We start from the raw sequence: 97,229 nt of genomic DNA on the forward strand, positions 1-97,229 counted from the left end.
GCAACTGACTCTTAATCAGTGGGCCCAGGGTTCGAGTCCCTGGAGGTGCACCAATAAAAGAGCGTTGAATCGTAAGATTTGACGCTCTTTTTCGTTATGTAACCCCGAAAATTCGGGGCTTGCACGGTCAATGCACGGTTTTTGCACGGTCGGCTTTTTCGTGGGAATCCTCTGCATGGGCTGGAATTGCTTTGAAATGCGTGGTAAATTTTGCATCAGGTCAGAAGAGCCAGACGGAGCTGCGCCTTTACTTCGGGGTCTGCGTTCTTCAGAAGTTCCAGCAGAGCAGTCATAGAGATGGTCGGTTCGCCTGCGGCGGGTACAGCCTGTGGGCTGGGGCTTTCGGACTTAGCATAGAACCCTTCCTCGAACTTCTTCCCCAGTTCAACACGAGAGGACTGCTGGATATGGGCGTAGGTGTTCACCAGCATATCTGCCGTAGCGTGTCCAGTGGTTCCCTGAACGGCCTTCACATCGCCGCCGGAGATCATCAGCTGATAAGTCGCACTGGAATGCCGCAAACCGTGAAAGACAATGCGGGGGAACTCCGGGTGGGCATCCTGCCACTTGAGGAACTTTTTGCGGATGAGCACCGGCTCCACCGCCAGACCGTTGGGCAGACGGAACAGCATCCCACTGTCATGGTAGCGTGTCGGGTCTTTTCTCTCGTCTGTCGCCAGCTGATTCAGCCACTTCTTCAATTCTTCTTTTAGTGCAGAGGTCATGAAGATGGTGCGGCAGGAGGATGCGGTTTTGGTGCTTTTCAGGATGAGGGAAGTGGTGCTGCGCTCCAGCTTGTCCGGGAATATCTTGATGATGCAGCCATCATCTACTTGATTCAGGGCTTCTTTTCGCACCCGCTGCATGGACTTGTTGATACGGAACGTTCCGATGCCATCTGCGGCATCAAAATCGAGATCTTCCGGGGTCAGACCTACGATCTCACCCTCTCGCAGTGCGCCCACCAATGTGAGGTGGACTGCCAGATGCAGGATGGGGTCCTCCATGCTGTCCAGAGCCTCCCGCATTTCCTCTACCGTCCAGATGGAGCGCTCCTGCGTGGACTTCTTGGGGCTGTCCACGGGAACAGGACTCTTAATCAGGATTCCCCACTCTACGGCGTACTGGAAGGCAGTTCCCAGCAGCCGATGAACCTCGTGGATGGTGGTGCCGGATAGAAACCGATGCTTCTGCTTTTCGGTCAGTTCCTGCTTCTTTCCCTCGATATACGAACCGCAGGGCGTTTTGCTCAGGGTCGTATAGAGGTTTTCCATGTGGTAGGGCTTGAGTTTCTGCATCTCTATGCTGCCGATATAGGGGATAATCAGATTCTGGATGGTGGAAAGATTGGATTCGTAGGTTTTGGGGGCCCACTTGTGCTTGCTGCACTGCTTGGGCAGCCAATCCATGAGGAACTCTGCCACCGTCACCGAGGACGGAATCAGGAATGTGCCAGCTGCCAGTTCATGTTCGATCTGCTTCTTTCGGTTCGTTGCCTCCTCTTTTGTAGGAAAACTTTCCCATTTGTCGCAGCTCTTGCCGTGTTCATCTTCGTAGGTGTAGCGGACGCTGTAAGAGTTGCCGCGCTTCGTAATATATGCCATACTGTTTGCCTCCTCTTATCAAGCTGCCCGGTAGAGCCACGCATCGAAGCTGTCCTTCGGCACACGGATGCTTCCGCCTACCCGCAGGACACGGAATTCGGTGGTGCTGTTGCACAGGTTGTAAGCAGAGCGCAGACTGATGGCCAGCATTCGTGCGATCTCTTCCACCGTGTACACCAGCTTTGTAGTTGCTGGGCTGTCAGTCGGAGACTTGACGGCATTGGTTTGAGTGACCACTTCCATTGTAGTGGGATTCGAGTCCTTTTGCAAGAACTTATTTGAGTGACCACTTCCATTGTAGTGGGATTCGAGTCCTTTTGCAAGAACTTATTTGAGTGACCACTTCCATTGTAGTGGGATTCGAGTCCTTTTGCAAGAACTTATTCGTATAATCGGAAGATTGCACAGGGACGGTCATAGAATTACGGTCAAAATCCATAAGCATTTCTCCTTATATTGTCATATCATCTAAAAATTCAGCTTAAAGTTCTACATCTTGCCCACGCCTGCGGTTTCGCTGCTGCACATTCATGGTGAGCTCCTGCTTGGGGGCAAGAATCTTTTCCAGAAAGCCGCACACCAGTTCGGGCGCACGGTGGAGAGCATCCAGATAGGGTTTTACGTCGTACCACAGGTCGTGGTACTTGTTGCTCCAACGAACGGCCTCTTTCTTGGCGGTGGAAAGTTCTTCTTTCAGGCGGCGGTTCTCCACATCCATCATATAGCCGTGGTCGGCTTGCTTTTTCAGCTTGGAAAACTCTTCTTCGGTCAGCGAATAGTTGCCGAGAAAGGTGCGCTTACCAATATAATCCAGATCGCGCGCATGAATGAGGGCTTCTTTTGTGAGCGTGACCTTTTTCTGCACAGCGGCAAGTTCCTTTTCGGTCTTGGAGAGGGTTTTGTTGGTTTGGGTGAGGTGCTGCTCTTTCTGGTCAATCTGGGCGGTCAGAGTGTCCAGTCGCTCCTGCTCCCGCTGGACTTTGAACTGGGTGACGGTCAGGTGTTCTTCAGTGCTGCCACGCTCACCGCGCTCTACATCCGTATACCCGGCGTTGCGCATATAGTGGAAGAAATCGTCTTGCAGGACACTGTACGACTTCTTCAGGACTGGCTTGCCGCTCTTTTGCAGGACAGGCTTTCCGGCATCGTCCAGCAGGGGCTTGGAAGCCCACTTCTTGCTTCGGCTGACCTGCATGACGGTCTCCTTGACTGTGCCGACCAGTGCCTTGTCCTTGCAGCGTTTCGACCAGAGGATCTGCTTTTCCACCACAGGCACATAGACCACATGGAGATGATAGTGGTAGACTTCACGGCCTAATGCTTCGGTCATGGCGCGGTTGATCTCATCGGCGTGCATGACTGCCGAGAGGATATACTGCTCACCGCCCACGATTTGAACGGCAGCTTGGTAGGCATCCTCATAGAACTGCTTGGCGAACTCGTAGCCGCCGTGGTTGTCAAAGTAGGCCGAGTTGACATCAAAGACAAGCTCGCAGTAATGGGTGGCATCCGGCTTCAAGCCGCGCGTTGAAATCGTGCCAGCGGTTTCCAGTTGGGCGAATAGGTCGGTGTAGCTGGCGGTTGGCTTTTTGAAGTGGATGTTCCATGCAGTGCGCTGGGGGATGATGTCGGGGTTCCGGTAGCTGTCCTTTTCGCGCTCGTTGTGCTGCTGAGTGTTGCCAACGGCCTTGTCCGAAACGGCGAGATTTCGAACACTGGTGCGGTCAATGCCATCATTTCTTGCCAAAGGGCATCCCTCCTTTCAAGGTTCATCGAGAGGTGACGGGTAACGGAGATGCACTTCCACGGAAGTGTAATAACCCACTATGACACTTTCATCCCTGCGGTCTGCAAAGTGTAGTGGGCTCTCCGAGGGGGAACGTCTCCTGCGGGAGAGCTACGATCAAGTTCGCACAATGCGAACTTGATTGCTCCGTACGCATCTAAAAAATCGCGTACGGATTTCAAATAACCCGTACGGTCTGTACGGCGTACTGGAACACGAAATATAAACGATACCACGTTTTAATTTGCTTCAATTCGCCGTACAGGTGCGTACAAGTACAGACCGTACAGGTTGTACGAACTTCTTCCGTGAAAAAATGCACTTTTTACGGGCAGGGGTGGACAAGCGGTTCGATGCCTACAAAACCCCGCACCCTGCGGCCACCGGGCGGGGCGGTGTTATGTGTTGCACCAGAGTACCCCAAAGTGGGAACTCTGGTGTTTTTTGCCTTGTGCCTGAATATACGGAAAATTTTGCAGGAAAGGCGAAAAAGCGGCAGAACTGCAACGGAAAAAGAAAAATGCCCTCACTGGTTGCAGGGCTGCAACAGCAAGGGCAGAGAGGAAACCTTATATTGAACAAAACGGCAGAGCGTATTATAATGAGGAAAAAGCTCAAAAAGGAGGGCCGACCACATGGCACAGGAATATCTGCCCGCACCATCCAACGTCCGTCTTGCGGACTTGATGAAAGAGCACAACATAAGCCAACCGGAGCTTGCCAAGGAAATCGGCTGCTCCAAGAGTACCATCAGCCGCTTTATCAGCGGTGCAAAGGGAACCCTGACCCATGAGCAGGTGCTGAGGATTGCAAGGCTGTTCAACGTGTCCACGGATTTTCTGCTGGGAGAAACCAACATCCCCGACCGCAAGAACTACGACATTGCTGAACTTGGCTTGTCCGTAGAAGCCGCAAAGAACCTCTACACAGGGCGCGTCAATGCAGAGGTAGTCAACCTGCTGCTGGAAAACGCCCGCTTTGCAGAGCTTACTTACCGCATATCGCAGTATTTTGATGACACCTTTGCGTCCGGCATCGCAGCACAGAATGCCATGCTCACGACATTGAGCACCCTGCTGCGCACAAAGGTCAAGACCCCGGAAGCAGCCAAAGCCGCAAAGGACATCAGCCTTCGGAGAAAGCCAGTGTATCAAGGCGACCTTGATGACATTGAAATGTACTTCATGGCGGCGGTCAAGGAAATCAAAAAGGGTATCGGGAGCCATTACGCCGAACAGGAAGCCATGAGCAAGAAAGTGGCCGAGAAGATGTTCAATGAACTGACCAAGGGGCAGGATGTGCAGCACCCAACGATCACGGCAGAGCAGTTGACAGATGCAATGTTGGACAGCGTTTCGGGTATGGAAGGAGCTACGCCGGAAGCACTGGAACAGCTGCGAAGCGGTCTGCTGGGAATCTTGCAGTCTGCCGCAGAGCAGGAAAACGCCCATGAAGCAGACGAATGAACGGCTTTGTGCGCTGGCACAGAAAGGCGATGCCGCAGCACTGGACAGCCTGATCGACAACAACAAGTCCTTTATTGGCAAGGTGGCAAATGACCTTTTCCGCAGCATGAATCTGGCACAGTCCGGCCTGAACCTTGACACGGACGATTTGAAACAGGCGGGCAATCTGGGCTTGTGGAAGACCGTGCCGAAGTTCGATGCAGCGCGTGGCATGAAGTTCCTGACCTACGCGGCTCCGGCCATCCGCAACGCCATGATGGATATGGTTCGGGATGCCTTTGCCGCTTTTGAGCAGCGGATGGTGACAGAGGACAAGGATGGTATCTGTTACCAGCGCGTTTCGCTGGATGATGTTCTGCCGGGAGAGGAACAACTGCAGCGCATCGAAGCCATAGCCGACCCCTACGCCATGCAGCCGCAGAGCATTATGGAGGATCAGGAATCGCGCCGGGAACTGTACGATGGCCTGAAACGGTTGACCCAACGGGAGCAGACCTATCTGCTGTACCGCTATGGCTTTACTGATGGCAAGGAACATCCTTTGATTGGTACGGCGATATATTTCCACCTGACAAAAGGCCGCGCCCAAAAGACCGAGGAACAGGCTATGGATAACCTGTGGCTGGAATTGCCGTGGTGGTTTATCTGAGTGAAAAGAAAAATCGTGATTGTGCTACAAGTTTTCTGGAAATTTATGTGCAGCTATACGATTTTGAGGAATTTTGTAGACGGATGAAACAAAATAGGATTAAATCTAAGTATCTAAGGAACGTTGATTTCACGAAGCTGCTGATTACCGACTGTAGGATTTGAGGAGGATGCCGTTTTATGAAAATTACACGAGATAAAATGTTTTTTTCAAAAGATCTTATTCATACACTGGCATATGTCGGAATGTTCGTGGCGGCAATTATATCGGTTGGAGCGTGTAAGTCTGGTATTTGGGTGGCTGCGATATTAGCATGGATTGTAGCAGGTATAATTATCGGATTGGCGATTATTTCCGACTATAAAAAGGCAGAACTTTTGAAAAATGGAACAAGAATCATCGGAAAGGTTACAGCAACAAAACGAGTACATATAAAATTTCATATGAGTACCTACCACCTTGCCGATGAAGATGTAATCTATCCATATGTGGTACATTATCAGTATAAAGTTAAAGGTGAAACCTATAATGGAAAGTCGCAGTGGTTTTGGTTCAATCCATGTATTCCGAAAGGGGCACCAATAAAAATTCTAGTAGACCCAAAGAATCCGGCCCGAAGTACAGTTCTCAAACCAGAAAGCTAAAGATGGCTTTCAATCGAGGTAAAACAAAAAGTTTATCCTTATAGCGTGTTTATTTAAAAGAAGATTGCGATTGTGCTACAAATTTTCAGGAAGTTTATGTGCATCTATACGATTTTGAAAAATTTTGTGGACAAACGAAATAAATCAGGCTTAAATTTCGTTATCTAAACAAAAAAGCAAGGCGGGAAGGTTTGATGATTTGTAAAAAATGAGGGCATAAAAATAAAGTAGGCGTTTGATATTTCCAGCAATGTGGGCAGTAGTGAAAGAAGGTATAGAAAATGAAGAAAACTTTATATACATTTTTGGTTTGGAATTTTCTGTTGTTTGTAGCTGGTTTAAGTGATATTGTTTTTTATAGAAATCTTACATCGGTAGAAGGTATGACAATAAGCTGGACCCAGCCAGCGCTTGTAAGTATTACTTCATTTTTAATATTGCTTTCAATATATTATGGGATGCACCAGCTCCTTTTCGGGAAAAATTTTTATTTGAAACTGGAAATCAAGCAGGAAGACATAGATAAATTGCGAAATTCAATTTATGATTTTCTGAAAAAAGGCGAAATTGACCCCGAAAAATTGCAGCAACACTTGAAGTGTTTGATAATTGCTGAAGTTGTTTTGTGGGGTGGATTCATCGTTTACTTATTTATATCAAAGGGCTACTAATTTTCAATTCTAATAATGGGGTAAAGTGGTACGAATGAAAAAGATACAGAACTTTTTCTCGACGATTTTGCAAAAGCTGTGGAAAAGTTCGATAACTATCGTTTAGCATTAAAAACTACGGAAGCTTTACGCTGAAAGCTGTAACTTTAAGCAGACCGGAAAGCTTATAATGAGGGTAGAACAGAAATATGACCAACGAAGATACCACTGATTTTGACGAGCACTTCGCTAAAATTTCGTCCTATATTGTGGACACATTGCACGGCGTTCCACTTGAGATGACCGAGGATGAAAAAGAACAATTTCGCATACAGGTTATTTCAAATCAGTATGCAGAACGGTTGCTAAGTGAAGCCGAAAAGACAGAAACGTATAGAGGTTTATCAAAAATTGATATTCTCCATACAGTTTCTATCCCTCAACTGGCTAGAACAATCCCACTTAAAGGTTTGAATCTCAGTTTAGAAAAATACAGAATGCCGGATGGTGTAATAATAGAGGTTGAGAGTTCGTCACATTATTTGGGGTCATTTAGTGAGAAAAATGATTCTTCCACAAATTGGATAGAAAAGATCATGGAGGGTGTCGGTATTCACTAGATGGATTCTCAAGAAGCATAAACAGCCCGCTATTTGCAGAGAATTCTGGAAGAAAATTGAAGAAAGCATCCTTCCGGCAACAGCACCCCGGACGTTTGTGAACTCTCACAACAGAGATCAAGAACCAATCCCTGCTTTGCGCTTACACCGTTTTGGTGACATTTTTTCTCCGTCTTGCTACAATATTGTGGATTTTTTCTATTTGTGCTTTGCTATTATCAACATCTAAAATGGAAACCGTGATGGAGGTGATTCCAATGCAGATAATTTCCTTGAAAACAAATTGAATGCTTTGGCAAACGGTGGCCAGTTCTCCATTTCCTACGACATCACGATTCCGTAATAAAAGCATTAGATAATGGGTATAAAAGCCACGATTCTTTAGAGTCGAAAGAAAAGAATCGTGGCTTTGTACGTTTGAATTATGGAGCAAGCCAAATGAATAAGAAATTGGAATTTTTTAGCAGTATGGCGGTTGCCTTTATAGTTTTGATATTGGTCTTTCTTTGCATTCGTTTTTCAGGTCAGGGAAAATTTGCTACACATGGAGGAACCAATCCGTCTGATGTAAAATGTATTTATACTTCAGTTTGGCCGGATAATGAATACACTAGGCTTATTTGTGAGCCGGAAAGTGGAACGATAGAATATATATTGGATGGTTCTAATGCTGGGTATTATGCAATCTTTTATAATAATATCTCTGAAGAAGAAATACAAAAATATATTGACCAATTGAAAACCTTAGGATACGCTGAAGAGGCATCGGCTTCAGAAAGCGTTTCGACAGGCGTTTTGCTAAGAAAAGATGAAACATGGATAAGCATTGCATACTCAGAGGGAGGATTTGGAATCCGGATTTCAGTAGAAAAATCCTGAATAAAAGAGATGCTGGGGAATCCCGGTTATCCCTATGATGCAGTGGAAAGAAAATGGATTGCTCAATATTGGAGGCTCCAACCACAGCTTCTTTGTTGAAATGTTAATCAGTTAGATACCGCCAGACGGTTTATTTAGAACGAGGTTAAGTTGGAACAGCCGATGCCACACTCGGAACAAACAATAGCGGAGGCCGTACAAGATATGTGCTAGTATGGGAGAAAGATGGCATATCACATACGATCATTGGAAAGATACCGCGTGAAGAGATTCTAAAAATTGCAGAGAGCATTTCCTAACTGGCTGAATTTTTGCCCACACGCTTGTAATTATTTACAAATGTGTGGACACTTTTTCGTTGAAGCGTCCAAAGCTGACAAGATTTTGAACTTTTTTCAAAAAAGCTGTCACAAACGCAGTGTGAGCAACGTTGACTAAGCAAAAGCTCCTGGGGGAGTGTACAAAATGGAGGTTATTCATTAATCAAAATGACGAAAGAAGAAATCATTTCCATGCTATCAAAGGAATTGAACAGTGAATGGACGAATGGAGTCACATGTTTGATGGTGGAAAATTCCGATAGCTATATTCCAGTAATAGTTCATCACAATAAAAATGAACTTATTGTTGAAGTAGGAGAACAAGACAAGAAGATTTACCGCATCGGACGAAATGAGCTAAATAAAACATCTTAGTCATCACCAAAAAAATCATTGAAATCAGTCACAATTTGACGCATAGAATATGAATTCAAACTTGATATGAGGTGATTCCAATGCAGAAAAAATAGAACACATATTTCGAAAATATTGCTACCATCAAACTGTCAAAGAATACAAGTCAAACGGTTCTTTGATTCGTTCTAAAACGGATTACTATCAGGCTATTGGTGGTTAAGTCACTCCGTTTGTAAGGAAAGGGTTGAAAATGGATTTTCTTAAACAAAAAGGGCCATTAGCAAGAGAATTCTGCAACACGTTGATTTACATTATTTCGTTAGTGTCATTAAAGCCTTCAAGCCTTCAGAGGGTGTTGACAGAACTTCAATGGAATGGGATGTGGTTCTTTTCTCTGGCATTTTTCGCTGTCATCTTTATGGAAATGCTGTCCGATTTTTTGCTGGTTACAGATCGCTGCACTGCATGGAAAGCATTAAATGGAAATGTCAGCGAAGCCGAATTTCACAATCTTCAGCAGATTGTCCTATGCGAAAATCAGAAAGTTTCCATTGAGAAGAAACTTGCAAGTACGATACTACTGGTTCTGATGATATGTGCAACTGCTGCATTTGTGTGGTTTACCTTTTTGGTATAAGGTTTTGTTATGAAAGAGATAATTATTATACCACATATTGGAATTGGACAATTAAAATTAGGTATGGCACCAGATGAGCTAGAAAAAACTCTTCTGCAAATGAAGAGACAATGGTCGAATTCTTCTAATGAAGCAATGCAAATGGAACGTTGTGCGGAAACCGATGACCCTAATTTGATAACCGGACGATATATGGATAATGATTCGTTCTTTCTAGTGCAGTATCGGAACGGAAAAGCTACTGAAATCGGCATCCAGAGAGATCTGTCTAAAGTTGCGTCAATAAAACTGTTCGGAATGGACATGTTTAATACAACCGCCGAGTGTATTATTGATAGCTTAATGAAAAAGGACAAAGTTATTTGCAACGAAAAGGACTTGCAACTTGGGACGGAATATATTTTTCCCAAAAGTGGAGTCCGACTCTGGAGAGAGCGAGCATTTCATCCCAAATTGTTGAAAGACCCGTTATACATGGAAGAAATGCAGGCAGTATTAGAAGACGAATACCAGTATCAGTATTTTCAGATGGTCACCATAATAGATTGAACTACTAACTAAGAGCCCTCTATTTGTAACGACTGCAAGTAGAGGGCTGTTGATCTGTTTGGAATATTTCAATTAAAGGTCAATCTTCCAGTCTGCCATGGTCGCAGCCAAGTGAAAGGTAGTGTTCAATCTCACCACTCAGCACAAGCTGGGCGTACTCCAATGGCTTATTGTAGAGCAGCCAGTCCAGTTCTGCCCGCTGTGCCGGGGTGTTGCCGTACTCGTCCTCAATGGCAATGCAGTCGATGGCAACAGCAGAGCCGTCCGCAAACTGGGCTTCCACCCGGTTGGTGTCCATATTGTAGTGGCAAGAAAGCAGTTTGTTCATAGTCGTGTCCTCCATGACTTGATTTTGATGTTCGGCCACTCAAACCAATGCCGTCAAGCCGGTGGGGGATAGAGCGATTTTATTTGTCGGGGAGTAAGTGCACGGTTTCTGCACGGATTTTGCACGGTTTCAAAACGTGCAGAAGGTGCTTTTCGTTACAAAATCCGACAAAGGGTGCAGAAATTACTGGGTGAAAAATCACGTTGTCTTGATTAAAAATAACGATGACTCGAAACTTCCATAAATTGAGACGAACCGGCGGCTTGCTCTCTTAATCAGTGGGCCCAGGGTTCGAGTCCCTGGAGGTGCACCAGATATTGAACGTCAAATCGTAAGATTTGGCGTTCTTTCTTTATGTAGGAAAGCGGCTGCACACTTTCTGCACACCGTTTGCACATTTGCCAGAATCGGGGGCTTTTCTGCGCAAGGTTTGCATAGCCTGCTTTCCTTTGCATAAAAAGAAGAAATTTTAGGCGAACAAGGCTCTCGTCAATTCTCTGCGTTCGTCTGCGTCCATCAGCCGGATGGCTTCAAGGATCTCCCTGCCGGAGATTTTTGTTGCCGCCGGCTTTTCATTTTGCCGGGGCTGGGATGCTGCCGAGGTCAGGTCTTGGGAATAGAAGTTCGCTTCGATCTTCTCGGTCAGCTCCAACCGGGGCTTGTCCTGCGTGTGGGCATAGGTGTCCATCAGGACAGATGCCGTTGCATGACCTGTGTTGCCCTGCACCGACTTGAAGTCGCCGTCCGACTGCAAGAGCTGGTAGGTGGCACTGGAGTGCCGCAGGCCGTGGAACACGATCTGTTCAAACTCCGGGTGCTCGGCTCTCCACAGGCGGTACCACTTTGTCAGCAGCTCCGGTGCGATGGGCAAGCCGTCCGGGAGCCGGAACAGCTGACCGCAGTTGCTGTACTTCTCTGGGGCGTTCTGCTCGTCCTGTTTGAGCTTTTCAAGCCATGCAAGAAGCTCCTCTTTCAAGGGCTTGGTCATATACAGGATGCGGTTGGACTTCTTGGTCTTTGGCTTTTTCAGGATGAGGGAGGACTTACTGCCCTCACGCCTGTCTGGAAAGGTGTAGTAGACCTGCTTGGGGTCGAGCTTTTCCAGAGCGTCCTTGTTGGCTCTCTGCATGGTCTTGCTGACCGAGATGGTACCACGCCCATCGGCGACATCAAAGTCCAGATCACTCGGCTGCAAGCCGAGAATTTCGCCCTCACGGAGCGAAAGGATCATGCTCATGTGTACCGCCAGATGCAGGGCGGGGTTTTCGATAGTCTGCAAGGCTGCCAGCATGGTTTTCTCGTCCCAGATGGTGCGCTCCTCGATGATGACCTTGGGCGCATCACGGGGCAGGGGAATCTTGTGGATCAAGTCCCATTCCACCGCATAGGAAAATGCGGTCTTGAGCAGCGTGTGGACTTCGTGGATAGAGGTGCTAGACAGTAGCCGCTTCTTCTGCTTCTTGGACAGGTCCTGCTTCACACCGTGCACATATTGCCCGCAGGGGGTCTTGGCAAGGGTGGCATAGAACTTCTCAATGTCGTAGGTTCGCAGCTCCTGCACTTTCCGCTTCCCGATATACGGCACGATAAGGTTTTGCACCATCGCCACGGACTGGGTGTAGGTCTTGGGGGACCACTTGTGCTTTGTGGACTGGATCGGGATCCATTTGTACAACATCTCCTCCACCGTCATGGTGTCGGGGACGAGGAATGTGCCGTCCAGCAATTCTTTCTCGACCGTGATCTTTCGCTCCTGCGCCTCCTTTTTGGTCTTGAAACTCTCCCATCCCTCGCAGGGCTTGCCGGAATGGTCTTTGTACTTGTAACGGACGGAGTAGGAATCTCCGCGCTTCATGATAGATGCCATAGATTACCTCCTTTAGACCGCTGCAAACCAGCTGTCGAAGCTCTGCTTGTTCACCCGGATGCTGGTGCCGATGCGCAGCACCCGGAAATCCTTCGTGGTGTTGCACAGGTTGTACGCCGCACGGGGAGAAATCGCCAAAAGCTGGGCGATTTCCTCCACCCGGTAAACAAGAGGTTCGTGCTTGGCTGCTTTGGTCTGGTCAGAAGATTCTGTGGCAGGGGATTTGGACGCTTTCATTGTAACCGGGTTCGAGTCCTTTTGCAAGGACTTATTCGTATAATCTTTAGATTTCACATCTTCGGTCATGTCAGGCCGATTCATATTCATAGGCAGACCTCCGTTTCCTTGTAACCGGGTGCCGGGGCAGAAAGTGCCAGCTTTCTGCCCCGAACGCTCCCGATGAGGTTCAGATTTCCAAGTGCCCCTCCTGTTTGCGGGGTTGCGCCGTTGGTTTGTTTTGCCCCTGTTCTGCCTGTAAGCGGTTCAGCAGTTGCAGGACGGAATCTCGTGCTTTCTCCTTAACCTGCTCCTTGCCTTTCTGACGGACTTCCGGCTTCAGGAGCTTCTCCTGCAGACGTGCGGTGGTGGTCTGCATGGTCTTGAGGAACTTGTCCAGCACGGTGTCCAAACGGTGGGCGGCGTATTCTCTCGTGGTCTGCGGAGCCTTACGTTCCGGGGACAGCACCCACTTCTTCGTGTCCTCGATCATCCGCATATCTTCCTTCCGGGTCTCGGTGCGCACCACGTCCGTCACGACATCCACCGCCTTGTCGTAGGCAGCTGCCGAAACTTCATCGATCAACGCTTCCATGTCGTTGACCTTGAGGGTCAGCTTGTCCAGCTTGTTCTGCTGGGCGGCAAGCTGCTTCTTTTGCTTGGCAAGGATGAAATCCTGCTTTTCCAAATATTTGCGGTTGCCATACTCCGCTTCTTCCTCCAATTCCAGACCATGCCGTTTTGCAATCTCGAACAGCATCTTCCGGCAGGCGGCATCAAAGGTGATTTTGCGGTTGTTGCGGCGGCTGAGGGGCTTGTCCGGGTCGAGCAGGTTGAAGCCCAACACTTCCAATGCCTTTTCCTGCTGGGGAGCCACCTCACCGTACTTGTTCTCGCAGTCGAACACATGACGCTCATGGATATGGGGTGTGCTCTCATCCAGATGCAGTGCCCAGTCCAGCACATGAACGTGGTCGCCATACTTGGCCTTGAACTCCTCAATGAACTCTGTGACGACGCTCAGCAAGTCCTCTGCCGAAGCGTGTTCATCCAGCGTTCCAAGTTGGTAGATGGTCTCCTCCGGGCAGGTCTTGCGGCTGGACAGCAGGTCGGGAATGGAGCGGTTGCGTTCCGTGTGCCGGATCTTGGCGTTGCGCTCGTTCTGGCTTTCCACAAAGTTGGAATAGCGGCTCTCATAGAATTGCCGTTCCACATCCGAGAAGGTCGCCGCCAGATCATCTGGGTCGGGTGGAGCGAGAGCCGAGCGGAAGCCGTGAAAGCAGTCCCAGTAGATGTTGCCTTTGGCTCGTTCGGGGTCGATGTGCTCGCTGTTGGTGAGGTCGAAACTCCGGTCATTGTGTTTGGGGTTATAGGTGCCGTGGGTCCCGGCTCGTCCATTGTGTCGTGTCAGCTTCAGATAAACATCCCTCCATTTCAACGTCTTGGTGGAGTGGGTGCGCAGCAGCTTTGCTGCTGAATCTGCCGCTTGCGGTGCGCCAGATAATACCCAGTAGTATATGACGCACAGCATCATATCACTGGGGCAAAGAGCTGCGCTCTCTGCACTCTTGCTCCGGGCAAGCTGCCCTGAAGGACAGCTCGTCCGGCTTTTTCAGTTGGTCATTTTGACCACCTGATTTGGCAAGCTGTCAAATTGACAGTATGCCAGAAACACCCCTATAAAGTGCGTTTTCGGTCAATCGCTGCGTACGTGCGTACGGAGAGAGGGCGGCTACCGCGTACGCACGTACGCAGCAAAACACCCAAATTCTCCTTTTATGGGGGTCATACCCGCCAACCGTTTGGCGTAAGGTCGGGCTGAACAAGGGTTTCGATACCGATAAAGCCCCGGACACGCCGTCCGGACGAATTGATGATGTTGTTGGTGGATTCCAGATTATACCTGCGCTGCTTGGCGATCAGCGCATCGCTGAACCCTCGTGCCTTGATCGCATTCAGGCTGTTCTCCTCACACCACATTCGATAGACCTCATACAGCTCTTTCGAGCTGGTGCAGGCATCCGCCTTCAGGCGGATGTAGCCCTCGGATTCAAGGAAATCAAACACATTGTTGTTGTCCCGCTTCACCAGTTCCCGGTTCCGCTTGGCACGGTCACTCTCGGTGAACTGGAAGCCATTCTTCACCAGCCGCTGCAAGCCCTCAAATGCCCACAGCAGGATGCCCTCGACCTCTGCCGCCATCTTCTCGGCAATGTCCGGGTCATCCACACGAGACAGGGGCTTATCCTTGGTGGTCAAGATGAGCTGACGACGATAGAAACCGTCCGAGCGGTCATACAATGCCTGCAAATCGCCATTGCTGAACGCCAGCAGGCGGGCGTACATCCAACCCTGATAGCTCTGCTTGCCCTTGCGCTCCAAGTCCATCTGCCCCTGTGCGGTCACGATGGACTTGACATAGTTGGTCTGGCGCAGGGCTTCCATCCGCATATCATCGTCCACACAGAGCAGGGTGTGTTCAAGGTCTGCGCGGGCAAAGCGATTCTCCGAGATCTTGCCGATGCTGCCATCCTTCATGTTACAGCCGAACAGCCGGGACAGCACCACGCCGATTTGCGACTTACCCTCACCGCCGCTGCCCTTGATGACCATCATGCGCTGCCCCTTGTTGCTGGGGATCAGGCAGTAGCCGATGAACTCCTGCACCGTGGGAATGTCCTCCGGGTAGAGCAGGTCGGACAGGAACCGCAGCCAGTGGACAGGCTGAGCGGCTTTCGGGTCATACTCGACAGGCAGGCGATTGCGGACGATTTCCGGCTTGCCCTCCTGAAAGGTACCGTCCAGATATAGGGTGCCGTTTGCCAGCGCAATGCGGTCGGTGACGGGCGGGAAGTCCTCCATCTGTGCCGCCAGCTTCAGTACATCAACCACATTGCTGACCCGTTTTGCGATATTTGCGCCGATATGGTCTCGCAGCATATCGAAAATTTCACAGCGCAGGTTCATGGTGTCTGTGACCCTGCCTTCCGGGGTGAAAAATGCGCCATTCACATAGAGGCGCTGGTGGGTACTGAGAAAATCGTCACAGAAAATCGATTCGTTGAAGAAGCCTTTCTTGATCCATGCAGGGGTAAAGTTGTTTCCCATAGGCACACGTCCTTTCTTCGGTGCTGCTGCTTTTCCATGTGGCCAATTTGACCACATGGATTTTGTCTGCCGCAACAGGTGGATAAACGTCCTTTGGGTTACGGCAAATCAATGTGGACAATTTGTCTACATTGATTTCTCCTGCCGCAACGAGTAGATAAACGTCCGTTTCACCTCATGTGCTCATTTTGACCACATGAGGTGAATTGCCGTTCTCTCTGCATGGCTTTCCTGCTCCCCTCCGGCGGCGTTTTCCGGCTCTCCTTCTCAGGGTCATCGCCGGGTATCCCATACAGACGGTCATGCGGTTTTCAAGGTCCAACGGGCAAAACGGCAATAAAAAAGCCGTCACAAAACAAACCAGCCCTGCCTTCGCTTTTTCTGGAAGGTCATGCTAGTCGGTTATGTAACGGCTGAAAGCCAAGATGTTCAGCCCCGCAGGGTCTGAACGAATATGTAAAAATATGTTATATTCAATTGTTGGAATAGACTACCACAAAAATCGAGCCGTGTCAACAAAAAGTTTTGAGAATACGTCACTTTCGGCAGTGTGCAAGAAAAAGCAATGAAAACTTTGGCAAAAAGAGAGAGGGCTGGGCGGTGCCAGCCCTCTTGACAAGGCAATGAGGCACATCAATATGGGCTTGCAAAATTTATTAAGGGAATGCGGTGATAGTAGGACTTATACAAATTAAAACACCGTTCGGTTCTGGTGAAGGAGAACCAGAACCGAACGGTGCAAATGGAAGAAGGAGAAAAGCGTAGAAAATCAGACGATGCAATCTGGGAGCAACGCATGGAGCTGTGTCAGCAGTTCTTCGCAAGAATCGGAATAAATCACAAGGGTAAGCGGATTGCTCAGGTCGAGACTGTAAATGCCAAGCAGGGATTTGGCATCAATGGTATATCGCCCGGAGACTAAGTCCATCTCATAGGGATATTTGGACAGCAAATCTACAAATTCCTTGACCTGATCGACCTGCCGCATTCTGATCTGTAATTTTGTCATAGGGTATCCTTTCTTTTACAGCAGTGGGATAGAGGCAATGCAGTTCTGAATTTCCACCATGGAGGGCATTGCAGGGATTGCGCCGCCCTTTGTCGTGGTCAGACTGCCCGCTGCATTGCCGAAGCGGACGATTTCTTCAAGCTCAAATGCAGGGAGGGTACGCAAATCCTCAGCATCTTTTCCTCGCAGCTGGTAGTGAATTGCGCCCATGAAAGCGTCGCCAGCACCAGTCGTGTCCACGGTAGGCACATCATAGGTGGGAAGATGCCCTGCTCCCACAGCGTTCCGGTAATAAGCACCCTTTGCACCCAGCGATACCAGCACAAGAGATGGCCCCATTTCGAGCAGGGCTTGTGAGCCGCGGGCAAGGTCGCTTTTGTTTGTGATAAGCTGCATTTCTTCCTCGGAAACTTTCAGAAGATCCGCCAGCTTGACACCTTCCTGCATCTGGACAACGGCATCTGCCGGGTGCTCCCACAGAAGCGGACGGTAATTGGGGTCAAAGCTGACCAGCTTGCCCTGCTGCCGTGCATACCGCGCAGCTTCCAACGTGGCGGTGCGGCTCGGGTCGGCGGTCAGAGAGACAGAGCCGAAATGGAAGATGGCAGCATCGTCGATCAGATTCCTGTTGACTTCTGCCGAAGTCAGCATCACATCGGCACCGGGGTTCCGGTAAAAGGTAAAGGAGCGGTCTCCCTTGCTGTCAAGCTGAACGAAGGCAAGGGTCGTGGGAATCTTTTCGTCGATCACCAGACCGGACACATCAATGCCGCTTTCCACAAGGGTCTGGCGGAGAAAATCGCCGAATCCGTCTTTGCCGACTTTTCCGATGAATGCTGTTTTGCCGCCCAGACGGGCATTCATGGCAAGGACATTGGCGGGTGCACCGCCGGGATTCCGGGCAAACAATTCGATGCCCTGTGCATTGGTTCCGTTCGGGGTAAAGTCGATCAGGCTTTCTCCCAAAGCTACAACATCAAACATGGTATCACCTCAACCTGCTTTTTTAGCGTTCAGTTCGGACATAATCTGGTTATACGAACGCTTACTGATTCGGTAGAAGAACAGGACAATCGCTGTTACCAGCCACAGCGCACCGGGAAGCAGCGAGAATGCATAGTGCATCGCATTCTGCACGGCAGCATTCTGCACCTGATTGGGGGCAAAACTCAATGCACTCAGCACACCAGCCAGCGCAGAGGTGCCAATCGCCATGCCCAGCTTGTTCCCCAGTGAAACGAATGCGTACTGGAAACCATCGTTGCGGACACCGGTTTTCCACTCGCCATACTCCACGCAGTCGGGAACGATGGCGTAGATGGCGGTATTGAATCCGCAGAAGAAGAACTGGGACAGTGCAGCGAATGTATAGAACGGAATGGGAGAAGAAACTGCACTGAAGAAATAGAGCGCAATCAGGGAAACGCCGGTTCCGGCAGCGAAAAGGGAAGCAGTGTGCCCTTTGTTGCCTAGCTTTTCAAACACGAAGGGGAATGCCGCAGCACCCAGAATGGAGGGAACGATCAGGATCATCGAGTAGATGGTAAACAGATTCTCGTTGCCTTCCACATATTTGAAGTAATAGAGCAGGTCGGCATTGCGGCCATACAGCGTCACACCGAACAGGAACTGACCCGCCAGTGCAATCAGGTAGGGCTTGTTCTGAAGCACTGCATCCAACTGCTTTTTCAGTGAGACTTTTTTCCGCTCCGGGGGCTGGACGACCTCTTTGGTTTTGGCAAAACAGAACCAGTGACAGAGGGTGAAGATACCGCCGTAAAGGACGGTCACCAGAAGATATCCCCGTGCTGCATTATCACCGCCAAAAGCAGAGATCAAAGGCAGGGTGATGATGTTGATGATATTGATGGCGATCATGGCACAGACGGAGCGGGAGGTGTTGATTTTCGCACGCTCCTCGATGTTCTGGGTCAGGGTGCCGCAGAGCGTACCATAAGGGATGTTCACGCAAGTATAGCCCAGAACCAGTACACAGTAAGTAATGTACATATACAGGCTCTTGGCACTGTCTGACCATGCGGGGTGCGCCCAGAACGTCAGCACGAGCACCACAGCAGTTGCCGGTGCGCCGAACAGCAGCCATGGACGGTAGCGTCCCCAGCGGGAACGGGTGCGGTCGCTCAGCGAACCGATCACGGGGTCATTGATGGCATCCCAGAAGCGGGAGACCAGCATCAGGAGGGACACTGCCGCCATGCTGATGCCGCAGACATCGGTGTAAAAAATCATCAAGAAGTTGCCAACGAACATCCAGCTGAAGTTGCAGCCCACATCGCCCATGCCGTAAGCGATTTTACTGATCAGAGGGACTTTGATGTTCGTATCCTGCTGTTTCGGCTCTGCTGTGTAACTCATACGGCGCGCTCCTTTCTCCTCTTGACGCGATGCTTATAATTTCTGGCAGAACTCTATTCTCTCTTTATTCGGGCCTTCGACCATGAAAAAGCGCACACCGTTTTCCCAGAACGGCAGTGACTGGATGCTGGAATGCAGCAGGTGCATCCCTGCCTCTTTTGCTGCAGCAAAGGCGGCTTCGATATCGGTCGTTGCCAGAGCTACATGGTCGATTGCTCCGGCCTTTTCCGCCGCACGATGGTTTTCATAGGTTTCGATCATCAGATCGCCAAGCTGAAGAAACGCAACGCGCTCCCCGGCGGCTTTGTTTACCGTTTCCAGCGCAGAAACAAACCCCAGCTTCTTGTAAAATGCAATGGTCTTGTCGAGATCATTTGTCGGGATGCCAATGTGCGCCACACCGGTCAGAACCTGCGGAAAACTCATACCTTCGTTGCCTCCGCAATCTTCACCACTGCTTTGACGATGTTGGCCTTGTCCGAAATGCTCTTGTCCATGGCATTCTGGATGTCGTCAAAGTCAAAGATGTTGGTCACAATGCCCTTCAGGTTGATTTTGCCGGAAGCAACGGCATCGATCGCCATGGGGTAAATGTGGCGATAACGGAACACGGTCTTGAAGGTCAGTTCCTTGTCCAGTGCAAGGCTCATAGGCAGGGTCATCTCGCCGGATTTGGAGTAACCGACCAGAACGATGTTTGCACCCTTCTGCGCCATCTCAATGGCCTGGCGGGTAGTGATTTCTGTACCAGCAGTCTCGATAACGAGGTCGCAGCCCAGACCATCGGTCAGGTCGAGAATCGTTTGGACGGCATCCTTTTCGCGGCTGTTGATCACACCGTCTGCACCCAGTTCAAGAGCCTTATCCAGACGCTTCTGCATGATATCCACAACGTAAACACGGGAAACACCCTCGGCTTTCAGCGCCATCATGGAGACCAGACCAATGCAGCCTGCACCCATGACCACCGCAGTCTGACCGGCATGAGCACCGCCCTGATTGGCTGCGTGGAAACCAACAGCCAGAGGCTCGATCAGCGCACCTTCCATGGTGCTTACGTTGTCCGGCAGCTTGAAGCAGAGGTTTGCTTCATGGGCCACATACTCCTGAAAAACACCGTCTACCGGCGGAGTAGCGAAGAACACGACATCCGGGCAGAGGTTGTATTTGCCCTCACGGCAGAACTTGCAGTGACCGCAGGTCTTGCCCGGCTCCAGCGCAACGCGGTCGCCGACTTTCAGATGCTTGACAGCACTGCCAACTTCCACGACTGTGCCGCCCGGCTCGTGGCCCAGCACGAACGGCGGCTTGACTACATAATTGCCGATCGCACCCGTTTCATAGTAGTGCATATCGCTGCCGCAGATGCCAACGTATTCCAGCTTGACCAGAACTTCGTCCTCTTTGGGTGTGGGGATCGGGCGGGTGGTGTAGCCCATCTTGCCGATGCCGTTCATGACTGCAACTTTCATTGTGCCTTTCATAAGATGACCTCCGTTTTTGTTTGTTTATTAACTTTTATAAAGTGTTTATGAATGTGACTACAAATTAGCACACCGCACAACCAAAGTCAAGCCCTTTTTCGCGGATTCGGAGAACTGCACAAGGAAAAAGCGGCGGAATTGTGCAAAAAATCGAGGACGGCAGGTGCCGTCCTCGATGGGAAGCTCGATGGGAAGGTTTATAGGTTCTGAATGAAGGCTTCGATATGGAGCAGAGCGGCTCCCAGCGCAGAGGCTTCCAGCTTATAGCGGCTGAACTTCAGGTAGGAACTGTCCGGCTCAAACGTATTACGCTCGACCAGCATTTCCCGGAGCGGTTCGCCAAACTCTGCCAGAAATCCGCCAACGTAGCCGCCAACAATTACATCACAGTCGAAGGTCATGCGCAGATTATTGACTGCTACAGCAAGGTAAGAAAGGTATTCATTCCATGCCGTTTGCAAAGCTGCATCGCCAGAGCGCAACCCATCAAAGAATAGTGCAAGATTTCCGTCAGTCAGTCGGGAGAGGACTTTTGCAGAGCAATAGGCATCCAGACAGCCCTTTTTTCCGCAGTAGCAGGGGCGGCCATCGGGAACGAGCGTGTTATGCCCGAACTCTCCGGCACGAAGATGGTCGCCGCCATAGAGCGCTCCACCGGTCAGAATCGCACCACCGACACTGTTGCTCAGAGAAAGGTAGACAAGGCTGCGGGGAGATTCGAGGTCGCGCACTTCAGCAAGTCCGGCAGCGTTCGCGTCATTGATGAACCGGCAGGAGAACGGGATGTAACGGCTGAATTCTTCGGTAGGAACATTCCGCAGACCCAAGGCATGAGAGTAAACCAATGTCTGCCCCTCTTTGTCCAGAATACCGGGCAGCGAAATGCCGACACCCAGAATTTTTTCCACCGGATAGCCCTCTTTTTCGATCAGCCCCTGCACGATTCCGGCAAGCATTTCCGCATAGGTGTCCGACCGCTCATAAAGACGCTTTTTACGCTCATAGCGGAGAAGGTTACCGGACAGATCGACCAGAACTGCTCCGACATGATTCTGGGTAATCTCCAGTCCGACCGCAAGTCTGGCATCCCGTACAGGAGCGAATGCTCTCGCCTTGCGCCCGCCGGTGGATTCAAAGGTGCCGACCTCCTGCACTAGTCCCATCGCCATCAGTTCTTTGACATTCTGCAATACGGTCGGCCAGCTGTTGTTGACTTTTGCCGCAAGCTCCGGCTGCGAGATTCGGTCGCAGGAAAAAATGCTGCGAATCGTTCGGATGCGGTTGATTTTTTTAACATCGCGGTTATTTGCTCCGCTGCCGGTCATAGGATGATTCACCTCCAAGAGCGGGTTTTACATTTGAAAGAAGATTTATAAAGTTCTTTCTTATTATAGAGAATCTGGCTAGATTCTGCAAGGGAAACATTTACGAATAAAAAAGCGTTAGCCGAAAAGAGCGAGTTGCTTATGGATAAGAAGCGATGCCCACCAGCTTATGGCAAACCATAGGTCGGTGAGCATCGTGTTCTTTAGGGGGCGCTTAATCTTCCAGTCTGCCGTGCTCACAGCCAAGCGAGAGATAGTGTTCCATCTCGCCACTCAGCACAAGCTGTGCATATTCCAGTGGTTTGTTGTACAGCAGCCAGTCTAGTTCTGCCCGCTGTGCAGGGGTGTTGCCGTACTCGTCCTCGATGGCGATGCAGTCGATGGCAACGGCAGAGCTATCAGCGAACTGGGCTTCTACCCGGTTGGTGTCCATGTTGTAGCGGCAGGAAAGCAATTTGTTCATGGTAAAACTCCTTTTATATAAGGCGGTGTCAGTTCGATTGTCCATATCCCTGCCAAGAATCAAATTGTTGATGTACATTTGATGTGTGGTATAAATTGGTGATATAGAGTGTGCCTTTCGCCGGATGAAACAGACCTGTTTTCACCCCATTGCATAAAAATCCGATACCTGTTTTAAGGTGCTGATTTTGGCTCTGCACATTTTTGCACACTTTTTGCACACCGGAACGGCTGGATAACAGATGCAAGAGGGGATAACAGGTGCAAAGAATGCAGCAGATGCAAAACACAAATTTGCGATAAAACGATAAAAACAACGAAGCTGCGTAATTGTCGAAATCGACGATTGTTGCACGTTGATTTCTCTTAATCAGTGGGCCCAGGGTTCGAGTCCCTGGAGGTGCACCACAACAACAAAATCCGAACTTTTTTCCGATAGGAGAAGGGTTCGGATTTTTTGTATTCTTCGGAAAACAGAACGAATCCCTTGCTTCCATCGAAAAACGTCCTAGACCTTATCACAAAAAAGCACGACAGACCACTGTAAGAGTGCCGTAAGGTAGAAAGGACACGAGTATGAAGTACGATGCAAGAGTTTGCAAATTCAACATGGACACCGGCTGCGTGGAGCTGCTGCTCCGGGATGGGAGAATGATCTCCATCGACTGCACCGGGGTCGAGGATGCGCTGGATATGACCATGTCGCAGAAATCAGAGTTGGATTATCTCATCTACAATGACCCGCTGGCGTATGCAGAGCTGATTCTAAATGAGGATCCGAAGGAATATCTGAGGAAAGCAGCTGGGAGTCACGGGTTAGAAGATTAAGTGTAAAACAAAAAACAGGGTGCGCCCACCAGCAGAGTTCCCATAAAACAGTATTTGCAAAAGTTCCCTAAATGGGGAAGATTTGGCGTGACTTCGGTCATGCCTTTTCTTTTGCTTCCAGTTCATCCAGAGGGATGTACCCCAGCCCATCGTACTTGATATGGATGTGCTGCACCCGCTTTCCGCTGGACTTATCCGGGGCATCCACATAGATAGCCGACACCAGTTCACGGAGAACATAGGGGGTGAGTTCTTCAATATGGACGTACTTGTGCGCTTTCTGGACGAACTTTTCAATATTCTCGATTTGCTGTTCCTGTACTTCGATTTCCTGTTGGATAGAGAGGACGTCCTCTTCCAGCTGCTTCTGCTCGGCATCGTAACTCTGGCTCATCATGTCGAAGCGGGCATCGCTCAGCTTTCCACTGGCGTTGTCCTCGTAGATTTTCATGAACAGCCGTTTGAAATCTGCGATTCGCTTCTCATTTCGGGCAAGCTGCTTCTTCAGGACAGTTAGCTTTTCGCTGCTTTCCACCCGAAGCTGTTCCTCCATGACCTTGCGAAAGTAGTCTTCATGGCAAAGGATGTAGTCTGTCACCTGCTGGATATGGTTCAGCACACGGCCTTCCAGAACCTTTACCCGGATGAAGTGTCCCTTGCACCTGCTCCCGTTCTTCTTGTGCAGAGAGCAATCAAAGAAGTCTTGACTGAAGTCCCTGTTATTGGACGAACCATATTGCATCTTGGAACCGCAGTCAGCACAGTAGACTATACCGGAGAAAATGCTGCTCTTGCCTGTCCGGGTCATGCGGTGACGCTGATTACGAATCTCCTGAACCTTTTCAAACACATCATCGTCGATAATGCGCTCATGTGTGTCCGAGAAGATAGCCTGATTTTTCACAGGATTCAGATGTTTCTTTTTATCCCAGATAGAGTTAGTATAGGTCTTGAAGTTGACTGTGCAGCCAGTGTACTCCCGGCGTTCCAGAATCAAACTTACTGCTCTTTTATCCCAGCGATAAGGGTCTTCCGGGGCAGGTGCGTTTGTACTCCGGCCATGGCTCAACTTGTAGGCGGTAGGAGTCAGAACTTTGTCCACCCACAGTTGGTTGGCAATTTGGGTCGGACCACGGCCTTCCATGCACATGGAGAAGATGCGCTTCACGACCGCAGCCGCTTCCGGATCAACAAGCCAATGTTTCGGGTTTTCCGGGTCTTTCACATAGCCGTACGGCACATTGACCGTCAGCGGTACTCCACGCTCTCCCTTGGCCTTCTGAACGGCCCGAATCTTGCGGCTGGTATCGCGGGCGTAAAACTCGTTGAACCAGTTCTTAATGCCTGCAAAATCGTTGTTTACGCTGTTCGGGTCAATGGTGTCGTAGTTGTCGTTAATCGCAATGTAGCGAACGCCATACTGGGGAAAGGTAAAGTTGGTGTACAGACCAGTCAAGGCGGAATTGCGCCCCAGTCGGGACAAATCCTTCGTGATGACGATTCCTATATGTCCCGCTTCGATCTCGGTCAGCATACTCTGGAAGCCGGGACGGTCATAGTTCGTGCCAGAGTAGCCATCATCCACAAAGAACACCGGGTTCGGGAAGTAGTTCTTTTTGGCGTATTCCAGAAGGATGGCCTTCTGGTTCTCAATGGACAGTCTTTCGCCGAGCCGTGCGTCCTCTTGCGACAGTCGGCAGTAAAGTGCGGTGATTTTATTCGTTGCTCCAGACATTGTTGTGTCCTCCTTACTCTGTGGAGCAACTGTCGGTACAGGATTGGTTACCGGGTCAAGTATAGCAGAATTGGACGCAGTTGTCATTCGTCTGCACCCTCATCTTCAAATTTTTGCTGGGCGTTTTTGGCAACAATGCGCTCCAGCTTCTTCAAAAAGGATTCCTTGCCCTCATAGCTGCCGGTCACGGTGTAGGTGGTGTGACCGACTTTCTCCGTGGTGGTCAGTTCAGGAATCCAGAATGCAGACAGGTTCTTGACATGGAGATTGCCGTTCTCATCTACATAGGAGCCGTGCTTCTTCTGCTCTTCGGTCAAGGGCTGCCGCTTGAAATAGATTTCATTTTCGGAGATGCTCACGGTTTCGCTGGCTTGCTCCTTCGGGGTATCGTCATACAGCTGTGCGAAAAATGCCAATGCATCTTCGGGTGGTTCTTCCTTCATGAGTTGCTCGAAAACTCGCTGTTCCTCTGCCGAGAGGTTGTTCCATGCAGCTTCCAATTCCTGCTCATTGGCTGCATTGACAAAGGCATCAATTTCTTTCTTCATGCTGCGACCTCCTCTGACTTCCAAAATGATAACATTTGCGGAAAATTGAAAAGTAGATTTTTCAAAAGTATGCGAATTTGCTCAGAGCAAGAATCGTCCCGTGGCCACAAATTTTCAATTCTTGAAAATGTTGTGCTCCTCCGGGACTACACTTCTGCAACGCCCCTGCGTTTCCAAAGTGCTTCTTGTTGGGGCGTGCCTGCCCCAAACCCTGCCGAGTAACAATAAAGTTCATAATTGTTCCGTGGACTGAGTATAACACATCCTTCGACGATACACTACTCCTCTTTTTGCAAAAATCCAATTATCTTCGGTGATCTGTCGTGAGATGCAATTATTTCATGTCGTTTCACCAATCACTTGACTTGGTTTGAAAAAACACAGAGCATATGATACAATAGAACAAATAATGTTGTCTACTGAGAAAGGAAGTGTCTCTCCATGAAAAAAATCCATAAGTTCTTTTCTAAAGATTTGCTCCATATTCTTGGTGCTGTTGGGATTTTTGTTGCTTTTCTGATTTCTATCGCCTATAAGCAAGTTGGAATCGGGGCACTCATAGCTGCGTGGCTTATTGCTATCGCAATTATCGGGGTAGCATGGATTACAGACGTCCGCAAAGCAGACCTGCTGAAAAACGGAAAGATTGTTTCCGGAAAAGTTAATGCAGTAAAAAGGGTTCACATAAAATTCCACATGAGTACCTATCACTTTGCTGATGAAGATGTAATTTATCCTTGGGTGATTCGGTACCAATATAAGATTGGAAAAGACACTTATTATGGACAGTCCCATTGGTTTTGGTTCAACCCTCTCGTGAGCAAGGGAACACCTATAAAGGTGACTATTGACCCTCAAAACCCAGAAAGAAGCATTGTTGCTGCATGGGAAAGTTAATAGATTGTTTCTTTCCTCTATGATGACGGAAATTCCAAAGGAGCACAATCTCCTTTGGCACACGACTTTGGTACAAAGTCTAGTGTGTTACACCTTTCCAGAGGTGTACACGCTCCTGAAATGCAAAAAGCCCCATACCCAACACCTTGACGGTGCGGACATGGGACTTGATGCTTCCTCGGCCTAGCCGGGTACTCGTAACCAATCCTGACAGGCAGTTGCCGTGTCATTTCTCGAAAACTGTTTTACGAATACCCAGCACCCGGACGCACCCTGCCAAAAGCCACAGACAACAGCGATATGTACAGCAGGGCGTTCCCTGTCGGGAACGCTCTGTTTTTCTTTGCTGGGGATATGATGAGCCTGTTCCGCCTGCCACGCGGCGAACTCCCGTTGGCCTTCCTCACTGTTCCAGCAGGCAAGGATGGCCGGGTAGAATGCTCGTGCCAGACGGTCGATGACTTCATCGGGATAGGGGGAAGTGTTTGTGGACTTTTTCTTTTTGTTCAAACGCACGCTCCTTTGATCGTCCCACCGCAGCAAAGCCGGGCGAGAAAATCAAAGTTCCATTTTTATCAGGCGCAAGGGCGCAGAAGTTTTCTGCCCTGCACTTGCGGCTGGTGGCTCGTTGATGTCTTACAAGTGCCTGTCGTTATGCGACTTTTTCGTCGTTCAGCAGTTCTTCAAACTGTGCCATATATGCCTTATGCTGTTTCAGAATCTTCGTGATTTCCACTTTCACATAGGCATCATCAGGCACCTTGGGGAGATACTTCATCAGGAAATCAACATCCTGCTGGATTCGCCGGACGGCAGCTTCCAGTGCAGAATAGTTGATTCCGTAGATGCGTTTCTGCGGAGCAGAGCGGTCCTCCGGGTGCAGAATCTCGTGCACGATCTGCTTGCGGTTCGGAAAATCTGCCCTGGCAAGACGGTGCATATCGGCATCACGGACTTTGAACTGCCCGGACAGGATCTTCTCTTTCGTACCGGGCATCATTTAGGAGTTTGCAAGTGAGTTCCAGTGACGCTTTTTCCTCCGCTGTCACACGGAACTTGATGATGTGCGTTTTGTTGTTCGGCGTGTCGTGGTGCTGAAAATTGCTAGGAATCGGTTGAACATTCGTTTTGGTCATTGTACCTCCTGTCTGTTCGATAACTCCTCGGTGAAGCTATGTAAGCACGACACGCCGTTGCTGTTCGCACCGTCAGGTGCGAACCATGAGCAGGGTTTGGGGTGGGACCGCGTTTGCGAAGCGCAGCGCAGCAATGAAAGCCCCAGTGGGGCTTTTAAGCGGCAGCGCGGTCTGCGATAGCAGATGGAGGGGCGTTGCCCCGACAAGCGCTACCCCAACAAGATCACTTCGGAAATGCAGATGCATTGAAGAAGTGAAGTCCCGGATGGGCAGGAAATTTTCAAGAATTGAAAATTTGTGGCCACGGGACGGTTCTTGCCCTCTACCGCTGCGCTCAAAACGCATTTTCAACAAATGTTTCCAAATTGTTAAGACGCAAAAAATAAGTAGCGGGGCTCTGCTCATGTAATGGGGCCACCGTTTGCTCCGAACGAAGTTCCTGCCCCTGTTTGTGCAGCGGCGTTGACTGGAAAGCCGGTATCACGTTCGGGCGGCTCATGAAATTTTCAAGGTGCAATCTTCCCCGGAAAAGAAAAATACCGCCCACGCAGCGCAGCGATGATTTTGTCGGGTGAATCGGCGGCAAAATGAATCGGGTGTGTTGCGGGGCGGTTGATCTTTCAGGGATAATCCACGGAGAGGCCGTGTTCAAAATGAACACGACCGCATCTTGTGGAGAGATTCAGGTTACTCCACAAAATCAGTGGAATTTACAAGAAAAATACCACGGTATGTAGATTGCGTCAAGAGGATTTTGAAAAATTCGTTATGCAAAATCGAAAAAAGTACGACGCATTCAATCTTTCTGCTACCTTTATAGGCTGCGTTTGCGAATTTCCGCAAGTGAGCATGACCAAAATGATTCTCCGTATCAAGCTGCCACTAACAATGTTAAAAGCCATTGCCAACGCCCTGCAAAAGCGGGTGGGCAGCAATTACCGCTTTGTGCCCGGCTTCAACTCAGCGCTCATCCTTCTGGGCGCACTGGGCATCCTGCCCCCGGCTACCAGTGCTATGCTGCATAACCTTTCCACCCTTGGCATCAGCCTGCGCAGCATGACAGACCTGTTGGAGCAGAAGCATTCCCTGTAAAAATGACAAATCGTCCAAGCCAAAAGGAGGCTGCTGCACAAATGTTGTGCGGCGGCCTCCTTTTTGGTTCAGATAAACCGGCAGAAACCCAGCCAACAGCCCAGCAGGAAGAAGAGCAGCGCCTTACCCAGCACCGGCAGCCACAGGTGCTTGCACAAGGCTATATCCCACCGGTGGATGTTCTGTTTAGGGCAGGTGCCCACGCAGGCTTCACAGGCGATGCATTCCCCGCTGCGCAGGCTGCTTTCCTCCAGCTTCAGGCACACCGGGCACTGCTGCTTGCAGGCATTGCACCCCGGGATGCAGCTATCGCTCTGCCGGTGCAGCCGCGCAAAGGGCAGCACCGGCAGCAGGGCGAACACCGCTCCCATAGGGCAGAGGAACTGACAAAAGAACCGAGGCTGCACTGCCATGCCCAGCAAAATGAGCACAAACAGCGCAATGCCCACGCCGAAGCCCTCCGGCGGCAGACGCAGAGCTGTCAGGCGGGAAAACACCTCCCACGGGCTTGCGCCGGTCAGCAGCTTTTCCTGCCGGGTCACATACAGCGCCACCAGCCCCGCCAGCAGCAGATATTTGACCTTCTGCCCCCAAAGCACCGCCCGCTCCGGCAGACGGAGTGGCTTTTTGCGGTGGAACAGCTTTTTCTGGATAAGCCCGGACAGTGCCCAGACGGCATCACCCAAGCTGCCAAAGGCGCAGGCGTATCCGCAGAAAAAACGGTCGAACAGCAAAGTGAAGCCGCACAGCCCCAGCAGAGAAAGCGTGAAGCTGTCCGCTGTGAGCACCTCGCCCGCACCGATGTGCAGAAAGATCTGCTTTACCCCGGAAAACCCGGCCACGAACGCGCCCGGCATGGACACAAAGAAGAACAACTGCACCCCGGTGCGCAGCCATATACGGCGCTTTTTGTCCCGCTGACGCTGCTGCGCCACTGTCAAAGGCTTTGCCTGTGTTTTTTCCATCATCCTGCCGCCTTTCCCAGTGCGTCCTCGACTGCACCGATGAGACCTTCTGCCGTGAGGGTAGCGCCGGAAACGGTATCCACCCCGGCAGACTGTACTGACAGCATCTCGTCCAGCAAAGGCAGCGCCTGCTTATAGTAGGGCTTATCCTCGCCGGAGGCATCCAGCACCGCAATATCGGTCATTTTTCCGTTCTGGATGGTCACCGACACCCGGATGACATCGCCAAAACCAAAGGCGCTGCCCTCATAGGTGCCGTCCCGGTAGCCGCTTTGAGTCTGCTCTGCCTGCGCTGCGCTCTGCGCCTGCAAAACGGAAGCGTTGTAGGCTTCCACCTCAGCGATCTCCTGCTTGCGCTGGCTCACCGCTGCTGCCCGGACCAGCGCCACCTGCTGGTATTGCCATAGTACCCCCAGAATCAGCAGCAGGTTCACCGCCCGGAGAAGAAAATTCTTGTATTTCATTCCACTGCTCCTTCCGTTTCAGGTTCGGCTTCGGTCTCTTCCGGCGGCAGTACCGCTTCGGGTGCCGGCAGCACTTCCTCAGAAGATGCCGGTTCCGGTTCAGAGGATGCCGGTGCATCTGCCGGGAAAAGCTGCTGCCATATTTCTTTGAGCCATGCGGGAACGACGCTCTTTTCTTCCGGCTGCACCACCTCCACGGTGGGCGCAGCGACCGGCGTTTCCTCGGATCCTTCTGCTTCAGATGGTGCCGCGGCTTCTGCCGCTTCTTCCGATGCTGCCTGCTCCGGGGCGGCGTCCTCTGCCGGAGCAACAGCCGCCTTTGCCAGTGCCAGCTTGACCGCGTTCAGGATGCCGGTGGAGGAGTAGGTCGCGCCGGAAACGGCATCCACGTTGGGACTCTGCCCTTCCAGAATGGCAGGGATGACCTGTTTTGCCCGGAAGAGATATTTCTCCTCATCCTCGGCGCTCAGAAGAGTGATATCGGTGATCTTATCCTCTGCCACCGTGACCTGCACCGTGATCTCGCCCTCAAAACCCATGGCCTCGGCGGTGTAGATGCCGTCAAGGTAGGTAGAGGGCGCGGTAAATTCCTCCACCACCAGCGGTGCGGCGGGCTTTGGCTGCGGCGGCAGGGGGTTGTTGACTACCTCGCCGGTCAGGGCGTTCTGCACCGCACCCAGAATGCCCCGGCTGGTATAGGTGGCCTCGGAAACGGCATCCACCTCCCAGCTCTGGGCTTCCACCACGGTGGTCAAAAGCCGCTTGGCGCGCCGCAGAAACTGCTTTGTCTCGTGGGAAGCGTCCAATATCTCGACCTCCGTGATGCTGCCGTTTTCCATGGTGACCTGCACCCGGACGGCACCGCCGTAGCCCCGGGAAGAGCCGACGTAAATTCCATCGGCATAGGGCAGCTTGGGCAGTACTTCTTCCTCCGCTTCGGAGGAAGCGGCTTCTGACGGCTGCTCCACCACAGCCGTCAGTCTTTCCGGCACGGCGGCCAGCACCGGCACGGTGCGGGGCAGGGCAAAAAGCACGGCTGCTGCTGCCGCCACCGCCGGGAGCAGCTGCACCAGCGGCAGCAGCGCATTGCATCGTTTTTTGTTCATTCCATCTTCTCCTGACACGGAAAAGCAAGGCCGCCTGCTTCAAGCGACCTTGCCGTTTTGTACTGTATTTTGCTGGATCAGGCAGCCTTCAGGTTCTGCACAGCATCGGTCAGGTGGGTCACCTGTTCCAGTGCAGCAGCCTTATACAGGGTATCCCGGCTCAGCAGTTCCATGCTTTCGGCGAGCTCAGTCTCCAGATCAGCGTAGCTGGCTGCGGTGTAAGCGGCCTTTGCCTTGCTCTGTGCCGTGGCGACCACAGCCTGCAGGGCGGCGCGGTCTGCATCGCTTGCCAGCTCGTGCTTGGCAAGGTTCTCGGCAGTGGTCTGGAACTTCACCACCGTGTCGGCATAGCCCAGTGCGCGGATAGTGATAGTCCAGTAGCCGGTGCCATCGGTACCCTCCGGCAGCTGGCAGCGGGCGGAATCGCTCAGACCCATCTGGATGCCCATGGACTTGTGCATCCAGTTGTCGGCTGCAAACTTAGTGCCGTAGGAGGCCTTGGCGTGGGTATAGGTGCTGTCATCGCCGTAGTAGGTCCACACCACAGACTGCATCCGGGAGCCCAGCTCGCCGTAATTGCCGTTCAGATCCACACGGATGAACTCGCCAAAGCTGCCTACATCGCTGCCGCTGCGCAGGTTCACGGTAAGACCATCAGCAGCCTTCTGGGCGGCTTCTGCCACGCCGGAACCGGTGCCGGTATGTGCGGCAGAGAAAGTGTAGCCATCGCCGCTCTTGGTTGCGTACTTCAGGCCGTTGGTGTTTTCGTCCACCGTAGCCGTCAGGGTATAGGCGGTCAGTTCCTTTTCAGAGTAGCCACCCACCAGCTGACCGCCGTTTTCCACCACGGTGTACTTGGAGCAGAAATCTGCAAGGTCGCTGGTGGCCACGCGCACCGGCACATACTTGGTGCCCAGCACCTCGTAGTGATCCATCTGCACGGTAGAACCGTCGGCCTTGGTAATGGTGCCCCGGTTCCAGCCCACGGTGGTGCCATCGGCCAGATAGATGGTCTTGCCATCGTCCGACCAGTGGGAAACGGTGTAGCTGCTGCCGTCCTTGGCGTAGATCACAGCAGTGCTCTGGAAGCTGCCGCGGTGCAGGCCGTGGTTGACGGTAGCGCGGGAGACTGCATCAAATGCGCCAAGGTCGTGCTCCTCGTGGCTGTCCAGCTGTGCAGAGGCGGCAGCGTTGCCGGCAGCATAGACCTTCTCGTTTGCCCAGTACTCATCCCAAGTCAGGGCAGCATAGAGGTAGGTGTACTTTTCGCCCAGCAGAAAATCGAAAAAGCCGTTCTCCTCCTCGGCGGGGGCTGCTGCAAAGGCGGTAGCGGTCAACAGACTGAACGCCATAGCCGCCGACAGCAGCAGGGAAAGAAATTTCTTCAGTTTCATGAAAAATTCTCCTTTCATCGCAATGGCAGAAAATTGCGGCCATATAGTTAGCTCAGTCTAACATTTCGCTCAAAGAAAAACCTGCGGGGCGAGGCCCCTCAGATGGTTAGACTTGGCTAATTGACGAAACCTAAAATAGCACTCCTGTAGAGCCTTGTCAAGAAAAAGCGGGGATGTTTATGGAGGCTAATTTTTCGGCAGAAGGTGCCGACATCAGGATGAAGTTTGCTGGTTCCGGCCATGGAGCTGGACTGCGGCTGCGGCGGCGGGGCGAACATCAAAACAGAGAAAAGAAAGGCCGCCTGTTTCAAGCGACCTTGCCGTTTTGTACTGTATTTTGCTGGATCAGGCAGTTTTCCGCAGCCTCACAGTGCCACGCTGACCGGCAGGACATACACACCGTCGGCGGCGTAGAAGGTGATCTGAGTAATCGTCTTGCCGATGATGGATGCAAAGTAAGGATCATCGGCATTGAGGCCCAGCTTGGTACCATGCCAGATGTTGGCCACATGACGCAGGCCGTACTCACTGCCATCGGCGGTGGTCAGAACTACGCCGTAGACCTTGTTGGCCTTGTAGTCCAGATCAAAACCGGAGATTTTCATCTCGTAGGTGGCGTGGTGACCGTTGGTATTCAGTTCCACAGTGGTACCCTCTACGGTGGTCTCGGCGGCGCGGACCTTGCCGAACTCCCACTTGCCGCTCAGCAGGTCATACCAGGCGGTAATGTAGCAGGCAGGGGTCTCACTGAGCTTGTAGTAAGCGTAGCTCTCGTTCTCAAACAGGGCATCCACACCGGTATAGGTGGTAGTGGATTCCTTGCCCTTCAGGGTAACGGTGATGTCGCAACTGTCGGCATCGGTGACCTGCTTTGCATTCTTCAGCGCCCACGGGGTCAGTACCTTGACCGGGAAGGAAACACCGGTGATGTCGGTGCCGTCCGCGTTGACATGGTAGGAACCGGCAGCAAGCTTGCCTGCACGGGTCTTGTTTTTGGTGGCGCTGGTAACAGCATCGATCTCAGATGCGTTGTCCACACCGGCAGCTTTGTAGAAATCGGCGTAAGGGATGTTCATCTGGACATAGCTGGAGGACAGGCAGTTCTCCTGCTCCACCTCTTCCGCAGCGAAGGCCGGGACTGCCACAGCGCACACCAGCATAGCAGCAGCAAGTGCACCTGCAAATACTTTTTTCAATCTCATTGTAACACACCTCAATCACTGGTTTGAAAATATATGGTTAGCTTAGCCTAACATTTCGCGCAAAGAAAAACCCGCGGGGCGAGACCCCTCAGATGGTTAGAATAAGCTAATTACTGGAAATTAAAATAGCACGTCCACGGGGTGTTGTCAAGAAAAAGCGGGGATGTTTATGAAGGTTAATTTTTTGGCAGAAGGTGCCGCAAAGCCCTTGGGCAACACCGCACAATTCCCGCCTGACGGCTTGAGCACCGTTCCGGCGGCTGTGGCGCTTAGAATTATGCGGGATTGCCCTTGACCTTTTTGCCGGAGCGCAGTATACTTTTTATGTGGTTAGTTATATTTAACCACAAGGAGGTTCGACATGATACAAGACGCATTCTGGGGGATCCTGATCCCCTTTCTGGGCACAAGTCTTGGGGCAGGCTGTGTATTCTTTTCGAAAAAGTCCCTGAGCGACGGCATCCAGCGTGCCCTCACCGGCTTTGCAGCCGGGGTCATGGTGGCGGCATCGGTTTGGAGTTTGCTGATCCCGGCCATGGAGCAGGCTGCAGATCTGGGCAGGCTGGCATTTTTCCCGGCGGCGGTGGGTTTCTGGCTTGGGATCCTGTTTTTACTGCTGCTGGATCATCTCATCCCCCATCTGCACCAGAACAGTTTGCAGGCCGAAGGCCCCAAAAGCCAGCTCCAGCGCACCACCATGATGGTTCTGGCGGTGACGCTGCACAACATCCCGGAGGGCATGGCAGTGGGCGTAGTCTATGCCGGATATCTTGCCGGGACCGCTCAGATCACTGCCGCCGGGGCGCTGGCGCTTTCCCTTGGCATTGCCATCCAGAACTTTCCGGAGGGTGCCATCATCTCCATGCCCCTGCGGGCGGAAGGAATGAAAAAGGGCCGGGCGTTCTGGGGCGGCGTACTGTCCGGCATCGTAGAGCCTATCGGGGCAGTGCTGACGATTCTGGCGGCAGGCATCGTGGTGCCCGCTTTGCCCTATCTGCTCAGCTTTGCCGCCGGAGCCATGCTGTATGTTGTGGTGGAGGAGCTGATCCCGGAAATGTCACAGGGACAGCACTCCAACGTTGGCACCGTGTTTTTTGCGGTAGGCTTCAGCGTGATGATGGTGCTGGATGTGGCACTGGGGTGACGGCTGGGGGTCTTGAAAACGAAATCTATTTCGGAATCTCCGAAAATACCTGAACTTCTTGACAGCGACAACAGCAGGGCGTATTATTTTGGCAGAAGGGCCGCTGAGATGCGGCTTTTTATAGAACAAAAAGTTAGCTTTTACTAACTACAGCGCGAGGAACTGCGTGAAAAGCATTGCATTGTGAACTGTAAATAGAAAGAGGGTGGCGTTATGTCCTTTTTTGAAAACACCCGCAAGCCCGTAGGTCTTGGCGGGAAGATCATGGTTGCCATGATGAACTTTGGCCACAGCGCAATGGCAGCGTGGGGGCTGCGTTTTTTGCAGCCTGCCCCGGATGCCAGGGTGCTGGACTGCGGCTGCGGTGGCGGGGCGAACATCAAAACGCTGTTGAAACTGTGCCCTAAAGGCAAGGTGCAGGGCATCGATTATTCGGCTGTCAGCGTAGAAAAAGCGCGTAAGGTCAATGCGGGCGCCATTGCGGCAGGACGGTGTACCGTGCAGCAGGCAAGTGTGGCAGAACTGCCGTTTGGATCGGAGCAGTTTGAGGTAGTGACCGCCTTTGAAACGGTCTATTTCTGGCCGGAACTTGTGCAGAATTTCGGAGAGGTCTATCGGGTGCTGAAACCCGGCGGGGTCTTTTTCATCTGCAATGAAGCAAACGGCGAAACCGCAAAAGACGACAAATGGACACAGATCATCAATGGCATGACCATCTACACGGATACTGCCCTGAAAGCATATCTGGAGCAAGCAGGCTTCTGTAAGATTCAGAGCCACAAAAATAAAAAGGGCTGGCTGTGCGTTACGGCGCAAAAGCGGTGAAACAGTGTAAGGAGGACGAAGCATAGGACGAAAAGAAGCGATCCGCAGTGCCTATCGTACGGTAGGCATGGCAGTCATAGCGGCGGTGCTGTCGGCAATGATGACTATTTTTCTTTACTTAGAGAGGAACCTATGAAATACAAAATCGAGAAAAACACCGTGCAGGAGACGCTGATCCTCCCGCTGTATTCCCGGAAGCTGTGTACGGAGCTGTACCCGAACCTTTACCGGGATGAAACCGCGGTTCGTCTGCTCGACCAGATCGACTACGATTTTTCAGGGGCGGAGAAAAGCTCCCGCAGTCTGATGCAGCGGTTCGGTGCGCTGGAGGTGGCCATGCGGCAGAACGACCTTACCTTTGAGGTGCAGGCGTACCTGAAAACGCACCCCTGTGCGGCGGTAGTCAACCTGGGCTGCGGGCTGGACAACACCGGCAGAGCCTGCGACAACGGCAGCTGCAAGATCTACAATCTGGATTTCCCGGATGTGATTGCCTTGCGGCAGCAGCTGCTGCCCGCCGGGGAGCGGGAGCAAAACATTCCCTGCGACCTGAAAGACCCCGCATGGTTTGGCAGAATCGATGCCTCCGGCGGGGCGGTGTTCTTTGCCTCCGGGGTGTTCTATTACTTCCCGACCCAGCAGGTCCGGGAACTGGTGCGGGGGATGGCGGACGCTTTTCCCGGCGGGGTGCTGGTCTTTGATGCCGCCAACCGCACGGCGGTGAAGATGATCGCAAAAACATGGCTCAAGACTGCAAAGATCAAGGATGTGGGGGCATATTTCGCGGTTTCGGATGCCAAAAGCGAGCTTTCCCCATGGGACAGCCGCCTGCAGGTGTCCAGCCGGGGCTATATGCTGGGTTACTGCGACCTGAAAGACCCTTCCGTCAGCGGCTTTTTCCGCTTCCTCGCAAGGGCCGGGGACAACGGGATGAAAATGCAGATCGTGAAGATCGGATTTGGAGGCAGACAATGAAGTATGCAGGGATGCCCATGGGGATGTGGGCGCTGTTTGCAGGCTCCTTCCAAAAGCAGCTGACGGCGGTGCTGGGCTATGATGCAGCCACCGCAAAGCAGATCACCAAAACCGCCAAGCCGAAATACAAAGAAATCCTCACCAAATTGCCGGAGTTTGAAAAGGCCGACCGCTTCCAATTGAACATCATTGGCTGCGCCATGCTGGGGGCGTTCGTTCTCTGTATGCCGAAGCGGCCGGATACAGAGGCGCTGACGGTATACTATGAGAACGCTCAGATGACGCCGCTGATGAAGTGGTTCTGCCGCAGGAGCGGAAAAAGCAAGTTTACCGCAAAGGACATTGCCAGCATGAAGGCAACCGCCGATCTGAAAGCCGCCGACCGCAACCCTTACTCGTGGAATATGGACTTTTATGAGTATCCCGACGGCAGCGGCTACGAGGGACGCTTTACGAAATGCGGCATCTGTACGCTGATGCAGAAGCTTGGGCTTTATGACCTGACACCCGCTTTGTGCCATCTGGACTACACCATGAGCGAAGCGGGCGGCGTGACGAACTTTGTGCGGCAGTACACCCTTGCCTCCGGCGGACCCTACTGCGACTGCGGGTACAAAAAGAAGAAAAATAAATAGGAGGAGCGCGGGGTGCTGCGGGGTGATTTATGAGAAAAAAGCACGCTGCGTATCTCGCAGGTTGACAGAGATTTTGACATGATATGTTTTTTTGAAGGAGGTTCTTTCGTGAAAAAACAGTCCGATCTATCCCGGCTGATGGGTTACGCCGGGAACTGCCGATATTTCACCTACGCTTCGTGGGTGCTGTCTGCGGCCAGTGCGCTGGTGGCGCTGGTGCCTTTTGTGTACATCTGGAAGATCCTGCGGGATGTGCTGAACGCCGCGCCAAACTATGCGCAGGCGGTGAACATCCCTTATTACGGCTGGATGGCAGTGTTATTTGCAGTGTTGTCTTACCTTGTTTACATTGCGGCGCTGATGTGCTCCCACCTGTCGGCGGCAAGACCACCGTTTCCCGACTGGCGGCACGGTTCTGGGACTACCAGAAGGGCAGCATCACCGTGGGCGGCATGGAGATTTCCCGAATCGACCCGGAAAAGCTCATGAGCCTGTATTCCATCGTGTTTCAGGATGTGACGCTGTTTGACAACACGATCCTCGAAAACATCCGTCTGGGGCGCAAGGGCGCGACCGACGAGGAGGTCCTTGCGGCGGCAAAGCTGGCAAACTGCGAGGAATTTGCCGAAAAGCTGCCGGATAAGTGGAACACCAACATCGGCGAGAATGGCTGCGTCCTTTCCGGCGGCGAGCGTCAGCGCATTTCCATTGCCCGCGCCTTCCTAAAGAATGCGCCCATCATTCTGTTGGACGAAGCCACCGCCAGCTTGGATGTGGAGAACGAAACTGCCATTCAGGAGGCACTGTCCCGACTCATTAAAAACAAAACCGTCCTCATCATCGCCCACCGGATGCGCACCGTAGCTGGTGCGGATCAGGTGGTGGTGCTGTCGGGCGGCATCGTGGCCGAGCAGGGCAGCCCGGCAGAGCTGTACGCCCGGAAGGGACTGTACACCCACATGGTGGATCTGCAGTCGGCAAGCCAGAACTGGACGATTTGAGAATGAGGGCGGCTTTTATTTGGGAAAAAGTCTTGCATTCAGTTAAAAACTGTGGTATATACATTATACGAAACACTATTTTGAAAGAACGCTCCACCGTTCAATGATGTATAAATGGGAGGTGCCTGCCATGACCGCCGTGATCTATGCCCGCTATTCTACTGACAGTCAGCGTGAAGAATCCATTGAAGGTCAGATCCGGGAATGCACCGCCTATGCGGAGAAGAACGGCTTTACGGTGGTCAAACACTACATCGATCGTGCCGTTTCTGCAAAAACGGACAACCGCCCGCAGTTCCAGCAGATGATTAAGGACAGTGAACGTGAAATCTTTGATGTCATCATTGTCTGGAAGCTGGATCGTTTTGCCCGGAACCGCTACGACAGCGCACGGTACAAGACCCAACTGAAGCGGAACGGCGTGAAACTGGTGTCGGCGACGGAAGTCATTTCGGCTGGCCCGGAGGGCATTATTCTGGAATCGGTGCTGGAAGGTTACGCCGAATACTACTCGGCTGACCTGTCTGAAAAGGTCGTGCGCGGCATGACCGAGAACGCTCTCAAGGGTATTTATAATGGCGGCACGATTCCGTTCGGCTACATGATCGATGAGACCCGGCATTACCAGCCCGACCCGTTGTTGGCTCCGTATGTGGAGCAGACGTTCCAGAAGTATGCAGACGGCGCGACTATGACCGACCTGCGGGATTGGTTAAAGGCGCACAACATTAAGAATTCGATGGGCGGGGAGATGTCCTACAATACGATTCAGCGGATGCTGAGTAATCGCCGGTACATCGGCGAATTGCGTCTGCGGGATGTGGTACAGCCCAATGCAATTCTGGCACTCGTATCAGGTGAACTTGTCGGGGTAAGGCCCCTCCATCTTGCTGCGCAAGACCGTTCTGTCGCTTGAAAGCCCCACTGGGGCTTTCATTGCTCCGCTTCGCTGCGCAAACGCGAACCTGTTCAACAAGGTGCAGGAAAAGCTGGCGAAAAACAAAAAAGCCCCTGCCCGTCATAAGGCAGAGGAAAGCTATCTGCTCACCACCAAGCTGTACTGCGGCAAGTGCGGAGCGCTGATGTTCGGAGAAAGCGGTGTCAGCCACACCGGGAAGATGTACACCTATTACAAGTGTGCTGCTGCCAAGAAGAAAAAGACCTGCGATAAAAAGGCCGTGCGGAAACAGTGGCTGGAAGATCTGGTGGTCAACGAAACCATGAAGCTGGTGGAATATGACGCTTCCATGAATGCCATCATTGCCAAAGTCATGGAATTGCAAAATCAGGAAAGCACGGATTTGCCCATCTATGAAAAGCAGTTGAAAGAAACGGAAGTCGGCATCACCAATATGCTGAATGCCATCCAGATGGGCATTCTGACCAGTTCCACCAAGGAGCGGCTGGAAGCGCTGGAAGAACAGCGGAAGGAACTGCAAGCCCGCATTGCAGAGGAACGGCTGGCAAAACCGAAGATGAAAGAAGAATTCGTCCGGTTCTGGCTGCTCCGTTTCCGTAAGCTGGATATGACCCAGCCGGAGCAGCGGCAGGCACTGGTGGATACCTTCATCAATGCCATCTATCTCTACGATGATAAGGTTCTCATTACCTTTAATTATAAGGAAGGTACGGAAACGGTCGCTTTTGGGGAAGCCGTGAAAGCGGAGAAAAGTTCGGATATGAGTGCGCGAGGTGCACCAGAAAAGCCACGCAGTAGCGTTGAAAAACGTGCTGTGTGGCTTATTTTTTTGTGTCAAATGGCGAGCTTGACTACCTTTTGACTACTTTTTGCGGAGTTTTCCGATTTGCAGGAAAGATACTCGTTAAGTTTATCAGCGACATGGAGCGAGTCTTCTTGTTCCAGATGAGTATAAATATCGGCGGTGACCTGAATGCTGCTGTGCCCCATAAGTTTTTGTGCTGTGCGTAAGTCTACCCCTGCACGATAAAGTGTCGTTGCGTAGGTATGCCGCAGCATGTGGGGATGCAGGGAGAACGGCACAAGGGCCGCAACGTGAGAGTTCCACAACCGGGTGAATGCGGAGCGGGTCATATCTCCGCCATCGACGGCTGGGACGATATACCGGCTCAAGTGTGGTGTTTCAAGCAAGACGAATCTGAGCTTGTCCGGGATAGGAACGACCCTGTGTGCGGTCTTTGTTTTGAAATCATCTACAGGGTCTTGCTGGTTGTTCAGAAAGGTCATAGCATAGCGCGCCGGATGGTCAGAGAGCTGCTTTGAATGTCCGACCATTGCAATCCAAGTGCTTCTTCCTTACGAAGTCCGCAGTACAGACAGAGGGCGCAGAATACGCGGGCGCGTGGTTCTACAACTACATTCATCAGAATATCAACCTCATTGGGAAGCAATGCTTTTTTCTTTTCCGCTTTAGCGTGAGGGGTGATCTTACTAAGTTTCCTCGGGCTGAAAATCTGCAAAAATCTGGGCGAAGAACTCTTCTGTCAGCTTTTCCTGCTGGTACTGACTACGGATGTCAGCATCCGGGTGGAGCTTCAAGATTTGCTCCAGAATGGAAAAAGTCTGTTCCGGATTTTTGAGCTTGTGGGAGAACAGCAACGGGCGATCGTTTTCGTAGTACATATTGATGTAGCGGAAATCCTGCTCGCCCATGGCCGAAATGGTCAGGGTCTTGTTGGGGCATCCGTGCAGGAATAGTCCTCGCTTGGCAATAAATGGTTCGTGCTCGAATGAGAAGATGGCCCGGCCTGACACTGGGACGATCAGTGCACTTTTCAGTGTGCGGTAGCTATTGCTCTCACCAGCGTGCAGAGTAAAGCTGCGGAAGCCGACAGACTCGATTTGGCCTTGATTGTATTCCTGAAATAAAATTTTCAGTGGATTAGGAAGATCGGATATTTGATTCATTAGGAGCTCCTTTGTGCAAAAGCGGTTAGTTGTTGCTAATATAGCACAAAATGCTGCCGATTGTCTACATGGGGAGCAACCCACACTGCATAAAAACTGACAAAAAGGACGGCTATGGATTAACAATTGAATCAAGAGCTCAAAGAACGCCATAAACGATCTTCCCTGTCAAAAATCGCAATTTTACAGCCAGCAAAACAGCTTTGTACAGCAATGCGCTGGCTACCATCGGTAGTGGTGTTATAACTTCCAAGATCGAGAGCGGAAAGTACCGGCTGCTCGTCCCAGTCGATCAGCTGTCCGGCCCAGTCGGCACCCAGCTTTTCGCTCAGCGCCCCATAAGCCTGCTCAAAGCCCTCTGGGTCTTCGAGGATCCAGATTGTACTTTCGTCGTTGGCAAGATCGGTGTTCAGTTGGGTGGCACCAGCCATCTGGCCGTTCATGTCGGTCAGGGCGGCGTTGGCACTCCATGTGTAGTTGTTCACCTGCACCACCACAGCCCCGTCGCCGTTGGCATCGTCCGCATAGCCCGCCAGCGCAGTCTGCAGACGCTGCACCGCATCGTCTGGCAGGGCTTCTGCCGTGACCACCGCCACGGTATAATCGGGGTCTACGGCGGTCAGCAGGCCGTGTGCCACATACGCTGCACCTACAATGACCATAGCCGCCACAACTACGATGCCCCAGTTGTAGTACCACCAGTTGACGCGGGAACGCCTTTTTTGCTCCTGCGCGGTCAGGATCTTATCGGGCGCTGCCGGGTGCGGAATGGTGCGCACCTGTACGCCGTATTCTTGCCGCAAAACGGGGAACAGGGTCTGCATGGCTGCAAGCCCGGGCAACCAGAAACCGAACAGCACTGCCCAGAATACGCTGACCGGGAACAGCAAAAGCATGCCGCCGATGCCTGCCAGCATCACGATACCTGCCGCCACGCAGCGGATCGGTGTGTTAAGCAGCAGTCTGCCCGCGCGGCGCAGCAGGCTGTCCGGGGCTTGCAGCGGCAGTACAGCGGCGCACAGGGTGCTGAAAACCGCCAGCACCAGGAAATCCAGCGCCAGAAATACCAGCACGGCAAGGCCGGGGTAGTAGCCCTGCTGTGCGGCGACCTCAAATACAAAGGCCGATACAAAGCACAGCAGCCCCAGCACCAGTGTGCCAATGCAGCCAAAGCCGCAGGCAGATTTCCAGTGGGCGGCAAGGGTCTGTTTTGCCCGGGGCAGCCACTGGGAGGGGTCGTTCTGCAAGCTGCGCAGGGCGCAATCTGCCAGCAACAGCATGGCAGGGCCGACCAGCAGACCGGTGAGGAGACTGCACACCACCGTGATCGGCAGGGAAAACAGGGTCACGCCCAGCGAGACCCCCAGCGCGGCGGGCAGACAAAGCACGCAGACTATCAGGTTTGTGCCCAGCAGCTGACCAAGGTCGCGGCCGACCATCTGGCAGAAGCGCGCAAAGCCCTTTTTCTCCGGCTCGTTGGGGCTGATGCCATGCCCTTCCCGCTCATAGAGAGAATTGTATAGGCTCATTTTATTTCACCTCGGTGCCAAAGGCTTCGATTTGGGTCAGGGCAGGGAAGGGCGAGGTACCCTCGGCCTGAATGAGGTCTTTCAGCACAAGGCTGCGCACCCGCTTGGGCTCAAAGGCAACGCTCTGGGGCTTGGCGCTTTTTACCAGCGGAATGTCCAGCTGACTGCCATCAGAAAATTCTACCGTAGCCTTTACCCAGTAGTTGTCGTGCGGAAAATCTGCCCGCTCGGTGATGCGCAGCTCCTCCAATAATACCTCGCGGCCAAAATCCAGGGTCAGGGCGGCGTTGGGGTCCCGGTTGATACCCCAGCTCTGGTAGGGGTATTCCCCATGGGCGCTGTTTTCAAAGATGCCGTCGATGGCGTTGCGGGCGGCAAACACCGCCTCGCCGCGCGTTTCCACGTTGGCACTGGCGTGGGGATAAAAGCCGGTGTCGCCGTGCTCATCGTAGCAGTTGAAGGCTAAGTTCCGCCGTGCAGCAATTTCTTCCGGCAGCGCAAGGCGTGCGCGGACGACATGGCGGCTGCCCACAAAGCTTTTGGGCGAGTAGGTGATGGCCTGCTCCCCGAAGGGAATATGGAAATTGATCTCCCGTTTTACCACATACACAAGGGCTTCGGGCATGGTGTCCTCAAACTGAATGACGCAGTATTGCCCGGGATGGTCGATTTCCAGCGCCACCCGGTCACCGGGCTTGTAGGAGTTGGTGTAAACAAGGGATACGTTGGTGTCGGCATCGCAGGTCATCAGGGTGTGACCCACTTCGTCCAGAATTTTCAGCTTGATGGTCTCCATGGCGGTTCTCCTTAATATAGCACGACATTCAGTGATTTTTTGAAATGCAGGGTGATCCTATAGATCGTTTCCGGCCATGCGGTGCGCAGGCGCGGGTCGGTGATGGGTACCGGTGTGACCTTGGCAGCGACCTTTTCCGGGTCAAACCGGATACCGCCCAGCGTGCCCACCGCAAAGCCATCTGCGGTGGCGGCAGGCTGCTGCTTGGTGAGCAGGGTCAGATCCACCGTGCCGGGATAGTCTGTTTCGTCCCGCAGGGTGATGCCCTGTTCACTGACCGATACACAGCGGCGGTAGGTGGTAAGCCCTGGGATAGGAGGGTACGCGCCTGCCAGCTCGGCGGTGATGCTGTTTTCCGTGGTGTGCACCTCCCGGGCGGCGTATTCTGCGCCGGGCAGCTGCTGGATGCCGTCAAAGGTTGGCAGGTTGTGCCATGCGCTCTGCATCGTCCAAATTTCGTATCGCTGAGGGCTGAAGGTCTTTTTGGTGTAGCTCTCCACCCCGATATCAATGAGGAACGGTCTGCCGTCTTTGTATACAGTAATGCTGCCGGTATCGTTGTGGTTGTGGCTGTCGCCGTTGGAGCCAAACTTTGCCCCTAACACCCAGCGACCCTGCCGTGCGGCGTAAATTCCCACACTGGGGTACCACACCGTGGGTAGATGCTGGGGAATTGCAGCGCATTCCATCAGCTCCTGCTCTGCAAAGGCGGTGATGAGCCGGTACCACAGGTTGATGTGGGTGCTGCCGTCCGGGTTCTGCAGGTGGTCGGGGTCGGCATCGGCACGGAAGTCTGCCGCCGCAAGTGCCTGCAAAGCATCGCTGCCAACGGCCTGCCCAAAGCGGTATTCCCGCGCACCGCACCGCCCGGCAAGGGGACTGCAATCGCCAAAGTTCAGGTAGTAAGGCCCTTCTACATGGACATTGCAGATGTACTCCGCAATATTTTTGATTTTAGGCTCATGGAACAGGGCGCAGAAGGCCTGCGGTGCTGCGGCAGATAAAATTTCAAGGCAGCCCCACAGGGTCAGCCCGGCGTGGCGGTAATACTGTGCGCCCTCGTTGCAGCAGCCGTCCGCGCCGTAGTCCTTCAAAAAGCAGTCCAGACTATACGCGGCCTGTTTTACCGCTGCGCAGCGCTGTTCCTGCGAGGTGGGCAGTAGAAAAACGGCAAGCAGCACGTTCTGGGTGCACCAGCTCGTCCAGTTGCACATGGGTTCCGCACCGTTTCCCATCCACCAGAAGTGGCCTGTAAAATAGGGCGTCAGGATGCGGGCGTTCAGCTCCCGCTCCATCCGCGCTGCAATGCCCGGCGCGGTGGTATCCAGTTCGTCGTGCAGCAGGTAGCGGGTCAGCGCCAGCAGCGCCCCGGTCTCGGCGGCAAAAAGCTCTACAATAGGCTGCGAAGTGTCCGGCAGGGGCAGCTGCGGGGTGTCCCGCACATAGCTGTTGTGGGCAGGCAGCTGCCATGCGCTTTCCTCGCAGAGCGCCCAGACGGTATCCGCAATGGCATCCAGAAAGCGCCCGCTGTGCTCTACGCACTCGGCGCATACCAGTGCGCACAGCCGCGCCCGGCGGGAAAAATAAGCCGCCTCCCATGCGGCACGCTGCCCGGTGCGGGTGAAATCCAGCCAGAGGGAGAGCGGCAGGGGCGCAAGGGGTGTTTGCAGCGCAGCTTCTCCGGCTTTCAAAAAGCGCTGCTTTGCCCGCGGGGGTAAAGCCAGCCATGCGGGGCGTTCTTTGGCAGGGGGAAAGGGGCGGTAGTCGGGAAGAAATTCCGGCAGAAAGGCAAGCTGTTCCTGTATCATAAAAGCCTCCGACTTCAAATACTTTGCTGATATTCCCGCGGGCTGAGCCCGGTGACCTTTTTGAACACCTTGGAAAAATAGAAGGCGCTTTCGTAGCCCAGTTTTTCCGCAATTTCGTAGACCTTCAAATCACCCTGTTCCAGCATTTCCTTGGCCGCAGCAATGCGGGTCTCGGTGATGTACTCCACAAAGCCGCTGTCGCCGTATTTGCCAAACAGCTGACTGAGGTAGTTGGGCGAAAAATTGAACACCGCAGCCACATCTGCCAGCGTCAGCTTTTCCGAAAGGTGATTCTTGATATACTCCTGCACCTGTGCCACTACCTGCATCTTTCCGGCTGTGGCATCGCCCTCGTTGACCTCTACGAACTGGATGGGCTGTTCCACCGTGAGCAGGGGCTGCAGGTGGGCGTTTTCCCGGCAGCAGCGCGCCAGCCCCAGCAGCGAGCCGGTGGGGCGTCCCACCGCCCAGAGCAGCCGTACCGTGAAGTAGTTGTATAGGATCTGGCTGGCGCGTTCCAGCAGCGGGCGCAGCACCGTCCGGTAGCTTTGCGCCTGCTGCGCTGTCAGACAGAACAGCACATTGCCGCGCAGCGCATCTGCGCCGGTCACATAGCAGGGCAGATAGCTTTGCAGAGTGGTCTCCAGCATACGCCCGCAGGAAAAGCTCAGTTTCAGCTGCTGGGCGGGGGTCAGCTCTGTGTTGGCAATGATCTCGCAGCTGGCTACAAGGTAGTTGTCGCTTGCAAGGTTCAGCTCCATGTGCTGCAAGGGCTGCTCCAAAGATTGTTCGTCCGGGAACAGCCCGGCGTACAGCCGCACGAAAAACCGCTCCTGATAGCTGCGCACGCTCTCGGCAAGGTTTTCCTGCACCGGTACTTCGCCCAGCAGGGTATGTTCCTTTTTTACCTTTTCGGCGGCCTTGGCAAGGGCGGTCTGCAGGTTCTCGGGGGTCAGGTCTAATTTGACCAAATAATCCACCACCCCGGCACCCATGGCCTGCTTGATGTAATCAAATTCCTCAAAGCTTGTCAGCATAATAAAGGCGGGCAGGGCGCTGCGCTCCCGGCAGGTGCGGGCAAGGGTAAGGCCGTCCATCACCGGCATTTTTACGTCTGCGATGACGATATCCGGCTTTTCCCGCTCGATCAGCTCCAGCGCCAGCTTGCCGTTGCGGGCGGTGCCGCAGACGGTGTAGCCCAGCTTTTCCCATTCCAGCATGCCCTGCAGACCAATGAGCACCAGCGGCTCGTCATCCACCAGTAATATCCGCAGCATGGCTGTCTCCTTTCTTCTGATAGGGCAGCCGGATGGTGACCTCGGTGCCCACGTCCTCTTCGCTTTCAATGGTCAGGCCATAGCTCTCGCCAAAGGAATACCGGATGCGGCGGTTTACGTTCCACAGGCCGACATGGCGGAACTTTTCAGTCTTTTCGGCTTCCTCGGTGGGCTCGTCCAGAAGGTGCGCCACCAGCTCCGGCGGCATACCCACGCCGTCATCCGTAATGCGCAGCAGCACATCCCCGTTTTCCAGGTCGGTGGAGATATCCAGCAGTACGCTGCCATGGCCGCCCTTGGGCTCTAACCCATGGAAGATGGCATTTTCCACCAGCGGCTGCAGGGTGAACCGGGGGATCAGACAGTCGCAGCACAGGGTCTCGCTTTCAATGCGGGAGACCTCTATCTCTAAGTCGCCGCCGTAACGGTACTGCTGGATGGTAAAGTAATCGTTGAGCAATGCCAGCTCCTCCTGCAGGGGCACCAGCTTCTGGGTACCCTTGGAGATGCTTTTGGTCAGCCGCGCAAAGGCGGTCACCATCTCGGCAATGCCGGGCGCATTCTGGATGGTGGCCATCCAGCGGATGCTGTTGAGGGTATTATAGATAAAGTGCGGGTTTACCTCGTTTTGCAGCATCCGGTATTCCAGCTCCTGCTTGCGGCGCTCGTCCTCCACGCGGCGGGTCATCAGGCTGTCTACGTTTTCGGCAAGCTGGTTGATGCCGCGGCCAATGTCGCCCAGCTCGTTGTTCCACTCCACCGCGCGGTCCGGGGCAAAGTTGCCGCTGCCCACGGTCTCGATGCGCTTTTGCAGCGCCTCCACCGGGCGGGTGATGACCAATTCCAGCCAATACTGTATAAAAAAGCTTAGTCCCCAGATGATGGCTATGCCAAGGGCGATGAGCCACAGGTACACGCCGTAGTGCTGCAAAAAGGTGCTTGCGGGCAAAAGCTGCACCAGCGCCGCGCTGCGGCCGTTCAGCGTAACCTTGACAACATAGTAGCTCTGGCCGTTCAGCTGCACCTTGCCCTGCCACGCGGTCTGCTCGGTCATGCCGTTATTGCTTTCGGTGCGCAGGGTGTAGGCTACCTCCCGCAGCCGGTTTTCGGTCTCGGTCAGGCTGCCATTTTCGATCTGCCACAGGCGGCTGCCCGTCTCCCAGTACAGCGCGCTGCCGTCGGTCAGGCTGTAACCCGCCGCCGGGTCGGTGACGATGGCGGTATCCAGTGCAAGGTAGGTGCTGCCCCGGTGCAGAGTGCCCTTGCCGCAGCGGATAGGCTGACTGATGGCAATGCAATCCGGGTTGCCGGGCAGCAGCGGGTCGGTGGTGAACTGCATCCCGTACCCCTTGGAGAAAAACTGCTTTACGCTGGTGCGGTTGAGCGCCGCCGAGGCGTTCAGCGTGCCGAACTGCAAATGCCGGTCATTCTCGTTGGTAATAAAGAAGCGGAGGATGTGGCTGTACAGGGTGCTGGAATAGTATTTTTCCTGCACAGCTTTGTAGGCGGCAATGGTCTGGGCGCCATTGACATCCTCCTGCGAGATGTACCGCCGCACGGTGCTGTTGATGGAAGCCCAGTTCAAAAGGTCATCGGCGCTGTCCAGACTGGTCTCGATGGAGGTAGCCACCAGCCGCAGGTTGAACTCCGCCGCCTGCAGAGAGTTGGCGCGCACATACTGGTTGGAGAGGATGAACAGTGCTGCGCCCACAGCCAGCGAGGTAAGGAGGGTAAAAAAACGCATTCCCCACATGATCTGCCGCCGCAGCGGGAAACGATGACTGCTTTTCATGACGGAGCCTCCTTTCCGGTAATATTTTGTATTCTTTCCTTTATACAGTACTGATTCCGACGCTGTTTGTCAACGGCTTTTTGCATGAAAATTGTGCGCTTTATACGCTTTTTTCTTTCGGTAAGGATGTAAACTGTGCAAGAAAGCAAGAAAGTGCAGACCCCAGTGTAAGAAAGTGCATCTTTTTCAAAAAGACGCAGAAAAACTGCAACAGTTCCAGAATTTTTTCCATTCCGGTTTTTGCGCCTGTGCGGTATCCTAGTGTCAACAAAAGCAAGCGGCTCCCAAGCACGGGGGACACCGCCGTACGAAACACACACTGCCCTGAAGGAGGACACACTTATGAAAAAGATTTCTCGCCGTTCGTTCCTTACCGCTGCCGCCGCCTGCGGCGCAGCTGCTGCCCTGAGCGCCTGCGGCGGCTCTTCCGCCAGCTCCACGGCTGCTTCCTCCGCTGCCAGTTCCACCGCTGCATCCGCAGCCGCAGGCCCTGTTACCCTGCAGTGGTCGGTGTGGGATAAGGAGTCCACCCCCTACTGGCAGGCCATGGCCGACGGCTACATGGCAAGTCACAAGGATGTTACCATCGAGATGGTGGACCTTGGCTCCAGCGATTACATGACCGTTCTGGCTACCCAGCTGGCCGGCAGCGCCGATCTGGATGTCGTGACCGTCAAGGATATCCCCGGCTACGCAAACCTGATCAATCTGGACTACCTCAAGCCCCTGAACGAGGTGCTGACCCGCGATGCCGGCGATTTCAACGGCACCATCGAGCAGCTGACCACCGACGACGGCAACTTCTACGCCGTGCCCTTCCGCAGCGACTTCTGGGTGGTGTACTACAACAAGGACCTGTTCGATAAGGCCGGTGTGGAGTATCCCTCCAACGACATGACGCTGGAAGATTACGATGCTCTGGCTCGCAAGATGACCAGCGGCTCCGGCGATACCAAGGTCTATGGCTGCCACTACCACACCTGGCGCTCCGCCGCTTCTCTGTTCTCCATTCTGGACGGCAAGAACACCATCATCGACGGCACCTACGACTTCATGAAGCCCACCTACGATATGGTCATTGCCCAGCAGAAGGACGGCATCTGCATGGACTACGGCTACCTCAAGACATCCTCTCTGCACTACTCCGCAGCCTTTGAGAACCAGCAGTGCGCAATGGTCAACATGGGAAGCTGGTTTATCTCCACGCTGGAAGCCTACATGAAGGATGCTGAGACCAAGTTCAACTGGGGCATCGTCAAGTACCCGCACCCCGCCGGTGCAGCTGCCGGTTCTACGCTGGGCACTGTGACCAGCCTGGCCATCAACGCCGATTCTCCCAAGGCTGAGGCCGCTGCCGACTTCATCAACTGGTGTGTCTCCGAGGAGGGCGCACAGGCCATTGCCAAGACCGGCACCTTCCCGGCTTGCGGCTCCGATGCTACCGCCGAGATCATCAAGTCCACCGAGGGCTTCCCTGAGGACAGCAATTCCGTGGATGCACTGACCACCAGCAATGTCTATCTGGAAATGCCCTACACCCAGTATGCATCTGATATCGAGACCATCCTGAACGCCGAGCACGATGCCATTATGACCATGAGCGAGACCGTGGACGAGGGCATCCAGAACATGAACGATCAGGTTCCCGCAGTTCTCGGCTGATAAAGCGTTTCTCACATTGCTTAGCGTTTCTCCTTCTTCATCATTTTCATTCCCCATTTATTTTCCAATAAACACACATTGGAAAAAGCCCTGTCCGAGCGGGGCGGGTATGCACAGCGCCCGCCCCGCTCATTTTTTGGTAAGCTGTTATACTTCCTGGAAAGGAGGCTCTTTTATGGCGAGTGCTGCTGTCCAGAATAAAACTCCCCGTAAAGTGCTAAAAAAATCGACCCGCGATTCTCTCATCGCGTATTCCTTTATTGCGCCAAACTTCATCGGTTTCTGCGTGTTTACGCTGGTGCCCATGGTGTTTGCCATTGCGCTGGCCTTCTGCGCATGGGACGGCCGCCACGCCATCGAATTTATCGGCCTGAAGAACTTTGTAAAGCTCTTCACCACCGATAAGATCTTTCAGGCGGCGCTGAAAAACACCATCGTCTATGTCATCGGCACTGTGCCGCTGACGCTGGCCTGCTCACTGGCGATGGCCGTGCTGCTGAACCAGAATGTGAAGCTGCGCAACTTCTTCCGCACCGTGGCGTTCTTCCCCTACGTTGCCTCGCTGGTTGCGGTGGCAGCGGTGTGGAACATGATCTTCAACCCCTCCATGGGCCCCATCAACATGCTCCTGAACCAGTTCTTCGGCGTGGCAGTGGAAAACCTGCCCCGCTGGGCTGCCGGCAAGGATACCGCCATGCTGACGGTCATCCTGTTCAGCGTGTGGAAGAACATGGGCTACTACATGGTCATCTATCTGGCCGGCCTGCAGGGCTGCAACCCGGATCTGAACGAAGCCGCTGAGCTGGACGGTGCAAACCGCTGGCAGCAGTTCTGGCATATCACCCTGCCGCAGCTGCGCCCCACCACCTTTTTTGTGGTCATCATGCTCACCATCTCCGGCTTCAAGGTCTACGACCAGATGTACATGATCACGCAGGGCGGCCCCGGTACCGCTACCATGACGCTGGTGTACTACATCTACAATGTAGCCTTCGTAAATACCCCGAAATACGGCTACGCAAGTGCTATTGCCATGGTGTTGTTCGTACTGGTGCTGATCGTTACCATCATCCAGTTCCGCGGCTCCAAGGGCGATAACTGAGAAAGGAGGAAGAAGCTATGGCAACCGCTGTTATTAAAGACCACGCTTCCCAGAAGCGCCGCAACTTCATCTCCAAGTTCCTGATTTATTTCTTCCTCATCGTCATCACAGCCTGTATGCTGCTGCCCTTTTTGTGGATGCTGTCCTCCTCCTTTAAGCTGAATAAGGACGTGTTCGGCTTCCCCATCCAGTGGATCCCCAAAAATCCGCGCTGGCAGAACTATGTGGACATCTGGACGCAGATCCCGCTGCTCACCTTTGTGAAGAACACGGTCAAGATCACCGTGGTGGTCACCCTGCTGCAGCTGTTCACCTCCTCCTTTGCGGCCTACGCCTTTGCCAAGATGCAGTTCAAGGGCAAGAATGTGCTCTTCCTCGGCTACATTGCCACCATTGCCGTACCTTGGCAGGCCTACATGGTGCCGCAGTTCATGATGATGAGCTCGTGGCACCTGAACAACACCCATCTGGCCATCATGTGCCTGCAGGCCTTCAGTGCCTTTGGTGTGTTCCTGATGAAGCAGTTTTACGAGGGCGTGCCCACTGAGCTGTGTGAGGCTGCCCGTATCGATGGCCTGAGCGAGTACGGCATCTGGTGGCACATCATGCTGCCCCTCAGCCTGCCCGCGCTGTCCACCCTGACCATCTTCACCTTCGTGAACACCTGGAACGACTTCCTTGGCCCCCTGATCTATCTGACCAAGACCGAGCTCAAGACCATCCAGATCGGTCTGCGCATGTTCATCACCCAGTATTCCGCAGAGTACGGCTTGATCATGGCAGCCTCTGTGGTGGCACTGATCCCGGTGCTGATCGTGTTCCTCTCCCTGCAGAAATACTTTGTGCAGGGCGTGGCATCCACCGGCATCAAGGGTTAAACAAATCACCCGTAAGCGGGGCGTGGGCAGTACCTGCGCCCCGCAGTTTTGTTTGAATAGAGGAAATGCGTTATGTTATATCCTGAACAGAATGAAGCTCGCCTGAAGCTGAGCCTTGACGGTACATGGGAGTTTATGCTGGGCAACTGCGAGGAAAATCGGTTCGACCCCGCAGAGCCGCTGCCGGATGCCCAGCCCATCGCCGTGCCTGCCAGCTACAACGACCAGAACGACCAGACCACCGCCCTGCGCCGCCACTACGGCTGGGCGTGGTATCAGCGGCAGGTCACCCTGCCCGCCTTCTGCACCGGGCAGCGGGTGGTGCTGCGGTTTGGCTCGGTGACCCACACCGCAAAGGTCTGGCTGAACGGCCGGCTCATTGCGCAGCACAAGGGCGGCTTTACTCCCTTTGAAGCAGATGTCACCGCCCTGCTGCGCCCCGGCAAGACTGCACTGCTGACCGTAGCCTGCGACAACCGGGTGAACCACAGCACCCTGCCGGTGGGCAACGAGGACGGGCAGCTGGCCTTCTTTGGCTCGGACAATGCGGGCATTCCCAGTGTGGAGGCTGCAAAGCGTGCCGCCGCACCCCAGAACCGCCCCAACTTTGATTTCTTCAACTATGCCGGCATCCACCGCTCGGTGGTGCTCTACACTACCCCTAAAGAGTACATTGAGGATGTGACCGTAGTGCCCGCCGTGGACGGCACGGTGCAGTACACGGTAAAAACCACCGGCGGCGCACCTGTCCATGTCACCGTGCTGGACGCTGACGGCAACGCCGTAGCACAGGCAGAGGGCGCAGCGGGCACGATCACCATCCCGGAAGTGCACCTTTGGGAGCCAAGACCCGGCACGCCCTACCTGTACACCCTCCACATCACCTGTGGGGCAGACGTCTACGACCAGACCTTTGGGGTTCGCAGCATTGAGGTGAAGGGCACCCGGGTGCTTTTGAACGGCAAGCCGTTTTACTTCAAGGGCTTTTGCAAGCACGAGGACTTTACCGCCCACGGCCGCGGATTTGACCCGGTGCTGAACGTAAAGGACGTGAACCTGATCCACTGGGCAAACGCCAACGCTGTGCGCACCAGCCACTATCCCTATGCCGAGGAGTTTTACGACCTGTGCGACCGGGAGGGCATTCTGGTCATGGACGAGACCCCGGCGGTGGGCATCGGCGGCGGAGCTGCGCTGAACCCCTACAAGGAATACCCCCTTGCGGAGCATCACCGGCAGGTGCTTGCCGAGATGATCCAACGGGACAAAAACCACCCCTGCGTGGTGCTGTGGAGCCTTGGCAACGAGCCGGATCTGGAGCACTTCCCGCAGGATGCCTACAACTACTGGCACCCGCTGTATGAGCTGGCGCATCAGCTGGACCCGCAGGATCGCCCGGTCACTCTCGTCTGCTGCCAGAACGACTATACCAGGGATATCACCACCCGCACCATGGATATCGTCTGCATCAACCGCTACTACGGCTGGTACAACCTTTCCGGAGACATGGACGCTGCCTGCTATGGCTTGAATCAGGAACTGGATTTCTGGGGATCCCAGCACAAGCCCGTGATGATGAGCGAATACGGCGCGGACACCGTGGCAGGCTTGCACACTGCCGGAGCAGAGATGTTCAGCGAGGAGTTTCAGGTGGAGTTTTACCGCCGTCTGGATGCAGAGTTTGACAAGCGCCCGTGGTTTGTGGGAGAATTTGTCTGGAACTTTGCTGACTACGACACCGTGCAGGGCCCCATGCGGGTGGACGGCAACAAAAAGGGTCTGTTCACCCGGGATCGCCGCCCCAAGCTGGGAATGCACTTTTTGCGCCAACGATGGCACGATATTCCGACCTTTGGATTTAAGGAGTGATCACGATGAAAACCTACCAAAACCACGCTATGACCGATGCCGAGGCAAGGCAGGCTCTGGCCGATGCCTGCAAGCAGGTGGAGACCAATCTGCCGCTGTACACCTACCAGTGTCAGAACCATTCCAGCGTGAACAATATCTACCCCGGCTGCGCTAACGATCAGTGGACCTGCGGCTTCTGGCCGGGGGAGATCTGGCTGGCCTACGAGGCTACCGGCGACGAGAAATTCAAGACCGCCGCCCTCATTCAGGTGGACAGCTTTGCCGACCGCATTGCCCGCAAGGTGGAGGTAGACCACCACGACATGGGCTTTTTGTACAGCCCCACCTGCGTGGCAGCGTGGAAGCTGGTGGGCAGCGAAAAAGGCAAAAATGCCGCCATCGCTGCCGCCGACCAGCTGCTGACCCGTTACCAGCCCAGCGGAAAGTTTTTGCAGGCCTGGGGCACCATGGATGACCCCGACAATTACCGCTATATTATCGACTGTATGCTGAATGTTCCGCTGCTGTACTGGGCCGGCGAGACCACCGGAAACGACCACTACCGGGAGATCGCGGCAGCGCATACAGCAACCACACTGGCAAATTCCTTCCGGCCGGATGGCAGCACCTACCACACCTTCTTCATGAATCCGGACGGCACCCCCAAGGGCGGCCGCACCTGTCAGGGCTACAAGGATGACAGCTTTTGGGCCAGAGGGCAGGCATGGGGCGTGTACGGCAGCGCCATCGGCTACACCTACACCCATGATGAAAAGTTCCTCGAGGTGTTCCGCAAGGCGCTGGAGTTTTATCTCTCCCGCCTGCCGGAGGATCTGGTGCCCTGCTGGGATATGGTCTTTGCCCCGGAAAGCGGCGAGCCGAGGGACAGTTCCTCGGCGGCTATCGTGGCCTGCGGCCTGCTGGAGGCTGCAAAATATGTGGACGAAACAGAAGCTGCCCAGTGGCGCACTCTGGCCCGGCAGATGCTGGGCAGCCTTGCGGCACACTATGCCGTCAAGCCCGGCACTCTGGGCTCCGGCCAACTGCTCCACGGCACTTACAGCAAAAAAAGCCCCTACAACACCTGCACCCCGGAGGGCGTGGATGAATGCACGAGCTGGGGCGATTATTTCTACATGGAGGCGCTGACCCGCCTGACCAAAGACTGGGAGATGTACTGGTGATGAACTTGCAGACCAAAGCGGATTTTACCGCGCTGATGCACAAATTTCTCGACCCGCTCAAACCGTATTATTCCGCAGGCTGTGCCCGGCTGCATCTGGGCGAGACCGGCGTGACCTACAACCGGAGCGCCATTGAGCTGGAAGCCTTCAGCCGCCCGCTGTGGGCACTGGTACCCTTCTGGGTGGGCGGTGGCTCTGACCCGCAATTTGAAGAAATCTACCGCAAGGGTCTTGCCGCCGGTGCCGACCCGGAAAACCCCGAATACTGGGGCACTACCGGGGAGTACGACCAGTGCTATGTGGAAATGGCTGCCATTGCCTGCGGCATCCTCACCGCGCCGGAAAAGCTCTGGACACCGCTTTCGGACACCGAAAAGCAGAACCTTGCCGCATGGCTGGGGCAGATCAATGTCCACACCATCCCGGACTGCAATTGGCAGTTCTTCCGCATTCTGGTAAACCTTGCCCTCAAGAGTGTGGGGATGTCCTACAGCCCGGAGCTGCTGGAGGACGGCCTTTGCAAGATCGACAGCTATTACAGCGGCGACGGCTGGTCTACCGATGGTGCCAGCATCCAGAAGGATTACTACATTCCTTGGGCCATCCAGTATTACGGGCTGCTGTACTCTAAGCTTGCCGCCGACACCGACCCCCGGCGCGCAGAACTCTACCGTCGGCGCGCCCAGCTGTTTGCACAGCAGTTCGTCTATTGGTTCGATGCCAACGGTGCAGCGCTGCCCTTTGGCCGCAGCCTGACCTACCGGTTTGCCCAGAACAGCTTCTGGGCAGCCTGCATCTGGGCTGGGTTGGAACCGCTGCCTCTGCCGGTAATGAAGGGGCTCATCGTCCGCAACTTCAACTGGTGGCTGGAACAGAAGATGTTCGACCGGGACGGCATTCTGACCATCGGCTACTGCTACCCGCAGATGTATATGGCCGAGCGGTACAACGCCCCGGGCAGCCCTTACTGGGGCATGAAGAGCTTTTTGCTGCTTGCTCTGCCGGACGACCACCCCTTCTGGTCTGCAGAGGCCGCTCCCATGCCCGCATTAGAATGGCTCAAACCCATGCCCTACGCCAATATGCTGGTGCAGCGCCGTGCAGGCCGGGTGACGGCCTACGCCGCCGGTGTCAACGAGGGACACGGGCATGGGCAGTTCCCGGAAAAGTACGCAAAATTTGCCTACGATACCCGCTTTGGCTTCTGCGCCTCCCGCAGCCGTGAGGTGCTCAATCAGGCTGCACCGGACAGTATGCTGGCCTTTGTCATCGACGACAATGTGTTTGTGCGCAAGGTGAGCAAAACGTGGAAAATTGAAGCAGGGGCTGTGACTGCGCAGTGGTCACCTTTCCCCGGCATTGAGGTGACCACCACCATTACCCCCACTTCCACCGGCCACCGCCGCCACCACGAAATTGACAGCATATACGAATGCGATGCCTACGACTGCGGCTTTGCCGTGCCTAATTTTGCGCCGGACTACAAGGAATGCGCCGAGGATGGCCTTGCCACCGCCAGCTGCGATACCTTGCGCAGTGCCGTGGCAGGCAGGGGAGAGGCCGTTGTCATTGGCTGTGACCCCAACACCAGCCTGTATTTTACCAACGTCCACCTGCCTGCCGTAAAGTACCACATCCCCAAGGGGCATACAGAGCTGGATACCGAGATTTTTGACGAAGCAGACTGATGCCGCTTCTCTCCGGGAAAAAGTCGTTTTTGTACGGCTGATTTTCCTATTTGCTGTGCTATAATGAGAGCAGAATTATGCTGCGAGGTGAAATTTATGCCCTTGAATAACCCGATCACCCCGGCGCTGCTGGCCGACCCGGAAATTTTTCAGCAGAACCGCCTGCCTTTCCACGCCCATTTTGCGGACCAGACCAGCCCAGAAATGCCGCTCGTCGTCAGCTTGGACGGCGCGTGGAGCTTCCGCTATGCAGAAAATCTCACCGCCCCCTTCTCGGAGTGGGACACCCTGACCGTGCCGGGCTTTATCCAGCTGCAGAGTCTGCAAAAGCCCGGTCACCCCTACGGCACGCCCCATTACGTCAACACCCAGTACCCATGGGATGGTCATGAAAAGCTGCATCCCGGCGAGATCCCGCAGGCGTATAACCCCATCGGGGAGTACCGGCGCAGCTTCACCCTGCCGGAAAACTGGGCAAGCTGCTACCTGCGGTTGAACGGTGCGGACAGCGCCGCCGCCGTCTGGTGCAACGGGGTGTACATCGGCTACACCGAGGATGCCTTTACCCCCGCTGAATTTGATATGACCGCCGCCATCCACCCCGGCGAAAATACCCTGACTGTGCAGGTGTACCGTTTTTGCTCCGGCAGCTGGCTGGAAGATCAGGATTTCTGGCGCATGAGCGGTTTGTTCCGCTCGGTGGAGCTGTTCACAAAACCGGAAGTTCACCTCGAGGATGTCTTTGTGAAGCAGAGTTTTGCAGATGATTTTTCCAGCGCAACCGTCACCTTTGATTGCAAGGTCAGCGGCGCAGGCACCATCTCGGTGGTGTTTGACGGCGAGGAGCAGTCTGCCGAGGTGGGTGAGCCTGCCGAATACGACAGCGGTGTGGTGTTCGGCAAGGGCGAGGCTGACCCGGATGTGGAGGAGGACGTGCAGGATGTTTCCTTTACCTTTGCGGTGGAGCACCCTGCCCTGTGGAGCGCCGAACAGCCGAACCTGTACGAGGCAGAAATTGCCCTGCTGCGCGAGGGTGCTCTCGTGGAACGCACCGGGCTGAAGGTCGGTCTGCGCAGGTTTGAGCTGAAAGACCGTCAGATGCTTTTGAACGGCAAGCGCATCGTGTTCAAGGGGGTCAACCGCCACGAGTGGAGCTGCCGCACCGGCCGCACCGTCAGCCGGGAAGAGATGCTGTGGGATGTGCAGAACCTCAAGACCCACAACGTCAACGCCGTGCGCACCAGTCACTACCCGGACGACCCGTATTTCTTACAGCTTTGCGATGAATACGGCTTGTATGTCATCGGGGAGACCAATCTGGAAAGCCACGGCACATGGCAGAAGCTGGGTGCGGACGGCTCGGACAAATGGACGCTGCCCGGTGCCCGGCCGGAGTGGCGGGAGAATGTGCTTGCCCGGGCCGAAGCCATGCTGGAACGGGACAAAAACCACCCCGCTATCCTCATTTGGTCTTGCGGCAACGAGAGCCACGGCGGCAAGACCCTGTGGGAGATGAGCGAATACTTCCGCCACACCGACCCCAGCCGTCTTGTGCACTACGAGGGCATTTTCTGGAACCGGGAATACCCCGCCACCTCCGATATGGAAAGCCAGATGTATACCCCGGTGGCGGACATCAAAAAGTTTCTGGCAGAGCACCCGGAAAAGCCTTTCATCATGTGCGAGTACAGCCACGCCATGGGCAACTCCAACGGCGGCATCACCGACTACACCGAGTATGCCTACGAAGAGCCGCTGTATCAGGGCGGGTTTATCTGGGAGTACATGGACCACGGCATCGCGGTGACAGAACCGGACGGCAAGCCCGGCTTTGCCTACGGCGGGGACTTTGGCGACCGCCCCACCGACCGGGAGTTCTGCGTGGACGGCCTTGTGCTGCCCGACCGCCGCAATACCCCCAAGATGGATGCGGTCAAGGCGGCATACGCGCCGCTGAAAATCACCCTGACCGACACCGAAGCCGTGATTGAAAACCGGAACCTCTTTACCGACCTGAACGCCTACGACCTTGTGTTTGCATCCTCGGTCAACGGCAAGCCGGAGCGTCGCGCGGTACTGCGGGCAGACTGCGCACCCGGCAAGACTGTGCACATCGTGTTCCCGTTCGCTCTGCCGGAAACAGGGCTTTCCTGCATGACCATTACCGCTATCCAGCGGGCTGCGCTGCCCGGCATCACGGCGGGCTATGAAGCCGCCTTTGGGCAGGTATGGCACGACCACACCACTGCCCGGCTGACCCTGCCCGCCCCGCAGCTGGTGGAGATGGATTACAACATCGGCGTAAAGGGCGAGGGCTTTGAGTACATCTTCAGCCGGGGCAAGGGGCTTGTGTCCATCCGCTATAACGGCGTGCAGCTGCTGGACGATACCGTGCGCCCCAACTTCTGGCGTGCGCCTACCAACAACGACGAGGGCTGCGCAGAGCCGTTTGCATCTGCCTTCTGGAAAACCGCTGGACTGTATGCCCGCTGCGATAACCTGACTGCCGAAGCAAAGGGTGAGTTCGTCACCGTCCGCGCAAACTACACCCTGCCAGATGGGCAGACGCTGCCCATTGATTTTGCCATCGACGGCGCAGGTCGCTGCGATATCACTATGACATGGCAGGGCGAGCACACCGAACTGCCGGAGTTCGGGCTGCTCTTCCCGCTGCGGCGGGAACTGACCGAGGTCTCCTATCTGGGGCTTGGCCCCCGGGAGACCACCGCTGACCGCACCGCAGGCGGTAAGATGGGTGTGTGGAACTACAACGTCCGGCAGGATTTTGCCCAGTATACTCCGGTCTATCCGCAGGAGTGCGGCAGCCGCACCGGCGTGTACAGTGCAACTGTCACCGGCAGCATCCCGGGTATCGGTTTTGCAGGGGACGGCATGACCTTCTCGGCACTGCCCTATACGCCCCATGAGCTGGAAAACGCCCGCCACCTCTATGAACTGCCCCGGGACGACAGTAAGACTGTTGTCCGCTGCGCGGCCTTCCAGCGCGGCGTTGGCGGCGACAACAGCTGGGGCGCAAAGCCCCATGCGGACACCTGCTTTGCGGTGGAGAAGGGAACCTCGTTCCGTTTTATGATCCAAAAATAAAAATTCACTTTGGTCTTATTGCAAAACCGTCACAAGATAAAAATTAACGCAACATACAAATAGTATATTTGCGATACATTGACCGTGCCGTCTCTGCCAAGACCGATAACCGTTTGCAGTTCCGCTCTTGATTTTTTACATTTCGCCGCTCCGGCGGCATACAAAATTCCCCTTCGCTGACTTCATCGGCCAGTGTAGGGGGATTTTTTGTTTGTAGATTTCTTTGTGCAAATTGCTATCGCATTTTTATTTTGCAACAGCCTCTTTTTTGTTATATAAACCTGAGAATCATTGCGCGGGGTATCGTGATTGTGCTACAAATTTTTATGAAATTATATGCAGCTATACGATTTTGAGAAATTTTGTAGACGAGTGAACAAACTTGGATTAAATTTAAGCTACAGTAGATAGTGTTCTGAAATTCGCGGACTTCTTCTCTTCGATGGAGGAAACAGTATGAAAAAGATGATTGCAGGAATTCTCTGTCTTGTGCTGGCACTTTCATTATCTGGCTGCGGAACAAATGCTCAAAGTTCAGATACATGTAATGCGAACTACGAAGAGGGATACACTGCTGGCTACGAAGCAGGGTATCATGATGGAAAACAGCAAGTGACCGGAAATAAAAAGCGATTTGCGCAGTTTTCGGGTTCTTTTACAGCTACTGTTGAGCAGCTCCTGCCTGATTATTACGCACTTCCGGAAAAAACGATTGCCGTTGTTCACTTCTTTCAGGACAGGCCATTTTTGCTTCATTTCCAGAAGGACTTGACAGGCGAACTGATTGAAGGAACATCTTATGTGTTTGAGTTTGAAACTTTTCAAGTTGAACTTCCCGAGGATGAAGAAGATCTGGATATTTTAGATTATATGTATTCAATAAATGTTACCGGTTATAGAGCTGCAGAAGATGATGAACTCGGAACGGATAGCAAGCTGCCAACGGTTGAAATCGTATTGAAGTAAGCTGCCAAGCTGCTTTACAAGAAAACGCGGAGATGAGCAGTATACATTGCAGATAGGATTCAAACGTCGTATGAAGAACACATTTTCAAAAAATAAAACTTGCTCCGGATTTTTGCTGATCGTATTTTCAGCATATATGCTATGCTATCTTCTCTCTCAAACAGTGCTTCGTGAGATTTATCTGTTTATAGCAGTTTGCGTTTTTAATGCACAAGCAACATCCGCAAACTGCATATCGCAAATATGCCGTTTTAATAGGCACTATTTTTGAAAATTGCGATAAATGGACAGCAGACCATTATTATTTGTGTCTATGGGCTGCATCTGGCATTTTCTGTTTTCCGGAAATGTATAATGCAGCTCTGATCACAACAGTTGGAAACGGGGCAGGAATTCTGCTTAGCCAGTTGTTGGGTGATTTCATCATCAAAATAAATGCAGCAAAAATCACGCCGGATCTGTACATAAATATCGGAGAAGAGTAATATATGGGAAGCTTCGGAAAGATATCGGTAAAATATGTGTTCAAGGCAGAGGAGTTCCAGAAGGCATTCGATACCCTTGCAGACCGCAACAGCGGCGCTGGCAAGGTGGTGCTGACCTTCGCCTGAGAGCAAGTGCCCTTTACATTATTAAAAGATAAACAAAAAGGAGCTGCTGCACAGTGTTTGTGCGGCGGCTCTTTTTTTGCCTGCGGAGGACTTGACAAGAATGATATAAAGTGATATGATTTTGATATCACAAAGAAACACTTCCGCACCCTGTGAAGGAGGGAACTGTTATGGAAGAGAAAATTCTGCAGACGAAAAAGAACGGCATGGTCATGCTGCTGCTCACCCTGCTGGGCTATGCTGTTACCGTCCCGCTGTTTTTCTACAGCATCATTCTGCTGGACGAAAGCCTGTTTCCGGGCATCCTGCTCACGATCTTGTCCATCGCATACTGGGTGGCGGGCATCTTCCTGTTCTGCGGCCTGAAGGTGTTAAAGCCCCAGGAAGCACTGGTGCTCACCCTGTTCGGCGATTACATCGGCACCCTGAAGGGACAGGGCTTTTACTGGGTGAATCCGTTCTGCACTGCAGTCAACCCGGCAGCTGGCACCAAACTGAGCCAGAGCGGCGATGTGAACAGTGGCGAAACCGGCATGGCGGTCCTGCTTAAGGCAGGTAACAGCAGTTCCCAGACCGCAGAATCGACCAGCAAGAAGATCTCGCTAAAAATGATGACCCTCAACAACTCCCGCCAGAAGATCAACGATTGTCTGGGCAACCCGGTGGAGATCGGCATTGCGGTCATCTGGCGCGTGACCGATACCGCAAAGGCCGTGTTCAATGTGGACAACTACAAGGAGTACCTCTCCCTGCAGTGCGACAGCGCTCTGCGCAATGTGGTGCGCGTTTACCCCTATGATGTGGCTCCCAATGTGGACACCACCGGCGACGGCGTAGCCGATGAGGGCAGTCTGCGCGGCTCCTCGGAGGTGGTAGCCGCCCGCATCCGGGACGAGATCCAGAAGAATGTAGCCGAGGCCGGCATCGAGGTAGTGGAAGCCCGCATCACCTATCTGGCCTATGCGCCGGAGATCGCGGCCGTGATGCTGCAGCGCCAGCAGGCAAGCGCCATCATCGATGCCCGCAAGATGATCGTGGACGGTGCTGTGGGCATGGTGGAAATGGCCCTTGAACGCCTGAATGAGAACAAGGTAGTGGAGCTGGACGACGAGCGCAAGGCGGCAATGGTCTCCAACCTGCTGGTGGTGCTGTGCGGCAACCGTGATGCCCAGCCCATCGTGAACAGCGGCAGCCTGTACTGATGGCAGAACCAAAAAAGCAGGTGCCCCTGCGCCTGAACGCGAAGCTCTACGATGCCCTTGCCGCCTGGGCCGAAGATGACTTCCGCTCGGTGAACGGGCAGATCGAATATCTGCTGACGGAGTGCGTGCGGCAGCGCAAAAAGAACGGCAAGTATGTCTCGGACCAGATCGATGTGCCGCCTGAACTGGATATCAAATAAAATACCAATTGGCCCCGGCTGTGCGGATGAACTTTGCATGGCCGGGGGTTTGTGTTTATCTGTGGCTCCCTAAAGGCTGAAAATGCGAAATTTCCTGCCGGAAAATAATGAAAATGCATGGACAGTCGGCTGATCGTGATAGACAGCAAAAACAAGACTGTCCGTCAGCTCAAGATCGACTGCGACACCATGGCAGAGGTTACGGTGCTGGATATGCTGGGCAATCCGGTAGGCACCACCCAAATGCAGATCAGCCTTGCCCATGGCTTTGGCGATGGCAGGGAAGAAAGCTGCGGCTACGCCCGCGACGCAGTCTCGCGCCTGCTGCAGGGCGAGAGCATCGATTTTTACCGTGCTCAATCAGGTGGACTACGACAACTATATGGGCCGCAAGTACTACAAATCCTACTCAAAGTATGGAAAGTACGGTTATTACAAAAAGTATTATAAGCGGAGCCACGAAGCAGAGAAAAAATGAGCGGATCTACGGATTATAATGCGCACTTCGCCTTGGGAAAGATGCCTCTTTCAGCCGGCTGCTTCATGAAGAAACGGATGGGGAAGGAACGTCTTTTTGTAAAGAAGTGTGGAGCTTCTGTCTTTTTGTGCAAAAAAACTTGCGAATCAAAGGACAAAGTGTTAAACTGAAAAAGAGAACATGTATGGTAAACTTGCGGGGGTGTACGAATGAAGATACTGGTCGTCGATGATGGACAGCTTGCGATCAACTCGCTGATCCGCATCCTGTGCCGCGTTGCACCCGACTGCGACTATATCAGCGCCATGACGACCGAGGATGCACTGAGCTGGATGCGTCAGGGGCCGATGGACGCGGCTTTCCTCAATCTGGAAATGCCCGGCATGAACGGGCTTGCTTTGACGCGCATGATCCAGAAGCTGCAGCCGCGCTGCAACATCATTGTGGTAACAGAGCACCCGGAGTATGCGCTGGAAGCGCTGCAGATCTTCGTGAGCGGCTTTTTGCTCAAGCCTGCAAACGAGGCGGATGTGCGCAATGTGCTGGAGCATCTGCGCTACCCGCCGGAGAATGCCCCTGTCGGCATCAAGATCCAGTGCTTTGGCAATTTTGAGATCTTCGTGGGTGGGCGCGCTCTGGCCTTCAAGCGCAGCAAGAGCAAGGAGCTGCTGGCCTATCTGGTGGATCGCAATGGTGCCACCTGCACCAACGGCGAAATGCTGGCCGTGCTGTGGGAGGATAAGCCAGACACGGCATCGCTGCACAGCCATCTCCGCAATCTGATCTTTGACCTGAGCCATACGCTGGAGGATGCAGGTGTTACCGGCCTGCTCATCCGCGGCCGCAGCACACTGGCGCTGGACACCAGCAAGGTGGATTGTGATTATTACAATTTCCTGCGGGGCAACCGCTCGGCCACCAATTCCTACCGCGGCGAGTATATGACCCAGTATTCTTGGGCAGAGGTGACACGTTCGGCGCTGCGCCAGCAGGCAAATGTGCAGAAAACAGCCTCGATCCCCAGTTACTATGTGCCGCCTACCGGCTTTTAAACCAGAAAAACAAGAACACCTCAGAAAATCGCTCGATTTTCTGAGGTGTTCTTTCTTGACATGAAAATACCCCCAGAGCACTCAGAGTTTTGTTTTTACCCTGTCTACTCTGGGGGCAGCATATCAAAAGTAAAGGGGCTTTGTGTGCAATTATTTACTGCTGCGCAAAAATTTTGATCTCATCCTTATCCATAAAGGCGGCACCGGAAAAACCGGAAGCTTCCAGCTGGCCCAACTGTTTGCCCAGCTTCTTGGCCTGCTGCAGAACGGTGACATTGTAGCTGCTGCGCAGGTCTGCAGCCTTGGCAAGAACGGCGGTGAAGTCGGCATCCTTGCCGTACAGCAGGGCGATCTTCTGCTTTGCGCCGGGGATCTGGTAGCCCTGTTCCAGCAGGATGCCACACACCCGCTCGAAGCCGATGGAGAAGCCCACGGCGGGCACCTGAGTGCCCAGGAACTTGCCCACCATGTTGTCGTAGCGGCCGCCGCCGGCCACGGCACCGCTGAACTGCGGACAGGTGATCTCAAACACCATGCCGGTGTAGTAGCCCTGACCGCGCACCAGACTGGGACAGTAGGCTACCTGATAGCGGCCTGCAGCCATGGCGTTGGCGGTGGCCAGAACATACTTGAGGTCGTCGGCAATGGCGGGATCTGCGCAGCGGGCAGCCACGGCGTCCAGCGTGACTTCGCCTGCGGCAATGAAGTCGGCCAGTGCGTTGATGGCATTTTCCGGCAGCTGCTTTTCGGTCAGCTCAGCCTTCACACCATCGGCACCGATCTTGTCCATCTTATCAAAGGTGATGCAGACGGAATCCAGCGTATCGGCGGAAAAACCCATGCTCTCCAGCATGCCGCGCAGGATGCGGCGGTCGTTGATGTTGACGGTGAAGCCGGTGAAGCCGATGTTCAGCAGGGCACGGGTGGTCACGTCGATCAGTTCCACCTCGGCATTGGGGGAAGAATCGCCCAGAATGTCGATATCGCACTGTACGAACTCGCGCAGACGGCCCTTCTGCGGGCGCTCGGCGCGGAACACACGGTCGGTCTGGATCACCTTGAAGGGGCTGGGCAGCTTATCCTTGTTGGCGGCATAGTAGCGGCTCAGCGGCAGGGTCAGGTCATAACGCAGGCCCATATCGGAAAGCTGCTTGGGGTCGCCGGAGTTCAGGGCGGCGGTGAGCTTATCACCGCGCTTGAGCACCTTGAAGATCAGGTTCAGGTTGTCGCCGCCGTCGGATTTGTCCAGATTTTCCATATCCTCCAGCATGGGGGTGGAAATGCGCTCGAAGCCGGACGCGCGGTAGGTCTCCAGAATTTTGCCCTGAATGTAATCGCGCAGGGTCTGCTCTGCGGGCAGCAGGTCGCGCATGCCCTTCAATGCCTGTGTTTTCATAAGATGGTTCCTCTCTATATAAATCAATGTAAATACCTTTACCTTATTCATTATAAAGAAATCTGCCGTTTTGTCAATTGAAATGGGCACACTGTAAAGGGAAAACCATTCGGAGGACAGACGATGAAACAACAATTTACAGCAAAACATCCGTGGACCATCCTTGCGGCGGGCGCAGCCATTCAGGTGCTCACGGGCATCCCGGCGGCGTGGGGCGTATTCCAACAGCCGGTAATGGAGGAGTACGGCCTGAGCGAGCAGGGGGCAGGCTATGCCTTCGGCATCCTCATTGCGGCGTTCGGCGTGGGGTGCGTCCTCGGCGGCTTTCTGCAGGACAGCCGAGGCCCGCGGTGTGCGGCTCTGTGGGGGACAGCACTGCTGTGCGGCGGATTTTTTGCAGCGGCCATGCTGCCGGGCGGCAGTGCGGTCAGCTTCTTTCTGGCATTCAGCATCCCGGCGGGGCTGGGCACGGCGTTTCTGTACCCGTCCATCCAGTCCTGCGCACAGAAGTGGTATGCCGGGCGCAAGGGCCTTGCCACCGGCGTGATCGGCGGGGCGGTGGGGCTTTCCGGTGCGTTCCTCACCGTGTTCGTGCGCACAGCGGTCAGCGGCTTTGGAATCGTGCAGGGCATCCGGGGCGCATTTTGGGCACTGGGGGCCGTCACGCTGCCCGTCTGCCTTGCGGGCAGTCTGCTGCTGCAGGACCCGCCGCAGGATGCCGAAAAACAGCAGCAAAACGACAAAAATACCATTGACCTTTCCCCGTGGCAGATGCTGAAAACAAAGCAGTACTGGCTGTGCGCAGGCGCGGTGTGTTTTTCCACCCCGGCGGTGCTTCTGTTCAGCCCCATCATCCTGAAGCTGGGCGTGGAGCGGGGGCTGGACGAAAGCGCTGCATTGTGGAGCGTGGTGCTGGGCAGCGTGGGCAGTGCGGCGGGCCGCCTGCTGATGCCCATGCTCAGCGATAAGATCGGCCGCAGACCAACCGACCTGATTTTATTTGCGGTGTCGCTGGGGCTTTCGGCGGGGTTTGCCTTTGCGCAGGGCTGGTGGGTGATCGCCTGTTATGCGGGGCTGACCTTCTGTTACTCCGGCCTTGCGGCGGTGCTGCCGGCCCTTTCCACCGATCTGTTCGGCTTCCCGCACGCAGGGGTGAACTACGGTTTTCTGGCACTGGGGCAGAGCGTGGGCAGTCTTGTGTTCCCGTTTGCAGCCAACCTCTGGGGGTTGGAAGCCGGGCGGCACTGGCTTGCCGTGGGCGGCGCAGCGGCGGGCTTTGCGGCCATGTGGGTACTGAAGCCTGCTGGGCAGACACCGCGCAGGCAGGACACAGGAGCGTGAAATTTGCCCTCTTGACATAGTTGACAAAAACTTGACGAATGAAATGACAAAAGCATCCGAATTGACAGTTAGCGGAAGGCAACTGCAAATAGTTTTGATGTTTTTTACCGGAAATGTATTGCAAAATCCGTCAGCTTTCTCTATAATAAAATCATGCGTGGTAGTACCGGTGAAGGCGCTGAAAGAGAGCGGCGCGCCCGGTCAGATGCAAGCAGCAAAGGGCAGCGGCTGTGCCGGCAGGGCGCGGCGGCGGCTTTGTGCTGCAAAGCAACATTTGTCAAAAGGAGAGTATGATTATGACCTATTCGCAGCAAGTACAGAATATGTGCCCGATCACCAAAGGTCCTAAGCATGGTCCGGCTCCCATCCCCGAAGAGGGCGCATGGGTCAAGGCCTATGAGATCAAGGACATCAGCGGCTACACCCACGGTGTGGGCTGGTGCGCACCTCAGCAGGGTACCTGCAAGCTGTCCCTGAACATCAAGAACGGTGTCATCGAGGAGGCTCTGGTGGAGACCATCGGCTGCTCCGGTATGACCCACTCTGCTGCTATGGCAGGCGAGATCCTGCCCGGCAAGACCATTCTGGAAGCTCTGAACACCGACCTGGTGTGCGATGCCATCAACGTTGCTATGCGCGAGCTGTTCCTGCAGATCGTTTACGGCCGCAGCCAGACCGCTTTCTCTGAGGACGGTCTGCCCATCGGCGCAGGTCTGGATGACTTGGGCAAGGGCCTGCGCTCCATGACCGGTACCATCTTCTCCACCAAGGAGAAGGGTGTCCGTTATCTGGAGCTGACCGAGGGCTACATCAACAAGCTGGCTGTGGATGCCAACGATGAGGTCATCGGCTATCAGTTCGTCAAGCTGGGCAAGATGATGGAGGATATCCGTCACGGCAAGACCCCCAACGAGGCTTATGAGAAGAACGTGGGTACTTACGGCCGCTTCAGCAAGGAGCAGGGTGCTGTGAAGTACATTGACCCGCGTGAGGAATAAGAGAGGAGGAACAACTCATGGCAACTTTTGAATCTATGGATCGCCGCATGCCGAAAATCGAGGCATGCCTGAAGGCTAACGGCCTGGAGTCTCTGGACGCTTGCAACGAGATGCTCCTCGCTAAGGGCATCGACTGCGATAAGATCGTGCGCGGCGTTCAGCCCATCTGCTTTGATAACGCTGTCTGGGCATACACCCTGGGCACCGCCATCGCCGTCAAGCGCGGCCTGACCGATGCTGCCGAGTGCGCTGCTGCCATCGGCGAAGGTCTGGAAGCTTTCACCATCCCCGGCTCTGTCGCTGAGCAGCGTCAGGTCGGTCTGGGCCATGGCAATCTGGGCGCTCGTCTGCTGAGCGAGGACACCACCTGCTTCGCTTTCCTGGCAGGCCACGAGTCCTTTGCAGCTGCTGAGGGTGCTATCGGCATCGCCCGCACCGCAAACAAGGTCCGCAAGACCCCCCTGCGCGTCATCCTGAATGGCCTGGGCAAGGATGCAGCTTACATCATCTCCCGTATCAACGGCTTCACCTATGTGCAGACTGAGTATGATATCCCCACCCAGACCCTGAAGGTCGTCAAGGAAATCCCCTTCTCTGAGGGTGAGCGCGCAGCTGTCAAGTGCTACGGCGCAAACGACGTTATGGAAGGCGTTGCCATCATGAAAAAGGAGGACGTTCAGTGCTCCATCACCGGCAACTCCACCAACCCCGTCCGCTTCCAGCATCTGGTTGCCGGCACCTACAAGAAGTGGGCCATCGAGAACGGCAAGAAGTACTTCTCCGTCGCTTCCGGCGGCGGCACGGGCCGTACCCTGCACCCCGATAACGTGGCCGCAGGCCCCGCAAGCTACGGCCTGACCGACTCTCTGGGCCGTGTGCACGGTGATGCTCAGTTCGCTGGCTCTTCCTCCGTGCCCGCACACGTTGAGATGATGGGCCTGATCGGTATGGGCAACAACCCCATGGTCGGTGCTACCGTCGCATGCGCTGTTGCTGCAGCTCAGGCTAACGCCTAAGTCTTTTCTAAGTTTCAGCGAGGGGGAACTGCTTTCCGAATGAGCAGCTCCCCCTTTTTTGCTGATAGATGTCCGAACACAAGCAACCCGAATATGAGAAGGAAGAAACAATGAAAAAGAATCAGATCCGCAAGAGCGTGGCTGCGCTGGCCATGGCGGTTGTTGTGGGTGTCAGTCTGCTGGGCTACGGCTGCGGCAGCAAGCCCGCTTCCACCGCAGGCGGCGTGTCCGGCGATTTCACCGGCACTGCCAAGGGCATGGGCGGCGATGTTACCGTTACCCTGACGCTGGAAGACGGCAAGATCACCGGCTGCACCGCTGAGGGCAAGGATGAGACCCCCGGCATCGGTACGCTGGCACTGGAGCAGCTGCCCGCTCAGATCGCTGAGACCGGCAGTATCGCCGTGGACGGCGTGTCCACCGCGACCATCACCTCCAACGCCATCAAGGAGGCAGCAGCCGCTGCCCTGACTGCCGCCGGCCTGAACGCCGACGACTATAAGATCGAGGTCAAGGCCGACGCGACCAAGGCCGAGGATTCCACCGTTGACGCTGACGTTGTCATCGTGGGTGCAGGTGGCGCAGGCATGACCGCTGCCATCACCGCTGCTGCCGAGGGCAAGAGCGTTGTGATCGTGGAGAGCCAGGCCATGGTGGGCGGCAACTCTGTGCGCGCTACCGGCGGCATGAACGCCGGCAAGACCGTGTATCAGGATGAGAACGAGTTCGGCGAGTCTGCCGGTGTCGAAAAGACCCTGAAGACTGCTGCTGAAAAGTACGCTGACAACGAGACCATCACCGCTCTGGCAAAGACCGTCTCTGAGCAGTGGGCAGAGTACCAGAAGAACCCCACCGGCTACTTCGACTCTGTTGAGCTGATGGAGCTGGACACCATGATCGGCGGCAAGGGCATCAACGACCCTGCTCTGGTGGAGACCCTGTGCTCCAACTCTGCTGATGCCATCGACTGGCTGGACGAGCACGGCATCACCCTGCACAGTGTTTCCAGCTTTGGCGGTGCATCCGTCAAGCGCATCCATCGCCCTGTGAACGCAGAGGGCAAGACCGTTTCTGTCGGTTCCTACATGATCCCCCTGCTGGAGGAGAACTGCGAGAAGGCCGGTGTCCAGATCCTGCTGAACACCACCGCCAACGAGATCCTGACCGATGCGAGCGGCGCTGCTGTGGGCATCAAGGCCACCGGTTCTACCGGCGAGACCGTCACCGTGAACGCCAAGGCTGTGGTGCTGACCACCGGCGGCTTCGGCGCAAATCTGGACATGGTCACCGAGTACAAGCCTGAGCTGAAGGGCTTCATGACCACCAACGCTGCCGGCGCTCAGGGTCAGGGCATTGAGATGGCGACCGCGATCGGCGCTGGCACCGTGGATATGGACCAGATCCAGATCCACCCCACCGTTGAGGCCAACACCGCTGCCCTGATCACCGAGGGTCTGCGCGGCGACGGCGCTGTGCTGATCAACGCCGAGGGCAAGCGCTTCATCGACGAAGTGGGCACCCGTGACGTGGTCTCTGCTGCTGAGATCGCTCAGACCGGCAGCTACAGCTGGCTGGTGGTCGATCAGGCTATGGCCGATGCTTCCAGCGTCATTCAGGGCTACATCAAGAAGGGCTTCACCGTGACCGGCGAGACCTACGAGGAGCTGGGCAAGGCAATGGGCGTTGATGAGGCTGCTTTTGCCGAGACCATGAAGACTTGGAATGGCTATGTTGAGGCCAAGAACGACCCCGACTTTGGCCGCACCAGCTTTGCAAACCCGCTGGATACTGCTCCGTACTATGCAATCAAGGTCACTGCTGGTGTGCACCACACCATGGGCGGCCTGACCATCAACACCAACACCGAAGTCCTCAAGGAGGACGGCACTGTGATCCCTGGCCTGTTTGCAGCAGGTGAGGTCACTGGCGGTGTGCACGGTGCAAACCGTCTGGGCGGCAACGCTGTTGCAGACTTCACCGTGTTTGGCCGCATTGCAGGTAAGGCTGCCAGCGACTACGCTGCATGAGTACCCGCAAAGCACCTGAAAACGCTTCCGGCTCCAAAGGCCTGAAGCCATGGATGAAGAACCTGATCTTTGCTGCAGTGATCCTTGTGCTGGCAGCAGCGCTGTATTTCGGCGTGCGCGCAGCACACAGCAGCAAGGGCAGCGGCCTGCAGGCCACCGTCGATTTTGGCGATGGCATCACCGAGACTCTGCCGCTGGATACAGACCACGATTACCTGTATGATGTGGGCAATTATGTCGTGCATCTGCAGGTAAAGGATGGTGCCATCGCGTTTTTGGACAGTCAGTGCCCGGATCATGTGTGCGAGCAATTCGGCTGGCTGGACAAGGACGGCGCATGGGCTGCATGCGTCCCTGCCGGGGTGTATGTGGTAGTGGAAACTACAGTTGAATAAAGATCGTGCTTCAAAAAAGAGGCAGTACCCTGCAAGAGCGGGGCACTGTCTCTTTTGTTTTGTCTGGAAGGCAAAAGAGGGCACGGTGTGAAAGTTGGATAAAACTTTGACATAAATGCGTCAAAACAAAATTTAGACGCTTGTGTAATAGACGAAAATGCGATAAACTAACAATAAACTCTTTATCGCGCGCTTTTGCAAAGCCTGCGCCCGATACCGAAACCAGGGCATGCCCTGAAAGATACAGGAGGAAACAGCAAGCATGATCTTTAAAAAGAAGCAGGATGCTACGGTACAGCAGACGGCTGCGGGTGAGGCAAAGCCCGCAGCGAAGGGCGGCAAAGCAGCAGCCTTTTTCCGCAAGAACTGGAAATGGATGGTGCCGGTGGTGTGCGTGGCCGTGCTGGGCGGATGGTTCATCCTGCGCCCGGACAAGGCACAGGACACCAATGTGGATGTGAGCTATGTGCAGACCACGCCGGAAAAGCGGGATCTGTCCAACTCCCTCAGCGGCACCGGCACTCTGAACCCGGCCAATACATATAACGTCAAATCGCTGGTGGCAGGCAAGGTGCTCACCAGCACCATTGAGGAAGGCGACATTGTGGAGGAAGGCACTGTGCTGTACACGGTGGATGCCTCCGATGCCACCACCAAGGCAGAGCAGGCATCCATCACCCTGCAGCAGGCACAGCGCAGCTACGATAAGACCGTGGACCGCCAATATGTGCGCGCCGAGGTGGCAGGTGTTGTGAGTACCCTCAAGGTAGCCAAGGGCGACGAAGTGACCAGCGGTCAGGAAGTGGCGGTCATCCGTGACAGCTCCAAAATGGTGCTGCAGCTGGAGTTCCCGGCAGCGGATGCCGCCACCTTCTCGGTGGGCCAGAGCGCAGAGGTGACGCTGGACGGTACCTTTGAAATGCTGACCGGCACCGTGACCGCTGTGACCGGTACCGATGCCCTGAGCACCGGCAACCTGCTCACCCGCACCGTGACCATTGCTGTGCGCAATGCAGGCGGCCTGACCACTGCGCAGGCAGCAACGGCAACCATCAATGGCGTGAACTGCATTGCTGCCAAGTGCTTTGAGTATCAGGCGGAGCGCACCCTGACTGCCCTTGCCGCCGGTACCGTGACGGCCATCAATGTGCCGGAAGGCGGAGCCGTGAACAAGGACGATATCGTGCTGCAGATCAGCGGCGAGGACCTTACCGAGGCCATCCAGTCCGCAGCCGAGACCTTGCGCAGCGCAGAGCTGAACATGGATAACCTGCAGGAGGCCATGAACAACTACACGGTCACTTCGCCCATCAGTGGCACCATCATTGAAAAGAACGCCAAGGCCGGTGATGCACTGGCCACCGGTGCCGACCTGTGCACCATCTACGACCTGAGCTATCTGGTCATGGTCATCAATGTGGACGAGCTGCAGGTCAGCGATGTCTCGGTGGGCCAGAGCGTACAGGTGACGGCGGATGCAGTGCCGGATAAGACCTATACCGGCACAGTGACCCGTGTTTCCATGAAGGGTACCTCCAGCGGCGGCACCACCACCTACCCGGTCACGGTGCGCATCGATGAGACCGAGGGTCTGCGCCCCGGCATGAATGCCAACGCAGAGATCATGACCGCGGAGGCGGGGAACGCTCTGGCGGTGCCCAATGCAGCCATCGTGCGCGGCGGCTATGTGTTGGTGACCAAGGATTCGCCCAGTGCCGCCAATGCAGACCCCGATATGACCGCACCGGAAGGCTATGTGTACGTTCCGGTCAAGACTGGTGTGAGCGACGATGACTATACCCAGATCATCAGCGGTGTCACCGGTAATGACACTGTGGCCTATGATCCCAGCTCTGTGAGCACCGATGACTATTACGACGATGGCAGCAGTGTCATGATGTTTTAACGCAGGAGGAAGCGATGAGCGCTCTGATCGAGTTTGATGAGGTGTGCAAGTATTACCAGATGGGTGATACCACGGTAAAAGCAGCAGACCACATCACCATGAAAATCGAAAAAGGCGAGTTCGTGGCCATCGTCGGCCAGTCCGGTTCCGGCAAGTCCACCTGTATGAACATCATCGGCTGTCTGGATGTGCCCACCCACGGAACCTACCGGCTCAACGGCAGGGATGTGGGCAAGATGAACCGCAACGAGCTGGCTGCGATCCGCAACGAGATGCTGGGCTTTATCTTCCAGCAGTACAATCTTTTGCCAAGGCTCAACCTGATGGAGAACGTGGAGGTGCCGCTGGTGTATGCGGGCATTGGCCGCGCCGAGCGCCACGCCCGGGCCAAAGAGGTGCTGGAGCAGGTGGGTCTGGGCGATAAGCTCAGGAACCGCCCCAACCAGCTTTCCGGCGGCCAGCAGCAGCGTGTTTCCATCGCCCGGGCACTGGTGCGGAACCCGGCGGTCATTCTGGCCGACGAGCCTACCGGCGCACTGGACAGCCACACCGGCCGCGAAGTGCTGGGAATGCTGCAGCAGATGCACGATGAGGGCCACACCGTGGTGCTCATCACCCACGATAATTCCATTGCGGTGCAGGCAGACCGCATCATCCGTCTGGAGGACGGGCGGGTGGTCTACGATGGCGATGCCCATGCACCGGAAGCCATGGTGCAGCCCACGCTGCTGCCGGAAACGCCGGATGAGGAGGAAAAAGCATGATCATTGAAACCTTCCGTCAGGCCATCCAGAACGTGTGGAGCAACAAGCTGCGCACCTTCCTTACCATGCTGGGCATCATCATCGGTGTTATGGCAGTCATCGTCATCGTGGGCTTGGGCAACGGCATGACCAAGAGCATGCGCGACAGCTTTTCGGCACTGGGCACCAACACCCTTTCGGTGCAGGTGTGGGGCAACGGCTCCCGCACTGTTCCGGTGGAGGAAATGTACAAGCTGCCCACGAAGTACCCGGAGCTGATCCAGTCCATTTCGCCGCAGATCGATTTCAGAGGCAGCGGCACGCTGAAGATCGGAACCAACAGCTACCGCTGGTCCAACATCAGCGGTGTGGACGAAAACTATTCCGTTATGAAGAACTACCAGATCGCGCAGGGACGCGGTCTGCAGTACATGGATATCAAGGACAACAAGCAGGTGTGCGTCATCGGCGATTATCTGAACCGCGTAGCCTTTGGCGGCAACGGCTTGGGCCAGACGCTTAAGATCGGTGCCAACAAGTTCCGCATCGTGGGCGTGCTGGCGGCAAAGGTGAGCGACCCGGACATGCAGCAGGGCAGCGACGACGACTGCGTTTATCTGCCCTATACCACGGCCATGCGCCTGTCCAGCCAGAGCATAGTGAGCAACTATGCCGCAGTCATGGAGGATGAGAGCCGCGCCAACGAAGCAAAGTCTGCAGTGGAAGGCGAGCTGCAGCACCTGCTTGGCTCGGATAACGGCTATTACGTCTACAGCGCCAGCGAGTGGCTGGAGGAAATGAACAAGATGATCAACATGGTCATCGTGATCCTGACCGGCATTGCCAGCATTTCGCTGCTGGTGGGCGGCATTGGCATCATGAACATCATGCTGGTGTCGGTGACTGAGCGCACCCGCGAGATTGGTATTCGCAAGGCACTGGGTGCCAAGGAACGCACCATTCTGTCGCAGTTCGTGGTGGAAGCAGCCACCACCTCGGCGCTGGGCGGTGTACTGGGTATTGCACTGGGCTACATCGTATCCATGGTGGCGAACCGGCTGCTGCCCATGTTCACCAGCGGCACAACGGTCACGGTCAGCCCGTCCTTCAACTCCATTGCGGTGGCCTTTGGCATCTCGGTGGGGATTGGCGTGCTGTTCGGCTACCTGCCCGCAAAGCGCGCAGCGCGGCTCAACCCCATTGAAGCATTGCGCTATGACTGAACTCTTCTCAGCCGGCGTTGCGCCGGACTGCCAAACACCAAGGAAGGGGAATATACCTATGAAAAAACGTCTTTTCGCATGTCTGCTTGCAGCATGCCTGGCTGTATCCGTGCTGGTGCTTCCGGCATCAGCAGCCAGCCTGAACAACTCGGCCATCCAGACGGCCATCACGCTGGGCGCTATGGATACCAGCCAGACCGGCAGTCTGGATGCTGCCGTCACCCGCGGTGCATTTGCCAAGATGCTGGTCTCCTTTTCGGCCTACCGCGAAAGCGCCAGCCAGCAGGGTAATCTGGGCACACTGTATAAGGATGTGCCCGGCAGCTCTCAGTGGGCACCCTATGTGCGCATTGCGGTGCAGCAGGGCTGGATGAACGGCTATACCGATGGTACATTCCGCCCGGATAATGTGGTCACGCTGGAAGAAGCCTGCACCGCAGCGCTCAAGCTGCTGGGCTATAAAATGACCGACCTCAACGGCGTGTTCCCGACGGCACAGCTGAACAAGGCGCAGGAACTGGGCCTGCGCAACCAGCTGAACCGCAGCCAGAGCGAGGCCATGAACTATGAGGACTGTGCTCTGCTGCTGTATAATACCCTCACCGCCAACACCGCTTCCGGCAGCGCTTACGGTACCAGTCTGGGCTTTACCGTCTCCAATGGCCAGGTGGACACCTCTACCGTGATGCTCAAGAGTCTGAAGGGTCCCTTTGTGGCAGCGGAAGGCACCCAGCTGCCTTTTACGCCGTTGAGCGTGTACCGCAACGATAAGGTCTCGGCTTCGGCAGAGTTGAACCGTTACGATGTGTATTATTACAGCGAGAGTCTGCAGACGGTATGGATCTATACTCGCCGTGCTGCGGGCCGCATCACTGCGGTTTCGCCCAGTGCAAGCGCTCCCACGGCGGTTACAGTGGCGGGCACCAGCTATAAGCTGGGCAGCACAGCAGTGGCTTCCAAGGTGTCCAGCCTGAACGGCGGCGGCGTGGGCGAAGTGGTTACTCTGCTGCTGGGCATGAACAATGAGGCGGCGGATGTTATTACCGGCGCAGAGGCCGACGAGGTGTTCTACGGCGTGGTGCAGGGCGCAGCCCGCAGCCTTGTGGAAGATAACGGCGCGGATGTGCTGCAGCGCGTGGCTGTCATGTGCACCGATGGTGTTCAGCGCACTGTGAATGTGGACAAAAGCCTGAACTACCCCAAGGGCTGGCTGGTAGAGATCCGCGTAACGCCGGAAGGCGAGTCCGTGAGCGGCATCGAGAACAAGGTCGTTGCCGGCAAGGTCAATGCAGATGCAACGGCACTGGGCAGCTATGCCCTTGCCGACGATGTACAAATTCTGGATACAACTGCGGAGGGTGTGGCTGGGACGGTTCGTCCCAGCCGCCTAGCGGGGACAGACCTGAATCTTCTGAACGTCCGCTACTATACGCTGAATGAGAAGGGCGAGATCGACCGCCTGATCCTGAATGATGTCACCGGCGACCTGTGGACCTACGGCGTGCTGGATGATATCAAGAATGTGGCAGTCAACTACTCGGAACTGCAGACGCTGGCCAAGATCATTTCCACCGGCAAGAGCGACAGCACGGATACACAGGATAAGATTGTGGACGACCTGAAGGATGTTCTGGTGCCCACCACCAGCGAAGTGCTGTGGGGTGTGATCAACGGCGACATCCTCTCCACTCTGTGGCAGAAGATCACAGCCAACACGGATAGCCTGCTCAGCCTTGGTCTGCGGCAGGTGGGCAGCCTTGTAGGCGAACCGTATGCGTCCATCTTCCGCTATATTGGCGGCGGTGCTACCTATGTGTGCTATGTCAATGGTTCGCAGGTAGCTTTCACCACCAACGTCAAATATCCGGTGCTGGTAGGCGGTGTTGCAGCCCGCAGAGAGACGACCGGCAGCGTGCGGACGATGGTCCAGCTCATGCCCATGAAGATCGATCAGGTGGGTGCAGCGTCGGTCATGAGCAACGGCACCCGCTTTGAGATGGCGGACGACGCACAGGTGTATCTGTGGTACAAGGGTCAGTACTACGCCACCAAGCTGACCGAGGTCAACTCGGAGGGCTACTACCTGACCGGCTGGTACGATAACTTTGGCTGTGCTGCGGGCAAGCGCGTGCGTGTGATCGTGGCCGTTAAAAAGGACTGATGGATTATTACAGCGTCCCGCGCCGCATTCTGCGCGGGGCAAGGCAGTTGGTGTACCCACGCCGCTGCCCGTTTTGTGATCGGGTGCTGGGCAGTGTGCCCATCTGCCCGGATTGTGCCGCAGAGCTGGAAGAGCTGCGCCGGAAGCCGGGAATGCGGCTGGACGCTTCTCAGCATTATTTAGGAGAACTGACCGGTGCAGCAGCACCGTTTCGGTATGAGGGCTGTGTGCGGCGCGGCATCCTGCATACCAAATACCATGCTGCACCGTGGACGGCGGTGGAGCTGGGCCTCTGGCTGGCAAAGCTGGCCTTTGGCAGCGAGATGCATATGGCCGGTGCAGAACCGGTGCCGGAGCTTGTGGAAGGCATGTCCCTTGGGTACGACTGCATCGTTCCCGTACCGGCATCCGGCAGAGCGCGCGGCTACAATGTGCCGCAGCTCATGGCGGTGCCGCTGGCCCGCGCACTGGGGATACCGCTGTACCCGAAAGCACTGGGCTGCACTCGTGCAAAGCGGCATCAGGCGGGCCTGCCCTTTGAGCAGCGCCTTGCCAATGTGGCGGGTGCCTTCCGGGTGACGGACACGGAACTTGTGGAGGGCAGAAAGGTGCTTTTGGTAGACGATGTGATCACCACCGGTGCCACGGCAGCAGCCTGCACACAGGCGCTGCTGGCAGCCGGTGCCGAAAGTGTGTTTGCAATTGCACTTGCCACTGTTGAATTTGAAACGTTTCCCGCAGGGAATCAGCCGCTGCAGGAAAACGAGCCGGAGTTTTGAAAATTTATTTGCAAAAAACTGGCAGAAAAAGCTTGACAAAACACCCTGAATCAAGTATACTAATTGAGCTGTGAGCGATAACCGCTTGCAGATATCCGGGTGTAGCGCAGTTTTGGTAGCGCGCTTGAATGGGGTTCAAGAGGCCGTGAGTTCGATTCTCGCCACTCGGACCAGACGCTTCTCAGTCGAACTTGATTTATCAAAGTTCAACTGGGGAGCGTTTTTTTTTGCTTTCGGTTTCTTCGGAAATGTTAAAATAAATAAGCAGTTCGGAATCACTAACTTCTATATTTGTTACGAAAGTGTTAATAAGGCGGCGTTTATAGGCATCGTCCTGCTCTGTGGGCTGGGCGTAGAACTGCTGCAACAGGAAAAGATACTGCTCCTTGGTGAAGAGCAGGGGCTTCTCAGCTTCCATCGTGGAGAGCTGATAGGTCAGCGTGTTTTTCTGCTGGGTCAGATCATCCAGACGGGCGACAAGCTGGGGGTTTGCACTGCCGGTTTCGATGGCATCCATGATGTTCTTGCTCCTGCGGCGCACATCCCGGAGTTCCTGTTCCAGCACATCGCGCTCAGCGTTGGGCTTCTCCATGTCGGCTTTCTGCACCTCGACCATCGTTTCGGCAAGGAGTTCCATCGTTTCCGGCTGCAACAGGTGGTCACAGATGGAGCGGATCACCTTGCCCTCTAAATCATCCTTCGGGATATTGCGCTTGCGGCACTGGGGGTTGGAGCAGGCGTAGTAGCGGTACACCTCACCGTTGCCGCCGCTGTGCCCGCTTACGCCCTTCATGGTGCAGCCGCACTTTGCGCAGAACAGTTTGCCGGAAAGCAGATAATCCGCTTTCGGTTCATGTAGAACAGCGGAATGGTGAATACGAAGGACCAAATGACCCGGCGCTTCATCGTTTCGTATTCCTTTTTCGCCGTGTCCACCGGGGAGACAGCCTGGGCAGCTGATTTTCCATTGACCTGCTGTATGGATGCGCCATAGCCCGCCTTTTCTACAGCGGCGATAATCTGCCCACTGTTTACATTTTTGTCGTCGTATGTCACCACCATACTGTTTTTTAACAGATTGACATTGCACTCTTGCACGCCGGTCAGGTTGGATACGCTTTTTTGTACCCTAGCCTGGCAGGCCGCACAAGTCATGCCTGTGACATTGTACTTTTCCTGCATTTTTTGAAACCTCCTTTGCCGGAAAATAGGACACCCATACGGGGTGTCGGTCTTTCTGGTTTCCAGTATAGTCCGGCAAGGAGGTTCTGTATTTCCCGTTCAGAAGAATTTTTGTCCCAAATGGAAGAGTTTCTGAAAATCAATCTGTCATAAACGCTGCAAGAGCATCCCTTCTAACTTCATGTGATATTGTTCCAGCACATCTTTCAGCGTGATCTCTTGCATTCTTTGTTCCGCTGTTTTTTGAATGTCCAAGTAAAAATCCCGCAGCACCAGTTGGATATTTACGCCCACGCCACAAGCGGGGTTGGTGTGGACGTCCTGATGGAGCAGGGGCTTGTCGCCCTCTACTGCCCGATAGGCATCCAGTAGAGTGATTTTCTCCGGCTCACGAGCCAGAGCAGGTCGGGGATGTCCCTTCACGCTGACCAGCAGTCCACCCTTCCGCAGGGCGGACATGAGCTGGCGCACATAGGCAGGATTCGTCTGAATGCTCTCTGCCAGCTTGTCACTGGTCAGGTCGCAGTCTGGGTACAGAGCGATAAAAGCCAGAATATGAACAGCATCGCTAAGGCGGGTGGGATATTTCATGGACTGATCTCCTTTTTTCTTTGATGTTATTTTTATTATAACAGCATATTGACAACAGCGCAAGAGGATGCTAAAATGATTTGAAGTAAGAATAAAAATAACACCCACTCGAAAGGAATGGTGACAATGAACTTCTATGATGATTTGGTCATGCAGACCCAGATGAATTATTCCAGGCACTATCCTATCTATGCTTCCGGCAGTACGCCTTATCAGCTGACTGACAAAAAGCCGCTGCCGTATAGCGAACAGATCCATCGTTTGGTACAGGAGGTAAAGGAAGCTGACTGTGTGGTAGTGGGCGGGGCCTCCGGCCTGTCCGCTGCCGGTGGCGGAGATTTTTACTATGAGGACAACGACTCCTACCGCAAATACTTCCACCCTTTTGCCGAGAAGTACCACTTCAAAGGTGCTTTTGCAGGGATGATGCACCCCTGGAAGACAAGGGAAGAGTATTGGGGGTATCTCGCCACATTCCTTCACACCACCCAGACCGCACCTGTGCGTCATCCCTATCTGGATCTAGACGCTTTGTTGAAAGGCAAGGACTTCTTCATCCTCACCACCAATCAGGATACCCAGTTTGTCAAGCTCTACCCGGAGGAGAAGGTGGCGGAGATCCAGGGAGATCACCGGTTCTTCCAGTGTGCCGCCTGCTGTACCGATGACACCTGGGATGCGGTAAAGCCAGTGGCTGATATGGTGGCCGCTATGGGGGATGGCACGAAGATTCCCACGGATCTCATTCCCCGGTGCCCTCACTGCGGCGGCGAGGCTTTCCCCTGGGTGCGAGGATATGGGAATTTCCTGCAAGGAAAGAAATATGAAGAACAGTACGAAAAAATTTCTCGCTACGTACTGGAACACAAAGACAGCAAAATTCTGTTCCTGGAGTTGGGCGTTGGTCGAATGACTCCCATGTTTATCCAAGAGCCTTTCTGGAACATGACCCTCAGCTTTCCCCATGCTCGATATATTGCTGTCAACGACAAATATGACTTCCTGCCCAAGCAGTTGGAGAATAAGGGCATGACCATTGTGGCCGACATTGCTCAAGTGCTGCGGGATGCACGGAACACCATGGAAAGCGGAGATAACGATCAATGAGGGTTGGAAACCAAGCAGCGCTTCAGGAACTTGCCGAGCGTATTGCTCAAGCAGATGCCGTTGTGATCGGAGGCGGCTCCGGCCTGTCAAGCGCAGCTGGATACGACCACTACCATTGGTCCCCGGCACTTTCGGAGGCATTGGCTCCCTTTCGTGAACAGTATGGCTTTACCTCTCCACTGGCTGGATTCTACCATTGCTTTTCTAGCTATGGGGAGCAGTGGGGATATTACAGCCAATATATGCGCTTCATGTGGGAAGCCCCTACGGGGCAGCCCTATCTGGATCTGCAAACGCTTGTTGCAGATAAACCGGTCTTTGTGCTGACCACTAATGTCGATCAGCAGTTTTTTCGGGTATTTCCCCAGGAACAAATTTGCGCCTTTCAGGGAGACTTTAGCTACTGCCAGTGCAGCCAGCCCTGTCGGGATGATATTTGGGAAAACCGCGAACTGGTAAAGGAACTGACCGGTCGCTTGGTGGGTGTGCGCCTGCCGGAGGAAGCTGTTCCTCGTTGCCCGGATTGCGGGCGGGTGCTGGTGCCTTGGGTACGAGATGATACCTTTCTGGAGGGAACCTTCTGGCAGGATAACCTGCACCGCTACCATAGATTCCTGCGACGCTGGATAATGGATCAGTCCGACAAAAAAGTCCTGCTGTTGGAACTTGGCGTGGGTGAGATGACGCCCAGTATCATCAAACTGCCCTTCTGGGAACTTACTGCCAAAAACGAAAACGTCTTTTATGCATGTCTTAATCGAGAGTCATCTCATAGGCCAGAGCATCTGCGGGGACGCAGCCTGTATCTGCAAGGAGATTTGGAGGAAACTCTAGCTGCCCTCCGGCAGGAGCGCTCCGGCGCAGCAACCATAAAATAGAAAGGGGCGAACGAATATGATTGATTGGAACCCTATTGCGGAAAAATTCAGAGAAGCGGACGCTATCTTGATCGGGGCCAGTAACGGACTGTCCATCACCGAAGGACTGCATTTGTTTGCGGACAATGCAGCCTTTGAAAGACTGTTTGGGGATTTTAAACGGAAATACGGCCTTGGGTGTATTTTGCAGGGCATGATGGCTGGATGGCCCAGCGAGGAGGAAAAATGGGCCTTCTGGGCCCGACTCATCCATCATTACTGCGGGCAGTACCAGCCTACGCCGGTAATGAACGATTTGAAGGCCATTGTGGGAGAGAAAGATTACTTTGTCGTCACATCAAACGGAGAAGGTCACTTTGAACTGTGTGGCTTCGATCCGACGAAAATCTATGAGATTGAGGGCAACTGGTTTACTATGCAGTGTGCCCGCCCCTGCCACGACACCATATATCCTAGTCTGGAGGTGGCAGAAAAATTATCGGCTGCCGAACAGAGCAGCCATGTGCCTACAGAATTGGTGCCGCGCTGTCCCAAGTGCGGCGGTCCCATGGACATCCACATGGGTGCGGGTCAGAGAATGATTCCGGATACCGCTGCCCAGGCACGGTTCCAAAACTTTCTGAAAACCTACCACGGGAAGAAACTGGTGGTTTTGGAGCTGGGCATTGGCTGGCGCAATCAGCTGATCAAGGCCCCGATGATGCGCCTGGTGGCCAGCGAGCCAAACGCCACTTATGTGACCCTCAATCTTGGTGAGATCTACATTACGGACAATATCAAAGAAAAGTCCTTCGGTCTGGACGGGCGGCTGGATGAGCTGCTGCCTGCTCTCCGGGAGGCGTGCGAGGCATAACGATTTCGGAGCAAGTTCAAAATGACGATACGAATGCAGTGGACAGATGGAAAGATTCGATGCCATTGGGTGAGCCCGACTAATACCACTTATCTGCGATACCATGACGAGGAATGGGGCAGACCGGTCCACGATGACCATATGCTGTTTGAAATGTTGATTTTGGAGAATTTTCAGGCAGGTCTCACCTGGGAATGTGTCTTAAATAAGCGGGAAGCGTTTCGCCGTGCTTTTGACGGGTTTAATTTACGGAAAGTGGCATCTTATAGCGAAGAAAAATTGACGGCTCTGCGAGCTGACTCTGGAATCATCCGTAACCGGCTGAAAATACGAGCTGCAGTGGTCAACGCACAAGTGTTTCAAAAGATACAGCAAGAGTGGGGTAGTTTTGACCGATACTTATGGCATTGGACATATGAAAAAATCATCCAAGAAGTAGACAAGGTCAGCTCACCGTTATCGGATGCCATCTCAAAAGACTTGAAAAAGCGGGGCATGAAGTTTGTGGGGACCGTAATCATCTATGCCTATTTGCAGGCGGTGGGAGTTATCAACTCTCATGAATCAGGTTGCTTCCTGAATCCTTTGCAGCAGTAGAAAATGCAGAAAATAAAACGCCGGGAAGTTGACTCAAATCGTCAATGCCTCCCGGCTATTATCTTGCGGATTAGTATAGTTAGAATCATGGTATATATTTCATTCCCCATTGGGAAATGGCGTAAAAGACCGGCAACAGATCCCGTCCTTTCTCGGTGAGGGAGTATTCCACTCGTAGGGGCATTTCATTATATTGGATGCGCTGGATCAATTCATCCGCTTCCAGCTCCTTCAGGGCGTTGGTCAGGGCTGTATTGGTGATGGGCTTGAGAACTTTTTTCAGTTCCCCAAACCGCATGGGACACTTGATGCATAGTTCATAGAGAATTTGGAGTTTCCATTTGCCCTGCAGCATTTGAACCACCGGTGTGACCGGGCAGTTTCCATCATCGGTTAGAATGACACTGCTAACCTTTTCTTTGAATTCTTCATAAGTCATGATTGGATCTTTCCTCGTCTTTTGCAGTATATTTTTTGATACCAGGTACAAACAATTTGCGTACTTGAACAAAAATTGCTAGCAGGTATAATAAATATATCACTAGTTAGCCGTGCAGTCAACGACTGAAATTTCTTAGAAAGGTCTGAATTTTATGAAAGAACTGAACATTATGGAGGCTACTGTTCTGACCTCCCCTAATCCGCTGACACTGATCTGCTCTAAAAAGGAGGATGGTTCTACGAACCTGGCTCCAATTTGCTTTGTGTCTTACCTCTCCTTCAATCCACCAATGGTGGGTTTCGCCACTGGCAAACAGTCCCACACCGGCAAGCGTGTGCGCGAGACCGGCAAAGTCATCGTCACTGTCCCCGGTGAGAGTCTGGCTGGCGCAGTAATGGCCTGCGGAGCGTCTACCGGAGCCAAGACCGACAAGGTGGCCGCCAACAACATCGAGATGATGGCTGTGGAGGGCAGCGACATCCAGATTCCGGTGGATACCCGTCTGGCGATGGTGGCTACCTTGCAACAGTCGGTGGAGGTGGGCGACCATATCCTGCACATCTGTCAGGTGGACAAGTTCCTGGGCGATGAGAACAAGAAGGGCCTGTATGCCTGGAACGGCTTCGGGAAAGTTGCACCTGCGGCAGAAGGCTAAATCTTAAAACGGTAAGGAGGCATCAGCGGTGGCTGTTTGTATTAAAGACTGTATTCAGAACATGAATCTGGTGATCGGCTGTACGATCGGTTGCAGCTACTGCTACGCCAGAAATAATGTCCGCCGGTTTCACATGATCGACGACTTTGAAAAGCCAGAGTTTTTTCCAAATAAGCTGCGGCTGATGGAGAAAAAGCGCCCACAGAATTTTCTGCTCACCGGCATGAGCGATTTTTCCCACTGGAAGCCAGAATGGCGGGAACAGATATTTGCCAAGATGACTGAAAATCCGCAGCACCAATATCTGTTTTTGACCAAGCGACCAGAGGATATTGTGTTTTCCACTACCCTAGAGAATGCTTGGTTTGGTGTAACTGTTACCTCCAGTAAGGAGAAAAACCGTATCCGAACTTTGCGGGAGCATATCCATGGCGGACACTATCATTTGACCTTTGAACCTATGTTTGATGATGTTGGTATGGTGGACCTTACCGGAATTGAGTGGATCGTTATTGGGACTGAGACCGGACATAGGAAGGGCAAATCCGTATCAAAACCGGAATGGGTGTGGAACCTGACACATCAGGCCCATGCGCTTGGAATCCCTGTATTCATGAAGGAAGATCTACTTCCTATCATGGGAGAAACACATATGGTACAAGAATTTCCCACGGCTTTTTACCGGGTATTGGAGGAACAGAATACATGGCGGAAGTGAAAGAGAGCAGCATTCTGATTCAGGATGTAGAAACCAAAAATATTATGACAAAATCCACCCTGCCGGTGGGCGGCTATTCCGTCAATCCTTATGTGGGCTGTACCCATAGCTGCAAATACTGCTACGCCTCGTTTATGAAGCGATTTACCGGGCACACCGAACCGTGGGGTACATTCCTGGATGTAAAGCATTGGCCGGCAATCAAAAATCCGCAAAAGTACAAAGGGCAGCGCGTAGTCATCGGTTCTGTGACCGATGGCTATCTGCCCCAGGAGGCTCAGTTTCAGAACACCCGAAAGCTTCTTGAGCAGCTTCGGGGCAGCGAGGCGGAAATTCTTATCTGCACCAAGTCAGACTTGGTAATCCGTGACATTGACCTTCTGAAAGAACTGGGAAAGGTCACGGTTTCCTGGTCGATCAATACGCTGGACGAGGATTTCAAAAACGATATGGACAATGCCGTCAGCATCAAGCGGCGGCTGGATGCCATGAAGCAGGTTTATGACGCAGGTATCCGCACCGTGTGCTTTATCGCTCCGGTTTTTCCCGGTATCTCGGATTTTGAGGCTATCTTCCATCAGGTCAGAAATCAATGCGACCTGATATGGTTAGAGAATCTAAATCTGCGAGGCGGATTCAAAAAAGACATCCTTGACTATATACGTAAAAAATATCCTGACTTGGTTCCGCTGTACGACGCTATCTACAACAAGGGAGACAGAAGCTACTTCTGTGGTTTGGAGGATCAAGCGGAACGGCTAGCGAAAGAATACAGCTGTCCCTTCGTGGACAACGAGCTGCCCTACGGCCGGGCAGAGCCTGGGCACCCGGTCATTGTAGATTACTTTTACCATGAGGAAGTGCGTGGCTCGGAAAACACCGGGCGACGCAACCCCAAAAAATAATTTGTGAAATAAAAGGGTTCTGACATGGAGCTATAAACTACGACATGGTTTCAGGAGGATACGATTATGAAGTATGATGCAAGAGCCTGCAAATTCAACATGGACACCGGCTGCGTGGAGCTGCTACTCCGGGATGGCAGAAAAATCTCTATTGACTGCACCGGGGTCGAGGATGCGCTGGACGTGACCATGGCGCAGAGGCCGGAGTTGGACTAAAAAGAAGCATGGACGCCCCCGAAAAGGAGAGCGTCCATGCTTCTTGCTGTATCCGAATGGAGGAGATTGCGAAATCAGTGATTGTCCGGGCAGACGATTTCCAGCATCTGATCGAATAGATCTTCCATCTGTCGTACCAGCGTGAACTGGGTGCGGGCACGGTCGAGGTTGTGGTTCGGGCGGGCAATATGGAAATAATGGTCGCCCTCCAGATAGTCGGTCAGGAAACGGATGCCGCATTCCAACGTCATGAGTTTGGCACCCCAAGCAAGACTCCTTTTTTCAGCTGTGTGCATGGTGGAGCCAGCAGTGGAAAGATAGCCTTTGGCAAACACTTCATACAGATGCAGGTCAAAGTGGACTTTGCTCTGGTCGGGTTCGTCCTCGGCGCAGTCGTTGGCACCGGTGCGGATGGAATCACCGAAATCATAAGCCGACAGACCCGGCATCACGGTGTCGAGGTCAATGACACAGATGCCTTTGCCAGTGGCTTCATCGAGCAGAACATTGTTGATTTTGGTATCATTATGGGTGACACGCAGCGGGATCTCACCAGCGGCCAGCTGATCCAGCAGAACGTGGCAGTCCTTTTCCCGTGCATGGATAAAAGCAATCTCCGGCGCAATGGTTTTGGCTCGACCCAGTGCATCGGCTGCAAGAGCTTTTTCAAAGTTTGCGTAACGGTTGGGCGTATCGTGAAAACGTGCAATGGTTTCGTGGAGGGTAGAAGCAGGATAATCGGCCAGCTGGTTCTGGAACTTGCCCAGTGTTTCTGCCACAGTGCGGAAGTCTGCCTCACAGCCGACCTGTTGCAGACAGACGGTATTCTCTACAAAATCATAGGCTCTCCATGCATTGCCTTCCGTGTCGATATAGTAGGATGCACCGGACAGAGTGGGAATGACGTTCAGGCATTCCCGGCCAGGGTCGCCGCCCTCTGCCTGAATCTTTGCCCGTAAATGCCGGGTCACGCCACAGACGTTTTCCATCAGTCCTGCTGGATCGGTGAATGTATCGGTGTTGATGCGCTGTAAGATAAAGCGTTTGGTATGATCTGCCCGCCAGACCACAAAGGTGTCATTGATGTGGCCCTCACCATAGTGGTGTGGATCGCAGACCATCGGCCCACCAAAATCAAAGGCGGATGCAGCGGCGCAGAGAATGGGTTCGGTGACAGGTTTCATTTGAAGTTCCTCGTTTCTTTATCTTTCATGCCGTTTTGCCGGGGCAGGGCGTTGTCCCTGCCGTACCTGACGGCGGTATTCGTTGGGAGTCAGCCCCTCCGCTTTGCGGAAGCACTGGGAAAAATAGCTGGGGGACGAAAAGCCCATCAGTTCGCTGATCTGAGCCAAGCTGTAACCTGTATTGCCCAGCATATATTTGCTTTCCTCAATGCGGCGGCGATTCAGATAGGTGATGGGAGAGATGCCGTACTCCTTTTGAAAGGTGTGGGCCAGATAATATTTGTTGATGTGTGCGATCTCTGCCAGACGGTCAAGTGAGATGTCCTCTCGGAAGTTGCTGTCCAGATATCGCTTGATCTCTACACACTCCCGGCTGTCAGACTGTGGCGTTTCTTCCACCTGCAAAGAGAGCGTTGTGCAGCGTACCAGCCAGATCAGCAGCACCTCCAGCAAGTCCTGACAGACGGTTTCGCAGCCATCCAGACTGCGGTCGGCTTCGGCAAGCAGCATATGCAGCAGAGTGACCATCCGTTCCCGGTTTTCACGGCAGTTGAAGATAGCATAAGAAGATTCAGCCTTGCCGAATAAGATCTCAATGCCAGCCACACCCAGAACGATATATTCAAGCGGTGAAGCGTTCAGACTCAATTCCGTGTGCTCCACCTGTGGATTGACAATGACCATATCATCCGGCTTGACCGGGTACAGCTGCCCGCTTAGGTAGAACTGTCCTTCTCCGCTCAGGCAATAGAACAGCTCCGTGCAGGAATGGGTGTGAGCCGTGCTGTTCCAGTCGCCGCCGAATTTGCTTTTGCTGATGTACAGCAAGCGAAAGGACTCACGGGGAGCGGGAGCATGACGGATATCAAAGCGTTCGGTGCTCATAACAGGCTCCTTTACAGCGAAACGCAATAAACATAAAAATAAAAACAAGAGACTAAAAATATAATCGCAAAAACCGATGCGTTGAATCGTGCGTTTTTCTCATTATAGGGGCAAAGAAGAAAAAATGCAAGCCCTGATTTTGGACAGGATAAATATTTTTGATGCCATTAAAGAATAAAAATATGTCAAACTGGTTACAAACGGGAAGAATGTACCAAAACAGACGGGACGAATTTAGCGCTTTTGCTGAAAGAAATTTCTAAAAAGCAAGATTTATAAAAAACGAAACAACAAACATCTTGTTGCAAAGGGTAAAAACCTCTATATTGAAATCAATAAATCACACGACCCTCTCGGACAAAACCTGTTTGTCCCGGTTGTGGTTTTGAACGGAATCTTTATGATGGAGGATACACTATGAAACGCATTTCTCGTCGCAATTTCCTGAAAGCGGCTGGCGTGGGTGCCGCTGCACTGGGGCTGGTCGCCTGCGGCAGTTCTTCCAGCTCTACCGGTTCCAGCACGACTTCTTCGGCTGCTGCCTCTGCCACGCCTGCGGAGGATGTGACCATCAAAGTCGCTGCCATTGAGACCGCTTACGGCTCCGAGATGTGGCAGAAAGTCACCGAAGCCTTTACCGCCCAGACGGGCATCAAGGTTGAACTGACCACCGACAAGAACCTGGAAGATGTCATCGGCCCCTCCATGCAGGGCGGCGATTACCCGGATGTAATCCATCTGGCTACCGGTCGTGAAGCTGCTCTGACCGAGCAGTTCATCAAGGGCAATCTGATCGCTGACATCACCGATGTGCTGAGCATGACGGTTCCCGGTGAGAGCAAGAAAGTCAGCGAGAAGATCGCCGGCGGCTTTACCGATACTTCTCTTACCAACCCTTACGGCGATGGCAAGACCTATCTGGCTCCCATGTTCTACAGCCCCTGCGGTCTGTTCTACAACGCAGGGTTCCTGAAAGAAAAAGGCTGGGATGTGCCCACCACATGGGATGAAATGTGGGAACTGGGTGACAAGGCGGCTGCGGAGGGCACCTACCTGTTCACTTACCCCACCACCGGCTACTTTGATGCATTCTTCTATGCGCTGATGTATGCAGCAGGCGGCCCCGACTTCTTCAACAAGGCGACCCATTATGAAGAAGGCATCTGGGACACTGCCGAAGCACAGACCTGCTTTGACATCGTGACCAAACTGGCCTCCTACACCAACCCCATCACTCCGGCACAGGCGAACGATCAGGACTTTACCCAGAATCAGCAGCTGGTGCTGGATAACAAGGCTCTGTTCATGCCCAACGGTACATGGATCGTGGGCGAAATGGGCGAAGCTCCCCGCGCGGATGGCTTCGAGTGGGGCATGACTGCTCTGCCTGCAGTCAAGGCTGGCGGCGATCAGTACAGCTATACATGGTTTGAGCAGGCATGGATTCCGGCAGGTGCGGAGCATCTGGATGCTGCCAAGCAGTTTGTAGCCTACCTGTACAGCGACGAAGCCTGCAAGCTGTTTGCCGAAAGCGGCGCGATCCAGCCTGTGCTGGGGATTGCCGATGATCTGGACGGCGACAACAAGATGTTCTACTCCATCTACGACAACGGCGCAAAGGCAGCTATGGGCAACTTTGCTTCCTTCACCGCTATCCCCGGTGTGGAAGTCCGCACGGTGTTCTTTGACCCTGTCAACTCTCTGGTTTCCGGCAGCACGACGGAACAGCAGTGGATCGATGGCATCAAGTCCGCCAGCGACCAGATGCGCGCCAACATCATCGAGTAAGAACGAAGCTGCATCCGAAAACAGCTTCCAAGGCCCTGCCCAGCGGAGGCGGTTTTGACCGCCTCCGCTTTTTTGGGTTTCTGGATTCCAGTAGAAAGGAACGGTTTGTCTATGAAATCTGACAAAAGCCGCAAACGGTTCGTGTTCCTCTGTGTGGCACCGGCCACCATCCTGTTTTTCATTTTTATGATTTTGCCAACCCTCAATGTGTTCCGCATGAGCCTGTATGAGCGTGGAGCCTACTCGCCAAACGAAACCTTTGTCGGGCTGAGAAATTTTCAGCATCTGCTGAAGGACACCCAGTTCATCCGCTCCATGCAGAACATGATCCTGCTGGTGGTGGTCGTTACCATCATCACCTTTGCGTTTGCACTGGTGTTTGCAGCCATCCTGACCCGCGAAAAAATCAAGGGGCAGAATTTCTTCCGCATCATTTTCTACATCCCGAACATCCTGTCTGTGGTCGTCATCTCCGGTATCTTCTCTGCCATCTATAAGCCGGAGAATGGTATGCTGAACAGCATCATCGGGCTGTTCCGGGATATGACTGACCCTATCCTCTGGAAAGGCGAAAAGCTGGTCATTCCGTCCATCATCATTGCAATGGTCTGGCAGGCTGTGGGCTACTATATGGTGATGTATATGGCTTCCATGTCCTCGGTGCCTGCCAGCTTGTACGAGAGCGCCAATCTGGACGGAGCGGGCCGTCTGACCCAGTTCTTCCAGATCACGATTCCGCTGGTCTGGACGAACATCCGTACCACCCTGACCTTCTTTATCATTTCCACCATCAATATGGCGTTCCTGTTCGTCAAGGCGATGACCAGCGGCGGGCCGAACGGTGCCTCGGATGTGGCCCTGAACTATATGTACAGCCAGAAAGATGCAGGTCTGTACGGTTACAGCATGGCAATCGGTGTGGTTATCTTCCTGTTCTCGTTCGCTTTGTCTGCCTGTGTCAATCGTGCCACCAGCCGTGAACCGCTGGAATTTTAAGGAGGAAAAACATGAAGAAAACGGAAGAAAAATCCTCCCGTTCGGCGGAGGGCCTGTACAAATTTTTCATCTATTTTGTACTGATCCTGCTGGCTGTGACGATCATTGTGCCGGTGGCATGGGTGTTTATGGCATCCATCAAGCAGAACTCAGAGTTCTACGGCAATCCGTGGGCACTGCCTGCCGGATTCTACTGGCAGAACTTCGTCAATGCGTGGAATGGAGCCAAGATGGGCGAATATATGCTCAACTCCGTTCTGGTCACAGCACTGGCTCTGGTGCTGTTGCTGGTGATTGCGCTGCCGGCAGCTTACTGCCTGTCCCGTTTCCGGTTCAAGGGCTGCAAGCTGCTGAACACGCTGTTTATGGCAGGTCTGTTCATCAATGTCAACTATATCGTAGTTCCCATCTTCCTGATGCTGCGTGACGGTGATGTGTGGCTGAAAAACCATATCGGCAGCGGCTTTTTGCTGAACAACCTGTTCGTTCTGGCGGTCGTGTATGCAGCTACGGCACTGCCCTTTACCATCTATCTGCTGTCAGGCTATTTTGCCACTTTGCCCCACGACTTTGAAGAAGCAGCCTACATCGACGGTGCCAGCTATTTCTCTGCAATGACCCGTATCATTTTCCCAATGGCGAAGCCGTCTATCATCACCATTATTCTGTTCAACTTCCTGTCTTTCTGGAATGAGTACATCATCTCCATGACCCTTATGAGTTCCACCAGCGCACCCCGTACTCTGCCGGTGGGTCTGCTGAATCTGATGCAGGCTCAGCAGAGTGCTGCGCAGTACGGCACCATGTACGCAGGTCTTGTGCTGGTGATGCTGCCCACTCTGATTTTGTACATCTGTGTGCAGAAGCAGCTGACGCAGGGCATGACGGTGGGCGGCTTGAAAGGATAAGGTGACAAAACATGAAAACATTCTGGAAAACACATCCTGCCCTGCGCATCGTGCTGATGATCGTGCTGTTTGTGCTGTCCATTGCATTGGTTGTGGCAGGCTGGAAAATGACTGGACAGCTGGCAGGGCTGGGCATCATGCTTGTGGGTGTGGCACTGCTGCTGGCGGTACTGGCCATTTACAACGCAACCTATCAGGATTGAGGATAAGAGAGGAAAACTATGGAAGATAAGTGCAAGACCGGGCGTGTTACCATTCCGACCGACCTGGATGTGGTGCCCGAAACGTTGGAGATTCTGAAAAAGTGGGGTGCGGATGCCATCCGTGACTGCGATGGTACGGATTTTCCGCAGGAACTGAAAAACGCCGATGCAAAGATCTATTCCACCTATTATACCACGCGCAAGGATAACGCATGGGCCAAAGCGAACCCGGACGAGGTGCAGCAGTGCTACATTATGACGGGTTTCTACACTGCCCCCGGCGAGACCGTGACCATCCCTCTGATGAAAGGCATCAGCCCGGAGCTGATGAAAGTGAACGATCACGATGACATCACCCGCTGGTGGGAGGTCATGGATCGCTCCACGGGTCAGCCTGTGCCGCCAGAACAGTGGAGCTATGCGGATGGCAGCGTGACCGTGCAGGCGGTGCCGTTCCATGAGTATACCGTGAGCTTCCTTGCCTACCTCATCTGGGACCCGGTGCATATGTACAATGCCACCACCAACGGCTGGACGAATTTCGAGCATCAGATCACGTTTGATGTGCGCCAGCCGAAAACCCACAAATATTCCATGGAGCGTCTGCGAAAATTCATTGCAGATCATCCGTATGTGAACGTCATCCGCTATACCACATTCTTCCATCAGTTCACCCTGATCTTCGATGAACTCAAGCGGGAAAAATTCGTGGACTGGTATGGCTATTCTGCTTCCGTCAGCCCCTATATCCTCAATCAGTTTGAGCAGGAAGTAGGTTACAAGTTCCGCCCGGAGTATATCATCGACCAGGGCTACTACAACAACCAGTATCGTGTGCCCAGCAAGGAATACCGTGATTTTCAGGCGTTCCAGCGGCGCGAAGTAGCAAAACTGGCCAAAGAAATGGTGGACATCACGCACGAGTGCGGCTGCGAGGCGATGATGTTCCTCGGCGACCACTGGATCGGCACCGAGCCCTTTATGCCGGAGTTCAAGACCATTGGTCTGGATGCCGTGGTGGGCAGCGTGGGCAATGGCTCCACGCTGCGTCTGATCTCTGACATCGAGGGCGTGAAGTACACGGAAGGACGCTTTCTGCCTTACTTCTTCCCGGACACGTTCCATGAGGGCGGCGACCCGGTGAAAGAAGCCAAAGAAAACTGGGTCACAGCCCGCCGTGCCATCCTGCGCAAGCCTATTGACCGCATTGGCTATGGCGGCTATCTGAAGCTGGCATTGCAGTTCCCGGAGTTCGTGGATTATGTAGAGAGCGTCTGTAAGGAGTTCCGCGAACTGTATGAAAATATCAAGGGCACTACGCCTTACTGCGTCAAACGGGTGGCTGTGCTGAACTGCTGGGGTAAAATGCGGGCATGGGGCTGTCATATGGTGCATCATGCCCTCTACTACAAGCAGAATTACAGCTATTCGGGCGTGATTGAAATGCTTTCTGGCGCACCGTTTGATGTGAAGTTTATCAGCTTTGAGGATATCAAGAACGATCCGAAGCTGCTGGAAACGGTGGATGTCATCATCAATGTAGGCGATGCCGACACCGCCCACACTGGCGGTATCTGGTGGGAAGACCCGGAGATCTCCTCCGCCATTCGCCGGTTCGTCTGGAACGGCGGCGGCTTCATCGGCGTTGGAGAACCGTCCGGTCATCCATATCAGGGCCATATCCTCCAGATGGCCAGTGTTTTGGGTGTGGAGGAAGAAAACGGCTTCACTCTGAACTACGACAAGTACAACTGGGAAGAGCATCCGAATCATTTCATCTTGCAGGATGCTGACAAACCCATCGACTTCGGTGAGGGAAAGAAGAACATTTATGCCCTGGAAGGCACGGAAGTGCTGGTGCAGCGGAATAAGGAAGTGCAGATGGCGGCGCATGATTTCGGCAAGGGACGTGCCGTATACATCAGCGGTGTACCGTATAGTTTTGCCAACAGCCGCACCCTTTACCGAGCCATCTTGTGGAGTGCCCACAGCGAGGATGAACTGCACACTTGGTTCAGTTCCAACTACAATGTGGAAGTCCATGCTTATGTCAAAAATGGCAAGTATTGCGTTGTGAACAACACGTACGAGCCGCAGGACACCACCGTTTACACCACAGACGGCAGCAGCTTTGCTCTGCATCTGGATGCCAACGAGATCAAGTGGTATGAGATCTAAGCTCTCCTTTTCATAAACGAACACAACGGGCGGCTCTGGTAACAGAGCAGCCCGTTGTGTTTTCTGTATCTGCCGATAACTCAACCTGTGTCAATCGAACGCTGCAATGGAGGTGGCTGGAAACGCAGAAATTCAGTAATGCGAGCGTAATAGACCTGCAGAAAAAAGAAACTGCCCGTGCCAGTATGCGGAAGATGGTGAAGCACCTCTTGAAAAAGTATAAGTATCCATCGGAAGATTATGATACGGCAATCAGCACGGTCATTAGCCAATGAGAGATGTGGACTGACAACATGGTAGTATGAATTGTATGAAATGTCGTTGATTTGTGCTTGACAATCGGATTTCTTTTCTGTAAAATAATTTTAGAAAATACTATTATTAAAAATACGAAAGACTATTTTATGGGAAAGATGATTTTAGACGATCTCCGTAAGCGTCTGGAACGGCTGGACGAAGATGCCGACCTGCTAATCGACAACGATGACCGTTACCAGATGGTGATCGTAGGCGGCAGTGCGTTTATTTTGCTGGGCAAGCTGACCCGCGCTACTCATGACATTGATGCCTTGAGTGTTCCGAAAGAACTGTATAGCTTGCTCGGCAAGTACGACATCAACACCGATGTGGAAGCTTACATCGACAATTTCCCGTATAACTTCCAAGACCGGCTCCAGCCGCTGCCCTTTGGTGGAACAAAGGTACAGTTCTACACACCCAGTCTGGAGGATTTGGTGATTGCAAAGCTCTGCTCTTTCCGCGACACCGACAAGGCAGACGTAGAGAGTGAGGCTGTGCGGACCTCTTTGGACTGGGATTTGCTGGAACATCTTGCAACCGATGAAGATGAGTTGAGAGCCAGCATTTTGAACGACTGGCGGTATCGGGACTTCTACATCCGGTATCAGGAGTATGTGGAGAGGTGGAGACCGTGAGAAAGCTGACCTTTGAGGGCTTTTTGAAGCAGTATGTGGCAGAACTTTCTGGCATTCAGACTGCCAGTATTCACAAATTGGCGGACTGTTTGCAGGATACCCCCCGGCTGAAAGAGCCGCTATATCTCTATGCGCTGGCCTTTGATAAAGTTGATCTTCTACTTCGCTATACCGTAAACAGCGCTGTTGCTGCGGAGTATGAGCAGCTTTCCAATCGCTATTCGCTGACGCAAATGCTGCTGCTTCTGGAAAACCAGTCGTTGGAATTGCCGGAAGGCTATTTGAAAGTCTGGCGAAGCTATTGTTCCGTCCGGGATGCTGTTCTTGCCGATAATGATACGAAAGAGTTGATCCATCGCCGGGTAGTAGAGCTTCAACAGAAAAAGAAACTGACAAACTATCGTCTTTATACGGACTTGAAGCTGAATCCCGGCAATGTGAATGCGTGGCTCAAGCACAATGATTCTAGCAAAATGAGCCTCGACTGCGCACGACAAATCTACAAGTATGCGAAAAGCTATCAGGCGGCACGTTAAAAGGGAGGTGAATCTGTGACTGCTGTTATCTATGCTCGCTACTCCTCCGACAATCAGCGTGAAGAATCTATCGAAGGGCAGATTCGGGAATGCACGGCCTATGTGGAAAAGAACGGCATCACGGTCATCAAACACTACATTGACCGTGCATTCTCTGCCAAAACGGACAATCGCCCGGAGTTCCAGCAGATGATCAAAGACAGCGGTAAAAAACTGTTTGACGTTGTTCTCGTCTGGAAATTTGACCGCTTTGCACGGAATCGTTTTGATAGCGCAAATTACAAGATGATCCTGAAAAAGAACGGTGTCCACCTGATCTCCGTTATGGAACCTATTGCCGAGGGCTCACAGGGCATTCTGGTGGAAACACTGTTGGAAGGTATGGCAGAATACTATTCCGCTGAGTTGTCCGAAAAGGTCATTCGAAGCCAAACCGAAAATGCTCTGAAGGGGAAGTGTACTGGCGGTACGGGAACCATAGGCTACAAAATCGACGAGGAAAAGTTTTATCACCTTGACCCGCTGACTGCTCCGCTGGTGCTGGAAGCCTTTCAGCAGTATGACAACGGTGATAAGATGGTGGAAATCGTAAACTTCCTCAACGACAAGGGTGTCCGCAATATGCAGGGCGGCAAAAATGACTCACAGCAGCGTGAACACCATGTTGAAGAACCGTCGTTACATTGGTGAATTGTCTTTCCGGGATATCGTTGTGCCGGATGCGATTCCGGCAATCGTTCCGAAAGACCTCTTTGACCGGGTGCAGAAGCGTATGGACAAGAACAAGCGCGCCCCTGCCTGTGGCAAGGCAGACGAGGAATATCTGCTGACCACCAAGCTGTTCTGCGGCAAGTGCGGTGCGCTGATGTTCGGTGAAAGCGGAACCAGTGCTACTGGACGCACCTACTATTATTATAAACGCGCCAACGTCAAGCGGCGCAAGGGCTGCAACAAAAAGACCGTGCAGAAGGAATGGCTGGAAGAGCTGGTCGTCCGGGAGACCATGAAGCTGATTCAGGACGATGCGGTGATCGACAAGATCGTTCAACTGGTCATGGAGGTCCAGAATCAGGAGAATACTACGATCCCGCTGCTGGAAAAGCAGCTCCGGGAAGTAGACAAGAAACTGGACAACC

General features: G+C 53.9%; 94 protein-coding genes, 1 tRNA gene and 8 pseudogenes. 62 read left to right on the plus strand and 41 right to left on the minus strand.

Annotation, left to right across the window (positions count from 1 at the left end; all coding sequences use genetic code 11):
- Window positions 1-215: 215 nt before the first annotated feature.
- The 3 genes from DW937_RS00005 to DW937_RS00015 all read right to left on the minus strand — a co-directional run bounded on the left by DW937_RS00005 (window position 216) and on the right by DW937_RS00015 (window position 3,351).
- Window positions 216-1,604, minus strand: coding sequence for a site-specific integrase (locus DW937_RS00005; RefSeq protein WP_120119667.1), 1,389 nt, complete (start codon window positions 1,602-1,604; stop codon window positions 216-218).
- A gap of 18 nt (window positions 1,605-1,622) precedes the next feature.
- Complete coding sequence (locus DW937_RS00010) at window positions 1,623-1,874, minus strand: helix-turn-helix domain-containing protein (RefSeq protein WP_120119669.1); 252 nt, start codon at window positions 1,872-1,874, stop codon at window positions 1,623-1,625.
- A gap of 211 nt (window positions 1,875-2,085) precedes the next feature.
- Window positions 2,086-3,351, minus strand: a complete 1,266-nt coding sequence (locus DW937_RS00015; RefSeq protein ID WP_117477637.1) for a plasmid recombination protein — start codon at window positions 3,349-3,351, stop codon at window positions 2,086-2,088.
- A gap of 674 nt (window positions 3,352-4,025) precedes the next feature.
- Between DW937_RS00015 and DW937_RS00020 the strand changes: the two genes are divergently transcribed.
- The 9 genes and pseudogenes from DW937_RS00020 to DW937_RS00060 all read left to right on the plus strand — a co-directional run bounded on the left by DW937_RS00020 (window position 4,026) and on the right by DW937_RS00060 (window position 10,161).
- The gene (locus tag DW937_RS00020) at window positions 4,026-4,856 is read left to right on the plus strand and encodes a helix-turn-helix transcriptional regulator (RefSeq protein WP_112121916.1); all 831 of its coding nucleotides are present in this window, start codon (window positions 4,026-4,028) and stop codon (window positions 4,854-4,856) included.
- Window positions 4,840-5,505, plus strand: a complete 666-nt coding sequence (locus DW937_RS00025; RefSeq protein ID WP_120119672.1) for a sigma-70 family RNA polymerase sigma factor — start codon at window positions 4,840-4,842, stop codon at window positions 5,503-5,505. Before DW937_RS00020 ends, DW937_RS00025 begins: the two co-directional genes overlap by 17 nt.
- Window positions 5,506-5,684: 179 nt before the next feature.
- The gene (locus tag DW937_RS00030; protein WP_005929423.1) at window positions 5,685-6,149 is read left to right on the plus strand and encodes a DUF3592 domain-containing protein; all 465 of its coding nucleotides are present in this window, start codon (window positions 5,685-5,687) and stop codon (window positions 6,147-6,149) included.
- 281 nt (window positions 6,150-6,430) lie between these two features.
- Window positions 6,431-6,820 carry a hypothetical protein gene (locus DW937_RS00035; RefSeq protein ID WP_005923150.1) on the plus strand — a complete coding sequence of 130 codons (390 nt, stop codon included), beginning with the start codon at window positions 6,431-6,433 and terminating at the stop codon, window positions 6,818-6,820.
- Window positions 6,821-7,008: 188 nt separating this feature from the next.
- A complete protein-coding gene (locus tag DW937_RS00040; protein ID WP_015564578.1) occupies window positions 7,009-7,419 on the plus strand; it encodes a hypothetical protein in 411 nt (136 codons plus the stop codon).
- A 438-nt stretch (window positions 7,420-7,857) separates the two neighbouring features.
- A complete protein-coding gene (locus DW937_RS14660) occupies window positions 7,858-8,298 on the plus strand; it encodes a hypothetical protein (RefSeq protein ID WP_005929376.1) in 441 nt (146 codons plus the stop codon).
- 164 nt (window positions 8,299-8,462) lie between these two features.
- Window positions 8,463-8,597, plus strand: a pseudogene (locus tag DW937_RS15105) (DUF4367 domain-containing protein); the annotation flags it as partial.
- 628 nt (window positions 8,598-9,225) lie between these two features.
- Window positions 9,226-9,612, plus strand: a complete 387-nt coding sequence (locus DW937_RS00055) for a hypothetical protein (protein ID WP_223382614.1) — start codon at window positions 9,226-9,228, stop codon at window positions 9,610-9,612.
- A 9-nt stretch (window positions 9,613-9,621) separates the two neighbouring features.
- Window positions 9,622-10,161, plus strand: a complete 540-nt coding sequence (locus tag DW937_RS00060) for a hypothetical protein (protein ID WP_015564577.1) — start codon at window positions 9,622-9,624, stop codon at window positions 10,159-10,161.
- 79 nt (window positions 10,162-10,240) lie between these two features.
- Here DW937_RS00060 and DW937_RS00065 read toward each other — a convergent pair whose 3' ends face one another.
- The 13 genes from DW937_RS00065 to DW937_RS14665 all read right to left on the minus strand — a co-directional run bounded on the left by DW937_RS00065 (window position 10,241) and on the right by DW937_RS14665 (window position 22,833).
- Window positions 10,241-10,489, minus strand: a complete 249-nt coding sequence (locus tag DW937_RS00065; protein ID WP_015564576.1) for a DUF6061 family protein — start codon at window positions 10,487-10,489, stop codon at window positions 10,241-10,243.
- 469 nt (window positions 10,490-10,958) lie between these two features.
- Entirely contained in the window at window positions 10,959-12,356 is a 1,398-nt protein-coding gene (locus DW937_RS00070; RefSeq protein WP_120119674.1) for a site-specific integrase, read from the minus strand.
- Between the two features lie 12 nt (window positions 12,357-12,368).
- Window positions 12,369-12,683, minus strand: a complete 315-nt coding sequence (locus DW937_RS00075) for a helix-turn-helix domain-containing protein (protein ID WP_117530097.1) — start codon at window positions 12,681-12,683, stop codon at window positions 12,369-12,371.
- Window positions 12,684-12,762: 79 nt separating this feature from the next.
- Entirely contained in the window at window positions 12,763-14,106 is a 1,344-nt protein-coding gene (locus tag DW937_RS00080; RefSeq protein WP_120119676.1) for a hypothetical protein, read from the minus strand.
- Window positions 14,107-14,357: 251 nt separating this feature from the next.
- Window positions 14,358-15,680, minus strand: coding sequence for a phage/plasmid primase, P4 family (locus DW937_RS00085; RefSeq protein WP_120119678.1), 1,323 nt, complete (start codon window positions 15,678-15,680; stop codon window positions 14,358-14,360).
- 769 nt (window positions 15,681-16,449) lie between these two features.
- Window positions 16,450-16,689 carry an HPr family phosphocarrier protein gene (locus tag DW937_RS00090; RefSeq protein ID WP_117476345.1) on the minus strand — a complete coding sequence of 80 codons (240 nt, stop codon included), beginning with the start codon at window positions 16,687-16,689 and terminating at the stop codon, window positions 16,450-16,452.
- A gap of 15 nt (window positions 16,690-16,704) precedes the next feature.
- Window positions 16,705-17,673: a carbohydrate kinase gene (locus tag DW937_RS00095; protein ID WP_120119680.1), complete on the minus strand. Its 969-nt coding sequence runs from the start codon at window positions 17,671-17,673 to the stop codon at window positions 16,705-16,707.
- Between the two features lie 9 nt (window positions 17,674-17,682).
- Entirely contained in the window at window positions 17,683-19,065 is a 1,383-nt protein-coding gene (locus tag DW937_RS00100; protein WP_120119682.1) for an MFS transporter, read from the minus strand.
- Between the two features lie 33 nt (window positions 19,066-19,098).
- Window positions 19,099-19,491, minus strand: coding sequence for a VOC family protein (locus DW937_RS00105; RefSeq protein WP_117476342.1), 393 nt, complete (start codon window positions 19,489-19,491; stop codon window positions 19,099-19,101).
- Window positions 19,488-20,549 carry an NAD(P)-dependent alcohol dehydrogenase gene (locus DW937_RS00110; RefSeq protein ID WP_117476341.1) on the minus strand — a complete coding sequence of 354 codons (1,062 nt, stop codon included), beginning with the start codon at window positions 20,547-20,549 and terminating at the stop codon, window positions 19,488-19,490. Before DW937_RS00110 ends, DW937_RS00105 begins: the two co-directional genes overlap by 4 nt.
- A gap of 197 nt (window positions 20,550-20,746) precedes the next feature.
- Window positions 20,747-21,874 carry an ROK family transcriptional regulator gene (locus tag DW937_RS00115; protein WP_120119684.1) on the minus strand — a complete coding sequence of 376 codons (1,128 nt, stop codon included), beginning with the start codon at window positions 21,872-21,874 and terminating at the stop codon, window positions 20,747-20,749.
- A gap of 214 nt (window positions 21,875-22,088) precedes the next feature.
- Window positions 22,089-22,337: a DUF6061 family protein gene (locus tag DW937_RS00120; RefSeq protein ID WP_120119686.1), complete on the minus strand. Its 249-nt coding sequence runs from the start codon at window positions 22,335-22,337 to the stop codon at window positions 22,089-22,091.
- A gap of 28 nt (window positions 22,338-22,365) precedes the next feature.
- The gene (locus DW937_RS14665; RefSeq protein WP_133300943.1) at window positions 22,366-22,833 is read right to left on the minus strand and encodes a hypothetical protein; all 468 of its coding nucleotides are present in this window, start codon (window positions 22,831-22,833) and stop codon (window positions 22,366-22,368) included.
- A 79-nt stretch (window positions 22,834-22,912) separates the two neighbouring features.
- Between DW937_RS14665 and DW937_RS00125 the strand changes: the two genes are divergently transcribed.
- The gene (locus tag DW937_RS00125) at window positions 22,913-23,164 is read left to right on the plus strand and encodes a DUF6061 family protein (protein WP_120119688.1); all 252 of its coding nucleotides are present in this window, start codon (window positions 22,913-22,915) and stop codon (window positions 23,162-23,164) included.
- Window positions 23,165-23,261: 97 nt separating this feature from the next.
- Here DW937_RS00125 and DW937_RS00130 read toward each other — a convergent pair whose 3' ends face one another.
- Entirely contained in the window at window positions 23,262-24,899 is a 1,638-nt protein-coding gene (locus tag DW937_RS00130) for a recombinase family protein (RefSeq protein ID WP_243111387.1), read from the minus strand.
- A gap of 83 nt (window positions 24,900-24,982) precedes the next feature.
- Window positions 24,983-25,447, minus strand: a complete 465-nt coding sequence (locus DW937_RS00135; RefSeq protein ID WP_120119691.1) for a hypothetical protein — start codon at window positions 25,445-25,447, stop codon at window positions 24,983-24,985.
- A 441-nt stretch (window positions 25,448-25,888) separates the two neighbouring features.
- Between DW937_RS00135 and DW937_RS00140 the strand changes: the two genes are divergently transcribed.
- Window positions 25,889-26,344: a DUF3592 domain-containing protein gene (locus DW937_RS00140; RefSeq protein WP_120119693.1), complete on the plus strand. Its 456-nt coding sequence runs from the start codon at window positions 25,889-25,891 to the stop codon at window positions 26,342-26,344.
- A 183-nt stretch (window positions 26,345-26,527) separates the two neighbouring features.
- Here the strand turns inward: DW937_RS00140 and DW937_RS15005 are convergent, their stop codons facing one another.
- From DW937_RS15005 to DW937_RS14760, 4 genes and pseudogenes are all read right to left on the minus strand, one after another.
- Complete coding sequence (locus DW937_RS15005; protein ID WP_243111388.1) at window positions 26,528-26,860, minus strand: transposase; 333 nt, start codon at window positions 26,858-26,860, stop codon at window positions 26,528-26,530.
- 136 nt (window positions 26,861-26,996) lie between these two features.
- On the minus strand, window positions 26,997-27,344 hold the full coding sequence (locus DW937_RS00150) for a hypothetical protein (RefSeq protein WP_242959400.1): 348 nt from the start codon (window positions 27,342-27,344) through the stop codon (window positions 26,997-26,999).
- Window positions 27,343-27,480: pseudogene (locus tag DW937_RS15450) on the minus strand (mobilization protein); the annotation flags it as partial. The pseudogene DW937_RS15450 and the gene DW937_RS00150, both read right to left, overlap by 2 nt.
- Before the next feature lie 334 nt (window positions 27,481-27,814).
- Window positions 27,815-28,141 carry a hypothetical protein gene (locus tag DW937_RS14760; protein ID WP_165852844.1) on the minus strand — a complete coding sequence of 109 codons (327 nt, stop codon included), beginning with the start codon at window positions 28,139-28,141 and terminating at the stop codon, window positions 27,815-27,817.
- 230 nt (window positions 28,142-28,371) lie between these two features.
- Here DW937_RS14760 and DW937_RS00165 point away from each other — a divergent pair.
- Window positions 28,372-28,572, plus strand: a pseudogene (locus tag DW937_RS00165) (hypothetical protein); the annotation flags it as partial.
- A gap of 68 nt (window positions 28,573-28,640) precedes the next feature.
- Here the strand turns inward: DW937_RS00165 and DW937_RS00170 are convergent.
- The 5 genes from DW937_RS00170 to DW937_RS00190 form a co-directional block, all read right to left on the minus strand.
- On the minus strand, window positions 28,641-29,540 hold the full coding sequence (locus DW937_RS00170) for a 4Fe-4S binding protein (RefSeq protein ID WP_120119694.1): 900 nt from the start codon (window positions 29,538-29,540) through the stop codon (window positions 28,641-28,643).
- Window positions 29,537-30,001: an FMN-binding protein gene (locus DW937_RS00175; protein WP_120119696.1), complete on the minus strand. Its 465-nt coding sequence runs from the start codon at window positions 29,999-30,001 to the stop codon at window positions 29,537-29,539. Before DW937_RS00175 ends, DW937_RS00170 begins: the two co-directional genes overlap by 4 nt.
- On the minus strand, window positions 29,998-31,107 hold the full coding sequence (locus DW937_RS00180; protein ID WP_120119698.1) for an FMN-binding protein: 1,110 nt from the start codon (window positions 31,105-31,107) through the stop codon (window positions 29,998-30,000). The genes DW937_RS00175 and DW937_RS00180 overlap by 4 nt, the downstream gene beginning before the upstream one ends.
- 77 nt (window positions 31,108-31,184) lie before the next feature.
- Window positions 31,185-32,501, minus strand: a complete 1,317-nt coding sequence (locus DW937_RS00185; protein ID WP_120119700.1) for a penicillin-binding Tp47 domain C-containing protein — start codon at window positions 32,499-32,501, stop codon at window positions 31,185-31,187.
- Between the two features lie 365 nt (window positions 32,502-32,866).
- Window positions 32,867-33,703, minus strand: coding sequence for a hypothetical protein (locus tag DW937_RS00190; RefSeq protein WP_120119701.1), 837 nt, complete (start codon window positions 33,701-33,703; stop codon window positions 32,867-32,869).
- Window positions 33,704-34,064: 361 nt separating this feature from the next.
- Between DW937_RS00190 and DW937_RS00195 the strand changes: the two genes are divergently transcribed.
- From DW937_RS00195 to DW937_RS00225, 8 genes and pseudogenes are all read left to right on the plus strand, one after another.
- Window positions 34,065-34,847 (plus strand): ZIP family metal transporter, encoded by a 783-nt coding sequence (locus DW937_RS00195; protein WP_120119702.1) that lies wholly within the window; start codon window positions 34,065-34,067, stop codon window positions 34,845-34,847.
- Between the two features lie 213 nt (window positions 34,848-35,060).
- Complete coding sequence (locus tag DW937_RS00200) at window positions 35,061-35,672, plus strand: class I SAM-dependent methyltransferase (protein ID WP_120119703.1); 612 nt, start codon at window positions 35,061-35,063, stop codon at window positions 35,670-35,672.
- A gap of 132 nt (window positions 35,673-35,804) precedes the next feature.
- Window positions 35,805-36,647, plus strand: a complete 843-nt coding sequence (locus tag DW937_RS00205) for a class I SAM-dependent methyltransferase (RefSeq protein WP_120119705.1) — start codon at window positions 35,805-35,807, stop codon at window positions 36,645-36,647.
- Complete coding sequence (locus tag DW937_RS00210) at window positions 36,644-37,282, plus strand: L-2-amino-thiazoline-4-carboxylic acid hydrolase (RefSeq protein WP_120119708.1); 639 nt, start codon at window positions 36,644-36,646, stop codon at window positions 37,280-37,282. The genes DW937_RS00205 and DW937_RS00210 overlap by 4 nt, the downstream gene beginning before the upstream one ends.
- Window positions 37,283-37,390: 108 nt before the next feature.
- A complete protein-coding gene (locus tag DW937_RS15110) occupies window positions 37,391-37,771 on the plus strand; it encodes a hypothetical protein (protein WP_243111389.1) in 381 nt (126 codons plus the stop codon).
- A pseudogene (locus tag DW937_RS00215) lies at window positions 37,660-38,283 on the plus strand (ATP-binding cassette domain-containing protein); the annotation flags it as partial. The gene DW937_RS15110 and the pseudogene DW937_RS00215, both read left to right, overlap by 112 nt.
- A 130-nt stretch (window positions 38,284-38,413) precedes the next feature.
- A pseudogene (locus DW937_RS00220) lies at window positions 38,414-39,148 on the plus strand (recombinase family protein); the annotation flags it as partial.
- 100 nt (window positions 39,149-39,248) lie between these two features.
- Window positions 39,249-40,064: pseudogene (locus DW937_RS00225) on the plus strand (recombinase zinc beta ribbon domain-containing protein); the annotation flags it as partial.
- Here DW937_RS00225 and DW937_RS00230 read toward each other — a convergent pair.
- The 7 genes from DW937_RS00230 to DW937_RS00265 all read right to left on the minus strand — a co-directional run bounded on the left by DW937_RS00230 (window position 40,037) and on the right by DW937_RS00265 (window position 48,372).
- A complete protein-coding gene (locus DW937_RS00230; protein ID WP_165852845.1) occupies window positions 40,037-40,489 on the minus strand; it encodes a tyrosine-type recombinase/integrase in 453 nt (150 codons plus the stop codon). The pseudogene DW937_RS00225 and the gene DW937_RS00230 overlap by 28 nt on opposite strands.
- A 204-nt stretch (window positions 40,490-40,693) precedes the next feature.
- Window positions 40,694-41,170, minus strand: coding sequence for a hypothetical protein (locus DW937_RS00240; protein WP_118528267.1), 477 nt, complete (start codon window positions 41,168-41,170; stop codon window positions 40,694-40,696).
- Between the two features lie 131 nt (window positions 41,171-41,301).
- On the minus strand, window positions 41,302-42,699 hold the full coding sequence (locus tag DW937_RS00245; RefSeq protein ID WP_120119714.1) for a hypothetical protein: 1,398 nt from the start codon (window positions 42,697-42,699) through the stop codon (window positions 41,302-41,304).
- 1 nt (window position 42,700) lies between these two features.
- Window positions 42,701-43,495, minus strand: a complete 795-nt coding sequence (locus DW937_RS00250) for a carbohydrate-binding protein (protein WP_118528263.1) — start codon at window positions 43,493-43,495, stop codon at window positions 42,701-42,703.
- A gap of 11 nt (window positions 43,496-43,506) precedes the next feature.
- Window positions 43,507-45,303: a heparinase II/III family protein gene (locus DW937_RS00255; protein WP_120119716.1), complete on the minus strand. Its 1,797-nt coding sequence runs from the start codon at window positions 45,301-45,303 to the stop codon at window positions 43,507-43,509.
- 14 nt (window positions 45,304-45,317) lie between these two features.
- Entirely contained in the window at window positions 45,318-46,580 is a 1,263-nt protein-coding gene (locus DW937_RS00260; RefSeq protein ID WP_120119718.1) for a response regulator, read from the minus strand.
- Window positions 46,555-48,372 (minus strand): sensor histidine kinase, encoded by a 1,818-nt coding sequence (locus tag DW937_RS00265; protein WP_118528257.1) that lies wholly within the window; start codon window positions 48,370-48,372, stop codon window positions 46,555-46,557. The genes DW937_RS00260 and DW937_RS00265 overlap by 26 nt, the downstream gene beginning before the upstream one ends.
- A 342-nt stretch (window positions 48,373-48,714) precedes the next feature.
- Here DW937_RS00265 and DW937_RS00275 point away from each other — a divergent pair, with 342 nt between their 5' ends.
- From DW937_RS00275 to DW937_RS00335, 14 genes are all read left to right on the plus strand, one after another.
- A complete protein-coding gene (locus DW937_RS00275) occupies window positions 48,715-50,034 on the plus strand; it encodes a sugar ABC transporter substrate-binding protein (RefSeq protein WP_097778347.1) in 1,320 nt (439 codons plus the stop codon).
- A 175-nt stretch (window positions 50,035-50,209) separates the two neighbouring features.
- Entirely contained in the window at window positions 50,210-51,136 is a 927-nt protein-coding gene (locus tag DW937_RS00280; RefSeq protein WP_097778346.1) for a sugar ABC transporter permease, read from the plus strand.
- A gap of 17 nt (window positions 51,137-51,153) precedes the next feature.
- Window positions 51,154-52,014, plus strand: a complete 861-nt coding sequence (locus tag DW937_RS00285; protein WP_097778345.1) for a carbohydrate ABC transporter permease — start codon at window positions 51,154-51,156, stop codon at window positions 52,012-52,014.
- 72 nt (window positions 52,015-52,086) lie between these two features.
- The gene (gene uidA, locus DW937_RS00290) at window positions 52,087-53,883 is read left to right on the plus strand and encodes a beta-glucuronidase (protein ID WP_120119720.1); all 1,797 of its coding nucleotides are present in this window, start codon (window positions 52,087-52,089) and stop codon (window positions 53,881-53,883) included.
- A gap of 5 nt (window positions 53,884-53,888) precedes the next feature.
- Complete coding sequence (locus tag DW937_RS00295) at window positions 53,889-55,049, plus strand: glycoside hydrolase family 88 protein (RefSeq protein ID WP_120119722.1); 1,161 nt, start codon at window positions 53,889-53,891, stop codon at window positions 55,047-55,049.
- A complete protein-coding gene (locus DW937_RS00300; protein WP_120119724.1) occupies window positions 55,049-56,737 on the plus strand; it encodes a DUF2264 domain-containing protein in 1,689 nt (562 codons plus the stop codon). The genes DW937_RS00295 and DW937_RS00300 overlap by 1 nt, the downstream gene beginning before the upstream one ends.
- 96 nt (window positions 56,738-56,833) lie before the next feature.
- On the plus strand, window positions 56,834-59,842 hold the full coding sequence (locus DW937_RS00305) for a glycoside hydrolase family 2 TIM barrel-domain containing protein (protein ID WP_120119726.1): 3,009 nt from the start codon (window positions 56,834-56,836) through the stop codon (window positions 59,840-59,842).
- Between the two features lie 456 nt (window positions 59,843-60,298).
- Window positions 60,299-60,808: a hypothetical protein gene (locus tag DW937_RS00310; RefSeq protein WP_243111390.1), complete on the plus strand. Its 510-nt coding sequence runs from the start codon at window positions 60,299-60,301 to the stop codon at window positions 60,806-60,808.
- Between the two features lie 206 nt (window positions 60,809-61,014).
- Complete coding sequence (locus tag DW937_RS00315) at window positions 61,015-61,293, plus strand: hypothetical protein (protein WP_243111391.1); 279 nt, start codon at window positions 61,015-61,017, stop codon at window positions 61,291-61,293.
- Window positions 61,294-61,296: 3 nt separating this feature from the next.
- Complete coding sequence (locus DW937_RS15360; protein ID WP_256372187.1) at window positions 61,297-61,419, plus strand: hypothetical protein; 123 nt, start codon at window positions 61,297-61,299, stop codon at window positions 61,417-61,419.
- Window positions 61,420-61,589: 170 nt separating this feature from the next.
- Complete coding sequence (locus DW937_RS00320; RefSeq protein ID WP_097778340.1) at window positions 61,590-62,621, plus strand: SPFH domain-containing protein; 1,032 nt, start codon at window positions 61,590-61,592, stop codon at window positions 62,619-62,621.
- Window positions 62,621-62,821, plus strand: coding sequence for a PTS ascorbate transporter subunit IIC (locus DW937_RS00325; RefSeq protein WP_005940562.1), 201 nt, complete (start codon window positions 62,621-62,623; stop codon window positions 62,819-62,821). Before DW937_RS00320 ends, DW937_RS00325 begins: the two co-directional genes overlap by 1 nt.
- Before the next feature lie 117 nt (window positions 62,822-62,938).
- Complete coding sequence (locus tag DW937_RS00330) at window positions 62,939-63,271, plus strand: hypothetical protein (protein WP_120119729.1); 333 nt, start codon at window positions 62,939-62,941, stop codon at window positions 63,269-63,271.
- Window positions 63,272-63,508: 237 nt separating this feature from the next.
- Entirely contained in the window at window positions 63,509-64,351 is an 843-nt protein-coding gene (locus DW937_RS00335; RefSeq protein WP_120019592.1) for a response regulator, read from the plus strand.
- Window positions 64,352-64,505: 154 nt separating this feature from the next.
- Here DW937_RS00335 and hisS read toward each other — a convergent pair whose 3' ends face one another.
- Entirely contained in the window at window positions 64,506-65,747 is a 1,242-nt protein-coding gene (gene hisS, locus DW937_RS00340) for a histidine--tRNA ligase (RefSeq protein WP_120119731.1), read from the minus strand.
- A gap of 123 nt (window positions 65,748-65,870) precedes the next feature.
- Here hisS and DW937_RS00345 point away from each other — a divergent pair, with 123 nt between their 5' ends.
- The 11 genes from DW937_RS00345 to DW937_RS00395 all read left to right on the plus strand — a co-directional run bounded on the left by DW937_RS00345 (window position 65,871) and on the right by DW937_RS00395 (window position 78,509).
- On the plus strand, window positions 65,871-67,088 hold the full coding sequence (locus tag DW937_RS00345; RefSeq protein ID WP_120119734.1) for an MFS transporter: 1,218 nt from the start codon (window positions 65,871-65,873) through the stop codon (window positions 67,086-67,088).
- Window positions 67,089-67,384: 296 nt separating this feature from the next.
- Window positions 67,385-68,086 (plus strand): hypothetical protein, encoded by a 702-nt coding sequence (locus DW937_RS00350; protein WP_015537775.1) that lies wholly within the window; start codon window positions 67,385-67,387, stop codon window positions 68,084-68,086.
- 17 nt (window positions 68,087-68,103) lie between these two features.
- A complete protein-coding gene (locus DW937_RS00355) occupies window positions 68,104-69,102 on the plus strand; it encodes a GGGtGRT protein (protein WP_097778332.1) in 999 nt (332 codons plus the stop codon).
- Between the two features lie 110 nt (window positions 69,103-69,212).
- Window positions 69,213-71,129 (plus strand): flavocytochrome c, encoded by a 1,917-nt coding sequence (locus tag DW937_RS00360; RefSeq protein ID WP_120119736.1) that lies wholly within the window; start codon window positions 69,213-69,215, stop codon window positions 71,127-71,129.
- Complete coding sequence (locus tag DW937_RS00365) at window positions 71,126-71,524, plus strand: NusG domain II-containing protein (protein ID WP_120119738.1); 399 nt, start codon at window positions 71,126-71,128, stop codon at window positions 71,522-71,524. Before DW937_RS00360 ends, DW937_RS00365 begins: the two co-directional genes overlap by 4 nt.
- A gap of 262 nt (window positions 71,525-71,786) precedes the next feature.
- Window positions 71,787-73,430 (plus strand): HlyD family efflux transporter periplasmic adaptor subunit, encoded by a 1,644-nt coding sequence (locus tag DW937_RS00370; protein WP_120119741.1) that lies wholly within the window; start codon window positions 71,787-71,789, stop codon window positions 73,428-73,430.
- Window positions 73,431-73,444: 14 nt separating this feature from the next.
- Window positions 73,445-74,194, plus strand: a complete 750-nt coding sequence (locus DW937_RS00375) for an ABC transporter ATP-binding protein (protein ID WP_118528235.1) — start codon at window positions 73,445-73,447, stop codon at window positions 74,192-74,194.
- On the plus strand, window positions 74,191-75,396 hold the full coding sequence (locus tag DW937_RS00380; RefSeq protein ID WP_120119743.1) for an ABC transporter permease: 1,206 nt from the start codon (window positions 74,191-74,193) through the stop codon (window positions 75,394-75,396). Before DW937_RS00375 ends, DW937_RS00380 begins: the two co-directional genes overlap by 4 nt.
- A gap of 58 nt (window positions 75,397-75,454) precedes the next feature.
- The gene (locus DW937_RS00385; protein WP_118528233.1) at window positions 75,455-77,557 is read left to right on the plus strand and encodes an S-layer homology domain-containing protein; all 2,103 of its coding nucleotides are present in this window, start codon (window positions 75,455-75,457) and stop codon (window positions 77,555-77,557) included.
- Window positions 77,557-78,336 carry a phosphoribosyltransferase family protein gene (locus DW937_RS00390; RefSeq protein WP_120119746.1) on the plus strand — a complete coding sequence of 260 codons (780 nt, stop codon included), beginning with the start codon at window positions 77,557-77,559 and terminating at the stop codon, window positions 78,334-78,336. Before DW937_RS00385 ends, DW937_RS00390 begins: the two co-directional genes overlap by 1 nt.
- Before the next feature lie 95 nt (window positions 78,337-78,431).
- Window positions 78,432-78,509: transfer RNA gene (locus tag DW937_RS00395), tRNA-Pro, on the plus strand.
- A 26-nt stretch (window positions 78,510-78,535) separates the two neighbouring features.
- On the opposite strand, the gene DW937_RS00400 is transcribed toward DW937_RS00395, so the two are convergent.
- The 3 genes from DW937_RS00400 to DW937_RS00410 all read right to left on the minus strand — a co-directional run bounded on the left by DW937_RS00400 (window position 78,536) and on the right by DW937_RS00410 (window position 80,109).
- The gene (locus DW937_RS00400; protein WP_120119748.1) at window positions 78,536-79,129 is read right to left on the minus strand and encodes a hypothetical protein; all 594 of its coding nucleotides are present in this window, start codon (window positions 79,127-79,129) and stop codon (window positions 78,536-78,538) included.
- The gene (locus DW937_RS00405; protein ID WP_120119751.1) at window positions 79,126-79,518 is read right to left on the minus strand and encodes a cation transporter; all 393 of its coding nucleotides are present in this window, start codon (window positions 79,516-79,518) and stop codon (window positions 79,126-79,128) included. The genes DW937_RS00400 and DW937_RS00405 overlap by 4 nt, the downstream gene beginning before the upstream one ends.
- Before the next feature lie 147 nt (window positions 79,519-79,665).
- Complete coding sequence (locus DW937_RS00410; RefSeq protein ID WP_120119753.1) at window positions 79,666-80,109, minus strand: Rrf2 family transcriptional regulator; 444 nt, start codon at window positions 80,107-80,109, stop codon at window positions 79,666-79,668.
- Between the two features lie 126 nt (window positions 80,110-80,235).
- On the opposite strand from DW937_RS00410, the gene DW937_RS00415 reads away from it, so the two are divergent.
- Genes DW937_RS00415 through DW937_RS00430 form a run of 4 tightly spaced genes read left to right on the plus strand, consistent with a single transcriptional unit; the run spans window position 80,236 to window position 83,544 of the window.
- Window positions 80,236-81,216 (plus strand): NAD-dependent protein deacetylase, encoded by a 981-nt coding sequence (locus DW937_RS00415; protein ID WP_207666621.1) that lies wholly within the window; start codon window positions 80,236-80,238, stop codon window positions 81,214-81,216.
- Window positions 81,213-82,094: an NAD-dependent protein deacetylase, SIR2 family gene (locus DW937_RS00420; protein WP_120119757.1), complete on the plus strand. Its 882-nt coding sequence runs from the start codon at window positions 81,213-81,215 to the stop codon at window positions 82,092-82,094. The genes DW937_RS00415 and DW937_RS00420 overlap by 4 nt, the downstream gene beginning before the upstream one ends.
- Before the next feature lie 16 nt (window positions 82,095-82,110).
- Window positions 82,111-82,947: an NAD-dependent protein deacetylase, SIR2 family gene (locus DW937_RS00425; protein WP_120119759.1), complete on the plus strand. Its 837-nt coding sequence runs from the start codon at window positions 82,111-82,113 to the stop codon at window positions 82,945-82,947.
- A gap of 33 nt (window positions 82,948-82,980) precedes the next feature.
- Complete coding sequence (locus DW937_RS00430; protein WP_120120178.1) at window positions 82,981-83,544, plus strand: DNA-3-methyladenine glycosylase I; 564 nt, start codon at window positions 82,981-82,983, stop codon at window positions 83,542-83,544.
- An 85-nt stretch (window positions 83,545-83,629) separates the two neighbouring features.
- Here the strand turns inward: DW937_RS00430 and DW937_RS00435 are convergent, their stop codons facing one another.
- Complete coding sequence (locus DW937_RS00435) at window positions 83,630-83,983, minus strand: helix-turn-helix domain-containing protein (protein ID WP_120119760.1); 354 nt, start codon at window positions 83,981-83,983, stop codon at window positions 83,630-83,632.
- A 154-nt stretch (window positions 83,984-84,137) separates the two neighbouring features.
- On the opposite strand from DW937_RS00435, the gene DW937_RS00440 reads away from it, so the two are divergent.
- From DW937_RS00440 to DW937_RS14765, 4 genes and pseudogenes are all read left to right on the plus strand, one after another.
- Window positions 84,138-84,641 carry a flavin reductase family protein gene (locus tag DW937_RS00440; protein ID WP_120119761.1) on the plus strand — a complete coding sequence of 168 codons (504 nt, stop codon included), beginning with the start codon at window positions 84,138-84,140 and terminating at the stop codon, window positions 84,639-84,641.
- Between the two features lie 28 nt (window positions 84,642-84,669).
- Window positions 84,670-85,359, plus strand: coding sequence for a radical SAM mobile pair protein A (locus DW937_RS00445; protein ID WP_120119762.1), 690 nt, complete (start codon window positions 84,670-84,672; stop codon window positions 85,357-85,359).
- Window positions 85,347-86,264 carry a radical SAM mobile pair protein B gene (locus DW937_RS00450; protein ID WP_120119763.1) on the plus strand — a complete coding sequence of 306 codons (918 nt, stop codon included), beginning with the start codon at window positions 85,347-85,349 and terminating at the stop codon, window positions 86,262-86,264. Before DW937_RS00445 ends, DW937_RS00450 begins: the two co-directional genes overlap by 13 nt.
- 66 nt (window positions 86,265-86,330) lie before the next feature.
- Window positions 86,331-86,477, plus strand: a pseudogene (locus DW937_RS14765) (DUF6061 family protein); the annotation flags it as partial.
- A gap of 77 nt (window positions 86,478-86,554) precedes the next feature.
- Here the strand turns inward: DW937_RS14765 and DW937_RS00455 are convergent.
- A complete protein-coding gene (locus DW937_RS00455; RefSeq protein WP_120119764.1) occupies window positions 86,555-87,664 on the minus strand; it encodes an aminoglycoside phosphotransferase family protein in 1,110 nt (369 codons plus the stop codon).
- A gap of 18 nt (window positions 87,665-87,682) precedes the next feature.
- Window positions 87,683-88,549: an AraC family transcriptional regulator gene (locus DW937_RS00460; protein WP_097778323.1), complete on the minus strand. Its 867-nt coding sequence runs from the start codon at window positions 88,547-88,549 to the stop codon at window positions 87,683-87,685.
- A gap of 417 nt (window positions 88,550-88,966) precedes the next feature.
- On the opposite strand from DW937_RS00460, the gene DW937_RS00465 reads away from it, so the two are divergent.
- The 9 genes and pseudogenes from DW937_RS00465 to DW937_RS00505 all read left to right on the plus strand — a co-directional run.
- The gene (locus tag DW937_RS00465; protein ID WP_120119765.1) at window positions 88,967-90,337 is read left to right on the plus strand and encodes a carbohydrate ABC transporter substrate-binding protein; all 1,371 of its coding nucleotides are present in this window, start codon (window positions 88,967-88,969) and stop codon (window positions 90,335-90,337) included.
- Between the two features lie 111 nt (window positions 90,338-90,448).
- Window positions 90,449-91,333, plus strand: a complete 885-nt coding sequence (locus tag DW937_RS00470) for a sugar ABC transporter permease (RefSeq protein WP_097778321.1) — start codon at window positions 90,449-90,451, stop codon at window positions 91,331-91,333.
- A gap of 11 nt (window positions 91,334-91,344) precedes the next feature.
- Window positions 91,345-92,241: a carbohydrate ABC transporter permease gene (locus DW937_RS00475; RefSeq protein ID WP_097778320.1), complete on the plus strand. Its 897-nt coding sequence runs from the start codon at window positions 91,345-91,347 to the stop codon at window positions 92,239-92,241.
- Window positions 92,242-92,252: 11 nt separating this feature from the next.
- On the plus strand, window positions 92,253-92,444 hold the full coding sequence (locus DW937_RS00480; protein ID WP_097778319.1) for a hypothetical protein: 192 nt from the start codon (window positions 92,253-92,255) through the stop codon (window positions 92,442-92,444).
- A gap of 18 nt (window positions 92,445-92,462) precedes the next feature.
- Window positions 92,463-94,622 carry a 1,3-beta-galactosyl-N-acetylhexosamine phosphorylase gene (gene gnpA, locus DW937_RS00485; protein WP_118528227.1) on the plus strand — a complete coding sequence of 720 codons (2,160 nt, stop codon included), beginning with the start codon at window positions 92,463-92,465 and terminating at the stop codon, window positions 94,620-94,622.
- Between the two features lie 56 nt (window positions 94,623-94,678).
- A complete protein-coding gene (locus tag DW937_RS15365) occupies window positions 94,679-94,897 on the plus strand; it encodes a type I restriction enzyme endonuclease domain-containing protein (protein ID WP_279221238.1) in 219 nt (72 codons plus the stop codon).
- Between the two features lie 129 nt (window positions 94,898-95,026).
- Window positions 95,027-95,557, plus strand: coding sequence for a DUF6036 family nucleotidyltransferase (locus DW937_RS00495; RefSeq protein ID WP_120119766.1), 531 nt, complete (start codon window positions 95,027-95,029; stop codon window positions 95,555-95,557).
- Entirely contained in the window at window positions 95,554-96,093 is a 540-nt protein-coding gene (locus DW937_RS00500) for a transcriptional regulator (protein ID WP_120120179.1), read from the plus strand. Before DW937_RS00495 ends, DW937_RS00500 begins: the two co-directional genes overlap by 4 nt.
- A 15-nt stretch (window positions 96,094-96,108) precedes the next feature.
- Window positions 96,109-97,229, plus strand: a pseudogene (locus DW937_RS00505) (recombinase family protein); the annotation flags it as partial.

This window comes from Faecalibacterium sp. AM43-5AT (assembly GCF_003603345.1).
Taxonomy (GTDB): Bacteria; Bacillota; Clostridia; order Oscillospirales; family Ruminococcaceae; genus Faecalibacterium; species Faecalibacterium taiwanense.

Bases quoted from the DNA above. Each gene is read 5' to 3' on its own strand.
- DW937_RS00005 (WP_120119667.1), bottom strand. From the start codon at position 1,604: ATGGCATATATTACGAAGCGCGGCAACTCTTACAGCGTCCGCTACACC.
- DW937_RS00020 (WP_112121916.1), top strand. From the start codon at position 4,026: ATGGCACAGGAATATCTGCCCGCACCATCCAACGTCCGTCTTGCGGAC.
- DW937_RS00025 (WP_120119672.1), top strand. From the start codon at position 4,840: ATGAAGCAGACGAATGAACGGCTTTGTGCGCTGGCACAGAAAGGCGAT.
- DW937_RS00030 (WP_005929423.1), top strand. From the start codon at position 5,685: ATGAAAATTACACGAGATAAAATGTTTTTTTCAAAAGATCTTATTCAT.
- DW937_RS00035 (WP_005923150.1), top strand. From the start codon at position 6,431: ATGAAGAAAACTTTATATACATTTTTGGTTTGGAATTTTCTGTTGTTT.
- DW937_RS00040 (WP_015564578.1), top strand. From the start codon at position 7,009: ATGACCAACGAAGATACCACTGATTTTGACGAGCACTTCGCTAAAATT.
- DW937_RS14660 (WP_005929376.1), top strand. From the start codon at position 7,858: ATGAATAAGAAATTGGAATTTTTTAGCAGTATGGCGGTTGCCTTTATA.
- DW937_RS00055 (WP_223382614.1), top strand. From the start codon at position 9,226: ATGGATTTTCTTAAACAAAAAGGGCCATTAGCAAGAGAATTCTGCAAC.
- DW937_RS00060 (WP_015564577.1), top strand. From the start codon at position 9,622: ATGAAAGAGATAATTATTATACCACATATTGGAATTGGACAATTAAAA.
- DW937_RS00065 (WP_015564576.1), bottom strand. From the start codon at position 10,489: ATGAACAAACTGCTTTCTTGCCACTACAATATGGACACCAACCGGGTG.
- DW937_RS00070 (WP_120119674.1), bottom strand. From the start codon at position 12,356: ATGGCATCTATCATGAAGCGCGGAGATTCCTACTCCGTCCGTTACAAG.
- DW937_RS00075 (WP_117530097.1), bottom strand. From the start codon at position 12,683: ATGAATATGAATCGGCCTGACATGACCGAAGATGTGAAATCTAAAGAT.
- DW937_RS00080 (WP_120119676.1), bottom strand. From the start codon at position 14,106: ATGATGCTGTGCGTCATATACTACTGGGTATTATCTGGCGCACCGCAA.
- DW937_RS00085 (WP_120119678.1), bottom strand. From the start codon at position 15,680: ATGGGAAACAACTTTACCCCTGCATGGATCAAGAAAGGCTTCTTCAAC.
- DW937_RS00090 (WP_117476345.1), bottom strand. From the start codon at position 16,689: ATGACAAAATTACAGATCAGAATGCGGCAGGTCGATCAGGTCAAGGAA.
- DW937_RS00095 (WP_120119680.1), bottom strand. From the start codon at position 17,673: ATGTTTGATGTTGTAGCTTTGGGAGAAAGCCTGATCGACTTTACCCCG.
- DW937_RS00100 (WP_120119682.1), bottom strand. From the start codon at position 19,065: ATGAGTTACACAGCAGAGCCGAAACAGCAGGATACGAACATCAAAGTC.
- DW937_RS00105 (WP_117476342.1), bottom strand. From the start codon at position 19,491: ATGAGTTTTCCGCAGGTTCTGACCGGTGTGGCGCACATTGGCATCCCG.
- DW937_RS00110 (WP_117476341.1), bottom strand. From the start codon at position 20,549: ATGAAAGGCACAATGAAAGTTGCAGTCATGAACGGCATCGGCAAGATG.
- DW937_RS00115 (WP_120119684.1), bottom strand. From the start codon at position 21,874: ATGACCGGCAGCGGAGCAAATAACCGCGATGTTAAAAAAATCAACCGC.
- DW937_RS00120 (WP_120119686.1), bottom strand. From the start codon at position 22,337: ATGAACAAATTGCTTTCCTGCCGCTACAACATGGACACCAACCGGGTA.
- DW937_RS14665 (WP_133300943.1), bottom strand. From the start codon at position 22,833: ATGGAAGCAAGGGATTCGTTCTGTTTTCCGAAGAATACAAAAAATCCG.
- DW937_RS00125 (WP_120119688.1), top strand. From the start codon at position 22,913: ATGAAGTACGATGCAAGAGTTTGCAAATTCAACATGGACACCGGCTGC.
- DW937_RS00130 (WP_243111387.1), bottom strand. From the start codon at position 24,899: ATGTCTGGAGCAACGAATAAAATCACCGCACTTTACTGCCGACTGTCG.
- DW937_RS00135 (WP_120119691.1), bottom strand. From the start codon at position 25,447: ATGAAGAAAGAAATTGATGCCTTTGTCAATGCAGCCAATGAGCAGGAA.
- DW937_RS00140 (WP_120119693.1), top strand. From the start codon at position 25,889: ATGAAAAAAATCCATAAGTTCTTTTCTAAAGATTTGCTCCATATTCTT.
- DW937_RS00150 (WP_242959400.1), bottom strand. From the start codon at position 27,344: ATGATGCCCGGTACGAAAGAGAAGATCCTGTCCGGGCAGTTCAAAGTC.
- DW937_RS00170 (WP_120119694.1), bottom strand. From the start codon at position 29,540: ATGATGGAAAAAACACAGGCAAAGCCTTTGACAGTGGCGCAGCAGCGT.
- DW937_RS00175 (WP_120119696.1), bottom strand. From the start codon at position 30,001: ATGAAATACAAGAATTTTCTTCTCCGGGCGGTGAACCTGCTGCTGATT.
- DW937_RS00180 (WP_120119698.1), bottom strand. From the start codon at position 31,107: ATGAACAAAAAACGATGCAATGCGCTGCTGCCGCTGGTGCAGCTGCTC.
- DW937_RS00185 (WP_120119700.1), bottom strand. From the start codon at position 32,501: ATGAAACTGAAGAAATTTCTTTCCCTGCTGCTGTCGGCGGCTATGGCG.
- DW937_RS00190 (WP_120119701.1), bottom strand. From the start codon at position 33,703: ATGAGATTGAAAAAAGTATTTGCAGGTGCACTTGCTGCTGCTATGCTG.
- DW937_RS00195 (WP_120119702.1), top strand. From the start codon at position 34,065: ATGATACAAGACGCATTCTGGGGGATCCTGATCCCCTTTCTGGGCACA.
- DW937_RS00200 (WP_120119703.1), top strand. From the start codon at position 35,061: ATGTCCTTTTTTGAAAACACCCGCAAGCCCGTAGGTCTTGGCGGGAAG.
- DW937_RS00205 (WP_120119705.1), top strand. From the start codon at position 35,805: ATGAAATACAAAATCGAGAAAAACACCGTGCAGGAGACGCTGATCCTC.
- DW937_RS00210 (WP_120119708.1), top strand. From the start codon at position 36,644: ATGAAGTATGCAGGGATGCCCATGGGGATGTGGGCGCTGTTTGCAGGC.
- DW937_RS00230 (WP_165852845.1), bottom strand. From the start codon at position 40,489: ATGACCTTTCTGAACAACCAGCAAGACCCTGTAGATGATTTCAAAACA.
- DW937_RS00240 (WP_118528267.1), bottom strand. From the start codon at position 41,170: ATGAATCAAATATCCGATCTTCCTAATCCACTGAAAATTTTATTTCAG.
- DW937_RS00245 (WP_120119714.1), bottom strand. From the start codon at position 42,699: ATGAGCCTATACAATTCTCTCTATGAGCGGGAAGGGCATGGCATCAGC.
- DW937_RS00250 (WP_118528263.1), bottom strand. From the start codon at position 43,495: ATGGAGACCATCAAGCTGAAAATTCTGGACGAAGTGGGTCACACCCTG.
- DW937_RS00255 (WP_120119716.1), bottom strand. From the start codon at position 45,303: ATGATACAGGAACAGCTTGCCTTTCTGCCGGAATTTCTTCCCGACTAC.
- DW937_RS00260 (WP_120119718.1), bottom strand. From the start codon at position 46,580: ATGCTGCGGATATTACTGGTGGATGACGAGCCGCTGGTGCTCATTGGT.
- DW937_RS00265 (WP_118528257.1), bottom strand. From the start codon at position 48,372: ATGAAAAGCAGTCATCGTTTCCCGCTGCGGCGGCAGATCATGTGGGGA.
- DW937_RS00275 (WP_097778347.1), top strand. From the start codon at position 48,715: ATGAAAAAGATTTCTCGCCGTTCGTTCCTTACCGCTGCCGCCGCCTGC.
- DW937_RS00280 (WP_097778346.1), top strand. From the start codon at position 50,210: ATGGCGAGTGCTGCTGTCCAGAATAAAACTCCCCGTAAAGTGCTAAAA.
- DW937_RS00285 (WP_097778345.1), top strand. From the start codon at position 51,154: ATGGCAACCGCTGTTATTAAAGACCACGCTTCCCAGAAGCGCCGCAAC.
- uidA (WP_120119720.1), top strand. From the start codon at position 52,087: ATGTTATATCCTGAACAGAATGAAGCTCGCCTGAAGCTGAGCCTTGAC.
- DW937_RS00295 (WP_120119722.1), top strand. From the start codon at position 53,889: ATGAAAACCTACCAAAACCACGCTATGACCGATGCCGAGGCAAGGCAG.
- DW937_RS00300 (WP_120119724.1), top strand. From the start codon at position 55,049: ATGAACTTGCAGACCAAAGCGGATTTTACCGCGCTGATGCACAAATTT.
- DW937_RS00305 (WP_120119726.1), top strand. From the start codon at position 56,834: ATGCCCTTGAATAACCCGATCACCCCGGCGCTGCTGGCCGACCCGGAA.
- DW937_RS00310 (WP_243111390.1), top strand. From the start codon at position 60,299: ATGAAAAAGATGATTGCAGGAATTCTCTGTCTTGTGCTGGCACTTTCA.
- DW937_RS00315 (WP_243111391.1), top strand. From the start codon at position 61,015: ATGCACAAGCAACATCCGCAAACTGCATATCGCAAATATGCCGTTTTA.
- DW937_RS15360 (WP_256372187.1), top strand. From the start codon at position 61,297: ATGGGAAGCTTCGGAAAGATATCGGTAAAATATGTGTTCAAGGCAGAG.
- DW937_RS00320 (WP_097778340.1), top strand. From the start codon at position 61,590: ATGGAAGAGAAAATTCTGCAGACGAAAAAGAACGGCATGGTCATGCTG.
- DW937_RS00325 (WP_005940562.1), top strand. From the start codon at position 62,621: ATGGCAGAACCAAAAAAGCAGGTGCCCCTGCGCCTGAACGCGAAGCTC.
- DW937_RS00330 (WP_120119729.1), top strand. From the start codon at position 62,939: ATGGACAGTCGGCTGATCGTGATAGACAGCAAAAACAAGACTGTCCGT.
- DW937_RS00335 (WP_120019592.1), top strand. From the start codon at position 63,509: ATGAAGATACTGGTCGTCGATGATGGACAGCTTGCGATCAACTCGCTG.
- hisS (WP_120119731.1), bottom strand. From the start codon at position 65,747: ATGAAAACACAGGCATTGAAGGGCATGCGCGACCTGCTGCCCGCAGAG.
- DW937_RS00345 (WP_120119734.1), top strand. From the start codon at position 65,871: ATGAAACAACAATTTACAGCAAAACATCCGTGGACCATCCTTGCGGCG.
- DW937_RS00350 (WP_015537775.1), top strand. From the start codon at position 67,385: ATGACCTATTCGCAGCAAGTACAGAATATGTGCCCGATCACCAAAGGT.
- DW937_RS00355 (WP_097778332.1), top strand. From the start codon at position 68,104: ATGGCAACTTTTGAATCTATGGATCGCCGCATGCCGAAAATCGAGGCA.
- DW937_RS00360 (WP_120119736.1), top strand. From the start codon at position 69,213: ATGAAAAAGAATCAGATCCGCAAGAGCGTGGCTGCGCTGGCCATGGCG.
- DW937_RS00365 (WP_120119738.1), top strand. From the start codon at position 71,126: ATGAGTACCCGCAAAGCACCTGAAAACGCTTCCGGCTCCAAAGGCCTG.
- DW937_RS00370 (WP_120119741.1), top strand. From the start codon at position 71,787: ATGATCTTTAAAAAGAAGCAGGATGCTACGGTACAGCAGACGGCTGCG.
- DW937_RS00375 (WP_118528235.1), top strand. From the start codon at position 73,445: ATGAGCGCTCTGATCGAGTTTGATGAGGTGTGCAAGTATTACCAGATG.
- DW937_RS00380 (WP_120119743.1), top strand. From the start codon at position 74,191: ATGATCATTGAAACCTTCCGTCAGGCCATCCAGAACGTGTGGAGCAAC.
- DW937_RS00385 (WP_118528233.1), top strand. From the start codon at position 75,455: ATGAAAAAACGTCTTTTCGCATGTCTGCTTGCAGCATGCCTGGCTGTA.
- DW937_RS00390 (WP_120119746.1), top strand. From the start codon at position 77,557: ATGGATTATTACAGCGTCCCGCGCCGCATTCTGCGCGGGGCAAGGCAG.
- DW937_RS00400 (WP_120119748.1), bottom strand. From the start codon at position 79,129: ATGAAGGGCGTAAGCGGGCACAGCGGCGGCAACGGTGAGGTGTACCGC.
- DW937_RS00405 (WP_120119751.1), bottom strand. From the start codon at position 79,518: ATGCAGGAAAAGTACAATGTCACAGGCATGACTTGTGCGGCCTGCCAG.
- DW937_RS00410 (WP_120119753.1), bottom strand. From the start codon at position 80,109: ATGAAATATCCCACCCGCCTTAGCGATGCTGTTCATATTCTGGCTTTT.
- DW937_RS00415 (WP_207666621.1), top strand. From the start codon at position 80,236: ATGAACTTCTATGATGATTTGGTCATGCAGACCCAGATGAATTATTCC.
- DW937_RS00420 (WP_120119757.1), top strand. From the start codon at position 81,213: ATGAGGGTTGGAAACCAAGCAGCGCTTCAGGAACTTGCCGAGCGTATT.
- DW937_RS00425 (WP_120119759.1), top strand. From the start codon at position 82,111: ATGATTGATTGGAACCCTATTGCGGAAAAATTCAGAGAAGCGGACGCT.
- DW937_RS00430 (WP_120120178.1), top strand. From the start codon at position 82,981: ATGCAGTGGACAGATGGAAAGATTCGATGCCATTGGGTGAGCCCGACT.
- DW937_RS00435 (WP_120119760.1), bottom strand. From the start codon at position 83,983: ATGACTTATGAAGAATTCAAAGAAAAGGTTAGCAGTGTCATTCTAACC.
- DW937_RS00440 (WP_120119761.1), top strand. From the start codon at position 84,138: ATGAAAGAACTGAACATTATGGAGGCTACTGTTCTGACCTCCCCTAAT.
- DW937_RS00450 (WP_120119763.1), top strand. From the start codon at position 85,347: ATGGCGGAAGTGAAAGAGAGCAGCATTCTGATTCAGGATGTAGAAACC.
- DW937_RS00455 (WP_120119764.1), bottom strand. From the start codon at position 87,664: ATGAAACCTGTCACCGAACCCATTCTCTGCGCCGCTGCATCCGCCTTT.
- DW937_RS00460 (WP_097778323.1), bottom strand. From the start codon at position 88,549: ATGAGCACCGAACGCTTTGATATCCGTCATGCTCCCGCTCCCCGTGAG.
- DW937_RS00465 (WP_120119765.1), top strand. From the start codon at position 88,967: ATGAAACGCATTTCTCGTCGCAATTTCCTGAAAGCGGCTGGCGTGGGT.
- DW937_RS00470 (WP_097778321.1), top strand. From the start codon at position 90,449: ATGAAATCTGACAAAAGCCGCAAACGGTTCGTGTTCCTCTGTGTGGCA.
- DW937_RS00475 (WP_097778320.1), top strand. From the start codon at position 91,345: ATGAAGAAAACGGAAGAAAAATCCTCCCGTTCGGCGGAGGGCCTGTAC.
- DW937_RS00480 (WP_097778319.1), top strand. From the start codon at position 92,253: ATGAAAACATTCTGGAAAACACATCCTGCCCTGCGCATCGTGCTGATG.
- gnpA (WP_118528227.1), top strand. From the start codon at position 92,463: ATGGAAGATAAGTGCAAGACCGGGCGTGTTACCATTCCGACCGACCTG.
- DW937_RS00495 (WP_120119766.1), top strand. From the start codon at position 95,027: ATGGGAAAGATGATTTTAGACGATCTCCGTAAGCGTCTGGAACGGCTG.